Raw genomic sequence first — 113,853 nt, forward strand, 5'->3', positions numbered from 1 at the left:
AGCCGTGTCATCACCCGGAATCGCGCCTCGCGAGTCATCGCGATGAAGCGCCGGTAAGCGCGATACAACCTGGGCATCTCATCCACCGATGCATCAAACGGCCCACGCAAAAAGTTCGCCATACGGATTTCCGACACCTGCCCCAACGCATCCAGCGCGATGATCGGCGCGAGGCAGCGGTAGTCGCTGTGACGGTCCTTGTTGCGAAACTCCACAGGGATTTCACACAAGGCCTTGAACGACTCGGGATCTTCCTCGCGCAACGCGTGGGCAATTGCAAAACCGTCGATAAAAATACTCTCGCCCCCGTCCGCGTCATTGACCAGGCAATGCAGGAATTGCAGGCCCGGTTGCAACTCCCGGGTCGGCAGGTCGCTGTGCAACGGCAGATTGAAAGCGGTGTAGGCATTGCTGTCGGCATCGGCCTTGGATTGCACGTTGAACAGCACGCCGAAATTGCTCTCCCGGATGAAGGAAATCCGCTGGGCAATCAGCTTCAGCGAGCCCGGTTCGGTGGGCACGCCGCGCACTTGAGTCAGGCCGGTATCGCGCACCGCTAAAAGCCACTGCAACAGCGCATCGTTATCGTTCATCAACGCCTGGTAGTCGAACACTGGCAGTTGAAAGTCGCTTTTCCACAGCCTGGATTTCGGCTTGCCGGCCCGGCGTTCGGCGCGGGATTCGTCGTCATAGGCGTGGGCCCGCAACCAGCCTGGATCAAAGCGACTCTGGTGGCCGTCCTGCCAATCGACACGCAGGCAACCTTCAGCATCGACACGCGCATTTGCCGCCGTCAGGTCCTCAGCCACATCGACGATTTCCAGTACCTGCTCGCGGGTCACGGTGTAGACGCATTGCGGACACGGGCAGTTGTCCCGCAGCCATTGATGATGAAAGGGGCTGACACGGGTATCCGCCCATGTCACAAGAATGCGATCCGCCAAGGCCTGCACGCCACTCAGCGCGCTGATCAACGGATAAGTACGAAAGTCGGCAAACGCAGCGGCGGTGTTCATGGTGATCTCCTTGTTATTTTTTTGTAGGTAGAGCGATCACTCGGCCAATGCAGGCAGGGGCAGGCAGGTCGGTTTGTTCGGCAACGATGGCTTGCAGCTTGTCCAGCGTTGCTTCGCTGAACGGCGCGGAACGCGGTCCTGCGAGGTCGACGTGCAGCAGCATTTGTTCGTTGCCCGCCAGTTCCTTGTCATCGCCGACCAGATGCAGGCTGTGATAGAGGTGCAGGCGTTTGCTGTCGTGAGCAATGATCTGGGTGTGCACTTCAACGTTGGCGCCGAGCTTCACTTCGTGCAGGTAGTTGAGGTGCAGTTCGAGGGTAAACAGCGAGCTGCCGCTGGCTTCGCGGTTGTCGCTGTCCATGCCCAGACGGTCCATCAGTGCGTCGGTGGCGTAGCTGAAAATCAGCAGGTAGAAGGCGTCGCGCAGGTGGCCGTTGTAGTCGACCCAGTCGGGGATGATTGTGGTTTGGTAGGTGGTGAGGGTGGGCATGGTGGAACTCCACAAATAGTGCGGGTGTGTGGCGAGGGAGCTTGCTCCCGCCGGACTGCGCAGCAGTCCCAAACCAATGTATGCGGTGCATCAGTCAAATCGCATTCGCTGGTTTTACGACCGCTTCGCGGCCGAGCGGCAGCAAGTTCCCTCGCCACAAGGGCAGTGTTTACTCGCTGAACGCCATCCCATGCTTTTCTTTGGTGGTCTTCACCGCCTCAAGCACCGCCAGCAGGCAGTCATCACGATAGCGCTCCAGCGCGGAAATGCTGTGCTTGCCCAACTGATCACTGGTGCCGTCCACCACATCGTCGATCAACTTGTCGGTCAGTTCCGGTGCTGGCAGGTACGTCCACGGCAATTGCAACGCCGGCCCGAACTGCGCCATGAAGTGCCGCATGCCGGCATCGCCTCCGGCCAGGGTGTAAGTCAAAAAGGTGCCCATGAACGACCAGCGCAGACCCGCGCCAAAACGGATCGCGTCGTCGATTTCACCGGTGGTCGCCACACCGTCGTTGACCAGGTGCAGCGCCTCGCGCCACAGTGCTTCGAGCAAACGGTCGGCGATGAATCCTGGCACTTCCTTGCGCACATGGAGCGGACGCATGCCCAAGGATTCGTAGACTTTCATGGCGGCTTGAACGGCTTCCGGGGCAGTGTTCCTGCCGCCGACCACTTCCACCAGGGGCAACAGATAAACCGGGTTGAACGGGTGGCCGACCACGCAGCGTTCCGGGTGGGTCGAGCTCTCGTAGAACTCGCTCGGCAACAGGCCCGAAGTGCTGGAGCCGATCAAGGCATCGGGCTTGGCCGCCGCGCTGATTTTGCTGTGCAGTTCCAGTTTCAGATCGAGGCGTTCCGGGGCGCTTTCCTGAATGAAATCGGCATCGCGAACACATTCTTCGATGGTCGCGACAAAGCGCAGGCGATCTTGCGAAGCACCGGGCGCCAGGCCTTGTTTCTCCAGTGCGCCCCAGGCATTGGCGACGCGTTTGCGCAGGGCGGCTTCGGCACCGGGCGCCGGGTCCCAGGCCACCACGTCGAGGCCGTGGGCGAGAGCGCGGGAGACCCAGCCGCTGCCGATGACACCGCTGCCCAGGGCGGCGAAGGTTTTGATTTCGGTGATAAAAGTCATGGCGATTACCTGAATTTGGCTCGGAAAAAACTGTGTGAGCGAGCCTGCTCGCGATGGCGGTATTCCTGTCGCAGATGATGTTTCGGTTGTACCGACGTCATCGCGAGCAGGTTCGCTCACACAGGGGGAAAGGTGTCGGGATCAACCGCGCTTGGTCAGGCCCATTTTTGCCCGGCCTTCCGCCGGCGTCAGAACCCGGGCGCCGAGGCGACTGAGGATTTCCGAGGCGCGTTCGACCAGTTGGCCGTTGGTTGCCAGCACACCCTTGTCCAGCCAGATGTTGTCTTCCAGACCGACCCGCACGTTGCCGCCCAGCAGCACCGCTTGCGCCGCCATCGGCATCTGCATGCGACCGATGCCGAAACCGGCCCACACGGCATTTGCCGGCAGGTTGTCGACCATGGCTTTCATGGTGGTGGTATCCGCCGGCGCGCCCCACGGGATGCCCAGGCAGAGCTGGAACAGCGGGTCGTCGAGCAGGCCTTCCTTGATCAACTGTTTGGCGAACCACAGGTGACCGGTGTCGAAAATTTCCAGCTCGGCCTTCACGCCCAGCTCTTGAATGCGTTTGGCGCCAGCACGCAGCTGCGCCGGGGTGGACACGTAAATGGTGTCGCCGTCGCCGAAGTTCAGGGTGCCGCAATCGAGGGTGCAGATTTCCGGCAGCAGTTCTTCGACGTGGGCCAGACGGGTCAGTGGACCGACCAGGTCGGTGTTCGGACCGAACTCCATCGGGTTCTCGCCGGCGCCGATTTCCAGGTCGCCGCCCATGCCGGCGGTGAGGTTGACGATGATGTCGACGTCGGCCTCGCGGATGCGCTCCATCACTTCGCGGTACAGCGCCACGTCACGGCTGAATTTGCCGGTTTCCGGGTTGCGCACGTGGCAGTGGACCACGGTGGCGCCGGCCTTGGCGGCTTCCACGGCAGCAGCGGCGATTTGTTTCGGGGTGACCGGCACGTGTGGGCTTTTGCTGGTCGTGTCGCCAGCACCGGTGAGTGCGCAGGTGATGATGACGTCGTGGTTCATGAGGCGGGTTCCTTGCAGGCGTGATGATTCCGTTCGCAGCCCCGTAGGGCTGCGAGTCGGTGGTTCAATCGGGGTTTATTTGCTGGTCAGTTTCAAATTGTCAGCCGCTGGTTTGCCATCGAAGGTGGTCACACCTTCCAGCCAGCGTTGTTTGTCTTGCGGGTGATCTTTCAGCCATTGCTTGGCCGATTCGAACGCGTCCTTGTGATCCAGCAGCGGCTGCATCATCCGGCTCTCGTCTTCGGCGGTGTAGGTCAGGTTGCTGAGCAACTTGCCGATGTTCGGGCACTGCTGCGCGTAGTTCGGCGAGGTGACGGTCCAGACCGTGGCCATGCCCTCGTTCGGGCCCAGCGCGTCGTCGCTGCCGGTGAGGTAAGTCATCTGCACGTTGACGTTCATCGGGTGCGGCGCCCAGCCGAAGAACACCACGGCTTCTTTGCGGCGCACGGCGCGGTCCACCGCGGCGAGCATGCCGGCCTCGCTGGACTCGACCAACTGGAACTTGCCGAGGCCAAACTGGTTCTTGGCGATCATCGCCTTGATCTGGGTGTTGGCGCCCGAACCGGGCTCGATGCCGTAGATTTTGCCGCCCAGTTCTTTTTCGAACTTGGCGATGTCGGCAAAAGTCTTCAGGCCCTTGTCGGCGAGATAAGTCGGTACGGCGAGAGTGGCGCGGGCGTCTTTCAGGCTTGGCGCTTCAAGCACCTTGACCTGATTGGCGTCGACGAAAGGCGTGATGGTTTGCGTCATCAGCGGGTTCCAGTAGCCCAGGAACAAATCCAGGCGCTGGTCGCGGATCCCGGCGAAAATGATTTGCTGGGACGCGCTGGTTTGTTTGGTGTTGTAGCCGAGGCCATCGAGCAGGACCTGGGTCATGGCGCTGGTGGCGATCACGTCGGTCCAGTTCACCACGCCCATGCGGACGTTCTGGCAAGAAGCGGGTTCGGCGGCCATGACGCTGGCGCTCAGGAAAGCGGTACCGCTGAGTGCAAGAACACAGCTGCTGATCAGTCGTTTCATCTCAGGTTTCCTCGGCAGTTCGTTATTGTGGGTCCGGTCGTCTTTGTGCGCCGGTGATGCCAAGTTACGCAGCTTGAGGCCCGTCAAAGCGCACTGCGGCGACCAGCTCTTGCACTGCGGCGACCTGTGCTCTTGAATGCCGCGCGCAAGTGGCGTATCAACATCACACGCCAGCCGCCAACCGAGTGCGCTCCATGTCCCAGGATTTCTACTTCTTGTTGATGCCGGGTTTCTCGGCCATCGGCTTTATCTCGGCCATCGAGCCGCTGCGGGTCGCCAATCGCTTTCGCGGCGAGCTGTATCGCTGGCATGTGCTGAGCGCAGACGGCGGGGCGGTGCTGGCCAGTAACGGCATGTCGGTCAACGCCGATGCGGCACTAGAGCCGCTGAAGAAAGGTGCGACGCTGTTGGTGGTCGCCGGCTTCGAACCGCTGAAATTCGCCACCCCGGCACTGGAGCACTGGCTGCGCCGACTGGACAACGAAGGCGTGACCCTCGGCGCCATCGACACCGGCAGTTTCGTCCTTGCCGAAGCCGGCCTGCTCGACGGTCATCGCCTGACCCTGCACTGGGAAGCCATCGACGCCTTCAAGGAGTCTTATCCACAGCTCAGCGTCACCCAGGAGCTGTTCGAGATTGACCGTCGGCGCATCACCTCCGCCGGTGGCACCGCGTCCATCGACCTGATGCTCGACCTCATCGCCCAGGCCCACGGCCCGGAACTGGCGATCCAGGTCAGCGAACAATTCGTACTCGGCCGTATCCGCCCGCGCAAAGACCACCAACGCATGGAAGTCGCCACGCGGTATGGCATCAGCAACAAGAAGCTCGTTCACGTTATCGGCGAGATGGAACAGCACAGTGAGCCGCCGCTGACCACGCTGGAGCTTGCGGAATCTATCAAAGTGACGCGGCGGCAGCTGGAGCGTTTGTTTCGGCTGCACCTGAACGACACGCCGAGCAATTTCTACCTGCGACTAAGGCTGGAGAAGGCGCGGCAGTTATTACGTCAGACCAATATGAGTGTGCTGGAGGTGAGTATCGCGTGCGGGTTTGAGTCGCCGTCGTATTTCACCCGCAGTTATCGGGCGCGGTTTGCCCGTTGCCCCCGGGAAGACCGGCGTACTGCCAACGCCTGATGTAGGTACACAGAACCAATGTGGGAGCCAGCCTGCTAACGATGGCGGTGTGTCAGGCAACAATGTTGTTGACTGCTACTCCCTCATCGCCAGCAGGCTGGCTCCCACAGGTGATTTGTGTGGCCAGAAAGAACGCTTACTTCTTCAGCAGCGCCGAACACGCCGCCTTGTAAGCCTCATGCTGATACTTGTTCAACGTCCCCGGCAGCGCAAAATCAAACTTCTTGTTCTGCGCATTGATCGTCTGCGGTGACAAAAGCGTCACCTCGCAGTTCTCCAGCAACTGAAAAATGCCCTCGATCTTGAACGTGGTCGGCCCACCGGCGAATTCACCTTTCTTGCTGCGCTTCTTGATCGCGATCCGGTCAATGGCGTTCTCGCGAACAAACGACGCCACCTGAGCGGCAAAGACTTTGACGTTCGCGGCTTCGTCGTCATCGTCAAGGGCGATTTTCTTGGTGGGCAGGGCTACGTGACTCAGCGTCTGACCGTCCAGGGACGCGACGGCAATGATCGCTTCGCTGCCTTTGATTTCGATGCCGCAGATTTTCATAACGTATCCTCAGAGCTAAAATTAGTTTTGATTGATAGTTGTAGATTGATTGTAACTTCTGAAGATGGTTTTAAGAGAGCACATTTTTTATTGTTGTATATGAGCGATAAATAAAGCGTGGAGTTTTTATATTGATTAAGGCGGCTCTCATTATTTTGAGGCAAAGGACGGTCTTGTTGCTTTCGACGAGTATCGTATTTTTAGATATTGCTACTATTTGAGAATTATATTTAAGTTGGGTAGGGTTGTTAAGGTTGTAAGTCAAATATGGGAACATGGATGTAGGCGTCTTATAGAAGCCGCCGACAGAATGTGTGGGTGTTATTTTATAAGGAAACTCAATTCGATATGCCCATCTGCGATACTCTCCGTTTATACGTTCCGCAATGATTGGGGAGGCATGGGTCGGAAAAATGTCTAGCTTGAAGTCTTCGTAAACGCCAACGATATAAAAATTTTCCATTATCGGGCTCGGTTTTCAATTCCATATTTTGGGTTGTATGTGATTACTTTGCGCTTTAATGTCTTTTGGAGAGATTTGATAGTGTTGTTGAATAGGTAGGTGTTGGGTATATATATTTTATTGATATGCTTTTCTGAAAGCTTGTATTGGTTGCTTAACGAGAACTCAAAAAGCCAAGCGTGTGGATTTTTTTCATTGTACATGAAGTCTAGAATAGGGCTGTTAAAATGTTTTTCGAGTACAGGTTTGAATGAAGGGCAAGGGGCGTGATTTAATAGTTTGATTAACGAGCTGTTGGGTAATTTGAATAACTCATCGGTTAGTGCGTGGAACTTCTCATAGTTACAGTGTGAGAGCTTCAGGAATTCGTCTTTATCATAACTTGGCTTCAAAAATCCAAATTTAACACTGCCAGTATCAATAGGACTACCACCTTCAAAAAAATCACTGTTCTCTGTCAGAAAGGTGATGTTCAGTTCAATAATGATTGAGCCTCTGAGAAGTGGTGGGTTCTCAATTGGCATGCCAATGTTAAAGTAATCCGATGGAGTGGAGTCGATGTGATGAATGCCAGTTATCTTTTCAAGTATATGAAGTTTGTTTAGTGTCAAGATTTTTGAAAAAATTGTCATATGATTATTTCTTGGGTTTCTGTATCTGTTGTTGCCATTGCCCATTTGCGGCGTCTAAAATTGATTGATACTTTGTTTGGTATTTGTCGACTTTCTCAAGTGTTATTCTGTGTTTTATCGAATCGTCTTCTTCTTTTTTTCTATCCATGGTAATTGTATGGGCTAGTTCGTAGAGGGCGCATACGGTTTTTATGTTCATGCTCATTCGTTCCTGATACATATATTTACTTAATATTTGCCCTGCTAATCCACCTAGCGAGCTAGTAAAGATCGCGATCATTGAAATTGCAAAGAAGGATGCCTTTGCATTGAGAGCGATGAGTAGCGTTGTTAGAAATGCAAGAATCATCTGGCTTAAAGAAAAGAATTTATTATGTTTTTGGTTGCTGGCTCGTTTGGCATTGAACTCGAGTAGTCGTGCGGATATTTGTCTTTCTAGCTCTACAAGGCTGTTCAGATTGTGGTCCATAAAATCCTGTCCGGCAATGTTAAAATTTACACAAAACAGCTTGATGATGTCATATTGGCAGTATTCGTCAAGAGCTTCTGTTAAATTAACATGTTTTTGGTTTTTAGCTGACTGATTCATGGAGGTTTGAGTGCATTTTGTAGCGAAGTTCAGAATATGAATATCGATTTTAGGAGGGTGTATGTGGTTGGCGGATCTTGAATCTAAGTGTCAAGAGCTACTTCTTATCTGTAGCAGGATGGTGGCTGAGGTGAAAGGAGGTGAGTTCGATGATCTGAGATATATGTGTCATGCGTTTTTTCTTCGCCAAATTCAACATATGAAGAGTATCTTGCTTTTAAAGGGGGAGTGCGACAGTCAGCTCGTATCTCGAAGTATGTTTGAGGGCGCACTTTACTTGATGTATGCGGGAAAGGAGTGTCAGATTGCTAGGCGCTGGCGATTGTATTGCATTGTTGTGGATAAGCAAAAAATGGATGAGGCGGAGTTGAATGGTATTTCTGTCCCATCAGATATTAAGCGGATAATAAATGAGAATATCGTGGAGTGCGATGAGCTTTTTAAGTGTGAAGATGGACAGTATATTAATAACTGGCGAGAGGGTGAAAGTATTTATTCTATAGTCAAAAAAGTCGGTTTTGAAAAGTTGTATGATCAATATTATTTTCCAATGTCCGATTATCATCATTGGGGAACCGTGTCCGTGGGGAAACGCTACGCAATTATCGAAGGTGGATTGAGGCAGGTTGACTCATCTGTTACAGAGTCGGACAGAATCTCCTCTCTGCTTCTTGCTCTTTCATGTTTGTTATCTACTGCTGATTTTGCTGAGTCGCTTTTTAGTTGTAATGAAAGAGTTGCATTGAATAAGTTTAAGTTTGGCTTGAGTAGCATTCCGAGGTTGGTTGTTGATAAGGTGTCAATTAAGGCGGGAGGGTCGTAAGCGTTTGATTGGTATTCTTGTGATTTTCTTTAGTGCTGTTTTGGTTGGGTGATTGAGACGGAAACATATTTTCCGCTTGGAGCTTGTCGAGTGCGGTTTTTCGGCTTAGGCATTGTGTCTGCCCGGTCGCCACTTGAATGATAAAACTTTCGGTTGAAAAAAACTCGTCGCCGAAGGTTATTCCTATAAGGATATACGTTTAAGGGAAATACATTAAAAGGAGATAGGTTCGTCAGATTGACTGAAGACATTTTCGGTGTTCGGTCATAGCTTAAGCTGGTTGGGATTAATTCCAAGCACCACTGCGATTTTTCGCGGGTGGCCTTACGAAGCTTGGCGACTGTTTCCAGCAGGACGAAAGCCCGCTGAGGAATACCCATGCGCTTGGCCACTTCATCCAGGGTAAGGTTCAGGTGTTCGCGCCAGGCCCTGACAGGCAGGGCTCCGTCAACGATGCGGCTTGACTACCTCGTGGGGGATCAAATTAGTTTCCATCTCCTTTACTCCTGCCCAATCGACTCCAAAAACTCCGACCGCTCATCACTCATCCGCGCCACGCAGTCATTCTGCGCAATCGTAAACGCCTTGCTGCCACTGGTCGCCGGAAACGCTTCAACCGCGCAATCCGCGTCCCGGGTCTTCAGCCATTGCTGCTGGGCGGCCTTGATTTTGGCGGTGATGTCGGCCAGTTGCGTCGGGCTCTTGCCATAGAGCGTTTGCATGCGCTCGGTCAGGCTTTGGTAGTTGTCCTTGAGCAGGTCTTCGGCGGTGGTTCGGCTGTAGACCGAGCATTCCAGGGTCTGGACGTCGTTTTCGACTGCATCGCAGGGGTTGGTGTCGGACTCTTCAGCCGCCTGTACGCCGGTCGCTATCAGTGCCAAAGCCAGGAAGATCGATTTCATTGCGTCGCCCTAAATCCAGTAAGCATCCAGTAATACGCCGAATTCTGGCCCAAGCGGACGGCATTGAACAGCCAGGTGATAAGCGCCGATATCGACCCTTTGTCGCAGATTGACGCTTTCGGCAAACCCCCTGTCGTTTTTGCACCCGGCTGCACCGGTCCTCAGGCATATGCTGGCCCCAAAGCGCCGGCACACGATTCGGCGCACGAATCGCTAATAGGGGACAGCCTGATGAGCCCAGCCGAATTGCACGCCGACAGCATCGTTATCGACGGGCTGATTATTGCCAAGTGGAATCGCGAGTTGTTTGAAGACATGCGCAAGGGCGGTCTGACCGCGGCCAACTGCACCGTGTCGGTGTGGGAGGGCTTTCAGGCCACCGTCAACAACATCGCCGCCAGTCAGAAGCTGATCCGCGAGAACAGCGACCTGGTGATTCCGGTGCGCACCACCGCCGACATCCGCAAGGCCAAGGAGCAGGGCAAGACCGGCATCCTGTTCGGTTTCCAGAATGCTCACGCGTTTGAAGACCAGATCGGCTACGTCGAGGTGTTCAAGCAGCTGGGCGTCGGTATCGTGCAGATGTGCTACAACACCCAGAACCTGGTCGGCACCGGTTGCTACGAGCGCGATGGCGGCCTGTCGGGCTTCGGTCGTGAAATCGTTGCCGAGATGAACCGCGTTGGCGTCATGTGCGACCTGTCCCACGTCGGTTCGAAGACTTCCGAAGAAGTGATCCTCGAATCCAAGAAGCCGGTCTGCTACTCCCATTGCCTGCCGTCGGGCCTGAAAATTCACCCGCGCAACAAATCCGATGAAGAGCTGAAGTTCATCGCCGATCACGGCGGTTTCGTCGGTGTGACCATGTTCGCGCCGTTCCTGGCCAAGGGCATCGATTCGACCATCGACGATTATGCCGAAGCCATCGAATACACCATGAACATCGTTGGCGAAGACGCCATCGGTATCGGCACCGACTTTACCCAGGGCCATGGCCAGGACTTCTTCGAATACCTGACCCATGACAAGGGCTACGCCCGCCGTCTGACCAGCTTCGGCAAGATCATCAACCCGCTGGGCATCCGCACCGTGGGCGAGTTCCCGAACCTGACCGAAACCCTGCTCAAGCGCGGCCACTCCGAGCGCGTGGTCCGCAAGATCATGGGCGAGAACTGGGTCAACGTCCTCAAGGACGTCTGGGGCGAGTAAGCCACAGCACCTCTGAATCCTTTCCCCCGGCCGCCCGTGCCGGGGGCAACACCCAAATTTTTCTGGAGTTAAGTTTCCATGGCCAAGATCGCCCCGCAATTGCCAATCGAAGTCGACAGCGAAACCGGTGTCTGGACTTCCGACGCCCTGCCAATGCTGTACGTACCGCGTCACTTCTTCGTGAATAACCACATGGGCATCGAGGAAGTGCTGGGCGCCGAAGCCTATGCCGAGATCCTGTACAAGGCCGGCTACAAATCCGCCTGGCACTGGTGTGAAAAAGAAGCTGAATGCCACGGCCTGGAAGGCGTCGCGGTGTTCGAGCACTACATGAAGCGTCTGTCGCAACGCGGCTGGGGCCTGTTCAAGATCCAGGACATCGACCTCGACAAAGGCACCGCCAGCGTCAAGCTTGAACACTCGGCATTCGTCTACGTGTACGGCAAGGTCGGGCGCAAGGTCGACTACATGTTCACCGGCTGGTTTGCCGGTGCCATGGACCAGATTCTGCAGGCCCGCGGCAGCAAGATTCGTACGGTTGCCGAGCAAGTCTACGGTGGCTCCGAAGAAGGCCACGACGACGGTTTGTTCACCGTCAAGCCGTTGTAAGTCGAGGACCCCGCCATGGCTTTCGAAGCAATGTTCCAGCCGATCCAGATCGGCAAACTGACCATCCGCAACCGCGTGCTCAGCACTGCGCACGCCGAGGTCTACGCGACCGACGGCGGCATGACCACCGACCGGTACGTCAAGTATTACGAAGAGAAAGCCAAGGGCGGGATCGGCCTGGCGATTTGCGGCGGTTCCTCCAGCGTGGCCATCGACAGCCCGCAAGGCTGGTGGAAGTCGGTCAACCTGGCCGACGACCGGATCATCCCGCACTTCCAGAACCTGGCCGATGCCATGCACAAGCATGGCGCCAAGATCATGATCCAGATTACCCACATGGGCCGTCGTTCGCGCTGGGACGGCGAGCACTGGCCAACCCTGCTGTCGCCGTCGGGTATCCGTGAACCGGTGCACCGCGCGACCTGCAAAACCATCGAGCCGGAAGAAATCTGGCGGGTGATCGGCAACTATGCCAGCGCCGCCGCGCGGGCCAAAGCCGGTGGCCTGGATGGCGTCGAGCTGTCCGCCGTGCACCAGCACATGATCGACCAGTTCTGGAGCCCGCGGGTCAACAAACGCACCGACGAATGGGGCGGCAGCTTCGAGAACCGCATGCGTTTCGGCCTGGAAGTGATCAAGGCTGTGCGGGCTGAAGTCGGCCCGGATTTCTGCGTCGGCATCCGTCTGTGCGGTGATGAATTCCACCCGGACGGCTTGTCCCACGAGGACATGAAGCAGATCGCCAAGTACTACGACGACACCGGCATGATCGACTTCATCGGCGTGGTGGGTTCGGGTTGTGACACCCACAACACCCTGGCCAACGTTATTCCGAACATGAGTTATCCACCGGAGCCATTCCTGCACCTGGCCGCCGGTATCAAGGAAGTGGTGAAGGCCCCGGTTCTGCATGCGCAGAACATCAAGGACCCGAACCAGGCGACCCGTATTCTGGAAGGCGGCTACGTGGACATGGTCGGCATGACCCGCGCCCACATCGCCGACCCGCACCTGATCGCCAAGATCAAGATGGGCCAGGTTGACCAGATCAAGCAATGCGTCGGCGCCAACTACTGCATCGACCGTCAGTACCAGGGCCTGGACGTGTTGTGCATCCAGAACGCCGCGACCTCCCGTGAATACATGGGCGTGCCGCACATCATCGAGAAATCGACCGGTGTGAAGCGCAAAGTCGTGGTGGTCGGTGCCGGCCCTGCCGGGATGGAAGCGGCTCGCGTATCTGCCGAACGTGGCCACGACGTGACCCTGTTCGAGAAGAAAGAATTCATTGGCGGGCAGATCACCACCGCCTCGAAAGCCCCGCAACGGGACCAGATCGCCGGTATCACGCGCTGGTTCCAACTGGAGCTGGCGCGTCTGAAAGTCGACCTGCGCTTGGGCGTGGCCGCCGATGCGGCAACCATTCTCGACCTGCGCCCGGATGTAGTGGTGCTCGCCGTTGGCGGTCATCCATTCCTGGAGCAGAACGAACACTGGGGCGCGGCCGAAGGCCTGGTGGTCAGCAGTTGGGACATCCTTGACGGCAAAGTGGCGCCGGGCAAGAACGTGCTGGTCTACGACACCATTTGCGAGTTCACCGGGATGTCGACCGCCGACTTCCTCGCCGACAAGGGCTGCCAGGTCGAGATCGTCACCGACGACATCAAGCCGGGCGTAGCGATTGGCGGTACCTCGTTCCCGACGTACTACCGCAGCATGTACCCGAAAGAAGTGATCATGACCGGGGACATGATGCTGGAGAAGGTCTACCGCGAAGGCGACAAGCTGGTGGCGGTGCTGGAAAACGAATACACCGGCGCCAAAGAGGAGCGGGTGGTGGATCAGGTGGTCGTCGAAAACGGCGTGCGTCCGGACGAAGAAATCTACTACGCCATGAAGGAAGGCTCGCGCAACAAAGGCCAGATGGACATCGAAGCCCTGTTCGCGATCAAGCCGCAACCTTCGCTGAGCCAGGCGGGCGACGGCTACTTGCTGTTCCGCATCGGTGACTGCGTGGCGCAGCGCAACACCCACGCGGCGATCTACGACGCGCTGCGGTTGTGCAAGGATTTCTAACGGATAACCACCATCACCTGTGGCGAGGGAGCTTGCTCCCGCTGGGCTGCGAAGCGGCCCCAAAACCGGCAGTCGAGGTGTATCAGATGGATACCTGCGGCTGTTTTGGGAGTGCTTCGCGCTCCAGCGGGAGCAAGCTCCCTCGCCACAAGTAGTGCGTCGCTCTTACCGGCACGCACACGACCCTGCGGTCTTTGGGAGCTCCACCATGTTGAACACCCTTCTTCCAATCCTGTTGTTCGCTGCTCTGGGCCTTGCGGTTCTGGGCGCGTTGCGGCGGGTGGCTATGTGGCGCCGGGGCCGGGCTTCGAAAGTCGACCTGATCGGCGGCCTGTTCGCCATGCCCAAGCGCTACATGGTCGACTTGCACCACGTCGTCGCGCGGGACAAATACATCGCCAACACCCACGTCGCTACGGCCGGCGGTGCGGTGGCGTCCGCTGTGCTCGCGATTCTGGTGCACGGTTTCGGCCTGCATAACCGCTTCCTCGGTTATGCGCTGTTGCTGATGACGGCGGTGATGTTCGTCGGCGCGATCTTTGTGTACCTGCGTCGGCGCAACCCACCGGCCCGCCTGTCAAAAGGCCCGTGGATGCGTTTGCCGAAAAGCTTGCTGGCGTTTTCGGCGTCGTTCTTTCTGGTGACCCTGCCGGTGGCAGGCATCCTGCCGGAAAACTTTGGTGGCTGGATCCTGGCCGTGATCCTCGGGATCGGCGTGCTCTGGGGTGTCTCGGAATTGTTCTTCGGCATGACCTGGGGCGGGCCGATGAAGCACGCCTTCGCCGGTGCTTTGCACCTGGCCTGGCATCGTCGCGCCGAACGTTTTGGCGGTGGTCGTTCCACCGGTCTGAAGCCGCTGGACCTCAGCGATCCAAGCGCACCGCTGGGCGTGGAAAAACCCAAGGATTTCACCTGGAACCAACTGCTCGGTTTCGACGCCTGCGTGCAATGCGGCAAGTGCGAAGCCGCCTGCCCGGCGTTCGCCGCCGGCCAGCCGTTGAACCCGAAAAAGCTGATTCAAGATATGGTGGTCGGCCTCGCCGGTGGCACCGATGCCAAGTTCGCCGGCAGCCCTTATCCGGGCAAGGCGATTGGTGAGCACGCCGGCAATCCGCATCAACCGATCGTCAACGGTCTGGTGGACGCCGAAACCCTGTGGTCCTGCACCACCTGCCGTGCCTGCGTCGAGGAATGCCCGATGATGATCGAGCACGTCGATGCCATCGTCGACATGCGCCGCCATCTGACCCTGGAAAAAGGCGCGACCCCGAACAAGGGCGCCGAAGTCCTGGAAAACCTGATCGCCACCGACAACCCCGGCGGTTTCGCACCGGGCGGGCGGATGAACTGGGCGGCGGACCTGAACCTCACTCTGATGAGCGAGAAGAAATCCGTCGACGTGCTGTTCTGGGTCGGCGACGGCGCTTTCGACATGCGCAACCAGCGCACTCTGCGCGCTTTTGTCAAAGTGCTGAAAGCGGCCAAAGTCGACTTCGCCGTGCTCGGTCTTGAAGAGCGCGACAGCGGTGACGTGGCCCGCCGACTGGGCGACGAAGCAACCTTCCAGTTGTTGGCCAAGCGCAACATCCAGACCCTGGCCAAGTACAGCTTCAACCGCATCGTCACCTGCGACCCGCACAGCTTCCATGTGCTGAAAAACGAATACGGCGCTTTCGACGGCAACTACCTCGTTCAGCATCACAGCACCTACATGGCCGAGATCATCGGCGCCGGTGCCCTGAGTCTTGGCCAGCACAAAGGCAGCAGCGTGACCTATCACGACCCGTGCTACCTCGGTCGCTACAACGGCGAATACGAGGCGCCGCGTGAAGTGCTGCGCGCCCTCGGGATCGAAGTCAAAGAGATGCAACGCTCCGGTTTCCGCTCGCGCTGCTGTGGCGGTGGTGGCGGCGCGCCGATCACCGACATTCCGGGCAAGCAACGGATCCCCGACATGCGCATGGAAGACATCCGCGAAACCGGCGCCGAACTGGTGGCCGTGGGTTGCCCACAGTGCACCGCGATGCTCGAAGGCGTGGTCGAACCGCGTCCGTTGATCAAGGACATCGCCGAACTGGTGGCGGACGCGCTGCTCGAAGACGCAGCCCCAAGCAAACCGTCCACACCGGCCCAACGTGAACCTGCGGAGGCCCACTGATGAGCGACATTATCCGCCGTGACCCCCGCGCCGAATGGATTGCCCGTAACCGCCTGCACCCGCTGCACGCGGCCATGCAACCGGCGCAACACAGCTGGATGGGGCCGAATGGCGTCATCCGCAAAAATCCCCATGGCATGGGTTTCATCGGCCCGAACGGCATTAAACGGATCGACCGCAGCGGCGCTCAGCAGGGCGGGGCGACCAAACGCTCGGCCGCCGTTGAAGTGCAATTGCCGCTGCATCAGGTCCCTGCCCCGGCGTTCTACATCAGCGTGGTGCCCGACATGGTCGGCGGCCGCTTGAGCAGCCACGACCGCGACTTGCTCGGTCTGGCCCATCAATTGGCCGGCAAGGACGGCGCGGTATTGGCCGTGGTCTTCGGCGAACACAAGGAAAGTGTCTTCGCCACTGCCGGCGTCGATCGCCTGCTGGTACTCGAAGGCGACGAATTCAGCGGTTATGCACCGGAACAACGAATCCAGGGCCTGCGGGCTGTGGATAACCAGTTCAGCCCGCGTCACTGGCTGCTGCCGGACAGCCGCAGCGGTGGCGGCGAACTGGGTCGACGCTTTGCCGCTGCATTGGGCGAACGCCCGGCCACACGGGTCTGGCAGGTCAAGGATCAGGAATGCATCGGCCGCGCCGGTGCGGGTCTGCAAGACCTTGCACGTCCGATTGCACGCTTGATTCTGGCTGCCGTCGAATGTGCCGAACCCGTGAGCGAAACCCGACACGAAGCCTTGCCGGTGGAGTTATCCACAACCGTGGCGCGCAGTCTGTCGCGGATCGAGGATCTGGGCGCAGTGGCAGTGGACCCGGCGGCGATTCCGATGGCCGAAGCCGAGTTCATCTTCTCCGGCGGCAACGGCGTCAAGGACTGGGGACTTTTCCACAGGACCGCCGAAGCGCTCGGCGCCACCGAAGGCGCGTCCCGGGTGGCAGTGGACGACGGCTTCATGGCCCGTGACCGGCAGGTCGGGGCGTCGGGCACCTGGGTCACGGCTCGGGTGTACGTGGCGGTAGGGATCTCCGGGGCGATCCAGCACCTGCAAGGCATCGGTGCCTGCGACAAGGTGGTGGCGATCAACCTCGACCCTGGCTGCGACATGATCAAACGGGCCGACCTGTCGGTGATCGGCGAAAGCGCCGAGATTCTTCAAGCCTTGATCGCGGCGGTAGAGGCTTACCGCAACGAAGCCAAGCGCGATGCGGCTTAAGGGAAGGAAAGGGTTATGAGCACGAAAATCATCAGCCTGGTGTCCATCGGCGCCCACCCGACTTCCGGCCGGCCACGTCGCGCGGAGCAGGATGCGCGGGCCGTGGAACTGGGTCTGCAACTGGCTGGGGATAACTTGCAAGTGCTGCATGCCGGCGACGTCGCGGAACCGGCGTTGCGCGCTTATCTGGGCATGGGCCTGGAACAATTGCATGTACTGGAACAACCTCAGGGCGCCGATGCATTGCCGGCGTTGACCGCCTATCTGCGCGATGCCGGTGCGCAAGTCGTGCTGACCGGCAGCCAGGCAGAAACCGGTGAAGGCTCGGGCATGCTGCCGTTCCTGCTGGCGGAGAGCCTCGGCTGGCCGCTGGTGGTCGGGCTGGCTCAGGTGGAATCCATCGATGGCAGTACGGCGCTGGTGCTGCAAGCCTTGCCCCGTGGTCAGCGTCGTCGTTTGAAGGTCCGTCTGCCGTTTCTCGCAACAGTGGATAACGCCGCGCCGAAGCCTCGGCAGAGCGCCTACGGCCCGGCTCGGCGCGGGGTGTTGCAGGCGGATGAAGTCGAAGTGATCGACGATGACCTGCTGGCGGTCGCCACGTTGCAACCTGCCAAACCGCGGCCTAAACGCTTGAAAGTGATCAAGGCGAAAAGCGGCGCAGACCGGATGAAAGCCGCGACGGCCAAGGCCAGTGGCGGCGGCGGACAAGTGCTTAAAGGCGTGACTGCGCAAGCGGGTGCCGAGGCGATTCTCAAGTTATTGATCGAAGAAGGCGTGGTTCGCTGACTCACAACCACCACACATCAAATGTGGGAGCGAGCAAGCCCGCTCCCACAAGGAACAACAATGACCGTTGAATTCCGCTCGGCTCAGCGCACTGATGCGCGAGAGATTGCTCGTCTGTTCCAGATTTCGTCAGAGGGTGCTGCGGATTACATCTGGAGCCAGCTGGCAGAGCCCGGCCAGGATCTATTGGACGTGGGCGCCAGTCGTTATGCCCGCGACGATGTCGATTTTTCTTATCAGAACTGCCTCATTGCCGAAGCGGACGGGCAGGTCATCGGCATGATGCACAGCTACACGATGCGCCACGATCCCCTGGCCGAACCCACCACCGACCCGGTGCTGGCGCCGTATGCCGACATGGAAATCCCCGATACGCTCTACATCTCCAGCCTGGCGCTGCACGAAGGCTGGCGCAATCAGGGGCTGGGCAAGCAGTTTCTCGCCCATGCTCACGAGCGCGCCCGCCAGTTGGGCCTCAAGGGGTTGAGCCTGATCGACTACGCCGTCAACACCGGCGCCCGTCGGTTCTACGAGCGACATGGCTTTCGAATCGTCGATACCTGCCAGATCACCCCTCACCCGATGATTCGGGTGACCGGTGAGGCCTATCTCATGCAGTGGCCCTAGTGGGACTGGACCGCCAAGCGACGCTGGCGATCCTGTCCTGTTTCAACAGGTTGCGATGACGTTACCCACAATCCCTGTTAGCGCTTCTGTGGATAACATGTTCGCCCATCGCTGCACGCCATGAAAACAAAGCCCTGCAAGCCTTCGTACAAAAAACAACCAGCCTAACTTACGGTTTTTTCGGGCTTTTTCCCGAGGATAAGTTGATGCGGGCGGCAAAACTTGCCCCCAATCTCTGTTGGCGCTTCTGTGGATAAGATGTTCGCTGTCCGCTACAGGCCATATAAACCGGGCCTGTCAGGCGTCTGATTAAAAAACAACCAAATAGCCGATTTACGCGGATAAACCTTTCGCAAACCCCGATTTATCGCGGCTTTCGAAGGTTTTCCACAGACTCGCCAAAGTTGCCCCCAAAGTCTGTTGGCGCTTCTGTGGATAAGGTGTTCGCCATCCTCTGTGAGCCTTTAAAACCGTGGCCTGCAAGAATCAGATCAAAAAACAACCAATCGTTGCTGAAAACCCTGCTTCTGGATAAGTCACGGATTTTCTTCAGTTTCCGTGACGAATATGGGGGCGATAAACCGAGTTGTCCCCATTTGCTGTGGGTGGACGTGTGGATAACTTGTTGGCTAACCGCTACAGCCCCCTATCCGCAGCAGCTCTAAAGCAATTGGTCGAAATTTGAACAATAAAAAACCGCGAAACATGTTCGCGGTTTTTTTGTCCCGGGGATCGGTCAGCCCTGAACCGGAACCCCTTTGAGGTAAGGCGCAGGTTCCGCGCCCAGGTTGTTCAGCAACCGCTCGCTGTACCAGTCCACAAAGTTCACCACGCCAAACTCATAAGTCTTCGAGTAAGGCCCAGGCTGGTACGCGGTGGAGTTGATCCCGCGCTGGTTCTCTTCAGCCAGGCGACGGTCCTGGTCGTTGGTCGCATCCCAGACCTGGCGCATGCGCTCCACGTCGTAGTCCACGCCTTCAACGGCATCCTTGTGGACGATCCACTTGGTGGTGACCATGGTTTCCTGCGCGCTGATCGGCCACACCGTGAAGACAATGATGTGGTCGCCCATGCAGTGGTTCCACGAGTGCGGCAGGTGCAGGATGCGCATCGAGCCCAGGTCCGGGTTCTTGATGCGGCCCATGAGTTTGGCACAGCCCTGTTTGCCATCCATGGTCATCGACACGGTGCCCTTGAGCAGCGGCATGCGCACGATGCGGTTACGCAGGCCGAAGCTGGCGTGGGCGTAAGGAATCTTCTCGGCTTCCCAGGCAGCGGCGGAGGCAGCGACGTGGTCCTTGAACGCCTGGTCGGCGCGCGGGTCGGTGACGTCGTCCCATTCCAGCAGGGTTTTCAGCAGTTCCGGGTGCGACGCGTTGCAGTGGTAGCACTCGCGGTTGTTTTCCAGGACCAGTTTCCAGTTGGCCTTTTCCATCAAGGTGGTTTGCACCGCCACCTTGGTGTTCTCCATGTCGTACGGTTCCATGTAATGGTTCAGCGTCGACAGGAAGTCATCGATGGCCGGCGGGTTCTCCGACAGGCTGATGAAAATGTAGCCGCCGGCGGTCTTCACGTTCACCGGTTTGAGGCCGTACTGCTTCATGTCGAAATCGGCGCCCATTTCGGTGCCGGCGAACAGCAGGCGGCCGTCCAGCTCGTACGTCCACTGGTGGTAGTGGCAGACCAGCTTGGCGACCTTGCCCTTTTCACTGGTGCACAGCCGCGAACCGCGGTGACGGCAGACGTTGTGGAACGCATGCACCACGCCTTCGGCGCCGCGAATCACGATGATCGGGTTCTTGCCGACCTGCAGGGTCAGGTAGTTGCCCTTGGTCGGGATTTCGCAGGTCATGCCGGCAATCAACCACTCTTTCTGGAAGATTTCCTGCATGTCGATATCAAACAGCCGCTCGTCAGAGTAAAACGGCTGCGGCAGCGAGAAAGTACGCTCGCGCTCTTGCAGCATCTGCGCAGTGGCCTTGCGTGCGGGTTCCAGTGGATCGCCCAGGCTCAGGGTAGTGGTGACGTCCATCATTTAATCCTCAAGGCCATTCTGTGTGGCCGGCGAAAGTGGCTAATCAGGTTTGCTACGCAAGGGTGTAAAGAGTGTGTCTTGGTATGGGGCGAGTGTGGGGCCGGCGCTACCCAGAACCTTATCCATGGGCGACATGGCCCAATCTGTTCCCGACGCGCAACCCTCGGTAGTTGGGGGCTGGTCGCGATAAGTATGTGAATGTCGCAGATAGGTAAATGGGTGGTTCACGCTATACGCAGAATCGCCAACATAAGGCCGACCATCGGCGGTGGAGAACAGCATGTCCAACAGCTTCCTGAATCCGGTAACTACCCAGACCTGGGCCAATGGCCGACACATTGTCCGTTGCGTCAAAGTCATCCAGGAAACCTGGGATGTGCGCACCTTCTGCTTTATGGCCGACCAGCCGATCCTGTTCTTCTTCAAGCCGGGCCAGTTTGTCACCCTGGAGCTGGAAATCGAAGGCGTGCCGATCATGCGCTCCTACACCATTTCCAGCTCGCCATCGGTGCCGTACAGCTTCTCGGTGACCATCAAGCGCGTACCGGGCGGCAAGGTATCGAACTGGTTGCACGACACCTTGCACGAAGGTCAGGAACTGGCGGTACACGGGCCGGTCGGGCTGTTCAACGCCATGGATTTCACCGCGCCGAAAGTGCTCTATCTCAGCGGCGGTGTCGGCATCACGCCGGTGATGTCGATGGCGCGCTGGTTCTACGACACCAACGGCAACGTCGACATGGTGTTTATCCACAGCGCCCGTTCGCCCAAGGACATCATTTACCACCGCGAGCTGGAACACATGGCGTCGCGGATCGACAACTTCAGCCTGCACCTGATCTGCGAGAAGCATGGTCTGGGTGAACCGTGGGCCGGTTATCGCGGTTACCTGAATCACAAGATGCTGGAACTGATGGCACCGGACTTCCTTGAGCGCGAAGTGTTCTGCTGCGGGCCGACGCCGTACATGAACGCTGTGAAACGCATGCTCGAGGCTGCTGGTTTCGACATGAAGCGGTATCACGAGGAGTCCTTCGGTGCCACGCCACCGGAAGCCCGCGCCGATGCGGTGGAGCAAGCCGAAATTGCAGCCGAAGCACCGGACATCGATGTGGCGGATCTGCATCAAGTGGAATTCACCGCGTCCGGCAAGAGCATTCGCGTTGCGCCGGGAGAAACGGTCCACGCCGCTGCTGCCAAGCTGGGGCTATTGATTCCGAAGGCCTGCGGGATGGGGATCTGCGGCACGTGCAAGGTGATGAAGCTGGGAGGCGAAGTCGAGATGGACCACAACGGCGGGATCACCGAGGAAGACGAAGCCGAGGGATACATTCTTTCGTGCTGCAGCGTGCCGAAGGGTGATGTGCGCATCGAGTTTTAAACCTGTGGGAGCGAGCCTGCTCGCGATAGCGGTCTGTCAGTCAACATCTCTGTTGGATATGACGGCCTCATCGCGAGCAGGCTCGCTCCCACAAGGATTAGTGCTTCAGTCCACAAACAAGTCGGTCATCAGCTTGTCGTTGGTGCCGGGCTCAAAGCGGTAGTGATCAAATTCGGTCGCGCCATTCTCTCGCAGAATCTCCTCATCAATCAGCAACCGCCCAGTAATGCTGCGACCACTGCTGTCCAGGATCACATGGGCCGCATCGGCCATGATCGCCGGCGTACGCGCATGCTTGAACGACTCCCGTGACCCCAGCTGAAACTCGATGGCGGCGGTGGCGATCATGGTCTGCGGCCACAGCGAATTGACGCTGATGCCGTAGTTCCTGAATTCCTCGCTCATGCCCACCGTGAGCATGCTCATGCCGTATTTGGTCACGGTGTACGGGCTGTATTGGGCGAACCATTTGGTGGCCAGGTTGAGCGGTGGTGACAGGTTGAGGATATGCCCGCTGCTTTTTTTCAGATAGGGCAGGGCAGCCTGACTGCACAGCAACACCGCGCGGGTGTTGATCTGGTGCATCAGGTCAAAGCGCTTGAGTTCGATGTGCTGAACGCCCGTCAGCTTGATTGCGCCGGCGTTGTTGATCAGCGCATCAATGCCGCCGAAATGTTCGTTGGCCTGGGCCAGCGCTTCACGCACCGCGACTTCATCACGCACATCCACCTGCAAGGCCAGCGCCTTGCCGCCTGCGTCCTCGACTTCCTTCGCCACACTGAAAATCGTACCCGGCAGTTTGGGATGAGGCTCGGCACTTTTGGCCGCAATCACAATGTTGGCCCCGTCCCGCGCCGCCCGCAGTGCGATCTCACGACCAATCCCGCGACTGGCGCCGGTAATGAACAGGGTTTTGCCTTGTAAGGACATGCGTGCGCTCCTGATTGTTATTGTCTGAGCGAATCGAGTGGCTCGCAGGACAATGTAGACCAAGAGGCTGTGGTGAGTGGCGAGTGAGCTTTTGTGACGAGGGCGCTTGCTCCCGCTGGGCTGCGCAGCAGCCCCAAATACGGAGGATGCGGTCTGTCAGGCAGACCGCGATGGCGGTTTTTGCGACGGCTTCGCCGCTGGGCGGGAGCAAGCTCCCTCGCCACAGGGGGGGATCGGGGTGCTGGTTAGCGGGACATGACTTCCCGGATGTCCGCCGCCAGTTCACGAACGCGTTCTTCTTCGGTGTCCCACGAGCACATGAAGCGTGCGCCGCCGTTGCCGATGAAGGTGTAGAAGCGCCAGCCCTTGGCGGTCAGCGCGGCAATGGCCGGTTCCGAGAGTTGCAGGAACACGCCGTTGGCCTGCACCGGGAACATCAACTCAACGCCCTGAATGTCGCTGACCAGTTCGGCCAGCAACTGCGCGCAGTGGTTGGCGTGGCGGGCGTATTTGAGCCAGGCGTCGTTTTCCAGAATCCCGACCCACGGCGCCGAGAGGAAACGCATCTTGGATGCCAGCTGACCGGCCTGTTTGCAGCGGTAGTCGAAGTCTTCGGCCAGTTTGTGGTTGAAGAACAGAATCGCTTCACCCACGGCCATGCCGTTTTTCGTGCCGCCGAAGCACAAGACATCGACCCCGGCCTTCCAGGTCAGGTCCGCTGGCGAGCAGCCAAGGAATGCACAAGCATTGGAGAAGCGCGCGCCGTCCATGTGCAGGTTCAGGCCCAGCTCTTTGCAGGTGGCGCTGATGGCGCGGATTTCTTCCGGGGTGTAGATGCTGCCGACTTCGGTGGCCTGGGTCAGGGTCACGACGCGCGGTTTCGGGTAGTGGATGTCCTGGCGCTTGAGGGCCACTTCGCGGATCGATTCCGGGGTCAGCTTGCCGTTTTCGGTGCGGGCGACCAGCAGCTTGGAGCCGTTGGAAAAGAATTCCGGCGCGCCGCATTCGTCGGTTTCGACGTGGGCGGTTTCCGAGCAGATCACGCTGTGGTAACTCTGGCACAGCGACGACAGGGCCAGGGAGTTGGCGGCGGTGCCGTTGAAGGCGAAGAACACTTCGCAGTCGGTTTCGAACAGTTTGCGGAATTGATCGGACGCGCGAGCGGTCCACTCATCGTCGCCATAGGCGCGTTGGTGGCCGTGGTTGGCCTGTTCCATGGCGGCCCAGGCTTCAGGGCAGATACCGGAATAGTTGTCGCTGGCGAATTGTTGGCTCTTGTCGGTCATGGCCGGCTTCCGTGGTCGAGGCTCCTATGGTGAAGAGCTTCGTGGTCAATGATGGTGCGCACTTTACCGAAGATCGTCCGGGGAGCACACGGGATGTCACTGTCAGAACATTACAAGGACACCGGGCAATTATGCACATGACTCAACGCGACGGGGCACTCGATCTGCTCAAGTGGCTGGCGCTATTGAGCATGGTGCTCGATCACCTGCGATATGTCGGTTATTCCGTCGATATTCTGTATGTACCGGGGAGGCTAGCGTTTCCTTGGTTTTGTTTAGCGATAGCGGCCAATCTGTCGCGCGCCGGTGCAGCGACGACCGACGGCCAGTGGCGTTATCTGGGTTGGTTGCTGCTGTTCAGCGCCATCAGTGAAATTCCCTACCGGATGTACATTCCTGATCCGGACACCTTGAACGTGTTGCCTACGCTGGCGCTTGGGCTGCTGGTCGCGCGCGGCTGGCGGCACGAAACGCTGCACTCGCGACTGCTCGCGGTGGGTGCTCTGACCGTGGCAGCACTGTTCTCGGAGCGACTGATGTTCGGTTTCTTCGGCGTTCTGCTGCCGCTGGCCATGTTACTGGTGATCAAGCGGCCCTGGTATTTCAGCCTGTTACCCGGACTGGTCTGCCTGGCCGCCAACCAATGGGAGGTGCTGTATCACTCCGCCAGGTTTGGAAATGGTGCAGCCATCCTTGGCATCGCCACTTGCCTGATCGCGCCATTGCCAGGGCTGCTCTTGTTGCGACAGGCCAGGCATTTCAAACCGCCGCCGATGCGGCGTTGGGCGTATGCGCTCTATCCCGTACATTTTCTCGTTCTTCTGGCCTTGCGCCAACTCCTGTCCTGACTCCAGCCCTGTGGCGAGGGAGCTTGCTCCCGCTGGGCTGCGCGGCAGCCCGACACCCAGCAAATGCGATTCTGCAGTTAGATCGAGTTTGTCGGTTTTACGACTGCTTTGCAGCCGAGCGGGAGCAAGCTCCCTCGCCACAAGAGCCTTTGCCGGCCATCCTTTGCAGCCCATGTCGTAAACGCACCTTTGCGTGGCGTCCGTAGGCATTTGACCTGTCTGCGCCGGTCATACCATCGCATCAAAGGGCACTGCCGACAGGTACGTGCCTCACCGAGACGAATGGCGCACCGCCGCCGCTGGGAGAGACGCGATGTTCAGCAAGCAAGACCAGATCCAGGGTTACGACGATGCACTGCTGGCGGCGATGAATGCCGAAGAGCAACGCCAGGAAGATCACATCGAGCTGATCGCGTCAGAGAACTACACCAGCAAACGCGTCATGGAAGCGCAAGGCAGTGGCCTGACCAACAAATACGCCGAAGGCTATCCGGGCAAGCGCTACTACGGTGGCTGCGAGCACGTGGACAAGGTTGAAGCCCTGGCCATCGAACGCGCCAAGCAGTTGTTCGGCGCCGATTACGCCAACGTGCAGCCGCACTCCGGTTCCTCGGCCAACAGCGCCGTGTACCTGGCCCTGCTGCAAGCCGGCGACACCATTCTGGGCATGAGCCTGGCCCATGGCGGTCACCTGACCCACGGTGCCAAGGTGTCGTCCTCGGGCAAGCTGTACAACGCCGTGCAGTACGGGATCGACACCAAAACCGGTCTGATCGACTACGACGAAGTCGAGCGCCTGGCCGTCGAATGCAAGCCGAAGATGATCGTCGCCGGCTTCTCGGCCTACTCCAAGACCCTCGACTTCCCACGCTTCCGCCAGATCGCCGACAAGGTTGGTGCGCTGCTGTTCGTCGACATGGCCCACGTCGCCGGCCTGGTCGCTGCCGGCCTGTACCCGAATCCGCTGCCTTACGCCGACGTGGTCACCACCACTACCCACAAGACCCTGCGCGGTCCGCGTGGCGGCCTGATCCTGTGCAAGGCCAACGAAGAAATCGAGAAGAAGCTCAACGCGGCAGTCTTCCCGGGTGCCCAGGGCGGCCCGCTGATGCACGTGATCGCCGGTAAGGCCGTGTGCTTCAAGGAAGCGCTGGAGCCCGGTTTCAAGGCTTACCAGCAACAAGTGATCGACAACGCCCAGGCCATGGCCGGCGTGTTTATCAAACGCGGCTACGATGTAGTGTCCGGCGGCACCGATAACCACCTGTTCCTGGTCAGCCTGATCCGTCAGGGCCTCACCGGCAAAGAGGCGGATGCAGCACTCGGTCGCGCCCACATCACGGTGAACAAGAACGCTGTCCCGAATGATCCACAGTCGCCGTTCGTCACGTCCGGCCTGCGCATCGGCACCCCGGCGGTGACCACGCGCGGCTTCAAGGTGACCCAGTGCGTCACGCTGGCCGGCTGGATCTGCGACATCCTCGACAACCTCGGCGACGCCGATGTCGAGGCCAATGTCGCGCAGCAAGTGTCGGCCCTGTGCGCAGATTTCCCGGTTTATCGCTGAGCGCGGTTTTGGAGTAAATGACTATGCAACGCTATTCGGGCTTCGGCCTCTTCAAACACTCCCTCAGCCATCACGAAAACTGGCAGAAGATGTGGCGCACGCCGACCCCTAAAAAGGTCTATGACGTGGTCATCGTCGGCGGTGGCGGGCATGGTCTCGCCACGGCTTACTACCTGGCCAAGGAGCACGGCATCACCAACGTGGCCGTGGTCGAAAAAGGCTGGCTGGGCGGCGGTAACACCGCGCGCAACACCACCATCGTTCGCTCCAACTACCTGTGGGACGAGTCGGCTCACCTGTACGAACACGCAATGAAATTGTGGGAAGGCCTTTCCCAGGACCTGAACTACAACGTGATGTTCTCCCAGCGTGGCGTCTACAACCTGTGCCACACCCTGCAGGACATCCGTGATTCCGAGCGTCGGGTCAGCGCCAACCGCCTCAACGGCGTGGACGGTGAACTGCTCGATGCCAAGCAAGTGGCCGACGAGATCCCGTACCTCGACTGCTCGAAGAACACTCGCTACCCGGTGATGGGCGCAACCGTTCAGCGTCGCGGCGGCGTGGCCCGTCACGATGCCGTGGCGTGGGGCTTTGCCCGTGCCGCCGACGCACTGGGCGTGGACCTGATCCAGCAGACCGAGGTGATCGGCTTCCGCAAGGAAAACGGCGTGTGCATCGGTGTCGAAACCAACAAGGGCTTCATTGGTGCCAAGCGCGTCGGTGTGGTCACGGCCGGTAACTCCGGGCACATGGCCAAGCTGGCCGGTTTCCGTCTGCCGATCGAATCCCACCCGCTGCAAGCGTTGGTGTCCGAGCCGATCAAACCGATTATCGACAGCGTGATCATGTCCAACGCCGTGCACGGCTACATCAGCCAGTCCGACAAGGGCGACCTGGTGATCGGCGCCGGCATCGACGGCTACAACGGCTACGGCCAGCGTGGTTCGTACCCGGTGATCGAGCACACCATCCAGGCCATCGTCGAGATGTTCCCGGTGCTGTCCCGCGTACGCATGAACCGTCAGTGGGGCGGCATCGTCGACACCACGCCGGATGCCTGCCCGATCATTTCGAAAACCCCGGTCCCGAACATGTTTTTCAACTGCGGTTGGGGCACCGGTGGCTTCAAGGCCACACCTGGCTCGGGCAACGTGTTTGCCGCAAGCCTGGCCAAGGGTGAAATGCACCCATTGGCCGCACCTTTCTCCATCGACCGTTTCCACAACGGTGCGTTGATCGACGAACACGGCGCTGCTGCGGTTGCCCACTAACAGGAGAAATCCCCATGTTGCATATCTTCTGTCCTCACTGCGGCGAACTGCGCTCCGAAGAGGAATTCCACGCATCCGGCCAGGCGCACATCCCGCGTCCACTGGACCCGAACACCTGCACCGACGAGGAGTGGGGCGACTACATGTTCTTCCGCGACAACCCTCGCGGTCTGCACCATGAACTGTGGATTCACGCCGCCGGTTGCCGTCAGTACTTCAACGCCACCCGCGACACCGTGACCTACGAGATTCTCGAGACCTACAAGATCGGCACCAAGCCACAATTCACCGACAAGACCGATAGCCCGAAAGCGGCCACCACGGCTCTGGGAGAGAAGGTATGAGCCAGATCAATCGCCTGTCCAACGGCGGACGGATCGACCGCAACAAAGTGCTGAGCTTCACCTTCAACGGCCAGGTCTACAAAGGCTTTGAAGGCGATTCCCTGGCCGCAGCCCTGCTGGCCAACGGTGTCGACATCATCGGTCGCAGCTTCAAGTACTCCCGTCCGCGCGGCATCTTCGCGGCCGGCGCTGAAGAGCCGAACGCCGTGCTGCAGATCGGCGCGACCGAAGCCACGCAGATCCCGAACGTACGTGCCACGCAACAAGCGCTGTATCAAGGTCTGGTCGCCACCAGCACCAACGGCTGGCCAAGCGTGAACAACGACATGATGGGGATTCTCGGCAAGGTCGGCGGCAAGCTGATGCCTCCGGGCTTCTACTACAAAACCTTCATGTACCCGCAATCGTTCTGGATGACGTACGAGAAGTACATCCGTAAGGCCGCCGGCCTTGGCCGCTCGCCGACCGAGAACGATCCGGACACCTACGACTACATGAACCAGCACTGCGACGTGCTGATCGTCGGCGGTGGCCCTGCCGGCCTGGCCGCTGCATTGGCGGCTGCGCGCAGCGGTGCTCGCGTGATCCTCGCCGATGAGCAGGAAGAGTTCGGCGGCAGCCTGCTCGATTCCCGCGAAAGCCTCGACGGCAAGCCAGCCACCGAGTGGGTCGCCAGCGTCATCGCCGAGCTGAAGGACACCCCGGACGTGCTGCTGTTGCCGCGCGCCACGGTCAACGGTTACCACGACCATAACTTCCTGACCATTCACGAGCGCCTGACCGATCACCTCGGCGACCGCGCCCCGATCGGCCAGGTGCGTCAGCGCATCCACCGGGTTCGCGCCAAGCGCGTGGTCCTGGCGACCGGTGCTCACGAACGTCCACTGGTGTATGGCAACAACGACGTGCCGGGCAACATGCTCGCCGGCGCTGTCTCGACTTACGTGCGCCGTTACGGCGTGGCACCGGGCAAGAAACTGGTGCTGTCGACCAACAACGATCACGCCTACCGCGTTGCCCTGGATTGGCTCGATGCCAGCCTGCAAGTGGTGGCCATCGCCGACGCCCGTAGCAATCCGCGCGGTGCATTGGTTGAAGAAGCGCGCGCCAAAGGCATTCGCATCCTGACCGGTAGCGCCGTGATCGAGGCCCGTGGCAGCAAGCACGTGACCGCCGCTCGCGTCGCCGCGATCGATGTCAAGGCGCACGCCGTGACCAGTCCTGGCGAATGGCTCGATTGCGATTTGATCGCCAGTTCCGGCGGTTACAGCCCGGTGGTTCACCTGGCGTCGCACTTGGGTGGCAAGCCGATCTGGCGTGAAGACATCCTCGGTTTCGTACCGGGCGAAGCACCGCAGAAACGCGTGTGCGTCGGTGGCATCAACGGCGTCTACGGCCTCGGCGATTCCCTGGCCGATGGTTTTGAAGGCGGCGCTCGCGCAGCCAGTGAAGCCGGTTTCAGCGTGGTCGAAGGTACTTTGCCGAAAGCCCTGAGCCGTCTGGAAGAGCCCACCCTGGCGCTGTTCCAGGTGCCGCACGAAAAGAACACCGCACGGGCGCCGAAGCAATTCGTCGACCTGCAAAACGACGTCACCGCTGCCGCCATCGAACTGGCGACCCGCGAAGGCTTCGAGTCGGTCGAGCACGTCAAACGCTACACCGCACTGGGCTTCGGTACTGACCAGGGCAAGCTCGGCAACGTCAACGGCCTGGCCATCGCCGCCCGTTCGTTGAACGTGACCATCCCGCAGATGGGCACCACCATGTTCCGTCCGAACTACACGCCGGTGACCTTCGGCGCCGTGGCCGGCCGTCACTGCGGGCACATCTTCGAACCTGTCCGCTTCACCGCGCTGCATCACTGGCACGTGAAGAATGGCGCCGAGTTCGAGGACGTCGGTCAGTGGAAACGTCCGTGGTACTTCCCGAAAAACGGTGAAGACATTCACGCCGCAGTGAAACGCGAATGCAAAGCCGTGCGCGACAGCGTCGGCCTGCTGGACGCATCGACCCTCGGCAAGATCGACATTCAAGGCCCGGATGCGCGCGAGTTCCTCAACCGCATCTACACCAACGCCTGGACCAAGCTCGACGTGGGCAAGGCCCGTTACGGCCTGATGTGCAAAGAAGACGGCATGGTCTTCGACGACGGCGTCACCGCTTGCCTCGCCGACAACCACTTCGTGATGACCACCACCACCGGCGGCGCTGCACGCGTGCTGCAATGGCTGGAAATCTACCAACAGACCGAATGGCCAGACCTGAAGGTGTACTTCACTTCCGTGACGGATCACTGGGCAACCATGACCCTGTCCGGGCCGAACAGCCGCAAGCTGCTCAGCGAAGTCACCGACATCGACCTGAGCAACGAAGCCTTCCCGTTCATGACCTGGAAAGAAGGCCTGGTCGGCGGTGTGCCGGCGCGGGTGTTCCGGATTTCGTTTACCGGTGAGCTGTCCTACGAAGTCAACGTGCAGGCCGACTACGCCATGGGCGTGCTCGAGAAAATCGTCGAGGCCGGCAAACAGTACAACCTGACCCCGTACGGCACCGAAACCATGCACATCCTGCGGGCCGAGAAGGGCTTCATCATCGTCGGTCAGGACACCGACGGCTCGATGACCCCGGACGATTTGAACATGGGCTGGTGTGTCGGTCGCACCAAACCGTTCTCGTGGATCGGCTGGCGTGGCATGAACCGCGAAGACTGCGTACGTGATCAACGTAAACAGCTGGTCGGCCTGAAGCCGATCGATCCGACCAAATGGCTGCCGGAAGGTGCGCAACTGGTGTTCAACACCAAGCAGACGATCCCGATGACGATGGTCGGTCACGTCACTTCCAGCTACCTGCACAACTCCCTGGGCTATTCGTTTGCCATGGGCGTAGTGAAAGGCGGTTTGAAGCGTATCGGCGAACGGGTGTTCGCACCGCTGGCGGATGGCAGCGTGATCGAGGCGGAAATCGTTTCTTCGGTGTTCTTCGATCCGAAAGGTGATCGCCAGAACATCTAGTGGCCTCGGGTCCTGTGGAGAGTCTGCTACCGCAATCGCTAGCAGGCTAGCTCCCACCGGGGAACGCGGTTGAATGTGGGAGCTGGCCTGCTGGCGATGACGGCAGTGCAGCCACCACAGGAACCAACAGAATTCAGGAAAGGTGCTTTATGACCGTAGCCAATGTTTACCAACAACGCCCAACCACCGGGGCCAAGGCCGAGTCGTCGCTGCATCATGCCGACCTCGCCAGCCTGGTCGGCAAGGGTCGCAAAAACGCCGGCGTGATCGTGCGTGAGAAAAAACTCCTCGGCCACCTGACCATTCGTGGCGACGGCCACGATGCGGCGTTCAGTGCTGGCGTGCACAAGGCCCTTGGCATCGAATTGCCAGGCGCGCTGACGGTCATCGTCAAGGGTGAAACCAGCCTGCAATGGATGGGGCCGGATGAGTGGCTGTTGATCGTGCCGACCGGTGAAGAGTTCGCCGCCGAGCAGAAACTGCGTGAAGCGCTGGGCGATCTGCACATCCAGATCGTCAACGTCAGCGGTGGCCAGCAGATCCTCGAACTGAGCGGCCCTAACGTGCGCCAGGTGCTGATGAAATCCACCAGCTACGACGTACACCCGAACAGCTTCCCGGTCGGCAAGGCAGTGGGCACCGTGTTCGCCAAGTCGCAACTGGTGATCCGCCACACCGCCGAAGACACCTGGGAACTGCTGATCCGCCGCAGCTTCTCGGATTACTGGTGGTTGTGGCTGCAGGATGCAGCGGCCGAGTACGGCCTGAGCGTTCAGGCTTAATGATCGTTTGTGGTGATGGGCTTTGTGGCGAGGGGATTTATCCCCGTTGGGCTGCGCAGCAGCCCTGAAACCTCACAACTCGGTATCCCAGCCAAATTGAGTTGACTGGTTTTACGACTGCTTCGCAGCCGAACGGGGATAAATCCCCTCGCCACAGGGGTCTCTGCGACCACCTAATTTGTAGCAGGAGTCACCGCACTATGAGCCGCGCCCCAGACACATGGATTCTGACCGCCGACTGCCCCAGCGTCCTCGGCACCGTGGACGCGGTGACCCGATTTCTGTTCGAGCAGGGCTGCTACGTTACCGAGCACCATTCGTTCGATGACCGTCTCTCGGGTCGTTTCTTCATTCGCGTGGAATTCCGTCAACCCGACGGCTTTGACGAACAAGCCTTCCGCGCCGGGTTGGAAGAGCGTGGTAAAGCCTTCGGCATGATCTTCGAACTGACCCCGCCGAACTACCGGCCGAAAGTGGTGATCATGGTCTCCAAGGCCGATCACTGCCTCAACGATTTGCTCTACCGCCAGCGCATCGGCCAGTTGTCGATGGACGTCGCCGCCGTGATCTCCAACCATCCGGACCTCAAGCCGTTGGCCGACTGGCACCAGATTCCGTACTACCACTTCCCGCTCGACCCCAACGACAAGCCGTCGCAGGAGCGTCAGGTGTTGCAGGTGATCGAAGACTCCGGCGCCGAACTGGTGATCCTTGCGCGCTACATGCAGGTTTTGTCACCGGAGCTGTGCCGCAAGCTCGACGGCAAGGCGATCAACATCCATCACTCCCTGCTGCCGGGGTTCAAGGGCGCCAAGCCTTATCACCAGGCCTACAACAAAGGGGTGAAGCTGGTCGGCGCCACGGCGCACTACATCAACAACGACCTGGACGAGGGACCGATCATCGCCCAGGGCGTGGAGGTGGTGGATCACAGCCATTATCCGGAAGACCTGATCGCCAAGGGGCGGGATATCGAAGGGCTGACCCTGGCTCGCGCCGTGGGTTATCACATTGAACGACGGGTGTTTTTGAACGCCAATCGCACGGTCGTTCTGTAGATCGCCATCGCTAGCAGGCTAGCTCCCACAGTGATTCGGGTGAACACAGGATTTTTGAACAACCCAAAACCCTGTGGGAGCTAGCCTGCTAGCGATGAGGCCCTGACAAACAACACAAGACACACAGGCAACAACCAGAGCAATCAACGCGCCGCCGATCCGTGGCGACGCGACCGCTACATAAAAACAACAGCGAGGTGAAAGCATGTCTGGCAATCGTGGTGTGGTGTATCTCGGCGCTGGCAAGGTCGAAGTACAGAAAATCGACTATCCGAAAATGCAGGACCCGCGTGGCAGGAAGATTAATCACGCTGTCATCCTGCGCGTGGTTTCCACCAACATCTGTGGTTCCGACCAGCACATGGTGCGCGGCCGTACCACCGCTCAGACCGGTCTGGTGCTGGGCCACGAGATCACTGGCGAAGTGATCGAGAAGGGCAGCGACGTCGAAAACCTGCAAATCGGCGACCTGGTGTCCGTACCGTTCAACGTGGCTTGCGGGCGCTGCCGTTCCTGCAAGGAAATGCACACTGGCGTTTGCCTCAGCGTGAACCCGGCGCGTCCGGGCGGTGCTTACGGTTACGTCGACATGGGCGACTGGACCGGCGGCCAGGCTGAATACGCGATGGTGCCGTACGCCGACTTCAACCTGCTGAAACTGCCTGATCGCGATCGCGCGATGGAAAAAATCCGCGACCTGACCTGCCTCTCCGACATCCTGCCGACCGGTTACCACGGCGCAGTGACGGCCGGCGTTGGCCCGGGCAGCACCGTGTACATCGCCGGTGCCGGTCCGGTCGGTCTGGCGGCTGCCGCTTCCGCTCGCCTGTTGGGCGCGGCGGTGGTGATCATCGGCGACGTCAACACTGTTCGCCTGGCACACGCCAAGGCGCAGGGTTTCGAAATTGCCGACCTGTCCCTGGACACCCCGCTGCACGAACAGATCGCTGCGCTGCTGGGTGAACCCGAAGTGGATTGCGCCGTCGACGCGGTGGGCTTCGAAGCGCGCGGTCACGGCCATGACGGCGTGAAACACGAGGCTCCGGCCACCGTGCTCAACTCGCTGATGGGTGTAGTTCGGGTGGCTGGCAAAATCGGTATCCCTGGCCTGTACGTGACCGAAGATCCGGGTGCCGTGGACGCGGCCGCGAAAATGGGCAGCCTGAGCATTCGCTTCGGTCTGGGCTGGGCCAAGTCCCACAGCTTCCACACTGGCCAGACGCCGGTGATGAAGTACAACCGCCAGCTGATGCAGGCGATCATGTGGGATCGCATCAACATCGCCGAAGTGGTGGGCGTTCAGGTGATCAGCCTGGATCAGGCACCGCAAGGCTACGGCGAGTTCGATGCGGGCGTGCCGAAGAAGTTTGTGATCGATCCGCACAAGCTGTTCAGCGCGGCGTAAGGCTTCACGCAATACAGAACGGCGACCTTCGGGTCGCCGTTTTTGTTTGAGTCGACGAGCGGGTGGAAAATGGACGTGGCGCTGAGGAACATGCCGACGCAAGACCGGTCAAAACGGCAGCTTTTCCGCCTGTTACCGGGCGGTTTTCATGGCACAAGAGGATGTCTGGATGAAGATTTCACGCGGTTTTGCACTGGCATCGCTCATGACCCTGGGGGCCAGCCCGGTCTTTGCTCAGTTCAGCCTGAGCGATGCGGCCAATGCCATTTCCGGCATGAAGGGCGATAACGCTGCCACAGCGGCAGCGCCGACCTCTGAAACGGCAGGTCTGCTGGGTGCGCTCAGCCAATTGAACCTGACACCACAGCAAGTCGTTGGCGGCACCGGAGCGATGCTCGGTCTGGCCAAGAATCAATTGAGTTCGACCGACTACTCGGAACTGGCCAAGAGCGTTCCGGGCATCGACATGTTGTCCGGCGGTGGTGAACTGGGTGTCCTCGCCGGGTTGCTCGGTTCGAGCGGTAAGGCGGCCGGCCTGGATAACGCGCTGGGCAACGTCAAGGACACCAACGACCTGAACAACGCGTTCAGCGCATTGGACATGGACAGCGGCATGATCGGCCAGTTTGCCCCACTGATTCTTCAATACTTCGGTCAACAGGGCGTGGGCGGTTCGCTGCTGCAGAGCCTGGGCGGAATCTGGGGCGCCGGCAGCTGATTCAGCGGCGCTCGGCGCGCAAGGCGTCGATGCGCCGGTCCTTCTCGATCCAGAGCAGGTTCACCCAGTTCTGGACGGTCTCGCGAAACGCCGCATCATTCTCGTAATCGCCCTGCCACAGTGCGGGGTCGAGTTCGCGGGTGTTGATGTCGATGATGACCCTCGGCACGTTGCCGCTGATCAAATCCCAGAACCCCGGGATCTTCTGCTGCGGATATACCACCGTCACATCGAGAATGGCGTCCAGCTGTTCACCCATCGCTGCCAGCACAAACGCCACGCCGCCAGCCTTGGGCTTGAGCAGATGCGTGAACGGTGACTGTTGTTGAGCGCTTTTTGCCGAGGTGTAGCGGGTGCCTTCCAGGTAATTGACCACGGTCACCGGCTGGCGCTTGAACAGCACGCACGCCGCTTTGGTAATCTCCAGATCCTTGCCCGCCAGCGTCGGGTTTTTCGCCAGAAAGGCCTTGGTGTAGCGCTTCATGAACGGGTAATCCAGCGCCCACCACGCCAGGCCCAGGAACGGTACCCAGATCAGTTCTTTCTTGAGGAAGAATTTGAAAAACGGCGTGCGCCGGTTGAGTGTCTGGATCAGCGCCGGGATATCGACCCAGGATTGATGGTTGCTGATGACCAGATAAGAGGTGTCGCGGCGCAAGTCATCGCCGCCGCGAATGTCCCACTGCGTGGGGATGCACAGACGGAAGATCAGCTTGTCGATCTCGGCCCAGGTCTCGGCGATCCACATCACCGCTGTTGATGCGTAATCACGCCAGCGGCCGGGCAGGACCAGTTTGAACAGGGCAAACACCATCAGTGGCCCGAACAGGACCAGGGTGTTGAGTAACAGCAGCAGGGTAACGAAACAGCCGGTGAGCAGGCGGCGCATAAGTAACTCTTGAAAGCGTTTGGGCGCGCCATGATAAGCAGCTTCGGGCGACAGGCCAAATCGGCGGTGACGAATGTTTCACCTTCTTGGCCGTATGCTTGCGGCTTTGTGAGAGCACTTGTTCGCTTCGCAGCCCAGCGGGAGCAAGCTCCCTCGCCACAGAAGTGTGTGGTCGTCCAACTATCGTTGTTTTTTGCGGTCTAGAATTCGGCCTCTGCGCTCCTATTTTCAAAAAAAGGACATCCATCACGTGAAATCCCTCCTCGCACTGCTTTCCCTCGTGGCCCTGCCGGTCCTGGCCGCCGAGCCGACCCTGTACGGGCGCTACGAATACATTGCGCTGCCGGAAATCGGCGGCGAAGTCCTCAAGGCGAAAATGGACACTGGCGCCCTGACCGCATCGCTGTCGGCCAAGGACATCGAAACCTTCACCCGCGACGGCGATGAGTGGGTGCGTTTCCGCCTCGCGACCAAAGACGCCAGCAACAAGGTCTACGAGCACAAGGTCGCGCGGATCAGCAAGATCAAGACCCGCTCCGAAGAAGACGAGGATGAAGATGCCGCGGCGCCCACCAAACGTCCGGTGGTCGATCTGGAATTGTGCCTGGGTAACGTCAAGCGCACCGTCGAGGTCAACCTGACCGACCGCAGCAGCTTCAACTACCCGCTGCTGATCGGCGCCAAAGCCCTGCGTGAATTTGGCGCGGCCGTGAACCCGGCGCGACGTTTCACTGCCGACAAGCCCGACTGCTGATTTCAAGTGGTCTCATTGACGTGAGGTGAGGCTTGGGGCACCGTTCGCCCACCCAACTGCCGGGCTCGGACGCCATGCCTCATATCCTGATTGTCGAAGACGAAGCGGCGATTGCCGACACCCTGATTTTCGCCTTGCAGGGCGAAGGGTTCACCACCACCTGGCTGAGCCTGGGTGTCGCCGCGCTGGAGCTTCAGCGGCAGACCCCGGCCGATCTGATCATTCTGGACATTGGCCTGCCCGACATCAGTGGCTTCGAAACCTGCAAGCTACTGCGGCGTTTCAGCGAGGTGCCGGTGATTTTCCTCAGTGCCCGCGATGCGGAAATCGATCGGGTCGTGGGCCTGGAAATCGGTGCCGACGATTACGTGGTCAAGCCGTTCAGCCCACGGGAAGTGGCGGCGCGCGTGCGGGCTATCCTCAAGCGCATGGCGCCACGTGCGGTGGCCGAGGTTGCACCGACACTGTTTCGCATCGACAGCGAGCGCGTTCAGATCAGCTATCGCGGCCAGTTGCTGACCCTGACTCGCCACGAGTTCCGTCTGCTGCAATGCCTGCTCGAACAACCTGAACGCGTCTTCAGTCGCGAGCAATTGCTCGATGCGCTGGGCGTCGCCGCCGATGCCGGGTACGAGCGCAGCGTCGACAGCCACATCAAGAGCGTGCGCGCCAAATTGCGCCAGGTGAAGGCCGGCGCCGAGCCGATCCAGACCCATCGCGGCCTCGGCTACAGCTACAGCCCGGGCCACAGCTGATGCCATTGGGGATCCGGATCTTCCTGGTGTATGTGCTGTTCATCGGCCTGACGGGTTACTTCGTGCTCAGCACGGTGATGGAAGAAATCCGCCCCGGCGTACGTCAGTCCACCGAAGAAACCCTGGTCGACACCGCCAACCTGATGGCCGAAATCCTGCGCGACGACTTCAAGGCCGGCACGCTCAACCAGAACCGCTGGCCGGAACTGCTCAGGGCCTATGGCGAGCGGCAGCCAAACGCCAGTATCTGGGGGCTGCCGAAGAATCAGGTCAACCACCGGATCTACGTCACTGACGCGAAGGGCATCGTGGTCCTGGACTCCAGCGGCGTGGCGGTAGGCCAGGATTATTCGCGATGGAACGATGTTTTGCTGACCCTGCGCGGCGAGTACGGCGCTCGCTCCAGTCGCAGCGACCCGAACGATGCCAGCTCTTCGGTGATGCACGTTGGTGCGCCGATTCGCGATAACGGCCGGATCATTGGCGTGGTCACCGTGGCCAAACCCAACAGCTCGTTGCAGCCTTACGTCGATCGCACGGAGCGTCGATTGCTCGCGTATGGCGCCGGGCTGATCGGCCTCGGTCTGTTGTTCGGCGCGCTGCTGTCGTGGTGGCTGAGCGCAGCGTTGCGGCGCTTGACCGCTTATGCAAAAGCCGTGAGTGAAGGCCGACGGGTCGAGGTTCCGCATTATCGCGGCGGCGAAATGGAGCAACTGGCGACCGCCGTGGAGCAGATGCGCACGCAGCTCGAAGGCAAAGCCTACGTCGAGCGTTATGTGCACACGCTGACCCATGAACTGAAAAGCCCGCTGGCGGCGATTCGTGGCGCAGCGGAGTTGCTGCAGGGCGAGATGCCGTTGGCTCAACAACAGCGTTTCGTCAGCAACATCGACAGTGAAAGCGTGCGGATGCAGCAGTTGATCGAGCGGCTGTTGAATCTGGCTCAGGTCGAGCAGCGCCAAGGGCTGGAAGAGCGAGTGGCCGTGCCGTTGGCGGGGCTGGTCAATGAGTTGCTGAATGCCCAGGCCGCGCGTATCGAAGGCAAGCAGTTGCGGGTGGAACAGGCGATTCCAGCGGACCTGGCGATCACTGGCGAGCCGTTTCTGTTGCGTCAGGCGCTGGGCAATCTGCTGGAAAATGCTTTGGATTTCACGCCGGCGAAGGGTTTGCTGCGATTCAGCGCGAAGCAGATCGGGGAGCAGATTGAATTCAGACTGTTCAACCAGGCCGAGGCCATTCCCGACTACGCGTTGCCGCGATTGAGTGAGCGTTTCTATTCCTTGCCGCGTCCGGAGAGCGGGCGCAAGAGCACCGGCTTGGGGCTTAACTTTGTTGAGGAGGTGGTGAAGTTGCATGGCGGGACGTTGCACATCGGCAATGTCCAAGGCGGGGTTGAAGTGACTCTGCATTTGCCTTCAGACCGCTAAAGATCACAAAGTCTCCACATTCCCCCCACAAAACCCCCACACACCAATCCCAGACTCTTCCCATCCAAACAGGGAGAGTCCCATGAACCGAAATCTGACCTTAAAACTCGGGGCCATTGCCCTGCTGATTCTGTTGTTGCTGATCCCGTTGCTGATGATCAACGGCGTGATCCAGGACCGTCAGCAACTGCGCGACGGTGTGCTCGAAGACATCGCGCGCAGCTCCAGCTACAGCCAGCGGCTGAGCGGACCGTTGATGGTGGTGCCCTATCGCAAAGTGGTGCGCACCTGGAAACTCAATGAAAAAACCAACGAGCGTTACCAGGAAGTCGGAGAAGAACGCGGTCGTTTGTATTTCCTGCCGGAGCGTTTCGAGCTCGACGGACAGGTCCAGACCGAACTGCGTTCCCGGGGCATTTACGAGGCGCGCTTGTTCCACGCCGACAACCGCATCAGCGGGCACTTCTCGGTTCCGGCGCAACTGGGCATCAAGGAAGACTTCGCGGATTACCAGTTCGACCTGCCGTTTCTCGCGGTCGGGATCAGCGACATTCGTGGCATCGAGAATGCGTTGAAACTGGAACTCAATGACCTGCGCCTGGACTTCGTGCCGGGCAGTCAGGTGGGCTGGCTGGGCGAGGGCGTGCATGTGACGTTGCCAGCGCTGAACACCACGCAACCCACAGAACTGGCCTTCGGTTTCGACCTGCGTTTGCAAGGCACCGGTCAACTGCAAATCCTCCCGGTGGGCAAGACGAGCAAGGTGTCGCTGGCCGCCAACTGGCCGCATCCGAGCTTCATCGGCAACTACCTGCCGGCCCAGCGCGAAGTCTCCGATCAGGGCTTCACCGCCAACTGGCAGACGACGTTCTTCTCCACCAACCTGCAAGAAGCCCTGAGCAGTTGCGTATCCGGCAACGACTGTGACGCGTTCAACGGGCGCAGCTTTGGCGTGAGCTTCATCGACCCCGTGGACCAGTATTTGAAAAGCGATCGAGCGATCAAATATGCACTGCTGTTCATCGTTCTGACTTTCGCCGGTTTCTTCCTCTTCGAAGTCCTGAAAAGCCTGGCCGTGCACCCGGTGCAATACGCGCTGGTGGGCGTGGCACTGGCATTTTTCTACCTGTTGTTATTGTCGTTGTCCGAACACATCGGCTTTGCCCTGGCGTATCTGTTGTCGGCCAGCGGTTGTGTGTTGTTGATCGGCTTCTATGTCTGCCACGTGCTGCGCAGCGTGCGTCACGGCTTGAGTTTTTCGGCGGGATTGGCCGCGTTGTACGGCTTGCTCTACGGCTTGTTGAGTGCCGAGGATTACGCGCTGCTGATGGGCTCGTTGCTGCTGTTCGGCTTGCTCGGCGTGTTCATGGTGCTGACACGGAAACTGGACTGGTACGGGATCGGGCAGAAAGCCGCCAAGCCGCTGGCGTTTGATATCGGGGTGGTGGAATGAGCCGGTCGTTGGGGTTGCGTGAGGATCAGCGGGTGGGTGCAGACTTGGCTGCGCGAATTGCCGAGTTGTTTCAGGAAACAGGTGAACTGCGGCAGGTTGGTCTAACCTCGAACAATTGCGTATCGAGAGTCTGGACATGGAACCCGGCCACGCCTTACATCGAAATACACCGAAGCTGGCAGTGGTCGACCCTCGTGGATTGGCCGTCGCCTCTGTTGCCTACTATCGCAAGACCAGCGCTGATGCGAGCCCCGAGCCGCGTGTGACGCGTGAGACGTTTGATGTGGCGGGGCGATCGGTGGCGAATTGGGATGCGCGCTTGGGTTCGGGCAGCACGCCGATCGCTTCGCTGACCATCGTTCCCGCTTTGTCGGGCAAACCGGTATTGACGGTCAGCGTCGATGCGGGTTGGCGGCTGGCCTTGCAGGACGAAGCTGGCCAGGTTCGTCAGAATTGGGATGGCGCGGGTAACACAACGTGGTTTGACTACGACTTGATGGGCAGGCCGTTGATTGTCGAGCAAGCGTCCGTCAATGCCGCCTCGCAATGTGTGGAGCGCTTGTATTACGGAGCTGCCGAACCTGACGTTAGCGATCGAAACCAGTGTGGTCGATTGATTCGTCATGCCGACGCAGCCGGTAGGCGGGAGGTGCATGATTTCAGCCTGCAAGGCGAACCGCTTACGGAGTCGCGGTGCTTCCTGGCAGAACTTGATCATCCGGGTTGGCCTGTGGCCGAGAACCAACAAAACGCCTTGCTCGAACAGGGCGAAGATAAAACCTACCGCACCCATTGGCACTATGGTGCTTCGGGCGAAATGCTTGAGCAAATTGATGCGGCAGGGCATTCACGCCGTTACGCCTACACCGTGTCGGGGCAGCTGCAGAGCACTTGGCTGAAGGTTGCGGGCAAGTCAGAGCAATTGTTGGTCAGCGACATCGCCTACAACGCGTTCGGCCAGGTTGAGCGTGAAACCGCGGGCAATGGTGTCAGCTGTTCCAGTGTTTACGATCCTGCCGATGGAAGACTGCGGCAGTTGCTCGCCATCAAAGGTGAGCGGTGCCTTCAGGACTTTCGTTACGACTATGACGCCATGGGCAATATCCTCTGTATGGATGATCAATCCCAGCCTGTCAGCTGGTTTGCCAATCAGCGTGTCGACCCCATCAATCGCTATGGTTACGACTCGCTATATCAATTGATCAGCGCTACTGGGCGTGAAGTGGCGTCAGCCATCAATGGCCCGGCGCGGCCTGAACTGATTGAACCTCCTGATCCCGCTCGACTGCAAAACTACAGTCAGAGTTGGTGTTATGACGCGGGCGGCAATCTGCTCGAACAGCGCCACAGCAATAAACCAACGCACTTCATGGTCATCGACACAGGCAGCAATCGAGGGCTGACTCGGGTTGAGGGGCAGGTCCCGGATTTTGATGCGGGCTTCGATGGCAACGGCAATCTCAAATTCCTGACGCCGGGGCAACTAATGCGCTGGACGGCGCGCAATGAGCTTCGCGAAGTCGTTCTGGTGAGCCGCCCAGAGGGTCGCGGCGACAGTGAACGTTATATCTATGACGGTGCCGGTATGCGTGTGCGCAAAGTACGCAATGCGCTGGCATCGAGTGTCTCCCGAATAGCGGATGTGCGTTATTTGCCGGGTCTGGAGATCCGCACCGATGGCGCGGACAGTCCCGGCGAAGTTTTGCAGGTGCTGAATGTTCAGGCAGGACGCAGCAATGTTCGCCTCCTGCACTGGGTGCACGGCCAGCCGGATGATCAATTGCGTTACAGTCTTGATGATCATTTGGGTAGCAGCACATTGGAATTGGATGGCCGAGGTGACCTGATCAGTTACGAAGGATACTACCCATACGGCGGGACAGCCTGGTGGATGGGGCGCTCTAAAGTTGAAGTGAAATATAAATTTTTGCGTTATTCGGGCAAGGAGCTGGATGCGACGGGGCTTTACTATTATGGGTTTCGATATTACGCACCTTGGTTGGGACGTTGGTTAACCCCTGATCCGGCGTGGGCTATCGATGGATTGAATTTCTATAGGATGGCGCGTAATAATCCAGTGACTCATCGGGATGAGTTTGGGCTTTATTCAGGTAAGGGCGATGCTTTTGAACGTTACGTAGAAGACGACGGTTACACCATTGTTGCGCGTGGTCGATATAAATTATCTTCTCGAGAGAATGCACATGTCGAACGTGCCTTAGGTGTAGCTCAGACCGTTGTAATTGAAGCGATTCAAGAGTTGAAAAGTGGTTTGGCAATGGACTCAAGGCTCGACGATGTTTATGGTCCTGGAGTCGGTGAGAAATTTAAACCAACACTGATAGCTTGGTTTGAAACGCTTAAAGATGAAATGATTTCTTACAGGTCTGGAAGTAAAAAAGATCAGTTTGTTTTTTTGAATTCTGCAAAAAAAGACGTGGCGTTTGTGTACAAGATGGATCCGGAAAAGAGGATTTTTATTAATGGTCAGGCGGGTAGTGATGATAGGTCCTTGGTTGGTTTGGTACAAATATTGATTCATGAGGTTTCTCATTTAGCGCTTAATACACACGATTTTTTTTATTATGAAAGGACTTTCTCGGATAAAATTCCAGACTTGGTTAAAGATCTTAAATCCAGAGTGGAGATTGCTGGTAAAGGATTGCAAGGCACTGATAGAGTAATGGTAAGTAATCTGTTAAGTGGTTATCACGAGAAAAAAATTAGCGATGATGAGTTGATAGGGATGTTTGGTACTAATAATCTCAATCAAATAAATAATGATATTTTAGTCAATCCTGACTATCGGTCCCAAGCACTGATTTACAATGCAGATTCTTTGGCGTTCGCAGCCTTGTACATTGGCACTTCGGCACTCGGTCGTTTCCTTAATCGGACCAAAAGCCCTGCACGTTCGCCAGTACCGGAGTATTGATTTCATTGGCCATTAGAGTGATCAAGGGAGCTTGCCGCCAAGCGGAGCCGTGCATTTGGTTTGTTCGCATTGTTTAAGTCTGCGGCCGGGTTTCCACCATCGAAGGCCGCTGATTCACCTCGAAATACCAGTTCGCCGCTTCGAATTCACGTCGCACCACCCCAGAACCGGATGGCGCAGGTCGCCATCGAGCCGTTTGTCCAAGTGTTTTTCCAGTCGCGACGGTAGCTCAAAGACATCCCACGCCTGGCTGCGCGGATCGCCGGATTGTTCCAGGAATCAGGCGAACTGCGGCAGGCTGGTCTAACCTCGAATGGTTGCGCAACGAGAGTCTGGGCATGGAATCCAAGCATGCGTTACATCGTAATACTCCGAAGTTGGCGGTGGTCGACCCTCGTGGGTTAGCCATCGCCTCTGTTGCCTACTACCTCAAGACCAGCGCTGATGTGCGGCCCGAGCCGCGTGTGACGCGTGAAACGTTTGATGTGGCGGGACGATCCGTTGTGCATTGGGACCCCCGATTGGGCTCGGGAAGTAACTCGATATCGTTTCTGACAGTCGTTCCGGGTTTGTCCGGTTAGCCGTTGTTGAAGGTCAGTATCGATGCGGGATGGCGACTGGCCTTGCAGGGCGAAGCCGGACAGGTCCACCAGAACTGGGATGGCGCAGGCAATACAACGTGCTTTGGGTACGATTTGATGTGCAGACCATCAAGTATCGAACAAGCGTCCGCCAATGCTGTATTGCACTGTGTGGAGCGCCTGTATTACGGAGCATCCGAACCTGACGTCATTGCCCGGAATCAATGCGGTCGATTGATTCGTCACGCCGATACTGCGGGGGTACGGGGGGGGCGGACTGCCGTTGCGCTGGACGGCTCGCAATCAATTGGAAGAAGTGATCCTGGTCCAGCGACCAGGGGCAGAGAACGACAGCGAACGGTACGTCTACGACAGTGCAGGCATGCGGGTTCGCAAACTTCGCACTTCGCTGGCGGGAGGTGTGAGCCGAAAGGCGCAGGTACGGTATTTGCCCGGTCTGGAAATTCGCACGGAAGGCGCCGATAGCAATGAAGAAGTTTTGCATGTCATCACAACGGAGGCCGGACTAAGTTCTGTTCGCTTATTGCATTGGGAAGAGGGTCGGCCCTCTGGGATTGTCAAAGATCAACTTCGTTATAGTTTCGATGATCTGTTGGGTAGTAGTACGCAGGAGTTGGATGAAGATGCTGATTTAAATCGAAATGTCTGGTCAACTCGGCAACCGCGTCTTTTTCAGCAGCGCCAAGTTGTGGCGAATCTTGTCGCGCTGACCATCCAGCCACTCCTCCCAGTGTTTCTCCGGGGCGTGCGGGGTGACTTCATAACGGATAAGCACCGAAGCGTCCATGATCCCGTCGGCAATGGAGACCAGGTCTTGCCTCGCTCCGGCACGGCTCGCCTTTGACCCGCGAGCCGTACACAGCAAAACCGTGTTGACGGAAAGGCTCAGGACGAGAAGAGGCTAGCCCAGCCCAGCCCAGCCCAGCCCAGCCAATGAAGATCTAAACCTTCGGCATCGTTGCCAGCATCGAAGGCCGCTGACTCACCTCGAAATACCATGCGGCCAACTGCGGATTCGACTCGCGCCATTCCAGGTCCGGATGGCGCAGGTCGAGGTAACCCAACGCACACGCCACACTGATTGCCGCCACATCGAAATGGCTGGTCAGCTCGGCAATCGCATCTTTTTCCAGCAACGCCAAGGCGCGGCGGATCTTGTCCCGCTGGCCATCGAGCCATTCGTCCCAATGTTTTTCCGGGGCGCGCAGGGCGACTTCGTAACGCACCAGCACCGCGGCGTCCATGATCCCGTCGGCCAGGGAGGCCAGGGTCAGACGACGCCAACGGGCCGAGCCTTCACGGGGGATCAGCGGGTTGCCGACGTGCTGGTGGTCGAGGTAATCGAGGATCACCCGGCTGTCATGGATGACGTTGCCGTCCGCCAGGCGCAGGGCCGGGATTTTGCTCAGCGGGTTGTCGTCGATAAGCGGCAGGTCCGGGGCGACTGGGGTCAGCACACAGTTTTGCAGGGCGACGCGGTCTTGCTGACCGGTTTCGTGCAGCAGCACCATGACTTTGCGAACGAAGGGCGACAACGGGTTGTGGTAGAGGGTCATGCTCGGGGCGGACATGGCGGGATCTCGGTCGGTGGACAGTGTCGGGAGCATAGCGCGTTGGGCCGACAGCTCAAGAGGCTCGAAGAGAGGTCAATATCTAAAACCTGCGGGAGCGGCGTTGCAGGAGGCCGCGCAGGGCGAGGACGGCTGGAATGCCTAATCCAAGCCAGCTCAGAGCATCCCAAACGCCATCCCCCAGCAACGCGGCAAACAACCCCGTCGCGCTCAGAAGGGCGATAACGGTGGGCGTGGCGAAGACCTTCCAGAAGTTTGACTGTCGGGGTTTCATGCCACGCTCTCCGCTTTTTCCATGACGGGTTTTGCGGCTTTGCGCCGCACCACCCACAGGTAAGCCCCGCTGCCGAGCACGATGATGGTCAGCACATCCAGTGTCGCCCAGAGGATTTTCATCGGCATGCCACCGTAATCGCCGAAGTGCAGCGGCTGCGACATGCCCATGGCGTCCATGTACCACGGTCGTTCGGCCACAGCGGTGACTTGCAGGGTGTTGGCATCGATCAACACCGGCGTCAGCAAATGCGAAGTCAGGTGCGTGCTGCCCTTCATGAAGACCGCGTAATGGTGTTCGCTGGAAAATCGCGTGCCGGGGAAGGCGATGAAGTCCGGCTGCATGCCGGGCGCGACTTCCTTGGCGATGTCGAGCAGGCGAGTGGCCGGCGCCAGTTGAGTCAACGGTGGTGCGTCGCGGTACGGCGCGACCATCGCGCTCAGGCTGTCGTTGCGCCACGCGGCGATCAACAGGTCGGCGCAGGCACTGATGACGCCGGTGACCCCGACCACCAGCGCCCAGGTCAGGGTGACGACACCGATCAGGTTGTGCAGGTCGAGCCAGCGCAGGCGGGTGGATTTGTCCTGGCGCACGGTGGCGAATGTCAGCCTGCGCATGAACGGCAGGTACAGCACCGTTCCGGAAATAATGGCCACGACAAACATCAACCCCATGAACGCCAGCAACAACTTGCCCGGCAGGCCGGCGAACATGTCCACATGCAGACGCAGCATGACCATCATGAAGCCGCCATTGGCCGACGGCATCTCCAGCGCTTCGCCGGTTCGGGCGTCCAGCATGAAGGTGTGGGACGAATTCGGTTCCGTGCCGGCGGTGGCCGCCATGATCGCGATCGCGGCGTTGGGTTCGTCTTCGTCGAAGCCGAAATACTGCATGACTTCGCCGGGACGATGTTTTTCCGCGGCCTGCACCAGTTGCTGCAAATTCAGCTGCAGGGTATCGGCCGGCATTGCCTTCAACTCGGCGGCATCGCCCAGCAAGTGGTCGATCTCGTGATGGAAAATCAATGGCAAGCCGGTCAGCGCCAGAATCAGCAGGAAGACCGTGCAGATCAGGCTGGTCCAGGTATGGACGAAGGACCAGCGGCGAATGGTTTTGCTTTTCATTTCTCAGCCTTCAGAAATACCAAAGCCGTCTTCGAAGGACGGCCTGGTTACAGCACGTATCAAATCAAGCGTTTACCACTTGTACGTGGCACTGGCGACGACACTGCGCAGGTCGCCGTAATAGCAGTAGAAGCCGTCACAGGTGGAGATGTAATCCTTGTTGAGCAGGTTGGTCGCGTTCACGGCCAGCGAGGCACCTTTCAAGCTGTTGTCCAGACGACCCAGGTCGTAATGAACCGCCGCGTCGAACACGGTGTAGGCGTCAGCCTTGCCCAGCGTGGTGTTGCCCTGGTCGCCGTAAGTATCGCCGGTGTAACGGGCGCCGGCGCCAATGCCGAAGCCATCCAGCACGCCGTTGTGCCAGGTGTAATCGGCCCACAGCGAAGCCTGCTGGTTGGGCATCAGTTGCAGTCGGTTGCCTTTGAAATCGCCTTTCTGCACTTCGGATTTGGCCAGGGTGTAGGCGGCGATGATTTTCAGGTTGTCGGTGACGTCGGAGACCGCTTCCAGCTCCAGGCCTTTGACTTTCACTTCCCCGGTCTGGCTGGTGATCGGCACGTTGCCGACGGTGGTGGTGACAGAGACGTTTTTCTGGGTCAGGTCATACACCGCTGCGCTGAGCAAGGTATTGCTGCCCGGTGGTTGGTATTTGATGCCCAGCTCCCATTGCTGGCCTTCGGTCGGTTTGAACGACTCGGTAGCCGATGCGGTGGCGTTGCTGGTGGGTTGGAATGACTCGGCGTAGGAAAGATAAGGCACAAAGCCCGAATCGAACACGTAGCTGATCGCCGCGTTACCGCTGAATTTCTTGTCCCGTTCGGTGTTAGTCGCGTTCTCGTCATTGAAGAACTTGGTGCCGGTATGGACCCAGTCTTCACGGCCACCCAATGTCAGGCGCCATTGGTCGAGGGCCATCTGGTCCTGGACGTACAAACCGGTCTGATAGGTCTTCTGATCCTGGTCATAGAACGCATCGGAGCGCGGTGGACGAGTGATCGGCAGGCCGTATTGCGGGGTGTTGACGTTGATGCGCGGCGCGGTCCCGAAGATCGACAGGTAGTTGGTGTTGTTGCGCTGGTGGTCCAGCCCGATCAACAGCGTATGACGGACATCGCCGGTGGAGAAGTCGCCCTGGAAGTTGTTGTCCACCGCGAACTGGCTGATGTCTTCTTCCACATTGGTGGTACCGCGCCCTGTGTTGCCCTGATCGTCGACGACAAATCCGAACGCGGCAAACGCCGGGTTGTAGGCGTTGACGGTAATGGCCTGGAACGACAGGTCGGACTTGGTGTAGCGCAGGTTCTGACGGAACTGCCAGACGTCGTTCAGACGATGTTCGAAGGCATAGCCCAGCGCGTAGTAGGTGCGGTCGTAGTACTCGTAGTTCGGATCTCCCAGGTTCTTGTGGTGGGAAATATCGCCGAACGGCATGTCGATTTTGGTGCCCTGGATCGAATGGAACTGGCTGGTGATGCCGGTATCGTCACGGGTGAACTGCGTGAGCAGGGTGAATTTGGTGTCGTCGTCAATGTTCCAGGTCAGGCTCGGCGCAATGTTGTAGCGCTTGTTGTCGATGTGGTCGATCTGCGTCCCGCTGTCGCGAACCACGCCGCTGACGCCGTAGAGGAACTGGCCTTCGTCGTCGATCTTGCCGGTGCTGGCGAAGTTGATCTGGCGGTGATTGTCACTGCCGTATTGCACCTGGATTTCATGGCTCGACTCGGCGCTGGGACGACGGCTGACCATGTCCAGCAAACCGCCCGGCGGGGTCTGGCCATAGACCGACGAAGCCGGGCCGCGCAGCAGGGCGAGGCGGTCGAGGTTCCAGGTTTCCGGTTTCGGGTTGGCATACACGCCTTTGGGCAACGGCAGGCCGTCGAGGAACTGGGTCGGTTCGAAGCCTCGCACGCGCAGCCAGTCGGTGCGGGTGTCGCTGCCGAAACTGCTGGCGGTGATGCCCGGCATGTAGCGCACGGCGTCATCGAGGCTGTGCACACTACGGTCGTCCATTTGTTCGCGGGTGGCGATCGAAATCGAACGCGGCGCCTCAACCAGCGCAGTGTCGGTCTTGGTGCCGGCGGCGGTGCGCTTGGCCAGGTAACCCTCCACCGGGCCCCAGGCACTTTCAGTGTTTTCAACGCCGATGATGGCGGTTTCTGGCAGGGCCATCACACCTTCAGGCGCGGCCACAAGGCTGTAGGTGCCGGTGCTGCTCTGTTCCAGTTGCAGGCCGGTACCATTCAAGGCCGCGCGCAGGGCGCCGGTGGCATCGTACTGGCCATTGACCGGTGCCGACATCTTGCCCGCTGCCAGCGCCGGATCCAGCGACAACGCCAGGCCGGACTGGCTGGCGATCTGGTTCAACGTGCTGGCCAATGGCGCAGCCGGAAGAGTGTAGGCGCGAACGCTGGACGCCTGTTCAGCTGCGATCAGTTGGTTGCTGGCCAGAGGTGTGCAGAGGGCAATGGCGACCGCCAGCAAACTGGGGCGCAACAAGGTGTCTAGCGAACGGGACATACGGCGGCTCCTGAAAGGGAATACTTCTCAATTGCCTAGGTGCCGAACGAAAAACCAGAAGTGATAGGGCTGGATGAAAATAATTTCGATTCAGCTAGTGAATCTGTACGCATCAGCCTTGAGGCATGGACCCAACCCTGTGGCGAGGGAGCAAGCTCCCTCGCCACAAATGGTCTGCCTCAAGGCTTGGCTTCAGCCTTCGCCACCGTCACCCACCATTGCGTGTGCTGTTCGATCTGCACCGGTAAGGTCGGCAACAGAGCGCTCAACGCCAGATCGGTATCGTGCAACGGAAAACTGCCGGTGATCCGCAGGTCGGCCACCTCTGGTGCAACGCCCAGATGCCCGCGGCGATAACGACCGAGTTCGTGGACCAGATCTTCCAGACGCGCGTTATCCACCACCAGCATGCCGCGGGTCCAGGCATCGGCACCGAGGTTGAGCGCGATGATCGGCCCGAGGCCGTTGCTGCGCATCAGCACCTGCTGGCCTTCGCGCAGAATCTGTTCTTCAGGACTCGACTCGGGATGGGCGGCAACGGCGGACTGCAACACGCTCAGGCGCGTGCCTTCTTCCTCGCGCTTGACCAGGAAACGCGTGCCGAGTGCGCGCATGCTGCCTTCGCGGGTTTCGACGATAAACGGCCGCGCATCGCCATGACCGGTTTCGACGAGGATTTCCCCGTCCTGAAGAATCACCCGGCGCTGCTTCTCATCAAAGCGCACGTCCACGGCACTGTGGGTGTTGAGGTTGATCACTGTGCCGTCGCTCAGGCGCAAAGTGCGTTGCTCGCCGGTGGCGGTGCGCTGATCGGCCAGCCAATAGTCAACCGGCAGATAACGCTCACCGGCGAACAGCGCCAAACCAATCACCGCCACGATGCTCGCCACGCCGCTGCCCAGTTTGCGCACACGTCGGCGAATGCTTTCGCGCGATTGCAGCAATGCGGTGCGGGCCGGGCCGCTGGCCACGCTGAAACGCTGGTCGAGCATGCCCAACTGGCGCCAGGCGCGGGCGTGTTCTTCGTGGGCGGCGTGCCATTTGGCGAACTCTTCGCGCTCCACCGGGTTGCCGGAATCCAGCGACAATTGCCAGGCAATCGCCGCGTCCAGCACCTGCGCCGACACCGGTTTGGAACTGACCGCGCTCATATCGGCTCACCGTACAGCGCGATATAGCACTGACGAATGCCCTGGGCCAGGTATTGACGCACCCGCGGCACCGATACGCCCAGGCGCTGGGCGATTTCCGCGTGGCCGAGGCCGTCGAGACGGTTGTAGAGAAACGCTGCCCGGGCTTTGCTGGAGAGTTTGCCGAGCAGGCGGTCGATGTTTTTCAGGTCTTCGAGGATCAGTTGCTGTTCTTCCACCGATGGCTGTTCGCCTTCGGGGATCAGCATCAGTTCGGTGAGGTAAGCCTGTTCCAGCGCGGCACGCCGGAAGTAGTCAAACAGCAGACCCTTGGCGATCGCCACCAGAAACGCCCGAGGTTCGCGCGGTTCGTTCAGTTGATCACGGCCCAGCAACCGCACGAAGGTGTCCTGACTCAGGTCCTCTGCCCGTTGCGGGCAAGCGACATTGCGTCGAAGCCAGGCCAATAGCCAGCTGCGATGGTCACGATATAACGCACCGACGAGCTCACTGTGGGGGCTTTGGACTGACGACACGCGGCATCACCGATTGGGAAGTGTTAACTAACGAGAATTATTCGCGATTGTGGCAGAGGCGGGGGAGGTAAGCAATTGGCCACTGGTCAGGTGGGTTTCAGGGCATTGCGCAAAGTAAACCTGTGGCGAGGGAGCTTGCTCCCGCTCGGCTGCGCAGCAGTCGCAAAACCTGCGAACGCGATTTGACTGGAGAAGGCAGGGGGGCTGCTTCGCATCCCGGCGGGAGCAAGCTCCCTCGCCACAGAGATAGGCAGGAAGTCTAAAAAGAAGGCGTTCGCTGCCTGCGTTTCCACTGACTCACGCGCTGCTGCAAATTCAACGGACTATGAATCTGCTGCTGCCGCGCCCGGCTGAACAGGATCAACGCCAGTTCCGCAGTCGCCAGCGCATCGGCACTGGCGTTATGACGCTCGAACACTTCGAGCTTGAACCAGTCGATCCACTCGTCCAGCCCCGCCCCGCGAATGTGCGCCTGTGGGCACAGCAGCGGGGCGATATCCGCCACATCCAGAAACGGATGCTGCAGCTTGTAACCCAGATGATCCTTCAACGCGCGCCCGAGCATGTGCTGATCAAACGGCGCATGAAACGCCAACACCGGACTGTCGCCCACAAACTCCATGAACTCGAGCAGGGCCTGCGCCGGATCACTGCCGGCAGCGATCGCGCTGGGGCCCAAGCCATGGATCAACACACTGGGCGCCAATTTCATATCCGTGCATTGGAGGGTGCGTTCGAACTGCTGGCTGAAGTCGATCGCCCCGTCTTCAATCACCACCGCGCCGATGGACAGCACCCGATCCTTGTTCATATTCAACCCGGTGGTTTCCAGGTCCAGCACCACCCAGCGCTGTTCGCGCAGGCTGCATTCTCTGAGCTCGGCGCCCGCCGGCAAGCGTTGCAGACGTTGCTGCAATTCCACGGACAACATCGGCCCCACCGGGCGCAACCACGAAAACAGGCTCATAACTGATACCGCAATGTCAGGCTGCTTTGCAGGCGCTGGGCCTGACGCAGGGATTCGCGCAGGATCCTTCGGTCCAGGTGATTGAGACTGTCGGGATCGACCCGGTTGGAGTAGGGCAAGTTCTCCCGGGTCTGTAGCTGATGTTGCTGCATGCGGGTTTGCTGGATGAAGTGATACGCCTCTTCATACGCTGCACCGTCCAGCCGTTCGATGACTTCTTTTTCGACCAGTTGGCGAAAGCGCTCCAGCGTATTGTTGGCCTCGATGCCGTGGGCTAGCGCCAGCAATCGGGCGCCGTCGACAAAGGGCGTCAGACCCTGGACTTTCAGGTCCAGCGTCGCCTTCTCGCCATTCTTGCGCGCCAGCACAAACTCGCGGAAACGGCCTACGGGCGGGCGGTTGCGCAGGGCGTTTTCGGCCATCATCCGTTGGAACAGGCGGTTGTCAGCGACTTGATCGAGAATGCCCCGACGCAGTTGCTCGCAGCTTTGCTCGTCGCCCCAAACCACGCGCAGGTCGAAATAGATGCTCGAACCCAGCAGGTTCTCCGGCGTCGCTTCACGAATGAACGCCGCAAAACGCCGCGCCCATTCGGCCCGGGACAAACACAGCTCAGGGTTGCCGGCCATGATGTTGCCCTTGCACAGGGTGAACCCGCACAGCGCCAGGCTCTGGTTGATCTGTTGAGCGATAGGCAGCAACTTGCCGCGAATCTCGGCGGCATGCGCGGCGTCCCGTGCTTCGAACAGAATGCCGTTGTCCTGATCGGTATGCAGCGTCTGTTCGCGGCGGCCTTCGCTGCCGAAACACAGCCAACTGAACGGCACACCGGGGTCGCCTTTCTCGGCGAGAGTCAGTTCGATCACCCGGCACACGGTGTGGTCGTTGAGCAGGGTGATGATGTGGGTGATCTGGGTCGACGACGCGCCATGGGCCAACATGCGTTCCACCAATTGACCGATCTCGCCGCGCATCGCCACCAGGTTTTCCACCTTCTGGGCGCTGCGGATGGTCCGCGCCAGGTGCACCAGATCGACCCGTTGCAGGGAAAACAGGTCACGTTCCGAGACCACGCCGCACAGGCGCTGATCCTTGACCAGGCAAACGTGGGCAATATGCCGCTCGGTCATGGCAATCGCCGCATCGAAGGCACTGTGGTCCGGCGTCAGGAAAAACGGCGCGTGGGTCATGTGCAATTCGATGGCTTCGTTGAAGTCGTTGGTGCCTTCGGCCACCACGTGACGCAGGTCGCGCAGGGTGAAAATGCCCAGCGGCGCCTTGTGTTCATCGACCACCACAATGCTGCCGACCTGCTGCTCGTGCATCAGGGTCACGGCTTCGCGCAACGGCGTAATCGGGCTGCACGTCACCGGATGGCGCATGGCCAATTCGCCAAGGCGGGTATTCAGAGAATATTGAGTGCCGAGGGTCTCCACGGCTTTTTGCTGGACTTGCTGGTTGACCTGATCCAGCAGACTGCTGACACCGCGTAGGGCAAAGTCGCGAAAGGCATTGGAAAGCGCGAACAGTTTAATAAACGCCAGCTTGTTCAGCTGTAGGCAAAAGGTGTCTTCGGCTGCCAGATGTTCGGTGCGCGTCGCACGTTCACCCAGCAGCGCAGCGAGGGGGAAGCACTCGCCGGTGGTGATTTCGAAGGTGGTTTCCGTGCCGCCCTTGGCCGTGTGGGGGCGTTCACCCACGACGCGGCCCTGTTTGACGATGTAGAAATGCTCAACCGGGCCATCGGCGGGCTTGATGATGCTTTCGCCGGGCGCATAAAAACGCAGCTGACATTGCTCCACCAGGTACGCCAGGTGAGCGTGTTCCATTTGATTGAAGGGCGGGAAACGCTGCAGAAATTGCAAAGTGCCCTGGATGTTTTGCAAAACCGCGGTTTTTCCTGCCTGTGTGAAGGCGTCCGCTTTACTCATAACCATTACCGCAGTCTTTTTTCGAATTGTTGTTGTCGGATGACTCGGCCATGGTCGGCCCCGGAGCGCGAGGTGCCCATTGGACGTAAGTCTAGGTCGGGCCTTCCGGTGATGAAATTTCGGAAATACCTTACGCAATCTTGGGAAGAATCTATCCTTTCATCTATAGGAAATAAATCCGACGAAGTGCACATTGTTGCGCCACTTAGCGATGTCTGACGGATGTGCTAGGGAATAGAAATGAAAACGTAGAGTAAGCCATGTCCGACCACGATATTTTGAGTGACGCCGAGCGCGAGGCGCTGAGTGCCGTCATGCTGGAACCCGACTTGCCACCGCAGCGGGTGCTGATCGTCGATGATGACAAGGACGCCCGGGAGCTGCTCTCGGAAATCCTGGGTCTGGATGGCATTCGTTGCATGACTGCGGCCAGCGGCGAGACAGCCCTCAAGATGTTGAGCGAGAAGCCCTCCATTGGTTTGGTGATCACTGATCTGCGGATGGGCCAGGTTGATGGCCTGGAGTTGGTTCGTCAGGTGCGTGAGTCAGTACGGGCAGCCATGCCGATCATCATCGTTTCGGGCGATGCCGACGTGAAGGACGCAATTGCTGCGATGCATTTGAGCGTGGTGGATTTTCTGCTCAAGCCCATCGATACCGGCAAATTGCTGGGGTTGGTCAAGCATGAGTTGGGGATGGATTCGTGAATTGTTAGAGGATCAAAAGATCGCAGCCTTGGGCAGCTCCTACAGGGGACTGAGTACACCTGTAGGGGCTGCCGAAGGCTGCGATCTTTTGACTTTGCTTTAAACAAAAAAGCCCTGATCTTTCGATCAGGGCTTTTTCATTATCCGGTATCACCGCTCAGTTACAGGCCATTGGCAGCCTTGAACTCGCGACGACGACGGTGCAGGACCGGCTCGGTGTAGCCGTTCGGCTGTTTGGTGCCTTCAACCACCAGCTCGACCGCCGCCTGGAAGGCGATGTTGCTGTCGAAATCCGGCGCCAGCGGACGGTACAGCGCGTCATTGGCGTTCTGACGGTCAACCACCGGCGCCATGCGCTTGAGGCTTTCCATCACCTGCTCTTCGGTGACGATACCGTGACGCAGCCAGTTGGCGATGTGCTGGCTGGAAATCCGCAGCGTGGCGCGGTCTTCCATCAGGCCGACATCGTTGATGTCCGGCACTTTCGAGCAGCCCACGCCCTGGTCGATCCAGCGCACCACGTAACCGAGAATGCCTTGGGCGTTGTTGTCCAGTTCGTTCTTGATCTGTTCCGCGGTCCACTGCGGGTTTACCGCCAGCGGGATGGTCAGGATGTCGTCCACCGAAGCGCGGGCACGTTTGGCCAGTTCCGCCTGACGGGCGAACACGTCGACCTTGTGATAATGCAGCGCATGCAGCGCAGCCGCCGTTGGCGAGGGAACCCAGGCGGTGTTGGCACCGGCCAGCGGGTGAGCGATTTTCTGTTCGAGCATCGCTGCCATCAGGTCCGGCATGGCCCACATGCCTTTACCGATCTGCGCGCGACCTTGCAGGCCGGTGCTCAAACCGATATCGACGTTCCAGTTCTCGTAAGCGCCGATCCACTTCTCAGCCTTCATGTCCGCCTTGCGCACCATCGGGCCGGCTTCCATGGAGGTGTGGATTTCATCGCCCGTGCGGTCAAGGAAACCGGTGTTGATGAACACCACGCGCTCGCTGGCCGCCTTGATGCACGCCTTGAGGTTGACCGTGGTGCGGCGTTCCTCGTCCATGATCCCGACTTTCAGCGTGTTGCGCGGCAGACCGAGTACGTCTTCGATGCGACCGAACAGCTCGTTGGTGAACGCGGCTTCTTCCGGGCCGTGCATCTTCGGCTTCACGATGTAGACCGAGCCGGTGCGGCTGTTCTTGCGCGAGCTGTTGCCGTTGAGGCTGTGGATCGCTGCCAGGCTGGTGATCAGACCGTCGAGAATGCCTTCCGGCACTTCGTTGCCGTCTTTGTCGAGGATCGCGTCGATGGTCATCAGGTGACCAACGTTGCGCACGAACAGCAGCGAGCGACCGTGCAGGCTCAGTTCCTTGCCATCAACGCCGGTGTAGGTGCGGTCGGCGTTCATGGTACGGGTAAAGGTCTTGCCACCCTTGGAGACTTCTTCCGACAGGTCGCCCTTCATCAGGCCGAGCCAGTTGCGGTAGATCACCACTTTGTCATCGGCATCGACGGCGGCGACGGAGTCTTCGCAGTCCATGATGGTGGTCAGCGCGGCTTCCATCAGGATGTCTTTGACGCCGGCCGCGTCGGTCTGGCCGACCGGGGTGCTGGCGTCGACCTGGATTTCGAAGTGCAGGCCGTTGTTCTTCAGCAGGATCGCGGTGGGTGCCGCTGCATCGCCGTGAAAACCGATCAACTGCGCGTCGTTGCGCAGGCCGCTGTTGCTGCCGCCTTTCAGGGCGACCACCAGTTTGCCGTCAACGATCTTGTAGCCGGTGGAATCGACGTGGGAGCCGGCGGCCAAAGGCGCGGCTTCGTCGAGGAAGGCGCGGGCGAAGGCAATCACCTTGTCGCCACGAACCTTGTTGTAGCCTTTGCCTTTTTCCGCGCCGTCAGCTTCGCTGATCGCGTCGGTGCCGTAGAGCGCGTCGTACAGCGAGCCCCAGCGGGCGTTCGAAGCATTGAGCGCGAAGCGGGCGTTCATCACCGGCACCACGAGCTGCGGGCCGGCCATGCGGGCGATTTCGTCATCGACATTTTGCGTCGTTGCCTGGAAATCGGCCGCTTCTGGCAGCAGATAACCGATGTCTTGCAGGAAGGCTTTATAAGCCACGGCGTCGTGCGCCTGCCCAGCACGTGCTTGGTGCCAGCCATCGATACGAGCCTGGATATCATCGCGTTTGGCGAGTAGGGCTTTGTTCTTCGGCTCCAGGTCGTGAATGACCTTGTCGGCACCGGCCCAGAATTTGTCGGCGGTGAGGCCGGTTCCGGGAATGGCTTCGTTGTTCACGAAGTCGAACAGGACTTTGGCGACCTGCAGGCCACCGACTTGAACGTGTTCAGTCATTGCTTGCCTCACTCTGCTCAGCTATTTCGCTTTTCAGCTCTTCAAATTAACAATGAAGCCTCTGGCTATTTAAACCACAAACCCCTTCCACCAGTACATGCCATTTCGGGCGGCTGGGATGGAACCGATCAACGGCGTTGAGGCCTTGCTGATAGGGCTTTCAGGGCTGCGACCGCGCCTGTGGCAGACATCGATCCAACGTTATGTAGTGCGCGCTGCGGCATACTACATGATGAATTGCGGTTGTGAAAATTAGACTAATTACGTCGTTCTGCGACCCCGTGACGCATTGCAGTCACGTCGGGGATGGGGATGTTCTCAAAAAAGTATGAGATTGTTCCAGTTAAATATAAGAAGTTGTACACGATTTATGTGTGGGCGTCGGGTCCGGTGGTGAATTCATCGCGGGCAAGCCCGCTCTCACAGGATTGTGCATAACCTTGCCCGCGATGAGGCGGATCCGCATGACGCTGAATCCGGGTCTGCCCAAAGCATCGGTCAACCGTTGCCTATACTTGCCTTTCTATAACAAAAGTCATGACCAGAGGGCTGCGCCATGGACCACCTCGTACTCACTGTTTTCGCGCCGGACAAACCTGGGCAGGTCGAGCGCATCGCCCAGTGCATTGCCGAGCACGGCGGTAACTGGCTGGAAAGCCGTATGTCACGCATGGCCGGGCAGTTTGCCGGGATTCTTCGGGTAGGCGTGCCGGCCGAGGCCTACGAGAAATTGGTCGATGCCCTGCAGGCGTTGTCGGCCCATGGCATTCGCGTGCTGATTGCCGAAAGCGGCATCGAACAATCCTGCACCTGGAAACCGATTGCCATGGAGCTGGTGGGCAACGACCGCCCGGGGATCGTGCGCGACATCACGCGTCTGTTGAGTGAGCAGGGGGTCAACCTGGAACGACTGGTTACGGAAGTGCGCCCGGCGCCGATGAGCAGCGAGCCGCTGTTCCACGCTGAAGCGATTCTCGCCGTGCCGCTGACGCTTTCTCTGGATGTGTTGCAGTCGCGCCTGGAAACCCTGGCGGACGATTTGATGGTGGAATTGGTCCTGCGCAGCGAACCCTGACAGGGTTATCCAAGTTATACGTGCACCTGCCTGTGGATAACCTGTAGAGACACCCCGCCAGCCCACGCCGGCCGGGCGTCTTCAGGAACTGATCAAAAAACCATCAGATTCAACGAGTTGCACACAAACGCCGGGGATCACGCTGTGGATAACCTTGGGAAGGATCGATGCAGGCCACGAAATACGTGGCCTGTAGAAGTTCGTACGATTTTTGATCAGCTGCGACGGCGCAAACTTATCCACGCATCGACGCTATAAACCGCAAGCCCGGCCCAGATAAAGATAAACGCCACCAGCGTGCTGGACGACAAGTGTTCGCCAAACAGCAGTACGGCTTGCAGCAGCACCAATGTCGGCGCCAGGTACTGGAGGAATCCCAGCGTTGTGTAGGGCAAATGCCGTGCGGCGGCGTTGAAACACACCAGCGGCACAAGGGTTACCGGCCCGGCGGCAACCAGCCACCAGGCTTCGCTAGTCGTCCAGAACTCGGGCTGAGCGCTCATGGCCGTCTGATTGAATAACAGCCAGGCAATGGCAATCGGCACCAGCATCCAGGTTTCCACCACCAGACCGGGCAGGGCTTTGACTGGCGCCTGCTTGCGGATCAACCCGTAGAAACCAAACGTCAACGCCAGCACCAGCGATACCCATGGCAGGCTGCCGACTTGCCATACCTGTTGCGCCACACCGACTGCGGCCAGCCCCACGGCGATCCATTGCATGCGCCGCAGCCGTTCGCCGAGGATCAACATGCCGAGCAGCACGTTCACCAACGGGTTGATGTAGTAACCGAGGCTGGCTTCGAGCATGCGCCCGTTGTTCACCGACCAGACATACGTCAGCCAGTTGGCCGCGATCAGCGTGCCGCTCAGCGCGAGGATCGCCAGCCGTTTCGGGTTTTCACGCAGCTCGCGCCACCAGCCCGGATGCTTCCATACCATCAGCAGCAAGGCGCCGAACAGCGCAGACCAGAGCACGCGATGGATGATGATCTCCACGGCGGGCACGTTGGCGATGGCTTTGAAGTAGATCGGGAACAGGCCCCAGATGATGTAGGCACTCAGGCCCAGGATGTACCCGCGACGCGGGTTGGCGGCTTGCATGCAGAATCCTTGCTTAGGCAGCTAACTAAAGAAGGGGATTGTAAGGAGATTTGTCTACGAATGTCCCGTCCGAAAACGTCGGGCAATTGTGAACACAATCCCTGTGGGAGCGAGCTTGCTCGCGATGGCGGTGTATCAGCTTGCATCGGTGTTGCATGTGCTGCCGTCATCGCTAGCAGGCTAGCTCCCACAGGGATTTTTGGTGTGTCAGAAGAGTTTGAGGGGTTCTTCGTTGAGGGCGGCGAGTTGCTCACGCAACGCCAACACCTGATCGCCCCAATATCGTTCGGTGCCAAACCACGGAAAACTGTGGGGGAACGCCGGGTCGTCCCAGCGACGCGCCAGCCAGGCGCTGTAGTGCATCAGGCGTAACGCGCGCAGCGGCTCGATCAACGCAAGTTCTCGTGGGTCGAAGTCGTGAAATTCGTTGTAACCGTCCATCAATTCCGACAACTGAACGAGACATTCCTGACGATCGCCGGCCAGCATCATCCAGATGTCCTGCACCGCCGGGCCCATGCGGCAGTCGTCGAGGTCAACGATGTGGAACATCTCGTCGCGGCACATCATGTTGCCGGGGTGGCAATCGCCGTGCATGCGGATGTTCTGGTGCGGCGTGGCTTTGTAGACCTCTTCGACGCGCTTGAGCAGGTCGCGGGCCACAGATTCGTAGGCCGGCAGCAGGCTTTTGGGGATGAAATTGCCTTCGAGCAGCGTCGTCAGCGAATCGTGACCAAAGTTCTTCACGCCCAGTGCTTCGCGGTGTTCGAAGGGTTTTGTCGAACCCACGGCGTGCAGGCGGCCGAGCAATTGGCCCAGCCGATACAGCTGATCGAGATTGCCCGGCTCCGGGGCGCGCCCGCCACGGCGGGGAAACAGGGTGAAACGGAAGCCGTGGTGTTCGTGCAGGCTGGCGCCGTTGTGAATCATCGGCGCCACCACCGGCACGTCGCACTCGGCGAGTTCGAAGGTGAACTGGTGTTCTTCGAGAATCGCTTCGTTGGTCCAGCGTTGCGGGCGGTAGAACTTGGCGATCAGTGGCTCGGAGTCTTCGATGCCGACCTGATAGACGCGATTTTCGTAGCTGTTGAGCGCCAGGATGCGCGCGTCGCTGAGAAAGCCGATGCTTTCGACGGCATCGAGCACGAGGTCTGGGGTGAGGGTTGCAAACGGGTGGGCCATGCTGACTCCTGCGCGCAGCAGGCTGCCGCGTCCGGCCAAGCATGGTAGCGCAGACGGGCTTACTTTAGTGTTAAGGCTTGAGATGAGTGGTGTTGCCATCGCTAGCAGGCTAGCCCCACACTGGATCTGCGACACTTCGCAAGTCCCCTGTGGGAGCTAGCTGCCTGCTAGCGATAGGGCCCGGTCAGGCGCCGACGATCCCGCCATCCTCACGGGAAATCGCCATCACCGAAGACCGCGGCTTGCCATTCGGCAAATGCTCAGGGAACGTCGATCCACCGTTTTCTCCCGGATGTTGAATCCCTACAAACAGGGTTTTTTGATCTGGTGAAAAGCTGATCCCCGTCACCTCGCAACCAATCGGCCCGACCATGAACCGACGAATCTCCCCGGTCACCGGGTCGGCACACAGCATCTGGTTATTGCCCATGCCGGCAAAATCACCGGTATTGCTCGAATCGCCATCGGTCAGAATCCACAACCGCCCAGCCTTGTCGAAACCCAGGCCATCCGGGCTGTTGAACATGTTCTGTGGCGTGATGTTCGACGAACCGCCCTTCGGCGTGCCGGCGTGGACACCCGGGTTGCCGGCGACCACAAACAGATCCCAGGCAAAGCTTTTTGAACCGTGATCATCACGGTCGGTGCGCCAGCGCAGAATCTGCCCGTACACGTTCTTCTCGCGAGGGTTGGGCCCGCCCACCGGTTGACCGTCTTCGCCGCGCTTGGCGTTGTTGGTCAGTGTGCAATAGACCTGGCCATCCATAGGGCTGACGACGATCCATTCCGGACGGTCCATGCGCGTGGCTTTCACCACCGTGGCCGCGAGGCGCGCGTGAATCAGCACCTCTGCCTGACTGGCAAAACCGCTGCTGGCGTCGATGCCGTTTTTGCCGTGGGTCAGCTCGATCCACTCGCCTTGGCCTTTCGGGTGATCGGCATTGCCGTCGCCTGCGTCGAAGCGCGCCACGAACAAGGTGCCGTGGTCCAGCAGGTCGCGATTGGCTTTCGGGTTTTTGTGGTTGATCTTGTCGCGGCTGACGAACTTGTAGATGAACTCGCCGCGCTCGTCGTCGCCCATGTACACCACGGCGTGGCCGTCATGGGTTTCGGCCAGGGCAGCGTTTTCATGTTTGAAACGGCCGAGTGCGGTGCGCTTGACCGGGGTCGATTGCGGATCGAAAGGGTCGATTTCCACTACCCAGCCGTGACGGTTGAGTTCGTTGGGGTTTTTTGCCAGGTCGAAACGCTCGTCGTGCGGGTGCCAGTTGATCTCTTTACTGGCGGCTACCACACCGTAGCGTTTCTGCGCGGCGTCGAACTTCTGTTCGGCGTTGCTGCTGCCGAAGCAGTCGGTGAAGTTCTCTTCACAGGTCAGGTACGTGCCCCACGGCGTCTTGCCGTTGGCGCAGTTCTGGAAGGTGCCGAGCACATTCTTGCCGTGTGGGTCGGCGCTGGTTTTCAACAGGTCATGACCGGCAGCGGGACCGCTGAGGGTGATCGGTGCATTGCCGTGAATGCGCCGGTTGTAGCGCGAGCCCTGGACGAATTGCCATTGGCCGTTCTTGCGCTGTACTTCGATCACCGACACACCTTCGCAGGCCAGCGCCTTGCGTACTTCTTCCTTCGATTGCGGCATGCCGCCGTGCGGGTAGAGGTAGCGGTAGTTGGTGTATTCGTTGTTGATCGCCATCAACGCCCGGTCTTTCTCACCCGGAAACTCGAACAGGCTCATGCCGTCATTGTTGTCGCCGAACTGCACTTCCTGTTGCTCGGCGCTGCCGTTACCGCTCGGGTCGAATGCCGGACCGTTCTTTTGCAGGGGCTGGCCCCAGCTGATCAGCACCGAAGACTTGTAGCCCGGCGGCAGGGTAATGGCATCGCTGGTGGCGGCGGGGATGCTGTCGAAACCCAACAGTTTGCTGGTGCCGGCGCTGACGCTGGCCGCGAGCACGCTGCGACTCAGCAGGTTGCCGCCGAGGAACATGGCTGCGCCGCACAGGGCGCCCGCGCTGATGAAGCCACGACGGCTGAGGCCGACCATGTTCTCGAGGTCGGTGTTTTGATTGTCTTCTAATAGGCTCACATCAGGCTCCCTGCGGGTTTTTGCAGTCACCTTAAAGAGCATTAATGACGCTTGTGTTTCAAAGCGGTGTACCGAGCAAAACGTTTGATGGCGCAAATTGCACCCGTACCGGTTTATCGGTGGCGAGACCGAGGGTTTTCAGGTGCAGCGGCTCGGCCAGTGCGCACAACGTCTGGCCATTGGGCAGGCCGATGCGCACTTCGCTGGGGCCGTCTTCGGCATCGAGGATTTCTTCGATGATGCCGGTCAGGTCATTGTGTCCTGGCGTTGCAGTGTCTTCGATGGCCAGCAAGTCGAGCCAGCCCGCCTTGATCAGGGCGACGACTTCGGTGCCGGGTTCCAGCTCCAGGCGCACGGTGCTGTCGTGGGTGATCTGTGTATCGATGGCCAGGCCTTCGGCCAGTTCAAGACGAATCAGGTCGTTGCGCCCCTGAGCTTCAATCGCCACGACCTTGCCGTGCAATTGATTGCGTGCACTGGTTCTGAGCATCAGGCGGCCGAGCAGGTCCAGGTCGCTGGCGTCTTCGGCGGCTTCCAGCACCTGAGCCTGCAGCGTTTGCAGTTTTTGATACAGGCGCAATACGCGTTGGCCTTCGCTGGATAGCTTCGCGCCACCGCCGCCCTTGCCGCCGACACTGCGCTCCACCAGTGGTTTCTGCGCCAGGTTGTTCAACTCGTCGATGGCGTCCCACGCGGCTTTGTAACTCAGGCCCGCGCTTTTCGCGGCGCGAGTGATCGAGCCTTGTTCTGCGATGTGCTGCAGCAACGCGATGCGCTGCGGGCGACGGACAATGTGCTGGGACAACAACGTGGGCAGGGACATGACGGGGGCGCTTTGGCTGGTAACGTGGCTAGGACGTTGGCGGCTTGGGCTGTGGGAGTCAAGTCGGTCTCGCTCCCGCAGGGTTTGTGTTCTTGAGTCAAACCGCGTCGCCGGGTCTGGGCGTGCGTGCCAGGCAATAGACATCGACCCGCGAGGTGCCCGCATCCATCAGCAGGCGTGCCAGGGCCTGGGCAGTGGCGCCGGTGGTCAGTACGTCATCGACCAGCGCCACGTGACGCCCCTTGACCACCGCTTTGGGCATCAGGGCAAAGGCGTTACGCAGGTTCTTTTTGCGAGCCTCGGCTTTCAGGTCTTGTTGCGCGCTGGTGTCCTGAATCCTCTTGAGCAGTTGCTCGTCGCAGGGGATATCCAGGCTCGCGCTCAACCATCGGGCCAGCATTGCGGCCTGATTGAAACCCCTTTGACGCAGGCGCTTGGTTGCCAGCGGAACCGGGACCAGCGCATCTGGCCGCTCCAGCGCTTCATCGAAGCGATGTTGCAGGAATTGAGCGAAAAGTTCGCCAAGCAGGTTGCCAAACGGCCACTTCGCGCTGTGTTTGAAACGGGTGATCAGGCTGTCGACTGGAAAGCTGTAGGTCCACGGGGCGATCACCTGTTCGAAGGAGGGCGGCGCCTTCAAACACTGGCCGCAGGTCATTCCCGCCGCGGGCAAGGGCAGGGCGCAGGTCTGGCAGTGATCGCCAAGCCACGGCAGGTCGGTTTCACACGCCATGCAGATCGGCGTCGCTTCATCCGCCGTTTCGCTGCAGAGCAAACAGTTTTGTTTGTTTTTTAACCAGATGTAAACCGGTCCTTTGTATCGTGGTTGACAGCGCATCGCTCTTCCTTAAATATGCCGAACATCCGTGTCGCGTCTGTGGGTATTCCAGTCCCCAGTCGCTTGCCAAGCATAATCAAGGAAACGCCCATGAGCGCCAGCACCTCTGCAACTCTGCGTCATGACTGGTCTTTGGCCGAAGTCAAAGCACTCTTCGTTCAGCCATTCAACGACCTGCTGTTCCAGGCGCAGACCGTGCACCGCGCGCATTTCGACGCCAACCGGGTACAAGTTTCGACGCTGCTGTCGATCAAGACCGGCGCCTGCCCGGAAGATTGCAAATATTGTCCGCAGTCCGGTCACTACAACACCGGCCTGGAAAAAGAAAAGCTGATGGAAGTGCAGAAGGTCCTCGAAGAGGCCGCTCGCGCCAAGGCCATCGGTTCGACCCGTTTCTGCATGGGCGCGGCGTGGAAACACCCGTCGGCCAAAGACATGCCGTACGTGCTGGAGATGGTCAAGGGCGTGAAAGCCATGGGCCTGGAAACCTGCATGACCCTCGGCCGTCTGGATCAGGACCAGACCGAAGCGCTGGCCAAGGCCGGCCTCGACTACTACAACCACAACCTCGATACCTCACCGGATTTCTACACCAGCATCATCACCACCCGCACTTACAGCGAACGCCTGCAAACCCTGGCTTACGTTCGTGACTCGGGGATGAAGATCTGCTCCGGTGGCATCCTCGGCATGGGCGAAACCCTCGATGACCGCGCCAACCTGCTGATCCAGCTGGCCAATTTGCCGGAGCACCCGGAATCGGTCCCGATCAACATGCTGGTGAAAGTCGCCGGTACGCCGCTGGAAAACGCCGAAGACATCGACCCGTTCGATTTCATCCGCATGCTCGCCGTCGCGCGCATCCTGATGCCGCAATCCCACGTGCGCCTGTCCGCCGGCCGCGAAGCGATGAACGAGCAGATGCAGGCCCTGGCGTTCTTCGCCGGTGCGAACTCGATTTTCTATGGCGACAAACTGCTGACCACCGCCAACCCGCAGGCCGACAAGGACATGCAACTGTTCTCGCGCCTGGGCATCCTGCCGGAAGCGCGTGAAGAGCATGCGGACGAAGTGCATCAGGCGGCCATCGAGCAGGCGCTGGTGGAGCAGAAGAGTAGCGAGATGTTTTACAACGCTGCTGTTTGAGGCTTCACCGAAACCTTTTGAATGCAACAATCTGTGGGAGCGGGCTTGCCCGCGATAGCGATTCATCAGTCGACATCTATGTTGAATCTGATGCCATCATCGCGGGCAAGCCCGCTCCCACAGGTTCTGCGATACAACATCTGACTTCCTAATCGCGAGGCCTGCATGTCGTTCGATCTCGCCGCACGCCTTGCTGCCCGTCGTGCCGAAAATCTCTACCGCCAACGCCCATTGCTCCAAAGCCCTCAAGGCCCGGAAGTGGTGGTCGATGGCCAGCCGTTGCTGGCGTTCTGCAACAACGATTACCTGGGCCTGGCCAATCACCCGCAAGTGATCGAAGCCTGGCGCGCCGGGGCGTCCCGTTGGGGTGTCGGCGGCGGTGCTTCGCACTTGGTCATTGGCCACAGCACGCCACATCATGAGTTGGAAGAAGCGTTGGCTGACTTGACTGGCCGCCCGCGTGCGTTGCTGTTCACCACCGGTTACATGGCCAACCTCGGCGCGGTGACCGCGCTGGTGGGGCAGGGCGATACGGTGCTCGAAGACCGCCTCAATCACGCCTCGTTGCTCGATGCCGGCCTGTTGTCCGGCGCGCGTTTCAATCGTTATCTGCACAACGACGCCGCGAGCCTGGCCAGTCGTCTCGAGAAAGCCACCGGCAATACGCTGGTGGTCACCGACGGCGTGTTCAGCATGGACGGCGACATCGCCGACCTGCCAGCACTGGCCCGGGAAGCGAAGGCCAAAGGCGCGTGGCTGATGGTCGATGATGCCCACGGTTTTGGCCCGCTGGGCGCCAACGGTGGCGGGATCGTCGAGCATTTCGGCCTGAGCCAGGACGACGTGCCGGTGCTGGTGGGCACCCTCGGCAAAGCGTTCGGCACCGCAGGCGCTTTTGTTGCCGGCAGCGAAGAACTGATCGAGAGTTTGATCCAGTTCGCTCGTCCGTACATTTACACCACCAGCCAACCGCCTGCCCTGGCCTGCGCAACGCTGAAAAGCCTGGAACTGCTGCGCACCGAGCATTGGCGTCGTGAACATCTGAACGTCCTGATTCGTCAGTTCCGGCAAGGCGCCGAGCAGATCGGCCTGGAGCTGATGGACAGCTTCACGCCGATCCAGCCGATCATGATCGGCGACGCCGGGCGTGCGGTGCGTCTGTCGCAAATGCTGCGCGAACGCGGATTGATGGTGACTGCGATCCGCCCACCGACCGTGCCCGCCGGCAGCGCCCGACTGCGTGTGACCCTGACCGCCGCGCACAGCGAAGCGCAGGTACAGCTATTGTTAAAGGGACTGGCCGATTGTTTTGCACAACTGGGACCGGAGCCAAGCCATGCGTGATCGTCTGATTCTGCTACCTGGCTGGGGGCTCGGGATTTCACCGATGGAGCCGTTGGCCGCTGCGTTGCAAGGGCTGGACGAACATCTGCGCGTCGAGATCGAGCCACTGCCGGAGCTGGAATCCAGCGACCTTGAAGAATGGCTTGATGAACTGGATTCGACAATCCCGCAAGACGCCTGGCTTGGCGGTTGGTCCCTCGGCGGCATGCTCGCTGCCGAGTTGGCGGCCCGACGCGGCGATCGTTGCTGCGGCTTGCTGACCCTGGCGAGCAATCCTTCGTTTGTCGCCCATGAGCAATGGCCGAGCGCCATGCCCGGCGAGACCTTCGACGCGTTTCTGGCCGGATGCAGCGCCGATCCGCGCATGACGCTGAAGCGCTTTTCGCTGCTCTGCGCTCAAGGCGCCGAAGACCCGCGCGGATTGTCGCGGCTTTTGCTCGGTGGCGCGCCCCACACCTCTGCTTCTGTATTGATGAACGGCCTGGAGCTGCTTGCGCAACTGGATACCCGTCAGGCGTTGCAAGCATTCCGCGGCCCGCAACTGCATTTGTTCGCCGGTCTCGACGGGCTGGTGCCGGCCGAGGCCGCGGGGGATTTGCTGGCGCTGTTGCCGGATGTCGAAATCGGCCTGATTGAACAGGCCAGCCACGCATTTCTTCTGGAGGACCCGCACGGAGTGGCGGGTGCGATCCAGGCCTTTTTGCATGAGTCCGGTGATGACTGATTTATCCCTCCCGCTTCCCCTTCCAAAGCAGCCCGGCGACTTGCCGGACAAGCGCCAGGTGGCGGCGTCCTTTTCCCGGGCGGCGGCCAGCTATGACAGCGTTGCCGAATTGCAGCGTGATGTCGGCAGCCAGCTGTTGAGCCGTTTGCCGGCCGATTTTGTGCCCGGTCGGTGGCTCGATCTTGGGTGTGGCACCGGGTATTTCAGTCGTGTACTGAGTGAGCGTTTCCCTGCCAGTCACGGCGTGGCACTGGACATCGCCGAAGGTATGCTCAATCACGCGCGCCCATTGGGTGGGGCCACGCATTTCATCGCCGGCGATGCGGAACGACTGCCCTTGCAGGATTCGACCTGCGATCTGATCTTCTCCAGCCTGGCGGTACAGTGGTGCGCGGACTTCGCTTCGGTGCTCAGTGAAGCCCATCGGGTGCTGAAACCGGGTGGAAAGATTGCATTTGCTAGTCTTTGCGTGGGAACACTGTCAGAGCTGCGTGACAGTTGGAGGCGCGTGGATGGCATGGTGCACGTCAACCGCTTCCGCGAGTTCGGGGCTTATCAACAGCTGTGCGCGGCCAGCGGCTTGAAGGTCGCGAGTCTGCAAACCCGTCCTCATGTGCTGCATTATCCGGATGTGCGCAGCCTGACCCACGAACTCAAGGCGCTGGGTGCGCACAACCTGAATCCCGGGCGGCCGGGCGGTTTGACCGGCAGGGCGCGGATTCTCGGCCTGGTCGAGGCTTATGAGCAGTTTCGTCAGGCCGAAGGACTGCCGGCGACTTATCAAGTGGTGTATGCCGTTTTGGAGAAACCCTTATGAGCGCAGCTTATTTCATCACCGGTACTGACACCGATGTCGGCAAGACCACTGTGGCGGCGGGTTTGCTGCATGCCGCGCGGTCGGCGGGCCTGAGTACGGCGGCGGGGAAACCGGTTGCTTCGGGGTGCGACGTGACGCCCAAGGGTTTGCGCAACGCCGATGCGTTGGCGTTGCTGGCGGAATGCTCGGTGCCGCTGACGTATGCACAGGTCAACCCGGTGGCGTTCGAACCGGCCATCGCACCGCATCTGGCGGCGCGCGAGGCGGGTGTGGCGTTGACGGTGCAATCCTTGTTGGCACCGATGCAGAAGATTCTGGAAATGCGGGCGGATTTCACCCTGATCGAAGGCGCTGGTGGGTGGCGCGTGCCGTTGGCGGATCAGGACAACCTGTCGGACCTGGCCAGGGCGCTGGATCTGCCGGTGATACTGGTGGTCGGCGTGCGATTGGGGTGCATCAACCACGCGTTGCTGACAGCCGAGGCGATCGCGCAGGACGGTTTACAGCTGGCGGGTTGGGTGGCCAACATCATCGATGCCAAGACAGCGCGCCTTGAAGAAAACCTTGCCACACTTGCCGAGCGTATCCCTGCACCGTGTCTGGGGCGAGTGCCGAAACTCAAGCTGGTGACAGCGGAGGCGGTGGCGGAACACCTTCAGCTGGATTTGCTGGACTGAGGTTTCATGCAATGGTTTTGCCTATGACAAGGCACTGTGCCATTAGTGTTTTTGTCGGGTGTTTTGCACGTGCGTCTGTTTCAATGGCCGCTGTTGATCCTTCGTAGGACGAGTTCTCCCATGGAAATCTCAGGAAATACCGCTTTTTATGCCGGTCTGAGCACTATTCAGACAGGGCAGAACCGTGTCGATCAGGCTTCCGGGCAAATCGCCAACAATACAATCGAACGCTCGGTGACCAGTCAGTCCTCCGAGGCTCAGGTCAATCGCCTGCGTTCGGTCGATCGCAGTCAAGAGTCTGACCTCGCCAGCAACATGGTCGAGATGGCGCAGGGCAAGTTTCAGGTCGAGGCGGGCGTGGCAGTCGCCAAGGCTTCCGATGAAATGCTCGGTACGTTGATCGATACCTTCGCCTGATCACCCGCTGAATAAGCCTGTCCAACGCCGCGACCTTTCGCGGCGTTTTTGTGCGTAAGTCCTTCTCCCCTAACTAAACTTTCAAATACGGCGTGTTGCCTGGGCAACGGCGCGTGGTTGCTGTGCGCCCGGGATTTGCGCAGAGCGATGACGAACGGCAAAAGATCGATGCTTGACAAGATTTGGGCGTAAACGTATGTTTCAAACAACTGTTTGACCGTCACAACAAATAACCACGGTCGTTCATTCCCGGTTACATCAGCAGAGGTTTATCGCTATGCCTGACTACAAGGCCCCCTTGCGTGATATTCGCTTCGTTCGTGACGAACTGCTCGGCTACGAAGCGCACTATCAGAGCCTTCCGGCTTGTGCAGACGCAACTCCGGACATGGTTGACGCCATTCTCGAAGAAGGCGCCAAGTTTTGTGAGCAGGTGCTGGCTCCGCTGAACCGCGTGGGTGACACCGAAGGCTGCACCTGGAGCGAGTCCGGCGTTAAAACCCCGACCGGTTTCAAAGAGGCCTACAAACAATTCGTCGAAGGCGGCTGGCCGAGCCTGGCCCACGACGTAGAGCACGGCGGCCAGGGCCTGCCAGAGTCTCTGGGTCTGGCTGTCAGCGAAATGGTCGGCGAAGCCAACTGGTCGTGGGGCATGTACCCAGGCCTGTCGCACGGCGCGATGAACACCATCTCCGAGCACGGCACGCCTGAGCAACAACACGCCTACCTGACCAAACTGGTATCTGGCGAATGGACCGGCACCATGTGCCTGACCGAACCGCATTGCGGCACCGACCTGGGCATGCTGCGCACCAAGGCCGAACCTCAGGCCGACGGTTCCTACAAAGTCTCCGGCACCAAGATCTTCATCTCGGCCGGCGAACACGACATGGCCGATAACATTGTCCACATCGTACTGGCCCGTCTGCCGGATGCACCGGCTGGCACCAAAGGCATTTCGCTGTTCATCGTGCCGAAGTTCCTGCCCAACGAAGACGGCTCGATCGGTGCGCGTAACGCCGTATCCTGTGGTTCCCTGGAACACAAAATGGGCATCCACGGCAACGCCACTTGCGTGATGAACTTCGACGCGGCCACCGGTTTCCTGATCGGCCCGGCGAACAAAGGCCTGAACTGCATGTTCACCTTCATGAACACCGCACGTCTGGGCACCGCGCTGCAAGGTCTGGCCCACGCCGAGATCGGCTTCCAGGGCGGCCTGAAATACGCTCGCGATCGTCTGCAAATGCGCTCCCTGACTGGCCCGAAAGCGCCGGAAAAAGCCGCTGACCCGATCATCGTGCACCCTGACGTACGCCGCATGCTGTTGACCATGAAAGCGTTCGCCGAAGGCAACCGCGCAATGGTTTACTTCACCGCCAAGCAAGTCGACATCGTCAAGTACGGTGTGGACGAAGAAGAGAAGAAGAAAGCCGACGCGCTGCTGGCGTTCATGACGCCTATCGCCAAAGCCTTCATGACCGAAGTCGGTTTCGAATCCGCCAACCACGGCGTGCAAATTTACGGCGGCCACGGCTTCATCGCCGAGTGGGGCATGGAGCAGAACGTTCGCGACAGCCGCATTTCGATGCTGTACGAAGGCACCACCGGCATCCAGGCACTCGACCTGCTGGGCCGTAAAGTGCTGATGACTCAAGGCGAGGCCCTGAAAGGCTTCACCAAGATCGTCCACAAGTTCTGCCAGACCAACGAAGGCAACGAAGCCGTTCAGGAATTCGTCACACCGCTGGCTGCAATCAACAAGGAATGGGGCGAGCTGACCATGAAGGTCGGTATGGCGGCCATGAAAGACCGCGAAGAAGTCGGCGCGGCCTCCGTGGACTACCTGATGTACTCCGGTTACGCCTGCCTGGCTTACTTCTGGGCAGACATGGCGCGTCTGGCAGCCGAGAAACTGGCGGCCGGCACCAGCGAAACGGCGTTCTACACCGCCAAGCTGCAGACCGCGCGCTTCTACTTCCAGCGCATCCTGCCGCGTACCCGCACGCACGTTGCAACCATGCTGTCGGGCGCCAACAACCTGATGGACATGAAAGAAGAAGACTTCGCACTGGGCTACTAAGCCTTAACGCGCCCTTCTAAAAAAAACCGCTGCTCCTTCGGGAGTGGCGGTTTTTTTTTTGAAATCGGCTCGGGTGGAAAAAGAACCGTGGTCGAGGCCGTTTCCCTGTCTTTTACACGACCCTTGATGGGGGAACCGCGCATGACTGGGTGCCCGGATAGAAGTCATTAACGCGGCGTCAAAAAAACCTTATCAAATCACTCAGAAAATCAGGGGTACTGCCGTTAAAGTAGTGGGCACAATGCCATCTATAGACATGACGGGTCGGAGCTTTACCCTTGCCGCGTTCTTCCGCTGTACGTTTCAGCCATTTCCTACCGTCACTTCTGCTGTTGATTGCGGGGTTGGCGGCTGCCTATGTCAAGGATCTGAACGTCTTCTTCACGTCGCTGTTCAACGTCTTGCCGACCCTCGTTTTGTTGCTCGGTGGCGCTTACTGCGCGGTTTATCGACGTCAGCGCGAGCTGTTCCTGATGGTCACGGTGTACATCGCCTACTACCTGCTCGATACCCAGACCGACTATTACCGCGACAACGGTAAGGTGCGCGAAGACGCGGCTGTGGTTTTTCACCTGTGTTGTTTACTGCTTCCGCTGCTGTTTGGTGTGTTCGCGGCGTGGCAGGAACGCACCCATCTGTTCCAGGACATGGTCGCCCGTTTCGCGGTGTTGCTGGCCGTTGGCAGTGTGGCGCTGGGACTGGAACAAAGTTACCCGCAGGCGTTGCTGATGTGGCTGTCGGAAATCCGCTGGCCCGCGCTGCATGGTGCCTGGATGAGCCTGATCCAGCTGTCCTACCCGGTATTCATCGCCTCGTTCCTGCTGCTGAGCTGGCAATACTGGCGTAATCCGAGACCCTTGCACGCGGCACAACTGGTGGGTTTGCTCGGGTTGTTCTGGGCGTTACCGAAAACCTTCATCCTGCCGTTCACCCTGAACATCATGTGCAGCCAGGTGATGTTGATGATTGCCGCGGCGGTTGCCCATGAAGCCTATCAAATGGCTTTTCGCGATGAGCTCACCGGTCTGCCCGGGCGTCGCGCCTTGAACGAGCGCATGCAGCGCCTGGGGCGCAATTACGTACTGGCCATGAGCGACGTCGACCACTTCAAGAAATTCAACGACACCCACGGCCACGATGTCGGTGATCAGGTGCTGCGCCTGGTGGCCAGCAAGTTGTCGAAAATCGGCGGTGGAGGTAGGGCTTATCGCTATGGCGGTGAGGAATTTGCACTGGTGTTTGCGGGCAAGACACTCGAGGAGTGCATGCCGCACCTGGAAGTCATCCGCGAATCGATCGAGACCTACAACATTCAACTGCGTAACCAGGACAGTCGTCCTCAAGACGATCAGCAGGGGCGTCAGCGTCGTTCCGGTTCCGCGGCCACGAGTGTATCGGTCACCGTCAGCATCGGCGTCGCCGAGCGGGTGGATCAACGTAACCCCGAAAAAGTGCTCAAGTCTGCCGATGAGGCGCTCTACGCTGCCAAAGGTGCCGGACGAAACTGCGTGGTGGCTTACGGGCAAAACCGTCGTGGCGCGGTGCGCATGGACACTGCTGCGGGTTGAGTGATGATGACGCATTCAGCGTCTGGACTGTGATTGTGAGGCGTGTCCGGCAGCAGTAGGTTTAAGGAATCTGCTGCCGGAGAAATGACCATGCCCGAGTACAAAGCTCCTCTGCGCGACATGCGCTTTCTGATCGACCACGTCTTCGATTTTCACAGCAACTACGAGGCGCTGGGTGCCACCGAGGCCAGCCCGGACATGGTCAATGCGATCCTCGAAGAAGGTGCGAAATTCTGCGAGAACGTGCTGGCACCGCTCAATCGCAGCGGCGACGAAGAAGGCTGCCATTTTGACAATGGCGTGGTGACAACGCCTGCAGGCTTCAAGCAAGCCTTCGCGCAATACGTGGACGGTGGCTGGCATGGTCTGGCGGCTGATCCCGCTTACGGCGGCCAAGGCTTGCCGAGTTCTCTGGGGCTGGTCATCAGCGAGATGGTCGGGTCCAGCAACACCTCTTGGGGGATGTACCCGGGCCTGACGCACGGCGCGATGTCGGCGATCCATGCTCACGGCACCGAGGAACAAAAGCAGACCTACCTGAGCAAACTCACCGCTGGCCAATGGACCGGCACCATGTGCCTGACCGAAGCCCATTGCGGCACCGACCTGGGCATCATCAAGACCCGCGCCGTGCCTGCAGCGGACGGCAGCTACGCGATCTCCGGCAGCAAGATCTTCATTTCCGCCGGCGAACACGACATGAGTGACAACATCATTCACCTGGTGCTGGCGAAACTGCCGGATGCTCCTGCAGGAACCAAGGGCATTTCGTTGTTCATCGTTCCCAAATTCCTACCCAATGCAGAAGGCGAAGCAGGAGAGCGCAACGGCGTTTCCTGCGGCTCGATCGAGCACAAGATGGGCATCAAGGCTTCGGCCACCTGCGTGCTGAACTTCGACGAGGCCAAGGGCTTCCTGATCGGTGAACCGAACAAGGGCCTGAACTGCATGTTCACCATGATGAACCATGCGCGCCTTGGCACCGGGATGCAGGGTTTGTGTCTGGGCGAAGCGAGCTTCCAGGGCGCGATCAAGTACGCCAACGATCGTCTGCAGATGCGCTCGCTGACCGGCCCGAAAGCGCCGGAAAAAGCCGCCGATCCGATCATCGTTCACCCTGATGTGCGCCGGATGTTGCTGACCATGAAAGCCTTCAACGAAGGCAATCGTGCGTTGACGTACTTCACCGCGCAATTACTGGACGCTGCGCACCTGAGCCCGGATGAAACCGCGCGGCAGGACGCCGAAGACCTGTTGGCCTTCCTGACGCCGATCTGCAAAGCCTTCATGACCGACACCGGGCTGGAAGTGACCAACCTCGGCATGCAAGTGTTTGGCGGTCATGGGTTCATTCGTGAGTGGGGCATGGAGCAACTGGTTCGCGATTGCCGGATCGCACCGATCTACGAAGGCACCAACGGCATTCAGGCGCTGGATTTACTGGGGCGCAAAGTGCTCGGCAGTCAAGGCAAGCTGCTGCGCGGCTTTACCAAAATCGTCCACAGGTTTTGCGCGGCGAACGCCGGGCATCCGCAACTGGCCAGTTATGTGGCGCAACTCAATGGGTTGAATCAGCAGTGGGGCGAGCTGACCACCCAGGTCGGCATGGCTGCGATGAAGAATCCGGACGAAGTGGGCGCCGCGTCAGTGGATTACCTGATGTACAGCGGTTACATCATCCTTGGCTATTTGTGGCTGCGCATGGCTCTGGTGGCTCAGTCACAACTGGATGCGGGCAGCGGCGATGCCGATTACTGCCGGGCCAAACTGGCGACCAGCGAGTTTTACTTCAAGCGCTTGCTCCCGCGCACCGCCGCTCATCGCGCGGCCATTGAAGCGGGTAGCGATTGCCTGATGAAGCTGCCGGCGGAGTTGTTTGCGCTGTAGTTATTCAGTCACGCTTGACGGAAGCCCGCCTCGTGCGGGCTTTTTTGTTGATGACTAAAAATTACAAAAGGGTCACTAGCTGACCCTATGTGTCGCAAAAGTTGTTGGGTTACACTCGGACCCCACGAAAACATTCTTCCTACGAATCACCTGTAAAGATCCTGCGAGGTTTGCCATGGCTGACTACAAAGCGCCCCTGCGCGATATGCGCTTCGTCCTCAATGAAGTTTTCGAGGTCGCCAAACTCTGGGCCGAGTTGCCTGCGCTGGCCGAGACCGTCGATGCGGAAACCGTTGAAGCCATTCTTGAAGAAGCCGGCAAGGTCACCAGCAAAAGCATCGCGCCCCTGAGCCGTTCGGCTGATGAAGAAGGTTGCCATTGGGCGGACGGTGCTGTCACCACGCCGGCAGGTTTCCCACAGGCTTATCAGACTTATGCCGAAGGCGGTTGGGTGGGTGTCGGTGGCGATCCGACCTACGGCGGCATGGGCATGCCCAAGGCGGTTTCGGCTCAGGTCGAAGAAATGGTCAACTCCGCGAGCCTGTCCTTCGGTCTGTACCCGATGCTGACTGCCGGCGCCTGCCTGTCGATCAACGCGCACGCCAGCGAAGAACTGAAAGCCGCGTACCTGCCGAACATGTACGCCGGCGTCTGGGCCGGTTCGATGTGCCTGACCGAGCCGCACGCCGGCACTGACCTGGGGATCATCCGCACCAAGGCCGAACCTCAGGCCGACGGTTCCTACAAAGTCAGCGGCACCAAGATTTTCATCACCGGCGGCGAACACGACCTGACCGAGAACATCATCCATCTGGTGCTGGCCAAGTTACCGGATGCGCCAGCGGGGCCGAAAGGCATTTCGCTGTTCCTGGTGCCGAAGTTCATGGTCAATGCCGATGGCAGCCTGGGCGCGCGCAACCCGGCGACCTGCGGTTCGATCGAACACAAGATGGGCATTCAGGCGTCCGCAACCTGCGTGATGAACTTCGACGAAGCCGTGGGCTATCTTGTCGGCGAGCCGAACAAAGGCCTGGCGGCGATGTTCACCATGATGAACTACGAACGTCTGGGCGTCGGCATTCAGGGCCTGGCCTCTGGCGAGCGCTCTTACCAGAACGCCATCGAATACGCCCGCGACCGTCTGCAAAGCCGCTCGCCGACGGGCGCGCAGAACAAGGACAAAGTGGCGGACCCGATCATCGTCCACCCGGACGTGCGTCGCATGCTGCTGACCATGAAAGCCTCGAACGAAGGCGGCCGTGCGTTCTCGACGTACGTGGCCATGCAACTGGACACCGCCAAGTTCAGCGAAGACGCCACCACCCGCAAACGCGCGGAAGACCTGGTGGCGCTGCTGACCCCGGTGGCCAAGGCGTTCCTGACGGACCTCGGTCTGGAGACCACCATTCACGGCCAGCAGGTGTTCGGCGGCCACGGTTACATTCGTGAATGGGGCCAGGAGCAACTGGTCCGCGACGTGCGCATCACCCAGATCTACGAAGGCACCAACGGCATTCAGGCGCTGGACTTGGTCGGACGCAAAATCGTCGGCAGCGGCGGGACGTTCTACAACCTGTTTGCCGACGAGATCCGTCATTTCACCGCGACGGCCAGCGCTGACCTGGCCGAGTTCACCAAGCCGCTGAACGATGCCGTGACCACCCTCGACGAATTGACCGCATGGTTGCTGGACCGGGCAAAAAACAACCCGAACGAAATCGGCGCGGCCTCGGTAGAGTACCTGCAAACCTTCGGTTATGTGGCCTACGCCTACATGTGGGCACTGATGGCCAAGGCGGCCTCGGGCAAAGAAGCGCAGGACGATTTCTACGCGAGCAAGCTGGGTACCGCGCGGTTCTATTTCGCACGCCTGCTGCCGCGTATTCACTCGTTGAGCGCGTCGGTGAAGGCCGGGAGCGAATCGTTGTTCCTGCTGGACGCAGCGCAGTTCTGACAATGTGACGTCATGTAAGTATTTGCTTACATGACGTGCTGCTTTTCTCCCATAGATGCAGATTGGATCCACAGCTAATCTACTTCTCATGGACGTCGCGCAGGAAGCGCAAAGCAACAACACGGACACGTAGGATTCTGCCAGGACGGCGGAGTGAAATGGATGTCAGGGAAACAGTCTGCAAAGCCCCGCTTCGGCGGGGTTTTCTTTTGTCCGCAGAAAAGTAGTCAGCTCAACCCATCCAGGGTTGCCGAGCGCTCATCCGGTCCATTCATCACCTCTTCCAGCAAGGTTCGCAATAAGGCCAGCGAGGCTTGTTGCCGCTGCACATCCCGACACACCAACCCGACTTTCAGTGGCACCCGCGGTTCAGTCAGCGGTTTCCAGAGCAGTTCATGGTTGTCGAGCGCTTTCTGCGAGCGCCCCGGAAGCACGGTCGCGAGCCGGGTATGGGGCAGACTGTCGAGAATCCCCGCCATATTGTTCAGTTCCGCCTGCACCTGCGGGCGCCGCCCCAGGTTGGCCAGTTGCGTCTGCCAGATCTGTCGCACCTGAAACTCTTCACCCAGCAGCAACATCGGCAACTCGGCAGCCTGACTCATGGAGACTTTCTTGAATTCGCGCAACGGGTGATCCGCCGGGATGACGAGCGTCAGTTCATCTTCGTACAGCATCACGCCGTGCAACCCTGGCTGTCGGGGCGGCAGGTAACTGATGCCGATGTCCAGAGCGCCGTTGAGCAGCCGCCGCTCGATCTCCAACCCGGTCAGTTCATAGATTTGCACCACCAGGTGCGGCTGCGCCTTGCGCAGGCGTTCGAGCATTTGCGGCACGAGACTGGTGTGGACGGTTTGCAACACGCCAATGGCCAGCGTGCGCAGCGCTTGTCCCTTGAAATTGCCCAGCGCTTCACGTGCCCGTTGCAAACCATCCAGCAAGGGCAAGGCGTGGTTGTACAACGTGTGGGCGGCCAGGGTAGGCAGCAGGCGTTTACTGCTGCGCTCGAACAGACTGACATCAAGGTTTTGTTCGAGGTGGCGGATCTGTTGGGACAGGGCAGGCTGAGAGATCGAAAGTCGCTCGGCGGCCCGGCCGACATGGCCCTCTTCGTAGACCGCGACGAAATAACGCAGTTGTTTGAAATCCATAAGATTTGCTTATCGAAAATACTGGGAAATCGAAATGGCTCACGGCCTTGTCTGAGCCTAGTCTAACCGCATTCACAAGGCTTACAGGGCCATAGAGCGCGATGAATACCGTTTATGCCGAGGTTGTTTGCATAGGTAAGGCAAAAAATCTCAACCGAGGTTTTTTCCGATGAACTTGTTCAATTTACGGCGAAGCGCTCCCAGCCTTGATGATCTGGCCGCGGACAGTTTCCTGCCGGCCAGCAGTGACAATCTTTCCAGCGAGTACCTGATGCCCAGTGTCGAGCGGCCGAAACAGATTTTTGTGCGCGGCCAGGGCTCCTGGTTGTGGGACAGCGATGACCGTGCCTATCTGGATTTTTCACAGGGTGGCGGGGCCAATAGCCTCGGACATAGCCCTTCTGTACTGGTCAATGCGATTACGGCGCAGGCTCAGTCACTGATCAATCCCGGTTTCGGCCTGCATAACCGCGGCATGCTCAACCTCGCCGAGCGGCTCTGCATGAGCACCGGCAGTGATCAGGCGTACCTGCTCAACAGTGGCAGCGAAGCCTGTGAAGCGGCGATCAAGCTGGCGCGCAAATGGGGTCAGCGTCATCGCGGTGGTGCTTCGCGGATCATCGTGGCCAGGCAGGGATGCCATGGCCGTAGTCTCGGGACGATTCCAGCGTCGGACAGTTCCACGCTGACCAACCGCTTCGAACCGCAACTCCCCGGCTTCAGCCACGTGCCGTTCAACGATCTTGCAGCCTTGAATGCAGCGGTTGATGCCCGGACCGTGGCAATCATGCTCGAACCGATTCAGAGCGAAGCCGGGGTGATCCCTGCCACCGAGCTTTACCTCGAGGGTGTCGAACGCCTGTGTCGTGAGCTCGGCATTCTGTTGATCTTCGACGAAGTGCAGACCGGTGTCGGTCGCCTCGGGACATTGCTCGCGGAACAACGCTACGGTGTGCGGGCAGATATCGTTGTCCTTGGCAAAGGGCTGGGCGGGGGTGTGCCTCTGGCGGCGCTGCTGGCTCGAGGCAAGGCCTGCTGTTTCGATGTCGGCGAGCTGACGGGCACCCATCATGGCAACGCGCTGATGACCGCTGCGGGTCTGGCTGTACTCGATAACGTGCAGGACAAGGGTTTTCTCGAGCATGTCCGGGAAACCGGCCAGCACTTGCGCGAAGGCCTGGCGCGTCTGGCTCATCGCTATGGTCATGGCGAACTGCGCGGTCAGGGATTGCTCTGGGGTCTTACGCTGTCCGAAGATTCGGCTGCCGCCGTCGTCAAAGCAGCGCTGTACGAGGGCTTGTTGCTCGACGCCCCACAAGCCGACTGCCTGCGCTTCACTCCGGCGCTCACGGTCAGCAAGGCCAATGTCGACGAAATGCTCCTGCGCCTGGCCCGCGCCTTTTCCCGGGTGCGTACCGCACAACTGCAATGCCGCAAAGGGATTGCCGTCTGATCACAACCGCCCTACACGAATTCCCGAACCGTCTCGCGGTATAACGCATCGCCCCACGTTTGATTCTTTTGACGTGGGGCGTTTTTTTGTTCGCAGATTCATTTGGATATCGGTATTCAGCCAGTATTCGCACTGAACCCTGACGAACGGTGTTGGTCGATTAGCAGTAAGGCTCACATGAGCCCTCTTCAAATCAGGAGCTGCCCCATGGATTTCATTCGCATCATCATCGCCATTCTATTGCCGCCACTGGGTGTGTTTCTGCAGGTCGGTTTCGCCGGCGCGTTCTGGCTGAATATTCTGCTGACGTTGTGCGGTTACATTCCTGGGATCGTGCATGCGGTCTACATCATCGCCAAACGTTGAGTTTCACGGTGTCAGATAGATCGCTTTCGCCGGCAAGCCAGCTCCTGCAGGGATTTCACCGATCCTGTAGGCGGCGGCTTGCCGGCGATTGAAGCGACCCGGTTTCAGCTTTCCAGCGCCATCACCCGCCGATAAAACAACCATTCCTGCTCCAGCGCGTGGGCCTGATTGCCGGCCTTGCGGAAGCCATGACGTTCGTCTGCGTAATAATGTGCTTCAACCAGAATGCCGTTTTGCTGCAGCGCCTCGACCATGTCGCGGGTCTGTTGCGGCACGACCACGGCGTCCAGTTCGCCCTGAAAGAAAATCACTGGCACGCTGATGTTGCTCGCATGCTGCAATGGCGTGCGCGCGGCATAGCGCTCGGCATCCTGTTCAGGATCACCAATCAGCCAATCCAGATAATCGCCTTCAAACTTGTGGGTCGCGCGGCCCAGTGCGACAGGATCGCTGACGCCGTAGAGGCTGGCGCCCGCGCGGAAGACCTGCTGAAACGCCAGCGCACACAGCGTGGTATAGCCGCCGGCACTGCCACCGCGAACAAACGCCTGGTCGCCGTCGATCAGTCCGCGCACGGCGAGATGGCCGACCACCGCGCAGGCGTCCTCCACATCCACCTCACCCCAACTCAAATGCAGCGCCTGGCGGTAAGCGCGGCCGTAGCCGCTGCTGCCACGGTAGTTGAGGTCGGCCACGGCGAAGCCGCGTTGCGTCCAGTACTGAATGCGCGGATCGAGCATCGGGTAACACGCCGATGTCGGGCCCCCGTGGATGAACACCACCAACGGCGGCTTTGTGTCGCCAGTCATCGCCGGGTAGAAAAAACCGTGAGCCTCGCCTGAACCGCTCGGGTAGCGCAGGGTTTGCGGGACGCTGATTTGCCCGGCGGGCAACGGTGCCATTCCCCCGGCCAACACCTTGACCTGTCGGGTTTTTCGGTCGATGGCGATCACGGCGGACGAACTGACTGGCGAGGCAGCGATGCAGTAGATGAATTGGTCATCCAGTGCGAGGTGTCGGAAACGGCTGTAGTCCCCGGTGAAATCTTCTGTAGTGTCACCACCAATGCCCAGTCGACCGAATCCGTCTTCGGTCCAACTGGCCAGATAGCTGTTTTCACTCAACGGCAGCCACGTACAACCACCCAACTGCCAAGGCGCGGGCCCATGATCAGCCGCAGCGCTGGGCAGCGGACGCAAAGCATTGGAAGACTCGACCCACGGCTGCCAGTAGCCGCCACGATCCGTCAGACAATACAGACGACCACTGTCATCGAATCGCGGTTGTTGCAGCGACTCCTGAACATCATCGCCCGCCACACAGCGGACTTGAGCGAAACGGCTGTCGTCCTGGCGGTCGGCAACCATCAGGCGAGTCGCGGTCCATGGCTGGTCCGGGCGACTCCACTCGACCCAGGCCAACCGTTGAGCGTCAGGGCTCAACGTCGGCGCGGCATAAAAGTCCGCACCTTCGACCAGCAGGTGACGCGCGCCGTCCGCCAGATCGATGGCCACCAGGCGATGCCGGTCTCGATGTTCTTCAACGGCCAACACTTGCCCGTTGGCAAATTGCAGATCGCCGTAGCGGCATTCACCGGATGTCAGCACTTCGGGCGTTTCGCCTGTCAGCGACTGGCGGTACAGCTGCTGATCCGCCTCGTTGACGAAAACCACCCCGTCATCTGTCAGGCAAAACGCCCCACCACCATATTCGTACACCCGACTGCGCACACTAAAACCCGTTGGCGTCAGGCAATGTGCCTGACCATCCCGCCAATGCCAGATGCGGCAAGCGGCGTCCTCGGGGCGGTATTCATTCCAGAACAGGCCATGCCTGCCAACCTGCAATTCGGCAAAGTCGACCCCGGCAGCGACCGCTTTGGCAGCGCTGAAAGGTTCAGCTTTTGGCGATGATTCGTGAGTTTCGTTCATTGCGAAAGGCCAGTTGTTCGATGGTCTGGGTCGCGTGCTCGGCTTCTTCGCGGGCCTTGAGAATCACGCCGTGATGTTCCGATTTGCTGCATACCGGGTCGGCATTGCTCGCGTCACCTGTGAGCATGAACGCCTGGCAGCGGCAGCCGCCAAAGTCCTTCTCTTTTTCGTCGCACGAGCGGCACGGCTCGGGCATCCAGTCGTAGCCGCGAAAGCGGTTGAAGCCAAATGAGTCGTACCAGATGTGCTGCATGCTGTGGTCACGCACGTTGGGAAACTGCACCGGCATCTGTCGGGCGCCATGACAGGGCAGGGCGGTTCCGTCCGGGGTCACTGTCAGAAAAATACTGCCCCAGCCATTCATACAGGCTTTCGGGCGTTCTTCGTAGTAGTCCGGCGTGACGAAAATCAGCTTGCACGGATGCCCTTCGGCTTCGAGTCTGGCGCGGTATTCGTTGGTGATGCGTTCGGCACGGACCAGTTGTTCCTTGGTCGGCAACAGTCCGACCCGATTGAGCTGCGCCCAACCGTAAAACTGGCAAGTGGCGAGTTCGACGAAGTCCGCCTCAAGGGCAATGCACAGCTCGATGATCCGGTCGATCTTGTCGATGTTGTGCCGGTGAGTGACGAAATTCAGCACCATCGGATAGCCGTGAGCCTTTACTGCGCGAGCCATTTCCAGCTTCTGCGCGAAGGCCTTTTTCGAGCCGGCCAGTAAGTTGTTCACTTGCTCGTCACTGGCCTGGAAGCTGATCTGGATGTGGTCCAGACCGGCTTTCTTGAAGTCGCTGATTTTCTGCTCGGTGAGGCCGATGCCGGAGGTGATCAGGTTGGTGTAGAAACCCAACTTGCGCGCTTCGGCAATCAGCTCGGCGAGGTCCTGGCGCACCAGCGGTTCGCCGCCAGAAAAGCCCAGCTGCGCGGCGCCCATTTCCCGCGCTTCGCGGAACACCTTGATCCACTGCTCGGTGCTCAGCTCTTTGCCCTGCTCGGCGAAGTCCAGCGGATTGGAGCAGTAGGGACATTGCAGCGGGCAGCGATAGGTCAGCTCGGCCAGCAGCCACAGCGGCAGACCGATTTCCGGTTTGGGCGGTAACTTGTCCGACACGGAATCAGGCAAGTTCGATCCAGTGCTGAGCACGGGCGACCTCCATGAACTGCTCGATGTCATCACCGAGCTCCGGCACGCCGGGGAACTGCGCGTCCAGTTCGGCGATGATCGCCGCGACATCGCGTTCGCCGTCGATCAAACCACCGATCAGCGCGGCGCTTTCATTGAGTTTGATCATGCCTTCCGGGTAGAGCAGCACATGGCCTTTCTGCGCCGGTTCGTACTGAAAGCGGTAGCCGGGACGCCAGGTCGGGGTCTTGCTGCGATCGAAACTCATAAGGTGATTCCTTTGTGCCAGACCCGTTGCTCGGTCACGCTGTGATACGGCGGGCGTTTCAGTTCGTAGGCCATGCTCATGGCATCGAGCATGCTCCAAAGTATGTCCAGTTTGAACTGGAGAATTTCCAGCATGCGCTCCTGGCCTTCCCGCGTCGTGTAGTGCTGCAACGTGATCGCCAGACCATGTTCCACATCGCGCCGCGCCTGGCCCAGTCGGGTGCGGAAATACTCATAGCCGGCCGGGTCGATCCACGGGTAATGCTGCGGCCAGCTGTCGAGACGCGATTGGTGGATCTGCGGCGCGAACAGCTCGGTAAGCGAGCTGCTGGCGGCTTCCTGCCAATTGGCCCGGCGGGCGAAGTTGACGTAGGCGTCCACGGCGAAACGTACGCCGGGCAGCACCAGTTCCTGGGAGCGCAGTTGGTCCGGGTCGAGGCCGACGGCTTGACCCAGACGCAGCCAGGCTTCGATGCCGCCGTCTTCACCGGGGGCGCCGTCATGGTCCAGCAGACGTTGAATCCACTCGCGACGGATCTCGCGGTCCGGGCAATTGGCCAGGATGGCGGCGTCCTTCAGGGGGATGTTCACCTGATAGTAAAACCGGTTGGCAACCCAACCCTGGATCTGCTCGCGGGTCGCCCGACCTTCATACATCGCCACGTGGTACGGGTGATGGATGTGGTAGTAGGCGCCCTTGGCGCGCAGGGCCGCTTCGAATTCGGTGGGGGACAGTGGGGTGTCAGTCATTTCGGTTCTCCGGGGAAGACCGGTGGATTCTTTAGTGTCTGGACCGGCCTCATCGCCAGCAGGCCGGCTCCCACAGTTGATCGCATTCCCCTGTGGGAGCCAGCCTGCTGGCGATAGACCGCGCAGCGGTCTCGATGCCCTACAACACAATACTCATGCCGTCATACGCCACTTCAACATCGCGCCGAACCAGCTCGGCACGCTCCGGCGAATCCTCATCGAGGATCGGGTTGGTATTGTTGATATGGATAAGCACCTTGCGCTGCCTGGGCAGTTTTTCCAGCACTTCCAGCATGCCGCCGGGGCCGTTTTGCGCCAGGTGACCCATTTCCCGGCCAGTTCGAGTGCCGACGCCACGGCGCTGCATTTCGTCATCGTCCCACATCGTGCCGTCCACCAGCAGGCAGTCGCTGCCGGCCATGATCTCCAGCAGCGGTGCGTCGACCTTGCCCAGGCCCGGCGCGTAGAACAGCTTGCCGCCGGTGTTCAGGTCTTCGACGATCAGTCCGATGTTGTCGCCCGGATGCGGGTCGAAGCGGTGCGGCGAGTAAGGCGGCGCAGCGCTGCGCAGTGGCAACGGGGTGAAGCGCAGACTCGGGCACGCCGGGATGGTGAAGCTGCAGTCGAGTTCGATGCGGTTCCAGTTCAGCCCGCCGTTCCAGTGGGTCAGCATGGTGAACAGCGGGAAACCGGTGCTCAGGTCTTCATGGACCATGTCCGTGCACCAGACGTTGTGCGGGCAACCCTCGCGCAGGCTGAGCAGGCCGGTGGTGTGATCAATCTGGCTGTCCATCAGGATGATCGCGCTGATGCCGGTATCGCGCAGGGCGCGCCCCGGTTGCATCGGGGTGAAACTCTGGAGCTGGGCACGGATGTCCGGCGAGGCATTGCACAGTACCCAGTTCACGCCATCATCAGAAATCGCGATGGACGACTGGGTCCGCGCCTTGGCGTTCAGGCTCCCGTCGCGAAAACCCGCGCAGTTCACGCAGTTGCAGTTCCACTGCGGGAAACCGCCGCCGGCGGCGGAACCTAGAATCTGGACAAACATGGCCGCTCCATCAATTTCAACGCTGAAAATAAAAACGCCTCGGCAAACCGAGGCGCTGAACTGCAAGACAAACTTAGCGGCTTGCGAAGTACATGGTGACTTCAAAGCCGATACGCAGGTCGGTGTAAGCAGGTTTGGACCAGGACATGGGAGCGCTCCTTCAGGTGATGGGACAGTTGAGATCTATACATATAGTCCACCTCCAGCCGGAGATGTTCAGATAGTTAGGTGGCTATGTTACTCAAAATTACAGAGCGAAAGGCCTGCATTCTCGGAAAAAGCTAATTGCACCAGCGGTAATGATCATTTTGTCACTTGCCAAGGCGCTTCCGTTTCCGAACTGCTGGCCAGGCAGCGCCAGCCACCCTCGGCGTTGTTCAGTCGATGGGCGGCGGCGATCAGCGCGGGGCGGTCGGTGGCCAGAATCGACAAGGTCAGCTGCGTCAGGTAATCCGACGAGCGGCCTGCCAGCTTGCCTTGCCAGAGCAGTTCGGCAGCCTGGGCCAAGGGTAAGGCCGCGATGTCGAATTGATCGGCCAACACCTGGCGCTGGGCGATGAAAGCCGCCTCGTCGATCCCCTCGACCAATCCGGGCAGGTCGCTCAGGAAGCATTCCATGTGTTCCAGCAACTTCAATGGCGAGGTGCCCGGAGACTGCACGCCCAGCAGGATTCCGGTCTGCCCATGGATCTGACGCAGTGCGCTGAACACCGCGTAACCCAATTGCAGCTCCACGCGCAGGCGCTGATAGATCGGCGTCTGACAGACAAGCGCCAACAAACGCCAGGCGGCTTCATCGCCGATGTCCTGGGTAGCCGTCGGACAGAACAGCAACAACGCGTGTTCGCTGGAGTCGCTGTCGAGCGTTGTCCAGAGGCGCTGTGAGTTGATCGAGATCGGCGTGGACGGTTGGGTGTCCGCAACGCCTGGCACCCGGCTCAGGGCCAGGCCCATTGCTGCTTGAGTGGGTGCTGAAAGGCCTGTCGCCAGACCTTCCCAGCGCGCACTTGACCATAGCCGCTGCAGGTCTGCAGAGACCTCGCTGTGTTCAAGAAGAAGATTGGGCAACGCCTTGAGCAGTTGTTTGATCGGGATCAGCGCAGGGCTTCTCGATTCTTCCTGTGAGAAATCGCTGGCAGGTTGTGTCAGCTCTTTCAGTGCATGTTCGAGAACGCTCGGCATCGGTTCCTGCAGTCCGGTCACCTTCAGCAGCCATTCGTTGCCCGACGCGCTGAAGGAAAAATCGACACCTGCCTGGCGTGCATCCTCGCGCAGTGGCTGCAGGTTGTTTTCCAGGCGCAGCTGAAGGCGGGGATGAGGTTCGGCCTCGAGCCGCCAGCGCAAATAAATTGCGCCTTCCGCGGTGTTATCCGGCAAGGCCTGGCTGAACTGCATGGGAGAATGTTCACGACGGCTGCGTGAACGGTCCTGGGCGAATGTGCGCAAGCCACGGTGCTTGCTGGTTTGCCCGCGGATCAGTCCGGCGTTTTGGGGCGGCGCTTCGGTGCGCAAGAATGGATTCGGTGCTGGTAGTTGCCATTCACCGCTGAAGTTATCCACAGCGCCGATTTTCTTCAGGATGCCCTTGAGCGCTGCAACGCCGTGCTCGGACAGGCTGGTTTCCAACTTCTCGCTGTCGAGTCGGGCGAGTTGCAGCGCGCTGCTGACGTGTTGCTGACGCTGAATCACGACCGCGTACTCTTCACGCAGAGCGGCCCAGTCTTGCTGCGAGGCAAAAAAGCCCAGCCAATCCAGCAGCTTCTCGTGCAGGACGCTCGCCGGCGCGGTTGTTGTGAATTCAACGTTCAGCACGGCTTGTCCGGCAAATTGGTACAGCGGCTCGGCGTTCAAGTGCTCAGCCAAACCACGTGCGCGCAATTCGGCCAGCAGCCCGCCGGGCTTCGAAGCGTTCAAACAATGGCACAGAAACGCCAAGGCTTCGGTCGATGAAGTGGGCAGCGATTCGAAGGTAAACAGCAGATCAAGCCTGCGCTCGTTCACCTGTTGATAACTTGCCTCCGAAGATTCCATTAGCGGCACAGGAGCCTGTTGCGGGACGACTGCTCCCATGGGAATCGCCGCGCCGAAACTCAGCGCCATTTGCTTGAGCTCTTCGATACTTTGCGGGCCGGCCAGGCTCAGCGTCATCTGCCCGGTCTGATAAAACCGTTGATGGAAATCTTTCAACGCATTCTGAAATTCTGGCTTCGGCACCGGCAGGCTGTCGCGGTTGCCGGCATGAAAGCCGCGCAACGGATGAGTCGGTGAAAGTCCATCGAACAGCGCCTGGCGTTGTTGCGCCGTCGCGTCCTGCGACCAGGCGACAAACTCTGCCTGCAACACTTCCCGTTCCCGCTGCTGATCTTCCGGATTCATGCGCGGATGAGCGAGCATGTCCGACAGACGTTCCAGCCCACCGCTAAACGCCTGTAGCGGCAGTTCGAAAAAGAAGTCCGTGGTGCGCTCGCTGGTCCGTGCATTCACCTGCCCGCCGTGACCTTGCACGTAGGCCATCAGGCCTTGTTCGGCAGGAAAACGTGCGGTACCGAGAAACAACAGATGCTCAAGAAAATGCGCCAGGCCGGGCCATGCCAGCGGCACGTCGTGACTGCCTGCAGCGACCCGTAACGCGGCCGCACAACGCTTCAGATTCGGGGCATGACGCAGCGTCACCCGCAGACCGTTGGCCAGGGTTTCAGTGTGAGGGCGAGGGGGATTCAGCGCAGGCATGAGCACTTCCAGAACAGGGAAGCGCTAATGCTAGCGGATAACGGTCGATCAGCGCTTGTTAAGCTCGCCGTAAAGCTCCGGGCGGCGATCGAGGAAGTAGCGATTGGCGGCGCGGGAATCGACCATCAACTGACGATCCAGCTCACCGACAATCAGCGCTTCATCAAGGCCCGCCTGAGCGATGCGGCTGCCATCCGGTGCGGCGATGCTGCTTTGGCCGCAGTAGTGGATGTCGCCTTCGTTTCCGCAGTAATTGGCATACGCCACGTAACACTGGTTTTCGAAGGCGCGGGCGCGCACGGTGACGTCGGCGACGAAGTCGTAAGGAATCATGTTCGCTGTCGGTACCAGAATCAGCTCGGCGCCGGCCAGGGCCAGCCGCCGCGCATTTTCCGGAAACTCAACGTCGTAGCAGATCAGGAAACCCAGCTTCCAGCCGTTGAGCTCCACCAGCGGAAAATCACCCTGCCCGGCGCTGAACATCGAGTGATCGAGGTCGCCGTACAGGTGAGTCTTGCGGTAGTTACACAGGCGCTCACCGTTGGCGTCGATCAATTGCACTGCGTTGTAGATCTGCCCGTCCGCCGTGCGCTCGGGATAGCCGTACAAAATGGCAATCCCTGCCGTTTTGGCAATGCGCGCGATCTGCTGTGCCGACTCACCGTTGTGCACCTCCGCCAGGACGCTGACGGCATCGACGCCGATGTTGTAACCGGTCAAAAACATCTCCGGCAGCACCAGCAAGTCGGCACCTTTGGCCTCCAGCGCCAGTTGATGCAGGCGTTGCAGGTTGCCGGCGACGTCCAGGGGCAGCGGCGGACATTGGTAAAGGGCTACGCGCATGTGGAACTCCTTTTACTCGGGCAGGGCGATCGGACCGATCTCGTTGAACACATCTCCTGGACCCGGGTTCTCGGCGTGAGTTTCACCGCCGAAGTGTTTCATGATGCCCCACACCGCATTGAGCGAGGTCTGCACCGCGCCTTCGACCCACGCCGGCGTCCACGAAACGTCGTCGCCGGCGATGAAAATCCCGCGTTGTTCGGCCGGCATGTCGTCCTGCATGAAGTGAGCATACATGCGCTGGTTATAGCGATAGTGGCCGGGCAGTGCGCCTTTGAAAGCCCCGAGGAAATGCGGGTCGGCTTCCCACGATACGGTGATCGGATCGCCGATGATTCGCGCCGCAATATCGACTTTCGGGTAGATCTTTTTCAGCGCGTTCAAGGCCAGTTCGACGCGTTTTTCCACCGGGTGCGGCAGCATTTTCAGCGCGTCACTCATCCACGAGTACGACAGGCAAATCACCCCGGGCTTGTCGTCACCGTTGTCGAACAGGTAAGTGCCACGGGTCAGGCGATCGGTGAGGGTCATGCTCATCAGGTCGCGACCTGTTTCCGGATCCTTGTCTTTCCAGAACGGGCGGTCGACCATCACGAAGGTTTTCGACGACTGCATGTAGCGGGTGCGGTCGAGGGCCATCCACATCTTTTGCGAGAACAGGGTTTCGTCGCATTCGATCTGCGTGGTCAGCAGCCAGCTCTGACAGGTAGTCAGTACTGCGGCGTACTCGCGGGTGTCGCCGTTGTTATCGGTGACCGCAAAACGACCGTCCGGGGCGTGAGCGATTTTTTTAACCCCGGAGCGTGGTGCGCCTCGGTGCAGCGACTTGAGGCTGGTGCCTGCGGGCCAGTGCACGCAACGCTCCGGCACATGGCGCCAGATGCCTTGCGGCACTTGTTCGACGCCGCCGACGACCAGATGTTGGTGATCGTCGCAGTTGGTCATCACGACGCGGAAGATTTCCAGCATCGAGTTCGGGAAGTCCGAGTCCCAGCCGCCGGTGCCGAAACCGACCTGGCCGAACACTTCGCGGTGATGGAACGAGAGCTTGGCGAAGGCTTCCGAGGTGGCGACAAAGTCGTAGAACGTGCGGTCGTCCCACAGCGGGACCAGGGTGTTCCAGAGCTCTTTGAGACGCGGCACGTCACGGTCGCGGATCGCTTGCTGGATATCGGAGAACTGCGAGCCGGCTTCCAGGGCGTCGGCCCAGGCGTCAGCCACTTCCTGGAACAATGCAGGAAGATCGGCCAGCTTCTGTGCGTAGTGGGTTTTGCCTTCCAGGTCGATCACGGTGCTGCCAGAGGCCGGCGTCAGCGGATTGGGAAAGGGTTTGGTCTCGAGACCGAGCTTGTCGACATAGTGGTAAAACGCCGTGGACGATACCGGGAAGCGCATGCCGCCCAGTTCGGCGACGATGCCATCGGTCCCGTTGAACGCCTGGGAACGCAGGCGGCCGCCCAATTTAGAGGCTTCGTAGACGACGGGCTTGAGGCCCAGTTTCATCAGTTCATAGGCAGCGACCAATCCGGCAATGCCTGCACCGACAATCGCCACTTCGGCGCCGTGGTTGTGCTCCGGAATACTGCCGAGGCCGGCCGGGTGCTCGATCCAGTCGTCGAAGCCAAATGGAAAGTCCGGACCGAAAATGGTGACTGGTTTCTTACCGTCTGCAGGATGGCGATTGTTCTTGTTCATGGCTGACCTTGCTGGCGACCGGACGCGGGATGCGCGTCTGAGTATAGGAAAAGATGGCAGCCATTCTAGAGAGCGTAGAACACGTTAATAAGACGCAATGTGTCGTCGTTTTGCTAATTAATTGATCAAAGTGACGATCTGTGACTACACACTGGCTAATGTGGAAGCGGGCTTGCTCGCGAATGCGGTGGATCAGCCAACACTGATGTCGGCTGATCCACCGCATTCGCGAGCAAGCCCGCTCCCACAGGGAATCGCGTTTAAACCGGCTGCCCGCGATCAATCTTGCTGCTCAAAATGATCGACGTGGTCGTCTTCTCCACCCCATCCACGCTCCCGATCTGATCCAGCAACTGATCCAGCTGCTCCGGCGAATCGGTCCTTAACCACGCCACATAATCAAATTCACCACTGACCGCACACAACTGCTGCACCTGTGCCATCGCACTCAACCGCCGCAACACTTCCTTGCCCGAGCGCGGTTGCACCGTGATCCCGACGTACGCCTGCAAGCCGCCGTCCACCACCCGTTGACCCAACCTCACGCCATACCCGGTGATGACCTTGGCTTTTTCCAGCCGCGCCAGCCGTGACGTCACGGTGGTACGAGCGATGCCCAGCTGCCGGGCGAGCATGGCCACGCTTTCGCGGGCATTGAGCTGCAGGGCCGCGATCAATTGGCGGTCGATTTCGTCAAGCACAGGCGGGCGAGTGTCAGGCAAAGGTTGTCTCCAGCAACACACATCAATGGGTCCGCATGTTACAGCACCAATCGCATGCAGGATGTTTGGTCTAGCCTCAGTACCGTTCAGGCATTTTCACCTGCGAGACGGCCTACACCTGCACCGTCTACGGCAAAGTCTTCGCACTGGACACCGACACCGGCGCGCAACGCTGGAAGGGTGGACGCAAACCGTCAGGCATAGTCGAATGGGCTATCGAGGGATGTGAGGCGATGGACATGACGAACAGGATGCCTTCCGTTGTACGGGATCACGCATTACAGATCGCCCATCACGAAATGGGCCACTACGTCGTGGCCCGCGCATTGGGGTTTGCAACGGGCGGCGTGACCCTGTCGGTGACCATGGACTTGCGGCATCAAGGGGGCGCCGCCATTACACTGGCGCGCCCTATTTCGTCGATGGAAGCAATGAAAGCGCATTTGGAAGCGCGGATGATGGTCCTGTTGGCCGGCGCTATGGGGCAGACATTGTCTTCATCCGGGAAGCGCGTCGACAAGTCGAAAGCCGTAGCCATCCTGAAAGGCGCGCAGGGGGCGGAGCAGGATTACGCCAAAGTAAAAGAGTTGCAGCATTTGCTGCGCAATATCACCTGTCCCGAAACGGACCCTGCGTCCTCTGAGCGTATTGCGGCTGAACTCCAAGTGATGACTGATCGTGTGTGGGGCCGGACCCAAGAAATCGTCGAAGATCTGGCCGATACGATCACTGAATTGGGACGCGTGCTGGTCGACGGCATGGTCATCGTGGAGCAGTGGGGTAGGGCGGCGGATACGTATGAGGTGGTTTTCACGCGCGAAATGCTTGAGCGGTTGCGGCCAGTGCGGGCCATTCCAGCGTTGGGTGTCTGGGCGTAGCGCACCGGTCGATCCTGATGTGAAAGCCCCGAATTCTCGGGGCTCATTCCACGGCCAATTCGTCGCTATTTTTTGGGCTTCGCCTCGGTCCGATCGGGCACTCGCTCCAGCACCTTCACCGCATCATCAATCACTGCCTTGCTCATCGCCGTCAAATAATGCGCGGCCCAGATATGTCGGTCGGTATCGCGGTTAAAGGCAGCGTCTCTGGTCAGTTCCTTGGAAAGGAACAGAAAATCGGAGGCCATGGCTAACGCATCACTGAGGGGAACGTCTCGCGTGACATGGAACAGCGGTTGGTTCGAGCAGTAGATGAAGGGGGTGAGGCCGATGGTTTTCAGTTCTGAGGGCGGAGGTGAATCTGATTTGTTCATGGTTTATCTCCTAAGCTTGAGGAGCCGCCATGTTCGTTTCCAAGCGAATGGGTGGCGGCCGTGCGCAGGTTGGAAAACCGGGAGCCTAGGAAACCGGCACGTCCGAAGACGTCCCACGCACAGCCGCCATGACACAGGATTGCAGGCGTAAACGTCTGCGGTCATGTTGGGCACGTTGTTGTCATACGCTCGACGGGTTTCCAAGCCCGATCACTGAATGGTCAGCGACGTCCGGAGACTATCCCGTCGAAGAAAAGCGCAACAAGGCATCAAAGTGCCCAAAAAGGACGATTCGGAGTTTGCCTACAAGGTCTGCGGACGTCATCCGATATTCCGACACCAGAAGTAAACAAAAGCAGGCTCGGCGAGCGATTTCACAATTGATGAAGTGTGGGATGGGTGAGCCAAACGCATATACCCACCTTGCCTTTTTTCCTCTCGAACGATTAGAAAAACGCTGAACGCATTGCAGAAATCATTGTTAACAACTCGTGTGCATTCGTGGTGGTCAGCAAGCATCGAGCAATGATAAAACCGGCCGGGGCGTCGGGGTATCTAGTGCATGTGCTGCTGCTGAGCGTCGGTAAAACGAGCATGAGGGCTACGAGAATGGCTAAAAAATTCGCTGATTTGGTTGGAAGGCGCTCTCCTGAGTTTCAAAGGAATGTCGACGCGCTGGTTCAGAAATTGCGCGCCGAAATGCCGTTGCACGATTTTCGACAGGCTCAGGCATTGAGCCAGGAAACACTGGCCAAAACCCTGCATATCAATCAGGCGGCGATTTCGAGGATGGAGCGACGCACTGACATGTACATCAGCACGTTGCGCAACTACATACGCGCAATGGGCGGCGAACTGGAAATCATCGCGACCTTTCCTGAGGGGCAGGTAAAGATCGAAAACTTTGCAAGCTGAGCGACTTAAAAACCAGTTCTAAAAAAACCAGTCATTCAGACACGAAAAAGCCGCGCATTCAGCGCGGCTTTTTTGTTTGGTGGGCCCACACGGACTTGAACCGTGGACCAAAGGATTATGAGCCCGAATAAAAGACCAGTCTCCATTGAGAAAACCCCGTAAATCCTAGGTTTTTTCGTGCTTTTGTTCATATGTGCCGAATAGATTTACAGCTAGTGTGGACGCTTTGTGGACGGCCATCTGTACTGTCAATTGCACTCCTTTGCAAAACCTCTCACATCGTGCAATCACCGTTGCCTCATGAAGCCCCACGGTCGGCCTGGCCTGGAGCCCTGGTTGCAGTACCCACCGGGTTTGCACAAAAAACGGACACAAAGCCCGTCGGCGGGAGGGGGATAAGTGCTTTTTCGGATGTTTTTTCTTTGAGGCGGCATTTTTACGCCAGTTTCCCTCTCTTACCCAACCCGATAGGATCAGCTGACCAAGGAGTGAGTGAGCGAAGGCATGAATCTAGAGCGAATTTGGCGAAATGAGGCACGCAAAAGAAAAGCTAACGAATTCAGGAAAGACCGAGTAAACCGGAATTGGCCGATTCATGCTCAGCGGGCGGTGGATGTTTTTCGTGCGTTTGCAGTCGAGGCTAAAAAGGACAACGTCCACCTGATCGTCAGCGAACCTGAGTGGTTAGAAAAAAATAACGACTCGCCTCTTGGTAGACGAATAGGTGAGTTCGTCATCGGGGCGTCGTCGGTGAACCTACGTTTTGCCGCAAATTACACCGGCGAAGGAATGCTGACTCGGACGCCAGACGGCGAAAGCACAAAGCTCGATCTTGAGAGAGGGGCCGAGCTAATCATTCACCACTCACCGTCAGACGGTTCAATACAGGTTTTTTTTGAGTACCCTGCTTCCACTTTAGAGGAGGAGGAAAGGACCGAGCCTCTTTTGTATGCCTTCACCTACAACACAGACAGTCTGACAACTGCTTGGTTGACCTCCCTTCTTCCGCCGTTTCTGTCCTTCAATAGAGTTGGAAGCAGCCTAGAGCATCCTAGCTATCTCGATACTTGGCGAATGCGATGGTGGCGATTCATGGATATCAGAAATCGGCGTGGATACCTCGATAAATTCCATCACATTCTCACCCCTTGGGAGCTACTGCTACTGGGGGTAATCATTGCCTTCCCAGGATTTGCCTTCGTCCAATGGCTATGGGGCAAAGTGTGAGTGCTTACCGAAATTACTACTTCTTGCAGACAAAAAACCGCCTTAGTAGGGCGATTTTTTCCGCAAGCTCAGTTAGTGGCTGATCGAAGCGTGCAGATACACTCGAGTCCAGACTGGACGTCTTTTCACTAGGTCACGCCCCACCACTTCGCCGGATGCCAAAAGGAGCAGTCATGAAAGAGTTGCAATGCTACGACAAGGAATACCACTTTAATAACGCAAGATCTCTTCTTGACGAAGGTGGAGCTAGATCATTGAGGTATGCGTGCCTGGAATTGCGCATGTTGATTGAGGCGCATGTCTATAAGAGATTTTTGACAGAGATTGATGAGTTGCCGCGAAGCATTATAAATACATGGCAGCCAAACAAGGCGGTTAGGCTGCACTCGCAATTCGACAAGTACGCCGACATGGATTTTCAGCTGACAGTAGGTGTCGAGACAAGTGAAGCACTAGAGATAAATTACAATAATATAAAATCAAGCGACCTCAATAAAATATACAATAGTCTTGGCAGCTACCTGCACTTGCCAATGCCTAAAAGCATTAGCAACTACACGATAGAGAAAGAAAAGATAGTTTCTATATGCGACAAGCTAGAAAGGCTTATCTCAGGGAATCTAATTGTATTGAAAGTCAATTATATGGATTTTGAGTGCAAGCAGTGCGGAAGCCCCGTCCTGTATACAGATCACTATTTGGAGAGCAATCAAACAATCACATGTCAAAATGAAAAATGCGAGCTCACATACGAAATAGTAAATCGCGACAACAAGGCTGAACTTAGTGCTGACTACAATCGATTCTCTTGCAACATTTGCGAAGCGATCATACCCATACCTTATAAAAGTATTAAAGACGGCCACCAATTCAAATGCCCAGGCTGTGAAAACGACTTTAGATTTGAACTGGTTATCCGAACTGAAACGCCATCACCAAAAAAATAGTGATGGGTTAGTCGTCTCAATTAGCTAAGCCGTTTGGAGTATTAATGTATCCGGAAGAGTGTGGTTATTCAGCTTAATGTAATTGGTTTCAGCTTAATCCCCAGAGCTTGAACGTCCATTGCACTCGCAGTGAATGCCGCGATATCGGTCGGGCTCGGTGCTGGACCCGGTATGTGCGTGTGAGCTGCAAGCTGGACGTTCATCTGCTGCACCAGATCGAGCAAATCGCACAGCACCTGCAGCACGTTAACTGACTCCGAACCCAACCAGGTCTTGGGCGCCTGCAGGCGCTGACTGACCCCGGCTACGCTTTTACGCAGGCCCTGAATCCTTTCCTCCATATCGCCGCCCACCGTGGCGTTGTGCTTCTGCCCGACCACCAGGTTCAGATCTCGGCCAGTCGCCTGATGCAGATCGTCCACCGCCGCCAGACTCGCGGATCCGCCTGACAGCAGCTTCATTGCGCCCAGCGCTTCGATCGTCTTGATGCCACCCACTGACTCGGTCGAATGGTCGTCCACCGTCCTGGTGTGATTCTGGAAGCGCTCGTTGTTGTCCAGGGCTTCCACCTCCCGCTCGATCGCCTTGTCCTGGATCTTGCCATCCGTCTGGCGTAGCCAGTTGCCGTCAGCGTCGACGCGCTGCTGGCAAGCCTCGCTGTGTTGCCACACCTGGTCTCCCTTAGGCACCCGAGGCAGGCTCAGGCCGTGCGGCAGGATCTGCGTGATAAAGGGTTTGCTCGGCAGGCCATAGGCAAAGCTGACCACTACGGTAGTGCCTTCCTCGGGGAAACCGAACATGCCGGCCTCTTGTCCACCCATCGGTGCCGGCAACGGCAGACCGGCAAGGATCGGTAAGGCCGGATCCGGCTCGCCATCGGGCAGCAGCACTTCGACGTCGACGCCAAAGCGCGGGCGGAAGTCGTCACACAGCCCGGGCGCTGCCGGCGCATCCGGCACGGCCACCACACGGCCAAAGCGCGGCAGGTGGTAGCCGCCGCTCAGTTCAGGGAATTGCCGCTCTACGCTGCGGCGGATTGCGTCGTCCATTTGATCGCCATTTGGCTGTCGGCAAGCGTCACACTGGTGATCCGCTCGCCCTGGTTGATGGTGACACCCGGTCGAAGCCCTGGAAGGGCCGCGATCATGGCGCTCTGATTGCCCTGGTATCCGCTGAACAGCTCAACCGGCAGCTGCAGCGCGGAACGGGAGCCGAAAAAGCTGTCTGCCCAACTGCCCACGAATACTTCACCGTCGCCCTGTTGCTGCCAGACAAAGTCGGGAATGCCGAACACGCTTGCCATGCTGTCCATCGCCAGATAGCCCGCTGCCAGGCTGTAGAAATACGGCGCTTTTACCTTTGCATAGGCTTGGTCCGGGATCCGGAAGGCCAAGCCGGTCTTGTTGCTGATCTCGGCCAGCACGCCCTGCAGGTCGACGTGACGCAAGTTCAGCGGCAGCGCGTTGGAAAGGATCGAGGCCAGCTCACGACAGACCAGGACCTGCTGCAGGTTGTTAGCCGCGGTCGATCGCTCGACGTAGCCAATGAAGTGACGCTGCAGCGTGCTTTCGTTGTAGCCGATATCGAGCGTCACCAGGCCTTTCAGGGTGGCCCCGGCCTGCACGGTGAAACTTGCCCGGCCGGGGCTTTTAATGTCCAGCCGCACTTCGTCCTTGATCACGGGGTACACCTGGCCGGCGATGGTCAGCACCTTGTGCAGTTTCATTTCGAAGGCCCCAGGTAGTCGTCCAGCTTCTTCAGGGTCTTTTCAAACCCGCTCAGTTCCTGGCCCTGGCCCGAACTGTCTGCACCACCACTGCCACCGACAGCTTGTCCCGGGGCAGATTGTGAGGTGACGCCGTTCGCCGCCCGCCGCTGCTCGACCTTCTCCGGGTTCGAGAGTTTTTCCGACAGGGTGAACTGGACCAGCCACTGGTTGAGGGTGTCGTCTTCCCGAGCGCTGACACCGTCGGAAAACTGCACCTCGCGGATCCCGAAGGCGGCGGCGGTGTCGTTGACGATCCGGTACATCTTGAGCTGACCACCGCCGGCTGTGGCCTCGGCCAAGCGCATCAGCGTGCGCATCTGCACCGCGTCAACAAACGGAATGGCCAGCGTCACCGCCAGAGTCTTGGGCTTGAAGCCCTTGTGCGCCTTTTCGCTGTTGCTGGTCTGGCCGGACAGGTCGTCGCTTTCGATACGCAGGTTGGCCGTGATCTTCAGGCGCTTGCCGAGGATCTGCTGGCCGTCGAGTAAAAGGGTCATAGGCCGACCAACTCCCGCACAAAGCTCAAGCCCTGCAGCGAGCCCACCAGCAGCACGCCGGCGGACAGCACATACTCATGACCAGGTGCTTCGCCCTCGAGCAGGGCGCGGCGTAACTCGGTGGCATTGCCTGGGCCGATGATCCGGGCGCGCATGCTGTTGTCCGCGTTGCCACCGGCCAACAGGGCCTTGAGGTCGTTCAGTTGCTGATCACGGCCCTGTTGCTGCGCCGCCTTGCGCGCGGCCAGCGCGTCCAGGTCACCCATGGGCGAACTGTCGGCGGCGTAACTCTCCAGCATCGCCAGTTGGCCGGCCATCGATTGTTTTGCGGCCTTGACCACGGTGCAGCGCTCCAACGGCAACGTCTGCCACCGAGGCACTGGCCCGGCGCTGGGGATCACGAACTTTTCCGCCTCCAGCGTCGACAGATGCCGCGCTCGACGTTCAGCGCGCACCAGGTCAGGGATCGGTAGCAAGGCATTGAAGCGCGACAGGGTGTCAGCGAGTTGGTCGTAACGCGTGGCCACGAACATCAGCGACAGCATGTACTGCGGCCCGGACGGCACACCACTGTCGGTCAGTTTGGCGGCCAGCTGCTGCAGCAAGTTCGGGGCAGACAAAAAACGTTGATTGCCACGGCCCTGGCCGATCCCACTTTGAAACGGGGTCACTGTCAGACACGCCGGCGCCTCGCCCATCTGCCCGGCCAGTGCGGCGCGACCGGCCGCGATCGCGCTTTGTGCAGCCGCGCCGACCGGCCCCGGGTTGGTGCTGGTCATGCCGTCCAGTCCGGCTAGGCGCTGCGTCGTGCTGGCCAACTCACCACCGGCCAGATCCTTGGCAGCGTCCAGTTCACCCATCCATTGGGTGGCCTGCTCAGGCCAGCGCATCGTCACAGGCGACCAGGCATTCATTGAACACCGTCCCAGCTCAGCGACTCCAGGGCGTCCAGGTCACCGTCGGCCAAGGCCTGATCCAGCTGCTGCTTGAGTTCATTGGCTTTCTGCAACAGCTGCAGGTTGAACAGCGTGAAGTCCGCGCTGACCAGGTTCAATTGTTCAATGGTGTGCGGCCGGAAGGATTTCACGCCCTGATCGTCGCGGCAGGGATAGGCCAGATCCAGGCCGCGCAATACCGCACCGGTCAGGTTTAACTGGTCCTCCAACTGGCTGCCGTATTCGAACGGACTGCCCAGCGCGGACGAGATGAATCCACCGGTAATGGCGGTTTCACACGCCTGGTTGATCTCGGCCACTTTGGCTGTGTGAACAGCCTCAGGATTGAGCGCCCAATGCCCTTCTATCCAGTGATGCAGGCCCGAGGGACGCGGGTTCGGCGTCACGCTATCCGGCAAGGGCCCAAGCTCGCGCCAGTCCATCGGGGCGCCGCTCTGGGTGTCGTAGACTGGCCCGCGATGATCGTCCATCTGCTCAGCCGTGCCCCCAACGATCGACCAGGCCTTGCCCGGCTCGGGCGCGGCTAGCGGCTCGTTGATCTGGACAAAGCCGAACGGTACCAGGATGCCGCCACCCGGCACAGGCGGCAGTTCGACGGGGCCGAACAGGGCACCGGATGCGTCTTGTTGATAAATGCTCATAGGGGATTCCTCAGATCAGTTTCATGCGGCCAGGAAACGAGATATTGCGGGGACGTGTCATACCCCACGACGATTCGGTGCTGGTGATCAAACCCGCCCCACCTGTAGCTTGAACCGCATATTGTCCGACTTCAGACCGGTATTTGGTTGAATCCCCTTCGTCCAGACCAATTGCTGTCCGGGCTACACCCGATTCGAAAATATTCGCCACCCTGTCCGCCAAAACAGCGGTGGCGCTACCAGTGTCAAAAGAGTGCGCCGTACCTACCTGGCTACTGCCAGGACGACGCCCCACAACGACCAAGGTCGTTTGCCCTGTCGAAGTTGCAGCAACAGACAGAGTGATTGAGCTGGAAGTGAGGTCAACAGCAGCAACGGTCGCTCCTACGGGTATCCCACCGGCGCTGACGGTTGCGCCGATCGCCACGGTGTGGAGCTTGAAGTTGATGCCTGTGACTTCCTTGCTGCCGTTTGCCACATTGCCGTAAAAAACGTCTTTGTCTGCCCCGCGACCATCGTCCTGGACGCGCAGAAACTCGCCCCTACCATCTGGCCCCCGAAAGGTCAGTGCACCATCGCCGCTGGTCCAGCTGCCTTCCAGACCGATGCGCAATGATTCTGTGGTGAGCATGCCGGATTGCTGGGCGTGGTCCCACAACCAGGGCCACTCGCTACGGTTGTAGAGCACACCTCCCATTGGTCCGTTTCCACCAGGCTGAAAGGTTGTAGTGGTCTCGAACGACGGGCGCCCAAGCGGCGTGCCGTCGAGCCGCCCGATCGGCCACCAGTTGCCGGCACCGTCGCTGCGCAGGTGCCACCAGTCGCCGGCGCCCATCAGGATCAGGAACGGATAACCCGTCGGGGTGAGGTGGGTGTGAAAGCGAATTCGGTCCGTGCCGCTGGCTTTTACTGTCAGGCGGTTCACCGAGTTATCCACCCGGCGAACGATCAGGTCGATCACGCCAAGGGCAGGATTCGCCGGCGGCAAGGTGAAGGTCCGGCTGCCGGCGCTGGCGTCGAGCAGTACCAGGCCCCGGTGACTGGCCGTCAACACGGCGTCGGCGTTGAGCACTGCCGACACGGCCTGCCGAGTGGCGCCGGTGATATGGCCGTGTTCGTTGACCTCGACCAGGTCGTAGACGCCCGGGGCGATGCCAGTGCTCAGCGGCCCCACAGCGGCCTTCAGCGCTTTGGTGGTGGCCAGGATCTCGCTACTGTCGCTGTTCGGATCGTCGCTTTTGGCGTTAGGCAAGTTGCCCAGGTCCACGTCATCCTTAGTCGTGGCCCGGGCACGCAGGTTGGGATAGTCACCCGTACGAGCGGCGAAGTGCGCCACCAGGGGCCCGTCGATCGCTTCGACCGATCGGCGATCAGTGAGGGTGTTGCTGTTGACCAGGTCGGCGATCGCCACGCAGTAGTGAAGCGCGCCGGCACTGTCGGTGTAATCGGCTTTGTCCGCGCCGAACACCACCTGCCAGCTGGCGACCACATCGCTCAATTCGCGCTGCAGCGACACATCCAGCCACGCCGTGGTGGGCAGTGCCGGCGGCACAATGGGCAGCGCCGCCGAACGCGCCACACGAATGCCCTCGACGTACGCCGTACCGGGTTTGACCTGGTACGCAGCCCCGACCTTTTCCACCTGCAGCGAACTGCCGAAGAAACAGGCCCGGCCGTACACATCGCGGTTGCTCTGTCGCTCGCGCTCATCGATGCCGGCCAGGCGCACGGTGAAATCGTGCTGCCACGTGTTGGCATCAATGGTGATGCCGGTCAGCGCCTGGGCACCGTCGAACACCACCAGGAAGTTGCGGGTCAGGTTGTTGCCGATCTGCAGCGGCGGAATGTTGCGGCGCTTCTGTTGGACCGGCACATAAGCCACGGCAAACAACGTGCCCTCGGTGCTTTCCAGGCCGATCCAGTTGAAATCCCAGTCACCGACATCCGAGCCGATCTGCGAGCTGTAGACCACCTGGTTGGGGTTCACGTAGCCGGCGTTGTCGTCGGGGATCGCATAGGTGTACACAATCTGAGCCGCTGCAGGCTTGGCGGCGGCACGGTCCACCGGGCCGTTGGGATCGAGCCCGGGCACGTTGGCAAAGATAAATTTGGCAACTTTCAGCCCCGCGTTGGCGGCTTGTTTCTGTGCGATCAGGCTTTCACCTGCAAGGGTAATGCTGGCTCCCATGGGGGCTCCTACAGGCGGGCAACCAGCGTTTGCTGATCGTCGTTAAAATGAACAAGGGCGGCGCCCATAGGCACCGGCGTGATGGTCGAAAAGTCGTAGCGCCGGCACGTGCGGCCGTACTGCTGGATCAGCACACGCAACAGCTCGGGATTTTTCGACAGTTGGGAGTCGGAGAAACGCAGCAGCACCACGTCCCAATCCCGGTCGGGTTGGCGCTCCTCGATCTCGACGTAGCCGACGCCCAGGCGCACCAGGATGCGTTTCATCCCGGCGGTGCTGCCGGCGTCGACGGCGTTGATAAAGGCGTACTTGACCCGCAACCGGTACAGGCTTTCGGGCTCGCCCTTGAAGCGGGTGATGTCGCGCTGCCAGGCCAGCAGGTCGAGCACGGTCAGGTGACAGGTGTCGGCGTCCATCTGCATCAAGGGCCAGCGCAGCCAGCCCTCGACCTTTTCCCACCAGCCCTGGGCGGCGTTCTTGAGTTTGGTCAGCTCGGTACCGGCCAGCCAGAACTTGAGATCGAGCTTAATCATGCAGCACCACCTGCAGGCTCTGAATCCGCGGGATGTTCAGCTCGGACACGATGTCGGCATTGGCGAAGTGCAGCGACTCAATGCCGGCGAACTGCTGGTGCAATTCCTCGCCCAGGCGACTGAAGGAAAAGCGCGACTGCGGAAAGGTCAGCGTCGGCTGGTAATCGCTGGCGGTGCTTTCGCGGAACGCGGCGCGGATGAATTGGGCCGCGCCTTCCTCGAGCGCCAGGCGTTGATCAGCGGTCAGCGTCGATCGTGGCCAGATCTCGATCGACAGTGCGTGCTGGGTTTCCGGCATCACCATCACCTGCAGGTCATCGCCATGGCCATGGTTGCCCTGGTCGCGGATATGGGCGTTGATCTGCTCCAGGTAAGTCGCCGCCGGCACATCGGCCTCAAACAGCACATAGGCATTGGCGCTACCCGGACCACGCGGCGCGCCATGCTCAAAATACACACCGTCCGGCCGCACACCCGGGAAGGCGGAAATCATCGCCCGGTACACCGCGTCGGTGTGCCACTGGTTGACCGCCGAAAACTGGTTACGCACCCGCAGGCGCAGCTCGTCATTGGGTTCAGGATCCGCACCTGGTGTGGTCAGCCAGCCATCGTTATTCACCACCTGGGCAATGCCCGGTACCGGGACCGGCAAGATCGCGTAATACCCGGGCGCCAGGTTAAATCCTGAGCCGGTGTCGACGGCCTGCACGGGGATCTCCAGCTGCATCAAGCCGTCGCTGAACACGCCTATGGCCGTCGTCACCAGCTGGTACACGTGGCCATTGATCGAAGCCGACTGCACCAGCGTGCCGGCGGGTACTTCCAGCGCGCCGCCGGCAGCCGTGCGGGTGAACAGCAGCAGGCCCTGGGCTTTGGTCGCACCCTTGCGTTCGACGTTCACCGCCCAGGCCAGCATGTCCAGCCAGGCGTCCACGGCGGTTTTGACAAAGAAGTTCGGCAGCACGGTGGCCACGAAGAACTCTAGGATCCACAGCACCGGCTTGGTCACCAGGGCGGTGACCACCCGCCAAAACGGCGAATAGGCGCTGGTGTTACTGAGCTTACTGCCCTGGGCGGCCACTTCAGCTTCCCACGCCTGGCGCAGGCCGGCCTCAGTGGTCGGAATGCCGGCATCGTTTAATGCCTGCTTGAAATCCACGTCACTCAAAAGGTCACCTCAATGTTGCCGAATTTCAGGGTGGTGGCCGTCACCAGGTACTGACCGGGTTCGAGCTGGGTGATCAACGCCGTGCCCGGTACCAGACGTTCGTCCGCCTCCACCAGCAGCTCCATTTGCTGGATGCAGTCGCGTTGCTTGAGCCGATCGCGCTCGGCGACCAGGGTCACCAGCAGGCCGCTGTCGCGGATCATGTGCGCGATGTCCTGGGCGATGCTGGCCCGGTCATCGATGAGCAGCGGCTGACGGGACAGGTCCAGCACCAGGTCGTTGTCCTGGATCAGCAGGTCGATGTATTCGCTCATCCCGGCACCGCCATGCTCATCATGTTTTCCAGCTCCAGCGGGCTCATGGGCTTGGTGTTGGTGATGTTCAAGTTTTCCACGTGGGTGCCCTTGTTCTGGCTGCTGGTGTTGTTCTGGATGCTGGTCAGCAGCCCGCCCTGGGGCACCGCGTTGGGCCGCGCCGGCGACAGGCTTGGAATGCCCGCATTGATGGTGTCCCGGGCTTTCTGCGCGGCAGCCCCGCCGTCCACGGTGTTGACGCCAATGTCGGTACCGGGCACTTCGGGCATGGCGCCGAACTTGGTCTCGATGTCGACGCCGGGGATCTTGTTCAGCATCTCGATCAGGCTGTTGATCGCAGTGTGAAAGATCGCAACGATGCCATCCCACGCGGCCTTGGCCATGCCACTCCAGCCGCCCATGGAGGCGAACCAGTCCGACAGCGCGGTCAGTTGATCGCTGATCCACTTGAAGGCCTCGGTGTCCATCAGCGCGGACGTCCAGTCATCCCAGTAGTAAATGGCGACGGCGACCAGCGCGACCAGGGCGGCGATGCCCATCACGATGACGCCGATCGGGTTCGCGGTCAGCGCCACGTTGACCAGCCAGATCGCGCCCTGCCATAGCAGCATGGCCGTGCGAATGATCCCCATCGTCGTGTACAGCAGCGTCAGGCCAGCCACGTACACCGCGATGACGGCCACCTGCAGCAGGAAGCCAGCGACCGCGCGCAGGTTGAGCAGCTGCACGACCTTCCAGACGGTGACGATCGCCAGCCACGCCATGCGGCCGGCGCCGACGGCAAAGGTCAGCAGCGACATGGCGGCAATGAGCGCAAAAATCGTCAGCGTGACGATGCCGATCACGCGGGTGATGTTGGGGAACATCTGGGTCCAACGGGTCATGGTGCCGGCTATGCCGGACAGCTTGGCCATCAACGGTGTCAGGATCGGAATCAGCGCCTGGCCGAAGGCAATGCGCAGCGCTTCGACTGCCGCCGCGAACTGCTGCCACGGATCCACCATGGCCTTGGCCATGTTCTCGGCGTCCTCGAGGCCGCGCACCTTGCCCAGCTTGTCCATGCCGTTGCGCAGGCGGTCCGTGTCTTTCGCCAGCGACGTGATGACCTGGGCACCCTCGCCACCGAACGCCTCCATCAGCTTGGTGCTGGCCGACGCGCTGGTCAGATCGCCCAGTTTGCCCTGCAGCTTTTCCATGATCTGCAGCATGGGCAGCGCTTTGCCATTGGAGTCGGTGAACTTCAGGCCCATCTTTTCCGAGGCCGCGCCCAGGTTCTCGAAGAACGCCTTATAGCGCCCGCCGGCGTCGCCACCTTCCATGGTGCTGCTCAGCGAACCGATCACCGCGAACTGCTCGGCGATGTCCACGCCGGCGGCGGTGGCGATCGAGCCCACTTCCTTGAAAGCGTCCTTGAGCTGGGCACCGTCGGTGCGGAACAGTTGCACCGCCAGCGCCGTCTGGCCACCGAGTTTTTCAACCCATTCGCCCTTGCCCATGGCGTCGGCCTGGCCCTTGAACAGGTTGTACATGGTGCCCACGTAGGCGCCCATGGTGTCGGCGTCGGATTTGGTGGCCTTGGCCAACAGGTTGCTGGTGTTGGTGAAGGTGGCCAACTGGCTGCCCGTCAGGCCCTTGATGGCGCCCTCGATCGTGTACGCGGAGGCGACAAAATCCCGGGCGTTTTCTCCGTAGGCGACCGAGAATTCCAGGGACTTTTGGTTCAGCGCCTGTAGGGCGTCTTCGGCCACCCCCAAGGATTTGACCTCGCCCAGGGCGCGGTTCATCTCGAGCGCGGGCTGCAGCGATTCATTGATGGCGACAAAGCCGCCGGTAACACCCGCCAGGCCCATGCCCATGGTCTTGATGTTCTTTTCACTTCGCTCGGTCAGCTCGGAAAAGCCCATTTTTACCTTGCCCAGGGGCGCGGTGACCTTGTCGGTCAGAGCCAGGATGAAATCCAGGCGGGCGCTACGATCGGCCATGTGTTCCCTATCCGTTCAACGCATGGGCAATGCCGTTTGCGACGGCGAATTCCATGCGTTTCCAGTGTTCTTCTTCCAGCCACTTGGCCGTGCCCATGTTTTCAATGCTGGGCTCGGCACCGGGTAGCCATCGGTTGGTCAGGGCCAGCAACTGGCCCAGGCCGTCCTCGGTCAGGCGGTCAGCGTGCTCAAGGGCTTTTTTACGATGATCTCGACGTCAGGCGCGTACTCCTCGAGCAGCGCGCCGGCGATCTGCATCGTCATCACCGGGTTGCCCATGAGCTCGCGCAATTCGGCCTTTTCGGCCGGCAACACGGTGCTGCTAAGCAGGTTGAAAGACGGCGCCACCTTGTTGTTGGCGGTCATGGCGTTGAAGTACTTGGTCACGTCCTGGGGTGTCAGGGTGAAGGTGAATTCCTTGGTACCGACTTCCAGGGTGATGTCGCGGGATTGGGTCTGGCTCATGTTCGTGTCCGTTGTAGTGGTTGGTTTGAGGGGGGGGTCAGGTCAGCGCAGGCACACCTGGTGCACGTAGTCCTGCAGGCCCAGGATCATTTGCTTGCTGAGGGCGAGCTGATCTCTGAGGGTGAAATAATCCGATCGAGCGTCTGCTGCGAGTTCGGCGGTGCCTGCATCAGCCACGCTGCCGGCGCCGGCGTTGGCGTTGGCGGGCGCGGTGGCGCTGCAGGTGGCTTTGATGCGCAGCCGCTGACGGCCATCGTCAACAGCAGCGCGCAAAGTCTCGATTTCAGTGCGTGCATTGGTCAGTTCCTGGGTACGTTGAAGGTCGATAGCGTCTCGGGCGGTCAGCTTTTCGCCGCTGATCCGGGCCACTTCCCGCAGGCTGGCCACCTCGCCCTGGGCGGCGTCACGTTCTGCACGGGCGGTGTCTCGCTGACCTTCCAACAGGTCGAAGCCGAACCAAGCCACCAAGGCCAGCGCCAAGATAAACAGGGCCTCGCGCATCACAATCCGGCCTCGCACAGTGCCGCTTCGGCCAATCGGCGCGCGTGCAACCCTGGGACAAACACTTTTTTGCCCTGTGCGGTGGTGATGAATGCCCAGACCGGGGTTTTACCGTCAGGCGCCCAGGCCAGCGCCTTGCATCCGTCCTTGATGCGCCCGGCGTTGATCAGGCCTACCGCCCGACTGGCGCAGGTGCTCGGCGCGCCGAAGTTGTGGCCATGGCTGCTCAGCGCGTCGAAGGTGTTCTGGCCGACCTGCTGATTGGTGATGCAATCGGCCAGCTGCAGTTGCCCTTTGCGGATAACCAGCTGTTCCACCTCGTTGCAGCGAGCGTCCGACCAGTAGTCACCGACAACCACCGGATAGGGACTGGTGTGTCGGGTGATTCCTTTACACACGGTCGGCAGGCCCTGGGCCAACTTGTCGGCGTAGACGGTGTTCTGGCCGTTGCCTTCCCACGTGCCCAGAAACAGGAACAGCGTGGAGCTGCAGAGTGCGATGCCGCCGGCGGCAATCTTGCCGCGCAGGCTCATGGGAATACCGCCCGCAACAGGGTGGGGCCGATCATCTGCAGGATGGCCCAAAGGGTGCTGGCAATGGCCAGGGCCCAGGTGATTTTCTTGCCGATGTCGGACACAACGACGGTCAGCTTTTGCTGGCCTTCGTTGAGTTCCGACAACTGACCGGACATGTGTTCAAACTGTTGTTCCAGCTTGGTGACGCGGGTAGGCACCGACTCCTGACGCTTTTCCAGGCTGACCAGGCGGTGCTTGAACACCGCCATATCGCGTTCCAAGTGACGCACTGGATCGTTGGCTGCGGACTCAGTCATCGGCACTTTCCTTGCTCGAAAAGGGTTTGGCATGGCACGCAGCGGGTCATACCGCCCAGCGCCTGGCGTTTTTTCGGGATCGGCTCATCGCAGTCCTGGCAATGGGTCAGGCTCGGCCCGCTCGGCCGTGTAACAGCGAGCTGCGCGGCGATCGCCTGATCACGCTGGCGTTGCTCCAGCGCCTGGGCACGGTCGAACGGACACATCATCAGCGCAGGCCCTCGGTCTCTTCCGAAGCCAGGTACGGCACGCCGTTGACGCGGATAAAGTCCGGGCTGGTGACATCGAACGGCACCTTGTGCTTGGACTTCTCGCCGCCTTTAGGGTCGACACTGAGCAGGCTGGACACCTTCAACTTGCAGCCGAAGGCCTCGATACGCAGCTCTTCATCGCCTGCTTTGGCAAAGAACACCACGTCGAAGGGCTCCAGCTGGCGGAAGCTGCCGGCCTTGCCCGCGGCCTCGATCAGCAGGTTGAAGTTGCTGGTGTCGAACTCAAACTCGCCACTGGCGGCGACGTCGCCGTCGACATGGCCATTGGGCACGCCACGGGATTGCGCCACGGCGGTGTTGTCGGTGATATCCAGAGTGCAGCTTTCGATATGGACCTGTAGATCGCCCAGGTTGATGTCGAAGTTTTTACCGCCAATACGGGACATAGGGGGTTACTCCGAATCGTCGTTGGAAAGGTCCAGGGCGATGTTCGCCGTGAGGTCTTTCGGGCAATTGAGGGGTTTGATTTTGATGTACACCTCGACCTTGGTTTTGGTGTGCCACACGATCACGATGTCGCCGTCTTTCGGCGACTCGATCTCTCCCGGAAACACCTGGCCGGCGAACTTCGCGGACTTGGCCATGACACGCAGCGGTTTCTTGAAGGCGCTGGCAGCGGCCGCCATGCTGTTGGGCGTGTTGTTCAAGCGCCGATCGCCTACGCGCTGGATCAGCAGCGGGCGAACCTGGCGGGCGGCCTTGTCGGCCAGACGCAGGTATTCGACCACCTGGAAGTCGCTCGCCGGCGCGTCGAGCATGTTGCCGTCACCCCAGAAAACACCCGGGTAGTCGGGGTAGGTCTGCGACACCGAGAAGCGGGCTTTGTCCAGCTCCGAACGGATCGCCGACGGCAGCGGGATGCCTTCTTTATCAGTGGGTACGGTGCCCAGGCCGAGCACGGCACCGGTGGCCACTCGCATTGGGCTGTCGGCAATGCTGACGGCGGCATTGGCCAGGCGACCGGCGAGAACGCCTAGGTCATTGCCGTGCAACTGAGGCACGACCAGGACGCGCGGCGCGGCCAGATCCTTGGTGATCGCCTTCTGTTCGGTCAGGTAGTCCGACCAGGTCTGCTCTTCGGCGTTGATGCCTGCCGTGCAAGCCATGACGAACAGCCGGCGGCCGTAGGTATTGCTGACGGCGATCGCGGCGTCATGCATCGCTGACAGTTCGCCACCGGCTTCCACCGGCGTGGTGATCACCACCGCTTCCACCGAGAAACCCTGTTGCTGCGCCTTTTCGAGCGCATCGAGCCAGTCGCCGTCGTCAGCGATCGGAGCGGCCAAGCAGGCCCAGCGGTCGCCGCCATTGGCCATGGCTGCCGTGACCTGAGTTTTCAGATCGCTGTCAGCGCCCAGCATCACGGCCAGGTCGCTGTCGGTGTTCAGGGGAATCAGGCTGTCGACGCTCTTTTGCCCGGGGCCGATAAACAGTAAATAGCGCTCGATCTCGGTCACGGCACCCTGGCCGAGGTTGAGATTGTTAACGCTGACTTTGCCAAGTGCCATGCAGTGCCTCGTTATTTGGGGGAGTTGAGGATTTGTTCCAGCACCTGGTGAACCAGCTGGCTGGTCTCCTGCTCGGTGCCAGCGCCCAGGAACTGGCGCTTAGGCAGGGTGATGTCCCAGCTCTGCGCACCGGTGCCTTCGGCTTTTTCGTCGGACAGGATGCGAATCAGCAACCCCGCCTTGGCGTAGTTCACGTGCTCCTGAATCCAGGCCACGGACGGCCGTGTCAGGCTCTTTTTGCCCTTTTGGCGCACCTTTAAGCCCAGACGACGCAAGCGCTTTGCCTGCTTGTCCGTGGCTGCCAGCCCTTCCGGCACCCGGTTCCAGCGGCGCATCTGCGCAGCGGTTCGGCGTTCGGAGGCACCGTTGTGTTGTTGTGCGGCGACCCAACTGGTCAAGCCGTTACGCCAGCCCAACGTCGCGCTGTCTGGGCTCACACTGGTGACCTGGAGCAACTTGCCCAGGCCGGCTTCCATCTTCTTTTTGCCTTTGCCGTCGCCTTTGCGCGCCTCGAACGGCGAGCCGTCCAAGTTGCGCTGCTCGCGGATCCGCTTACGGCTGATGGTGCGCACGCGCTTGCTGACGTTGTTGAGCAGTCGCCGGCGCAGTTGCGGGGGCAGGCTCAGCAGGGCCAGTTGTTCGTCGACACCCAGGTGCCCCCGGACGTCCAGCTCGAAAGTGCTACGCGCCACCGCTGCGCACCTCGCCGTGTTCAGCCGTCCACAGGTCGAAGTCGACCAGGCCCCAGGTCTTGCCGAAAGCCTGGACCTTTCCGTTGGGATCTTCGGCCAGGTGCTGGGCTTCCACGAACTCCAGGGTCAGTTCCAGGTCCGCTTCGTCCGGGGTGACCTGGTCAATGGCGAAATTCGGTGCCGGCAGGTCGTCGTCGCGATCGGGATCGTTGGTTTCCAGCCAGCCGCCCAGCAACGCCATCAGCAGCGCGGGGTTTTCGGTGAAGCGCTCGATCACCAGGACAGCGCGATAACGCATGTCGCCCATGTGCAGGCCCAGCGTGGTGTCCTTCCAGATCAGCTCGAGGTTGACCTGCTCGGCCCAGCTGTCGATCTGCTCGGGCTGTGCCAGCTGGCAGTCGATCAGGTAGGTGGTCAGGGCGCGGAGCTTGTTCATGCCAGGAACTCCCCCAGCATGCTCAGGCGGAAATCACGTGGGGACATCATTGCCCGGTGATCACGCACAAACTCCTGCTGGTAGGCGGGCATAAAATGTCGCTCGTGACGCTGACCATTGGCCTCGAGCAAGCCCATGAGGATGTCCCCCTCGATCGGAGAGCCCGCCTCACGAAGACGCGCTGCTGTGGTCGCGTAATAGCCACCCTCGCGAATGACCGTCGACTTCAACCAATCGAACTCGTCGTAAAACCAGACAGCCTTCTGCGCGTTGACGCCCGGGGGGAGAGGCTGGCTATCAGCCAATACAATGACGTTTGGCATAGCAGCCTGCAGTCTCTGGACAAGGCCCGGAATGCACACGAACACCACAGGGGCCGCCTGGGTTGAAAGGTCGTTGGCTAAACTGACGAGCCGCTGTGTTTTCCCAGTCAGACGAGGGGAAATTTCCAGATAGGCAATCTTCATTTGCGTCCTCATAGCAGCGCAGCCGTGATGCGGCCACGGCCCTGCAGCGAGCGCACGGCCTGCTGGCTGAAAGCCAGGAAGGTTTCCGGACGGTCCGGCAGTTCTTTACCCAGGTTCTCGGCGCTGTCGCGACGAATGATGGTCGCGAACTGGGTCAGCAAGCTGGCTTTGGCGCGGCAATACACAGCGCGTTTATACGTCTGTGCTTGAAAAGTGCGCTCCGGCAGGACGGTGGTGTCTGCAGACTCAACGCTTGACACTCCAGCGCCCTGCCACCGCGCTTTTAGCTCGGCCAGATCGCGGTTTACCTCGATCATGGCCGTGGTCAACTCAGCGGTCAGCAAGTCCACCAGGTACTCCGCCGGCAGGCGATAACCGTTCTGGAACTCAGCCATGGAGAGGTTCGGCCAGAAGCCGTCGTTCTCGATCGCCAGTTCCACGATGTTGGTAGGTTTGCCTGAAAAGCTCATGCTGACCGCTCAAATAGGGCGGGGAGCCTGTTTTCAGTGGGACGGTCCATAAATGGGCGGCTCACTTCCACAGGTCCCCGCTGGGGGGGTAGTCGGTTATTCGGAGGCCGGTGCGGCCGATGTTTTTGCCAGTTCCTTGGCCAGTGCCTTGCGGCATTTTTCGAGGCGAGTTTCGTTGCCGGCCTTCGCGTACAACTCGGTGGAGCGCTCAAGATGCTTGATCGCGGTTTCCCACTGCTGAGCGTCCTGGGCACGCATGCCGATCAACTTGTGGCACTTGCTCGGGATCTGCTCCGTCAGGTCCCATTCGCCGTCCACACGCGGCAACAGGTCGGACAGATACGGTTCCGGGCTGCGGCTGGCGTTGTATTCGGCGTAAGCCCAGTCGATGACGAAGTCCGCGACAAAGGTCTGGATGTCGCGGCGCTTGAAGCGCTCCGGCATCTGCTGGCCCTGCTCGATCAGAAAGTCCGCCAGTTCCAGGGCGTCCTCGAACTGCACGGTGTCGAACAGCCAGACCATCACCTGCACCACAACGCGGTTCGGGAAGTTCAGCCCCGATTCGCAGTAGCGCTGGACATAGTCCTGGTACTTGGGCAGAAGCTCTTCACGCTTGAGCGCCTGTTTGCTGGCAAGGTTCTTGAGCGCGCTCAGACGCTCCAGATCCACGTCCAGCGCCGCTTCCTGCAGCAGCAGGTGTTTGCGGGCATTGGCCGGGCTACTCAACGCGTCGTCCGGGGTGTACGCCATGGCCGCACCCGACAGGGCAACAGCTACAGCAGCCACACCCGTGGCCAAGGTGCGGCGCTTGTGCGCCAGGGCCAGGCTCACGCCAACAGCTCCACGTTTTCGGTCAGAGCGATCTTCTCTAACTGCTCGATCACATAACCTTCGTTGCGGCTGTTGTAGTCCTCGACACGGGAGCGTTTTGGGTTGTCGACCGTCTGCTTACGCCAGCTGGAATCCTGGAAGTAGATCGACAGGTTGTCCCAACTGGTGACCAGCACGGCGTTGACCGGGAAAAACGGCACGCTGAAGCTCGGCAGGCCGCCGTAAGTCTCGATGACTTGGGCTTCTTCAATGCGCTCTTTTTCGGTTGGCGTATCGCCCTGTTTGGCGTACAGCTTGGCCTTGTCGGCGGCGAGCAGATCGCTACCGATGATCGCCACCAGGTCGCCGCCATCACGCAGACGCTCGTCCACCATTTGTTTGGTGTCGTGCACCAGGGCGTCGAGATTGGAATAGTCGCCACCGGCGCCCAACTTGACCTTGCCGGAGCCCGCCACGCCTTCCTTGAGTACCTGTTGCGGGGCTTGCTCACGCAACTGCTGCAGCCAACCCTTGTTGACGTCCTGAAGCATTGGATAGGCGACGATATCGGTCTGCGCGGCCGCATTGAGACCGTGGAAGCCGACCATGATGCGGTCAAGGGCGATCTGTTTCTGGACAGCCGCGGAGTACTTCTGATGGAAGTCCGGGAATTTGGCCCAGGCATCAATTTTGGCGTACGGCAGCCCTACGTCCGACTCGGTCGAGGACAGTTCGTAGGTCGTGTGGTCCAGCTCCGAAGCGTCCTTGGCTTCGCGATCGGTGGTCTTGGTATTGGTGCGGCCGGTGACCGGACCCGAAACACCAATGAACACCTTCTCGCCCTTGATCTCGGTCACGCCGATGACGTTGATGCGAGAAAGGAAATCGGACTTGGCGGTGATGGCCTCGTTCAGTTCCTGGGCGACCGTCGGTTCGACGTTGAACATCTTGCTGGACAGCTCGACACCATAGGTTTCGGCGATCGCAAGCTGCAGTTTTGCGTACATTTGGGCGCCGTAGGCGCTGAGGGAACGAGCCATGTTAGAGCACCCGCGTTTTGGTAGTGGTTACTGGGCCGGGATTGCGCGGCAGCTGGCGACCGGTGGGGGTGTTCTGAATCGCAGTGAACTGCTTTTGCAGACCAGCCAGTGCAGCCAATACGGCTTTGTTCGAAGCGCCGCCGTTACGACTGAATTCGCGCTCTTCTTCTGCAGTGGTGACGATCGCGTCAACTGCTGCAGTGACGTCGTCGATCGGGGCTTGCTCTGGTTCGGGTGCTTCTGCAGCTGCAGGCTCAATCACGGCCTGAATGCCGGCAGCGACAACCAGCAGCTGTGCCAGCAGGGCTTTCAGGGCCGTTGCGGTAGCTTCATCCATTGGGGGTTTGCTCTCGGTTGGGGTTTGCGGGGTGGTTTCGGTAGGCGTGTCTTCAATGCTCAGGCGCTTGAATAAGCGGGTGAACATCGTGGCGAGGCGCCCGATCTCGCCCTGCGGCTCGGTTTCGAGCAGGGAACCAAGCTCTTGCGAGGCAGCAAAGTAAGCGTCACGGCTGGTGCGGCTGGAAAAGTAGAGTTCCTGGGTGCCGACGCTGGCCGGTTCGTCAGTTACCGCGATGCCAGTCATATAGGCTTTGCCACGGCCACGGAAATTCGGCCTGATCTCGATGCTGGTGAACAGCTTTTCGCCGGCGTCGTTCAAGCGCAGCAGCTTGTCGTTTGGCTTCAGCTGCGCTTCAAGAGCAACTTGTCCAGGTTCCAGATCATCGCCTTCTTCAATGAGGCGGACAGCAAAAACTGTCCCGAAGGATCCGAACCAACGTTCGTGTTCGCACCAGATAACTGCGGTGTACAGCGATGGGGTGTAGGTTTCGGCGATGTCGCGCAGTTCCTGGGGAAGGATCTCTCGACCATCGACGGTCGGGCCGCTGGTGGCAACACGTTTCCAGTAGGACGTAAGGGAACGGGGCATGGGCGATAACTGCGCTCAATCGGTGATTTGAGCCGCCACGATAGGGAGCCGTTTGCCCTCTAACAAACGGTTCAATTGCGCGTTTCTCCTAGATTCGCGATCTAGGTGAAACGCGGAATTTAACCCCGCGTTTTCGCGGTTTTCGCCGCATAGACTGCGGCCCATGTACTACTCGACCGAAGTTAAAGAAGCCGCCAAACGTCTGTTTCTGC

General features: G+C 59.6%; 107 protein-coding genes and 2 pseudogenes (2 of these 109 cut by a window edge). 43 read left to right on the forward strand and 66 right to left on the reverse strand.

Going from position 1 to position 113,853, the window contains the following annotated elements:
• From ACM6IQ_RS26170 to ACM6IQ_RS26190, 5 genes are all read right to left on the reverse strand, one after another.
• On the reverse strand, positions 1–1,016 hold the 5' portion of the coding sequence (locus ACM6IQ_RS26170; RefSeq protein WP_414880188.1) for a gamma-butyrobetaine dioxygenase. The gene continues 148 nt to the left of window position 1, outside the view; 1,016 of the gene's 1,164 nt are visible here — the first part of the coding sequence; the start codon lies at positions 1,014–1,016; the stop codon falls past the left edge of the window.
• 13 nt (positions 1,017–1,029) lie between these two features.
• A complete protein-coding gene (locus tag ACM6IQ_RS26175; RefSeq protein ID WP_414880189.1) occupies positions 1,030–1,506 on the reverse strand; it encodes a thioesterase family protein in 477 nt (158 codons plus the stop codon).
• A 169-nt stretch (positions 1,507–1,675) separates the two neighbouring features.
• Positions 1,676–2,641, reverse strand: a complete 966-nt coding sequence (locus tag ACM6IQ_RS26180; RefSeq protein ID WP_414880190.1) for an L-carnitine dehydrogenase — start codon at positions 2,639–2,641, stop codon at positions 1,676–1,678.
• Positions 2,642–2,782: 141 nt separating this feature from the next.
• A complete protein-coding gene (locus ACM6IQ_RS26185; RefSeq protein WP_017341199.1) occupies positions 2,783–3,670 on the reverse strand; it encodes a 3-keto-5-aminohexanoate cleavage protein in 888 nt (295 codons plus the stop codon).
• Positions 3,671–3,745: 75 nt separating this feature from the next.
• Positions 3,746–4,690: a choline ABC transporter substrate-binding protein gene (locus tag ACM6IQ_RS26190; RefSeq protein WP_017341198.1), complete on the reverse strand. Its 945-nt coding sequence runs from the start codon at positions 4,688–4,690 to the stop codon at positions 3,746–3,748.
• A 194-nt stretch (positions 4,691–4,884) separates the two neighbouring features.
• Here ACM6IQ_RS26190 and ACM6IQ_RS26195 point away from each other — a divergent pair, with 194 nt between their 5' ends.
• Positions 4,885–5,829 (forward strand): GlxA family transcriptional regulator, encoded by a 945-nt coding sequence (locus ACM6IQ_RS26195; protein ID WP_017341197.1) that lies wholly within the window; start codon positions 4,885–4,887, stop codon positions 5,827–5,829.
• A gap of 136 nt (positions 5,830–5,965) precedes the next feature.
• On the opposite strand, the gene ACM6IQ_RS26200 is transcribed toward ACM6IQ_RS26195, so the two are convergent.
• The 3 genes from ACM6IQ_RS26200 to ACM6IQ_RS26210 form a co-directional block, all read right to left on the reverse strand.
• The gene (locus tag ACM6IQ_RS26200; RefSeq protein WP_414880191.1) at positions 5,966–6,382 is read right to left on the reverse strand and encodes a DUF3010 family protein; all 417 of its coding nucleotides are present in this window, start codon (positions 6,380–6,382) and stop codon (positions 5,966–5,968) included.
• A gap of 462 nt (positions 6,383–6,844) precedes the next feature.
• A complete protein-coding gene (locus ACM6IQ_RS26205) occupies positions 6,845–7,522 on the reverse strand; it encodes a hypothetical protein (protein WP_414880192.1) in 678 nt (225 codons plus the stop codon).
• Positions 7,482–8,066, reverse strand: a complete 585-nt coding sequence (locus ACM6IQ_RS26210; protein ID WP_414880193.1) for a hypothetical protein — start codon at positions 8,064–8,066, stop codon at positions 7,482–7,484. The genes ACM6IQ_RS26205 and ACM6IQ_RS26210 overlap by 41 nt, the downstream gene beginning before the upstream one ends.
• A gap of 61 nt (positions 8,067–8,127) precedes the next feature.
• Here ACM6IQ_RS26210 and ACM6IQ_RS26215 point away from each other — a divergent pair, with 61 nt between their 5' ends.
• Entirely contained in the window at positions 8,128–8,889 is a 762-nt protein-coding gene (locus tag ACM6IQ_RS26215) for a DUF5677 domain-containing protein (RefSeq protein WP_414880194.1), read from the forward strand.
• Positions 8,890–9,153: 264 nt separating this feature from the next.
• Here the strand turns inward: ACM6IQ_RS26215 and ACM6IQ_RS26220 are convergent.
• Positions 9,154–9,381: pseudogene (locus ACM6IQ_RS26220) on the reverse strand (transcriptional regulator); the annotation flags it as partial.
• Positions 9,382–9,389: 8 nt separating this feature from the next.
• Positions 9,390–9,791, reverse strand: a complete 402-nt coding sequence (locus ACM6IQ_RS26225) for a lysozyme inhibitor LprI family protein (RefSeq protein ID WP_017341195.1) — start codon at positions 9,789–9,791, stop codon at positions 9,390–9,392.
• A 231-nt stretch (positions 9,792–10,022) separates the two neighbouring features.
• Between ACM6IQ_RS26225 and ACM6IQ_RS26230 the strand changes: the two genes are divergently transcribed.
• The 7 genes from ACM6IQ_RS26230 (at position 10,023) to ACM6IQ_RS26260 (ending at position 18,476) form a co-directional block, all read left to right on the forward strand.
• Positions 10,023–11,000, forward strand: coding sequence for a dipeptidase (locus ACM6IQ_RS26230; protein ID WP_008033250.1), 978 nt, complete (start codon positions 10,023–10,025; stop codon positions 10,998–11,000).
• 78 nt (positions 11,001–11,078) lie between these two features.
• The gene (locus tag ACM6IQ_RS26235) at positions 11,079–11,609 is read left to right on the forward strand and encodes a DUF5943 domain-containing protein (RefSeq protein ID WP_007947752.1); all 531 of its coding nucleotides are present in this window, start codon (positions 11,079–11,081) and stop codon (positions 11,607–11,609) included.
• 15 nt (positions 11,610–11,624) lie between these two features.
• The gene (gene dgcA / locus ACM6IQ_RS26240; RefSeq protein WP_017341193.1) at positions 11,625–13,685 is read left to right on the forward strand and encodes a dimethylglycine demethylation protein DgcA; all 2,061 of its coding nucleotides are present in this window, start codon (positions 11,625–11,627) and stop codon (positions 13,683–13,685) included.
• A 208-nt stretch (positions 13,686–13,893) separates the two neighbouring features.
• Positions 13,894–15,843 carry a dimethylglycine demethylation protein DgcB gene (dgcB, locus tag ACM6IQ_RS26245; RefSeq protein WP_017341192.1) on the forward strand — a complete coding sequence of 650 codons (1,950 nt, stop codon included), beginning with the start codon at positions 13,894–13,896 and terminating at the stop codon, positions 15,841–15,843.
• Positions 15,843–17,063: an electron transfer flavoprotein subunit alpha/FixB family protein gene (locus ACM6IQ_RS26250; RefSeq protein WP_414880195.1), complete on the forward strand. Its 1,221-nt coding sequence runs from the start codon at positions 15,843–15,845 to the stop codon at positions 17,061–17,063. Before dgcB ends, ACM6IQ_RS26250 begins: the two co-directional genes overlap by 1 nt.
• Before the next feature lie 15 nt (positions 17,064–17,078).
• Positions 17,079–17,849, forward strand: a complete 771-nt coding sequence (locus ACM6IQ_RS26255; protein WP_017341190.1) for an electron transfer flavoprotein subunit beta — start codon at positions 17,079–17,081, stop codon at positions 17,847–17,849.
• A gap of 60 nt (positions 17,850–17,909) precedes the next feature.
• On the forward strand, positions 17,910–18,476 hold the full coding sequence (locus ACM6IQ_RS26260) for a GNAT family N-acetyltransferase (protein WP_414880196.1): 567 nt from the start codon (positions 17,910–17,912) through the stop codon (positions 18,474–18,476).
• Between the two features lie 736 nt (positions 18,477–19,212).
• On the opposite strand, the gene gbcA is transcribed toward ACM6IQ_RS26260, so the two are convergent.
• Positions 19,213–20,508, reverse strand: a complete 1,296-nt coding sequence (gene gbcA, locus ACM6IQ_RS26265) for a glycine-betaine demethylase subunit GbcA (protein ID WP_031319164.1) — start codon at positions 20,506–20,508, stop codon at positions 19,213–19,215.
• Positions 20,509–20,791: 283 nt separating this feature from the next.
• Here gbcA and gbcB point away from each other — a divergent pair, with 283 nt between their 5' ends.
• Positions 20,792–21,892 carry a glycine-betaine demethylase subunit GbcB gene (gene gbcB, locus ACM6IQ_RS26270; protein ID WP_017341187.1) on the forward strand — a complete coding sequence of 367 codons (1,101 nt, stop codon included), beginning with the start codon at positions 20,792–20,794 and terminating at the stop codon, positions 21,890–21,892.
• A gap of 105 nt (positions 21,893–21,997) precedes the next feature.
• On the opposite strand, the gene ACM6IQ_RS26275 is transcribed toward gbcB, so the two are convergent.
• Complete coding sequence (locus ACM6IQ_RS26275) at positions 21,998–22,822, reverse strand: SDR family oxidoreductase (RefSeq protein ID WP_414880197.1); 825 nt, start codon at positions 22,820–22,822, stop codon at positions 21,998–22,000.
• A 245-nt stretch (positions 22,823–23,067) separates the two neighbouring features.
• A complete protein-coding gene (locus tag ACM6IQ_RS26280; protein WP_017341185.1) occupies positions 23,068–24,108 on the reverse strand; it encodes a low specificity L-threonine aldolase in 1,041 nt (346 codons plus the stop codon).
• A 131-nt stretch (positions 24,109–24,239) separates the two neighbouring features.
• Here ACM6IQ_RS26280 and ACM6IQ_RS26285 point away from each other — a divergent pair, with 131 nt between their 5' ends.
• From ACM6IQ_RS26285 to ACM6IQ_RS26325, 9 genes are all read left to right on the forward strand, one after another.
• On the forward strand, positions 24,240–24,956 hold the full coding sequence (locus ACM6IQ_RS26285; RefSeq protein WP_414880267.1) for a TraX family protein: 717 nt from the start codon (positions 24,240–24,242) through the stop codon (positions 24,954–24,956).
• Positions 24,957–25,269: 313 nt separating this feature from the next.
• On the forward strand, positions 25,270–26,523 hold the full coding sequence (gene glyA / locus ACM6IQ_RS26290) for a serine hydroxymethyltransferase (RefSeq protein ID WP_017341183.1): 1,254 nt from the start codon (positions 25,270–25,272) through the stop codon (positions 26,521–26,523).
• Between the two features lie 23 nt (positions 26,524–26,546).
• Complete coding sequence (locus ACM6IQ_RS26295; RefSeq protein WP_007947735.1) at positions 26,547–27,797, forward strand: sarcosine oxidase subunit beta; 1,251 nt, start codon at positions 26,547–26,549, stop codon at positions 27,795–27,797.
• Positions 27,798–27,811: 14 nt separating this feature from the next.
• Positions 27,812–28,141, forward strand: a complete 330-nt coding sequence (locus ACM6IQ_RS26300) for a sarcosine oxidase subunit delta (protein WP_017341182.1) — start codon at positions 27,812–27,814, stop codon at positions 28,139–28,141.
• Positions 28,138–31,155: a sarcosine oxidase subunit alpha gene (locus ACM6IQ_RS26305; protein ID WP_017341181.1), complete on the forward strand. Its 3,018-nt coding sequence runs from the start codon at positions 28,138–28,140 to the stop codon at positions 31,153–31,155. The genes ACM6IQ_RS26300 and ACM6IQ_RS26305 overlap by 4 nt, the downstream gene beginning before the upstream one ends.
• A 149-nt stretch (positions 31,156–31,304) precedes the next feature.
• On the forward strand, positions 31,305–31,937 hold the full coding sequence (locus ACM6IQ_RS26310; RefSeq protein ID WP_017341180.1) for a sarcosine oxidase subunit gamma: 633 nt from the start codon (positions 31,305–31,307) through the stop codon (positions 31,935–31,937).
• A 200-nt stretch (positions 31,938–32,137) separates the two neighbouring features.
• Positions 32,138–32,995 carry a formyltetrahydrofolate deformylase gene (gene purU, locus ACM6IQ_RS26315; RefSeq protein WP_017341179.1) on the forward strand — a complete coding sequence of 286 codons (858 nt, stop codon included), beginning with the start codon at positions 32,138–32,140 and terminating at the stop codon, positions 32,993–32,995.
• Between the two features lie 205 nt (positions 32,996–33,200).
• Positions 33,201–34,400 carry a formaldehyde dehydrogenase, glutathione-independent gene (gene fdhA / locus ACM6IQ_RS26320; protein WP_017341178.1) on the forward strand — a complete coding sequence of 400 codons (1,200 nt, stop codon included), beginning with the start codon at positions 33,201–33,203 and terminating at the stop codon, positions 34,398–34,400.
• Between the two features lie 169 nt (positions 34,401–34,569).
• Complete coding sequence (locus ACM6IQ_RS26325; protein ID WP_414880198.1) at positions 34,570–35,118, forward strand: DUF2780 domain-containing protein; 549 nt, start codon at positions 34,570–34,572, stop codon at positions 35,116–35,118.
• Between the two features lies 1 nt (position 35,119).
• Here the strand turns inward: ACM6IQ_RS26325 and ACM6IQ_RS26330 are convergent, their stop codons facing one another.
• Positions 35,120–36,007, reverse strand: a complete 888-nt coding sequence (locus ACM6IQ_RS26330; protein ID WP_414880199.1) for an acyltransferase — start codon at positions 36,005–36,007, stop codon at positions 35,120–35,122.
• 250 nt (positions 36,008–36,257) lie between these two features.
• Between ACM6IQ_RS26330 and ACM6IQ_RS26335 the strand changes: the two genes are divergently transcribed.
• From ACM6IQ_RS26335 to ACM6IQ_RS26355, 5 genes are all read left to right on the forward strand, one after another.
• Complete coding sequence (locus ACM6IQ_RS26335) at positions 36,258–36,761, forward strand: ATP-dependent zinc protease (RefSeq protein ID WP_017341175.1); 504 nt, start codon at positions 36,258–36,260, stop codon at positions 36,759–36,761.
• A 74-nt stretch (positions 36,762–36,835) separates the two neighbouring features.
• On the forward strand, positions 36,836–37,516 hold the full coding sequence (gene creB / locus ACM6IQ_RS26340) for a two-component system response regulator CreB (protein ID WP_031319163.1): 681 nt from the start codon (positions 36,836–36,838) through the stop codon (positions 37,514–37,516).
• Positions 37,516–38,943: a two-component system sensor histidine kinase CreC gene (gene creC, locus ACM6IQ_RS26345; RefSeq protein WP_414880200.1), complete on the forward strand. Its 1,428-nt coding sequence runs from the start codon at positions 37,516–37,518 to the stop codon at positions 38,941–38,943. Before creB ends, creC begins: the two co-directional genes overlap by 1 nt.
• 82 nt (positions 38,944–39,025) lie before the next feature.
• Positions 39,026–40,396, forward strand: coding sequence for a cell envelope integrity protein CreD (gene creD, locus ACM6IQ_RS26350; RefSeq protein WP_017341172.1), 1,371 nt, complete (start codon positions 39,026–39,028; stop codon positions 40,394–40,396).
• Between the two features lie 136 nt (positions 40,397–40,532).
• On the forward strand, positions 40,533–43,331 hold the full coding sequence (locus ACM6IQ_RS26355) for an RHS repeat-associated core domain-containing protein (RefSeq protein WP_414880201.1): 2,799 nt from the start codon (positions 40,533–40,535) through the stop codon (positions 43,329–43,331).
• 1,234 nt (positions 43,332–44,565) lie between these two features.
• Here the strand turns inward: ACM6IQ_RS26355 and ACM6IQ_RS26360 are convergent.
• The 9 genes and pseudogenes from ACM6IQ_RS26360 to ACM6IQ_RS26400 form a co-directional block, all read right to left on the reverse strand.
• Positions 44,566–44,753, reverse strand: a pseudogene (locus ACM6IQ_RS26360) (glutathione S-transferase); the annotation flags it as partial.
• Between the two features lie 121 nt (positions 44,754–44,874).
• Positions 44,875–45,504: a glutathione S-transferase gene (locus ACM6IQ_RS26365; protein ID WP_414880202.1), complete on the reverse strand. Its 630-nt coding sequence runs from the start codon at positions 45,502–45,504 to the stop codon at positions 44,875–44,877.
• Between the two features lie 82 nt (positions 45,505–45,586).
• Positions 45,587–45,778, reverse strand: coding sequence for a hypothetical protein (locus ACM6IQ_RS26370; protein WP_414880203.1), 192 nt, complete (start codon positions 45,776–45,778; stop codon positions 45,587–45,589).
• Positions 45,775–46,905, reverse strand: a complete 1,131-nt coding sequence (locus ACM6IQ_RS26375; protein ID WP_414880204.1) for a PepSY-associated TM helix domain-containing protein — start codon at positions 46,903–46,905, stop codon at positions 45,775–45,777. The genes ACM6IQ_RS26370 and ACM6IQ_RS26375 overlap by 4 nt, the downstream gene beginning before the upstream one ends.
• A 72-nt stretch (positions 46,906–46,977) precedes the next feature.
• Positions 46,978–49,422, reverse strand: a complete 2,445-nt coding sequence (locus ACM6IQ_RS26380) for a TonB-dependent siderophore receptor (protein WP_414880205.1) — start codon at positions 49,420–49,422, stop codon at positions 46,978–46,980.
• Positions 49,423–49,601: 179 nt separating this feature from the next.
• Positions 49,602–50,573 carry a FecR domain-containing protein gene (locus tag ACM6IQ_RS26385; RefSeq protein ID WP_414880206.1) on the reverse strand — a complete coding sequence of 324 codons (972 nt, stop codon included), beginning with the start codon at positions 50,571–50,573 and terminating at the stop codon, positions 49,602–49,604.
• A complete protein-coding gene (locus ACM6IQ_RS26390; RefSeq protein ID WP_017341164.1) occupies positions 50,570–51,088 on the reverse strand; it encodes an RNA polymerase sigma factor in 519 nt (172 codons plus the stop codon). Before ACM6IQ_RS26390 ends, ACM6IQ_RS26385 begins: the two co-directional genes overlap by 4 nt.
• 259 nt (positions 51,089–51,347) lie before the next feature.
• Complete coding sequence (locus ACM6IQ_RS26395; RefSeq protein ID WP_414880207.1) at positions 51,348–52,055, reverse strand: PolC-type DNA polymerase III; 708 nt, start codon at positions 52,053–52,055, stop codon at positions 51,348–51,350.
• Positions 52,052–53,992, reverse strand: a complete 1,941-nt coding sequence (locus ACM6IQ_RS26400; protein ID WP_017341162.1) for a putative nucleotidyltransferase substrate binding domain-containing protein — start codon at positions 53,990–53,992, stop codon at positions 52,052–52,054. The genes ACM6IQ_RS26395 and ACM6IQ_RS26400 overlap by 4 nt, the downstream gene beginning before the upstream one ends.
• A gap of 254 nt (positions 53,993–54,246) precedes the next feature.
• Here ACM6IQ_RS26400 and ACM6IQ_RS26405 point away from each other — a divergent pair, with 254 nt between their 5' ends.
• Positions 54,247–54,693: a response regulator gene (locus tag ACM6IQ_RS26405; RefSeq protein ID WP_414880208.1), complete on the forward strand. Its 447-nt coding sequence runs from the start codon at positions 54,247–54,249 to the stop codon at positions 54,691–54,693.
• Positions 54,694–54,854: 161 nt separating this feature from the next.
• Here ACM6IQ_RS26405 and ACM6IQ_RS26410 read toward each other — a convergent pair whose 3' ends face one another.
• Positions 54,855–57,032, reverse strand: coding sequence for a malate synthase G (locus tag ACM6IQ_RS26410; protein WP_414880209.1), 2,178 nt, complete (start codon positions 57,030–57,032; stop codon positions 54,855–54,857).
• 556 nt (positions 57,033–57,588) lie between these two features.
• Between ACM6IQ_RS26410 and ACM6IQ_RS26415 the strand changes: the two genes are divergently transcribed.
• Complete coding sequence (locus ACM6IQ_RS26415) at positions 57,589–58,107, forward strand: glycine cleavage system protein R (RefSeq protein WP_017341159.1); 519 nt, start codon at positions 57,589–57,591, stop codon at positions 58,105–58,107.
• A gap of 215 nt (positions 58,108–58,322) precedes the next feature.
• Here ACM6IQ_RS26415 and rarD read toward each other — a convergent pair whose 3' ends face one another.
• The 5 genes from rarD to ACM6IQ_RS26440 all read right to left on the reverse strand — a co-directional run bounded on the left by rarD (position 58,323) and on the right by ACM6IQ_RS26440 (position 64,139).
• The gene (gene rarD / locus ACM6IQ_RS26420; protein ID WP_017341158.1) at positions 58,323–59,210 is read right to left on the reverse strand and encodes an EamA family transporter RarD; all 888 of its coding nucleotides are present in this window, start codon (positions 59,208–59,210) and stop codon (positions 58,323–58,325) included.
• A gap of 207 nt (positions 59,211–59,417) precedes the next feature.
• Positions 59,418–60,392 (reverse strand): serine/threonine protein kinase, encoded by a 975-nt coding sequence (locus ACM6IQ_RS26425; RefSeq protein WP_017341157.1) that lies wholly within the window; start codon positions 60,390–60,392, stop codon positions 59,418–59,420.
• A gap of 184 nt (positions 60,393–60,576) precedes the next feature.
• Positions 60,577–62,478 carry a PhoX family protein gene (locus ACM6IQ_RS26430; protein ID WP_414880210.1) on the reverse strand — a complete coding sequence of 634 codons (1,902 nt, stop codon included), beginning with the start codon at positions 62,476–62,478 and terminating at the stop codon, positions 60,577–60,579.
• A 58-nt stretch (positions 62,479–62,536) separates the two neighbouring features.
• The gene (locus ACM6IQ_RS26435) at positions 62,537–63,301 is read right to left on the reverse strand and encodes a TOBE domain-containing protein (RefSeq protein ID WP_017341155.1); all 765 of its coding nucleotides are present in this window, start codon (positions 63,299–63,301) and stop codon (positions 62,537–62,539) included.
• Between the two features lie 97 nt (positions 63,302–63,398).
• Positions 63,399–64,139, reverse strand: coding sequence for a ComF family protein (locus ACM6IQ_RS26440; RefSeq protein ID WP_414880211.1), 741 nt, complete (start codon positions 64,137–64,139; stop codon positions 63,399–63,401).
• Between the two features lie 90 nt (positions 64,140–64,229).
• Here ACM6IQ_RS26440 and bioB point away from each other — a divergent pair, with 90 nt between their 5' ends.
• The 10 genes from bioB to ACM6IQ_RS26490 all read left to right on the forward strand — a co-directional run bounded on the left by bioB (position 64,230) and on the right by ACM6IQ_RS26490 (position 76,756).
• The gene (gene bioB, locus ACM6IQ_RS26445) at positions 64,230–65,285 is read left to right on the forward strand and encodes a biotin synthase BioB (RefSeq protein WP_017341153.1); all 1,056 of its coding nucleotides are present in this window, start codon (positions 64,230–64,232) and stop codon (positions 65,283–65,285) included.
• Positions 65,286–65,450: 165 nt separating this feature from the next.
• On the forward strand, positions 65,451–66,629 hold the full coding sequence (bioF, locus tag ACM6IQ_RS26450; protein WP_414880212.1) for an 8-amino-7-oxononanoate synthase: 1,179 nt from the start codon (positions 65,451–65,453) through the stop codon (positions 66,627–66,629).
• A complete protein-coding gene (locus ACM6IQ_RS26455) occupies positions 66,622–67,353 on the forward strand; it encodes an alpha/beta fold hydrolase (protein WP_017341151.1) in 732 nt (243 codons plus the stop codon). Before bioF ends, ACM6IQ_RS26455 begins: the two co-directional genes overlap by 8 nt.
• On the forward strand, positions 67,346–68,170 hold the full coding sequence (bioC, locus tag ACM6IQ_RS26460; RefSeq protein WP_414880213.1) for a malonyl-ACP O-methyltransferase BioC: 825 nt from the start codon (positions 67,346–67,348) through the stop codon (positions 68,168–68,170). The genes ACM6IQ_RS26455 and bioC overlap by 8 nt, the downstream gene beginning before the upstream one ends.
• A complete protein-coding gene (gene bioD / locus ACM6IQ_RS26465; RefSeq protein WP_017341149.1) occupies positions 68,167–68,847 on the forward strand; it encodes a dethiobiotin synthase in 681 nt (226 codons plus the stop codon). Before bioC ends, bioD begins: the two co-directional genes overlap by 4 nt.
• A 120-nt stretch (positions 68,848–68,967) precedes the next feature.
• Positions 68,968–69,264 carry a hypothetical protein gene (locus tag ACM6IQ_RS26470; RefSeq protein WP_017341148.1) on the forward strand — a complete coding sequence of 99 codons (297 nt, stop codon included), beginning with the start codon at positions 68,968–68,970 and terminating at the stop codon, positions 69,262–69,264.
• A gap of 277 nt (positions 69,265–69,541) precedes the next feature.
• A complete protein-coding gene (locus tag ACM6IQ_RS26475) occupies positions 69,542–71,347 on the forward strand; it encodes a phenylacyl-CoA dehydrogenase (protein WP_017341147.1) in 1,806 nt (601 codons plus the stop codon).
• 278 nt (positions 71,348–71,625) lie between these two features.
• A complete protein-coding gene (locus ACM6IQ_RS26480) occupies positions 71,626–72,915 on the forward strand; it encodes a GGDEF domain-containing protein (RefSeq protein WP_414880214.1) in 1,290 nt (429 codons plus the stop codon).
• 90 nt (positions 72,916–73,005) lie between these two features.
• Positions 73,006–74,802, forward strand: coding sequence for an acyl-CoA dehydrogenase C-terminal domain-containing protein (locus ACM6IQ_RS26485; RefSeq protein WP_031319162.1), 1,797 nt, complete (start codon positions 73,006–73,008; stop codon positions 74,800–74,802).
• Between the two features lie 175 nt (positions 74,803–74,977).
• Positions 74,978–76,756, forward strand: a complete 1,779-nt coding sequence (locus ACM6IQ_RS26490) for an acyl-CoA dehydrogenase C-terminal domain-containing protein (RefSeq protein WP_414880215.1) — start codon at positions 74,978–74,980, stop codon at positions 76,754–76,756.
• 227 nt (positions 76,757–76,983) lie between these two features.
• Here ACM6IQ_RS26490 and ACM6IQ_RS26495 read toward each other — a convergent pair whose 3' ends face one another.
• The gene (locus ACM6IQ_RS26495) at positions 76,984–77,904 is read right to left on the reverse strand and encodes a LysR family transcriptional regulator (protein WP_017341143.1); all 921 of its coding nucleotides are present in this window, start codon (positions 77,902–77,904) and stop codon (positions 76,984–76,986) included.
• A gap of 169 nt (positions 77,905–78,073) precedes the next feature.
• Between ACM6IQ_RS26495 and ACM6IQ_RS26500 the strand changes: the two genes are divergently transcribed.
• Together ACM6IQ_RS26500 and ACM6IQ_RS26505 are read left to right on the forward strand one after the other, a co-directional pair.
• On the forward strand, positions 78,074–79,357 hold the full coding sequence (locus ACM6IQ_RS26500) for an aspartate aminotransferase family protein (protein WP_414880216.1): 1,284 nt from the start codon (positions 78,074–78,076) through the stop codon (positions 79,355–79,357).
• Between the two features lie 207 nt (positions 79,358–79,564).
• Positions 79,565–79,723 (forward strand): YqaE/Pmp3 family membrane protein, encoded by a 159-nt coding sequence (locus ACM6IQ_RS26505; RefSeq protein ID WP_007904205.1) that lies wholly within the window; start codon positions 79,565–79,567, stop codon positions 79,721–79,723.
• Between the two features lie 104 nt (positions 79,724–79,827).
• Here ACM6IQ_RS26505 and ACM6IQ_RS26510 read toward each other — a convergent pair whose 3' ends face one another.
• The 10 genes from ACM6IQ_RS26510 to ACM6IQ_RS26555 form a co-directional block, all read right to left on the reverse strand.
• Entirely contained in the window at positions 79,828–81,654 is a 1,827-nt protein-coding gene (locus ACM6IQ_RS26510) for a S9 family peptidase (protein WP_414880217.1), read from the reverse strand.
• Complete coding sequence (pqqE, locus tag ACM6IQ_RS26515) at positions 81,620–82,795, reverse strand: pyrroloquinoline quinone biosynthesis protein PqqE (protein ID WP_414880218.1); 1,176 nt, start codon at positions 82,793–82,795, stop codon at positions 81,620–81,622. Before pqqE ends, ACM6IQ_RS26510 begins: the two co-directional genes overlap by 35 nt.
• A complete protein-coding gene (pqqD, locus tag ACM6IQ_RS26520; RefSeq protein WP_008024193.1) occupies positions 82,767–83,042 on the reverse strand; it encodes a pyrroloquinoline quinone biosynthesis peptide chaperone PqqD in 276 nt (91 codons plus the stop codon). The genes pqqE and pqqD overlap by 29 nt, the downstream gene beginning before the upstream one ends.
• Positions 83,039–83,791, reverse strand: coding sequence for a pyrroloquinoline-quinone synthase PqqC (gene pqqC, locus ACM6IQ_RS26525; protein ID WP_414880219.1), 753 nt, complete (start codon positions 83,789–83,791; stop codon positions 83,039–83,041). The genes pqqD and pqqC overlap by 4 nt, the downstream gene beginning before the upstream one ends.
• Positions 83,792–83,930: 139 nt before the next feature.
• Complete coding sequence (pqqB, locus tag ACM6IQ_RS26530) at positions 83,931–84,842, reverse strand: pyrroloquinoline quinone biosynthesis protein PqqB (protein ID WP_017341138.1); 912 nt, start codon at positions 84,840–84,842, stop codon at positions 83,931–83,933.
• Positions 84,843–84,915: 73 nt separating this feature from the next.
• Complete coding sequence (pqqA, locus tag ACM6IQ_RS26535) at positions 84,916–84,990, reverse strand: pyrroloquinoline quinone precursor peptide PqqA (protein WP_009045898.1); 75 nt, start codon at positions 84,988–84,990, stop codon at positions 84,916–84,918.
• 155 nt (positions 84,991–85,145) lie between these two features.
• The gene (gene pqqF, locus ACM6IQ_RS26540; RefSeq protein ID WP_414880220.1) at positions 85,146–87,572 is read right to left on the reverse strand and encodes a pyrroloquinoline quinone biosynthesis protein PqqF; all 2,427 of its coding nucleotides are present in this window, start codon (positions 87,570–87,572) and stop codon (positions 85,146–85,148) included.
• 48 nt (positions 87,573–87,620) lie between these two features.
• Entirely contained in the window at positions 87,621–88,415 is a 795-nt protein-coding gene (locus ACM6IQ_RS26545) for a carbon-nitrogen hydrolase family protein (RefSeq protein ID WP_414880221.1), read from the reverse strand.
• 12 nt (positions 88,416–88,427) lie between these two features.
• A complete protein-coding gene (locus ACM6IQ_RS26550; RefSeq protein WP_017341135.1) occupies positions 88,428–90,110 on the reverse strand; it encodes a flavin monoamine oxidase family protein in 1,683 nt (560 codons plus the stop codon).
• 260 nt (positions 90,111–90,370) lie between these two features.
• Positions 90,371–90,832 (reverse strand): Lrp/AsnC family transcriptional regulator, encoded by a 462-nt coding sequence (locus tag ACM6IQ_RS26555; RefSeq protein WP_031319160.1) that lies wholly within the window; start codon positions 90,830–90,832, stop codon positions 90,371–90,373.
• A 239-nt stretch (positions 90,833–91,071) separates the two neighbouring features.
• On the opposite strand from ACM6IQ_RS26555, the gene ACM6IQ_RS26560 reads away from it, so the two are divergent.
• Positions 91,072–91,710, forward strand: a complete 639-nt coding sequence (locus ACM6IQ_RS26560; RefSeq protein ID WP_414880268.1) for a peptidase M41 — start codon at positions 91,072–91,074, stop codon at positions 91,708–91,710.
• Positions 91,711–91,775: 65 nt separating this feature from the next.
• Here the strand turns inward: ACM6IQ_RS26560 and ACM6IQ_RS26565 are convergent, their stop codons facing one another.
• The gene (locus ACM6IQ_RS26565; protein ID WP_414880222.1) at positions 91,776–92,084 is read right to left on the reverse strand and encodes a DUF3077 domain-containing protein; all 309 of its coding nucleotides are present in this window, start codon (positions 92,082–92,084) and stop codon (positions 91,776–91,778) included.
• 609 nt (positions 92,085–92,693) lie between these two features.
• Here ACM6IQ_RS26565 and ACM6IQ_RS26570 point away from each other — a divergent pair.
• From ACM6IQ_RS26570 to ACM6IQ_RS26580, 3 genes are all read left to right on the forward strand, one after another.
• A complete protein-coding gene (locus tag ACM6IQ_RS26570) occupies positions 92,694–92,999 on the forward strand; it encodes an XRE family transcriptional regulator (protein WP_414880223.1) in 306 nt (101 codons plus the stop codon).
• Positions 93,000–93,491: 492 nt separating this feature from the next.
• Positions 93,492–94,226 (forward strand): hypothetical protein, encoded by a 735-nt coding sequence (locus ACM6IQ_RS26575; protein WP_414880224.1) that lies wholly within the window; start codon positions 93,492–93,494, stop codon positions 94,224–94,226.
• A gap of 173 nt (positions 94,227–94,399) precedes the next feature.
• Positions 94,400–95,173, forward strand: a complete 774-nt coding sequence (locus ACM6IQ_RS26580) for a hypothetical protein (protein ID WP_414880225.1) — start codon at positions 94,400–94,402, stop codon at positions 95,171–95,173.
• Positions 95,174–95,241: 68 nt separating this feature from the next.
• On the opposite strand, the gene ACM6IQ_RS26585 is transcribed toward ACM6IQ_RS26580, so the two are convergent.
• The 25 genes from ACM6IQ_RS26585 to ACM6IQ_RS26705 all read right to left on the reverse strand — a co-directional run bounded on the left by ACM6IQ_RS26585 (position 95,242) and on the right by ACM6IQ_RS26705 (position 113,641).
• Entirely contained in the window at positions 95,242–96,222 is a 981-nt protein-coding gene (locus ACM6IQ_RS26585) for a hypothetical protein (RefSeq protein ID WP_414880226.1), read from the reverse strand.
• Positions 96,195–96,899: a hypothetical protein gene (locus ACM6IQ_RS26590; RefSeq protein WP_414880227.1), complete on the reverse strand. Its 705-nt coding sequence runs from the start codon at positions 96,897–96,899 to the stop codon at positions 96,195–96,197. Before ACM6IQ_RS26590 ends, ACM6IQ_RS26585 begins: the two co-directional genes overlap by 28 nt.
• Positions 96,896–97,438: a DNA-binding protein gene (locus ACM6IQ_RS26595; RefSeq protein ID WP_414880228.1), complete on the reverse strand. Its 543-nt coding sequence runs from the start codon at positions 97,436–97,438 to the stop codon at positions 96,896–96,898. Before ACM6IQ_RS26595 ends, ACM6IQ_RS26590 begins: the two co-directional genes overlap by 4 nt.
• Positions 97,435–98,352: a hypothetical protein gene (locus tag ACM6IQ_RS26600; protein ID WP_414880229.1), complete on the reverse strand. Its 918-nt coding sequence runs from the start codon at positions 98,350–98,352 to the stop codon at positions 97,435–97,437. The genes ACM6IQ_RS26595 and ACM6IQ_RS26600 overlap by 4 nt, the downstream gene beginning before the upstream one ends.
• Positions 98,349–99,035, reverse strand: a complete 687-nt coding sequence (locus tag ACM6IQ_RS26605; RefSeq protein ID WP_414880230.1) for a hypothetical protein — start codon at positions 99,033–99,035, stop codon at positions 98,349–98,351. Before ACM6IQ_RS26605 ends, ACM6IQ_RS26600 begins: the two co-directional genes overlap by 4 nt.
• A gap of 10 nt (positions 99,036–99,045) precedes the next feature.
• Positions 99,046–101,223: a phage tail protein gene (locus tag ACM6IQ_RS26610; protein WP_414880231.1), complete on the reverse strand. Its 2,178-nt coding sequence runs from the start codon at positions 101,221–101,223 to the stop codon at positions 99,046–99,048.
• An 8-nt stretch (positions 101,224–101,231) separates the two neighbouring features.
• Positions 101,232–101,756 (reverse strand): phage tail protein, encoded by a 525-nt coding sequence (locus ACM6IQ_RS26615; RefSeq protein WP_414880232.1) that lies wholly within the window; start codon positions 101,754–101,756, stop codon positions 101,232–101,234.
• The gene (locus tag ACM6IQ_RS26620; RefSeq protein ID WP_414880233.1) at positions 101,749–102,924 is read right to left on the reverse strand and encodes a baseplate J/gp47 family protein; all 1,176 of its coding nucleotides are present in this window, start codon (positions 102,922–102,924) and stop codon (positions 101,749–101,751) included. The genes ACM6IQ_RS26615 and ACM6IQ_RS26620 overlap by 8 nt, the downstream gene beginning before the upstream one ends.
• Positions 102,921–103,238: a DUF2590 family protein gene (locus ACM6IQ_RS26625; RefSeq protein WP_414880234.1), complete on the reverse strand. Its 318-nt coding sequence runs from the start codon at positions 103,236–103,238 to the stop codon at positions 102,921–102,923. Before ACM6IQ_RS26625 ends, ACM6IQ_RS26620 begins: the two co-directional genes overlap by 4 nt.
• Positions 103,235–105,220, reverse strand: a complete 1,986-nt coding sequence (locus tag ACM6IQ_RS26630; RefSeq protein WP_414880235.1) for a phage tail tape measure protein — start codon at positions 105,218–105,220, stop codon at positions 103,235–103,237. Before ACM6IQ_RS26630 ends, ACM6IQ_RS26625 begins: the two co-directional genes overlap by 4 nt.
• A gap of 7 nt (positions 105,221–105,227) precedes the next feature.
• Positions 105,228–105,371: a DUF6890 family protein gene (locus tag ACM6IQ_RS26635; RefSeq protein WP_414880236.1), complete on the reverse strand. Its 144-nt coding sequence runs from the start codon at positions 105,369–105,371 to the stop codon at positions 105,228–105,230.
• A 20-nt stretch (positions 105,372–105,391) separates the two neighbouring features.
• The gene (locus ACM6IQ_RS26640) at positions 105,392–105,685 is read right to left on the reverse strand and encodes a putative phage tail assembly chaperone (protein WP_414880237.1); all 294 of its coding nucleotides are present in this window, start codon (positions 105,683–105,685) and stop codon (positions 105,392–105,394) included.
• 42 nt (positions 105,686–105,727) lie between these two features.
• Entirely contained in the window at positions 105,728–106,186 is a 459-nt protein-coding gene (locus ACM6IQ_RS26645) for a lysis system i-spanin subunit Rz (protein ID WP_414880238.1), read from the reverse strand.
• On the reverse strand, positions 106,186–106,719 hold the full coding sequence (locus ACM6IQ_RS26650; protein ID WP_414880239.1) for a lysozyme: 534 nt from the start codon (positions 106,717–106,719) through the stop codon (positions 106,186–106,188). The genes ACM6IQ_RS26645 and ACM6IQ_RS26650 overlap by 1 nt, the downstream gene beginning before the upstream one ends.
• Entirely contained in the window at positions 106,716–107,018 is a 303-nt protein-coding gene (locus ACM6IQ_RS26655; protein ID WP_414880240.1) for a hypothetical protein, read from the reverse strand. Before ACM6IQ_RS26655 ends, ACM6IQ_RS26650 begins: the two co-directional genes overlap by 4 nt.
• A complete protein-coding gene (locus tag ACM6IQ_RS26660) occupies positions 107,015–107,227 on the reverse strand; it encodes a TraR/DksA family transcriptional regulator (protein WP_414880241.1) in 213 nt (70 codons plus the stop codon). The genes ACM6IQ_RS26655 and ACM6IQ_RS26660 overlap by 4 nt, the downstream gene beginning before the upstream one ends.
• On the reverse strand, positions 107,227–107,676 hold the full coding sequence (locus ACM6IQ_RS26665) for a phage protein (protein ID WP_414880242.1): 450 nt from the start codon (positions 107,674–107,676) through the stop codon (positions 107,227–107,229). Before ACM6IQ_RS26665 ends, ACM6IQ_RS26660 begins: the two co-directional genes overlap by 1 nt.
• Before the next feature lie 6 nt (positions 107,677–107,682).
• The gene (locus tag ACM6IQ_RS26670) at positions 107,683–108,798 is read right to left on the reverse strand and encodes a DUF2586 domain-containing protein (protein WP_414880243.1); all 1,116 of its coding nucleotides are present in this window, start codon (positions 108,796–108,798) and stop codon (positions 107,683–107,685) included.
• A gap of 11 nt (positions 108,799–108,809) precedes the next feature.
• Positions 108,810–109,490, reverse strand: coding sequence for a phage virion morphogenesis protein (locus ACM6IQ_RS26675; protein ID WP_414880244.1), 681 nt, complete (start codon positions 109,488–109,490; stop codon positions 108,810–108,812).
• Positions 109,480–109,926, reverse strand: coding sequence for a phage tail protein (locus tag ACM6IQ_RS26680; protein ID WP_414880245.1), 447 nt, complete (start codon positions 109,924–109,926; stop codon positions 109,480–109,482). The genes ACM6IQ_RS26675 and ACM6IQ_RS26680 overlap by 11 nt, the downstream gene beginning before the upstream one ends.
• Complete coding sequence (locus tag ACM6IQ_RS26685) at positions 109,923–110,393, reverse strand: hypothetical protein (protein WP_414880246.1); 471 nt, start codon at positions 110,391–110,393, stop codon at positions 109,923–109,925. Before ACM6IQ_RS26685 ends, ACM6IQ_RS26680 begins: the two co-directional genes overlap by 4 nt.
• 8 nt (positions 110,394–110,401) lie before the next feature.
• On the reverse strand, positions 110,402–110,863 hold the full coding sequence (locus ACM6IQ_RS26690; RefSeq protein WP_414880247.1) for a head completion/stabilization protein: 462 nt from the start codon (positions 110,861–110,863) through the stop codon (positions 110,402–110,404).
• A gap of 96 nt (positions 110,864–110,959) precedes the next feature.
• Positions 110,960–111,694 (reverse strand): phage terminase small subunit, encoded by a 735-nt coding sequence (gene gpM / locus ACM6IQ_RS26695; RefSeq protein ID WP_414880248.1) that lies wholly within the window; start codon positions 111,692–111,694, stop codon positions 110,960–110,962.
• Positions 111,691–112,713, reverse strand: coding sequence for a phage major capsid protein, P2 family (locus ACM6IQ_RS26700; RefSeq protein WP_414880249.1), 1,023 nt, complete (start codon positions 112,711–112,713; stop codon positions 111,691–111,693). Before ACM6IQ_RS26700 ends, gpM begins: the two co-directional genes overlap by 4 nt.
• Position 112,714: 1 nt before the next feature.
• Positions 112,715–113,641 (reverse strand): GPO family capsid scaffolding protein, encoded by a 927-nt coding sequence (locus tag ACM6IQ_RS26705; protein WP_414880250.1) that lies wholly within the window; start codon positions 113,639–113,641, stop codon positions 112,715–112,717.
• A gap of 163 nt (positions 113,642–113,804) precedes the next feature.
• On the opposite strand from ACM6IQ_RS26705, the gene ACM6IQ_RS26710 reads away from it, so the two are divergent.
• Positions 113,805–113,853, forward strand: the 5' end (the start) of a protein-coding gene (locus ACM6IQ_RS26710; RefSeq protein ID WP_414880251.1) for a terminase large subunit domain-containing protein. The gene runs 2,009 nt beyond the window's last position; only the first 49 of its 2,058 coding nucleotides appear in the window; its start codon is at positions 113,805–113,807; the stop codon falls past the right edge of the window.

Origin of the sequence: Pseudomonas sp. IT-P100 (assembly GCF_949767185.1) — a bacterium.
GTDB lineage: Bacteria > Pseudomonadota > Gammaproteobacteria > Pseudomonadales > Pseudomonadaceae > Aquipseudomonas > Aquipseudomonas fluorescens_B.

Coding starts and splice junctions, on each gene's coding strand:
- ACM6IQ_RS26175 (WP_414880189.1), bottom strand. CDS start 1,506: ATGCCCACCCTCACCACCTACCAAACCACAATCATCCCCGACTGGGTC.
- ACM6IQ_RS26180 (WP_414880190.1), bottom strand. CDS start 2,641: ATGACTTTTATCACCGAAATCAAAACCTTCGCCGCCCTGGGCAGCGGT.
- ACM6IQ_RS26185 (WP_017341199.1), bottom strand. CDS start 3,670: ATGAACCACGACGTCATCATCACCTGCGCACTCACCGGTGCTGGCGAC.
- ACM6IQ_RS26190 (WP_017341198.1), bottom strand. CDS start 4,690: ATGAAACGACTGATCAGCAGCTGTGTTCTTGCACTCAGCGGTACCGCT.
- ACM6IQ_RS26195 (WP_017341197.1), top strand. CDS start 4,885: ATGTCCCAGGATTTCTACTTCTTGTTGATGCCGGGTTTCTCGGCCATC.
- ACM6IQ_RS26200 (WP_414880191.1), bottom strand. CDS start 6,382: ATGAAAATCTGCGGCATCGAAATCAAAGGCAGCGAAGCGATCATTGCC.
- ACM6IQ_RS26205 (WP_414880192.1), bottom strand. CDS start 7,522: ATGGGCAATGGCAACAACAGATACAGAAACCCAAGAAATAATCATATG.
- ACM6IQ_RS26210 (WP_414880193.1), bottom strand. CDS start 8,066: ATGAATCAGTCAGCTAAAAACCAAAAACATGTTAATTTAACAGAAGCT.
- ACM6IQ_RS26215 (WP_414880194.1), top strand. CDS start 8,128: ATGTGGTTGGCGGATCTTGAATCTAAGTGTCAAGAGCTACTTCTTATC.
- ACM6IQ_RS26225 (WP_017341195.1), bottom strand. CDS start 9,791: ATGAAATCGATCTTCCTGGCTTTGGCACTGATAGCGACCGGCGTACAG.
- ACM6IQ_RS26230 (WP_008033250.1), top strand. CDS start 10,023: ATGAGCCCAGCCGAATTGCACGCCGACAGCATCGTTATCGACGGGCTG.
- ACM6IQ_RS26235 (WP_007947752.1), top strand. CDS start 11,079: ATGGCCAAGATCGCCCCGCAATTGCCAATCGAAGTCGACAGCGAAACC.
- dgcA (WP_017341193.1), top strand. CDS start 11,625: ATGGCTTTCGAAGCAATGTTCCAGCCGATCCAGATCGGCAAACTGACC.
- dgcB (WP_017341192.1), top strand. CDS start 13,894: ATGTTGAACACCCTTCTTCCAATCCTGTTGTTCGCTGCTCTGGGCCTT.
- ACM6IQ_RS26250 (WP_414880195.1), top strand. CDS start 15,843: ATGAGCGACATTATCCGCCGTGACCCCCGCGCCGAATGGATTGCCCGT.
- ACM6IQ_RS26255 (WP_017341190.1), top strand. CDS start 17,079: ATGAGCACGAAAATCATCAGCCTGGTGTCCATCGGCGCCCACCCGACT.
- ACM6IQ_RS26260 (WP_414880196.1), top strand. CDS start 17,910: ATGACCGTTGAATTCCGCTCGGCTCAGCGCACTGATGCGCGAGAGATT.
- gbcA (WP_031319164.1), bottom strand. CDS start 20,508: ATGGACGTCACCACTACCCTGAGCCTGGGCGATCCACTGGAACCCGCA.
- gbcB (WP_017341187.1), top strand. CDS start 20,792: ATGTCCAACAGCTTCCTGAATCCGGTAACTACCCAGACCTGGGCCAAT.
- ACM6IQ_RS26275 (WP_414880197.1), bottom strand. CDS start 22,822: ATGTCCTTACAAGGCAAAACCCTGTTCATTACCGGCGCCAGTCGCGGG.
- ACM6IQ_RS26280 (WP_017341185.1), bottom strand. CDS start 24,108: ATGACCGACAAGAGCCAACAATTCGCCAGCGACAACTATTCCGGTATC.
- ACM6IQ_RS26285 (WP_414880267.1), top strand. CDS start 24,240: ATGCACATGACTCAACGCGACGGGGCACTCGATCTGCTCAAGTGGCTG.
- glyA (WP_017341183.1), top strand. CDS start 25,270: ATGTTCAGCAAGCAAGACCAGATCCAGGGTTACGACGATGCACTGCTG.
- ACM6IQ_RS26295 (WP_007947735.1), top strand. CDS start 26,547: ATGCAACGCTATTCGGGCTTCGGCCTCTTCAAACACTCCCTCAGCCAT.
- ACM6IQ_RS26300 (WP_017341182.1), top strand. CDS start 27,812: ATGTTGCATATCTTCTGTCCTCACTGCGGCGAACTGCGCTCCGAAGAG.
- ACM6IQ_RS26305 (WP_017341181.1), top strand. CDS start 28,138: ATGAGCCAGATCAATCGCCTGTCCAACGGCGGACGGATCGACCGCAAC.
- ACM6IQ_RS26310 (WP_017341180.1), top strand. CDS start 31,305: ATGACCGTAGCCAATGTTTACCAACAACGCCCAACCACCGGGGCCAAG.
- purU (WP_017341179.1), top strand. CDS start 32,138: ATGAGCCGCGCCCCAGACACATGGATTCTGACCGCCGACTGCCCCAGC.
- fdhA (WP_017341178.1), top strand. CDS start 33,201: ATGTCTGGCAATCGTGGTGTGGTGTATCTCGGCGCTGGCAAGGTCGAA.
- ACM6IQ_RS26325 (WP_414880198.1), top strand. CDS start 34,570: ATGAAGATTTCACGCGGTTTTGCACTGGCATCGCTCATGACCCTGGGG.
- ACM6IQ_RS26330 (WP_414880199.1), bottom strand. CDS start 36,007: ATGCGCCGCCTGCTCACCGGCTGTTTCGTTACCCTGCTGCTGTTACTC.
- creB (WP_031319163.1), top strand. CDS start 36,836: ATGCCTCATATCCTGATTGTCGAAGACGAAGCGGCGATTGCCGACACC.
- creC (WP_414880200.1), top strand. CDS start 37,516: ATGCCATTGGGGATCCGGATCTTCCTGGTGTATGTGCTGTTCATCGGC.
- creD (WP_017341172.1), top strand. CDS start 39,026: ATGAACCGAAATCTGACCTTAAAACTCGGGGCCATTGCCCTGCTGATT.
- ACM6IQ_RS26355 (WP_414880201.1), top strand. CDS start 40,533: ATGGAACCCGGCCACGCCTTACATCGAAATACACCGAAGCTGGCAGTG.
- ACM6IQ_RS26365 (WP_414880202.1), bottom strand. CDS start 45,504: ATGTCCGCCCCGAGCATGACCCTCTACCACAACCCGTTGTCGCCCTTC.
- ACM6IQ_RS26370 (WP_414880203.1), bottom strand. CDS start 45,778: ATGAAACCCCGACAGTCAAACTTCTGGAAGGTCTTCGCCACGCCCACC.
- ACM6IQ_RS26375 (WP_414880204.1), bottom strand. CDS start 46,905: ATGAAAAGCAAAACCATTCGCCGCTGGTCCTTCGTCCATACCTGGACC.
- ACM6IQ_RS26380 (WP_414880205.1), bottom strand. CDS start 49,422: ATGTCCCGTTCGCTAGACACCTTGTTGCGCCCCAGTTTGCTGGCGGTC.
- ACM6IQ_RS26385 (WP_414880206.1), bottom strand. CDS start 50,573: ATGAGCGCGGTCAGTTCCAAACCGGTGTCGGCGCAGGTGCTGGACGCG.
- ACM6IQ_RS26395 (WP_414880207.1), bottom strand. CDS start 52,055: ATGAGCCTGTTTTCGTGGTTGCGCCCGGTGGGGCCGATGTTGTCCGTG.
- ACM6IQ_RS26400 (WP_017341162.1), bottom strand. CDS start 53,992: ATGGTTATGAGTAAAGCGGACGCCTTCACACAGGCAGGAAAAACCGCG.
- ACM6IQ_RS26405 (WP_414880208.1), top strand. CDS start 54,247: ATGTCCGACCACGATATTTTGAGTGACGCCGAGCGCGAGGCGCTGAGT.
- ACM6IQ_RS26410 (WP_414880209.1), bottom strand. CDS start 57,032: ATGACTGAACACGTTCAAGTCGGTGGCCTGCAGGTCGCCAAAGTCCTG.
- ACM6IQ_RS26415 (WP_017341159.1), top strand. CDS start 57,589: ATGGACCACCTCGTACTCACTGTTTTCGCGCCGGACAAACCTGGGCAG.
- rarD (WP_017341158.1), bottom strand. CDS start 59,210: ATGCAAGCCGCCAACCCGCGTCGCGGGTACATCCTGGGCCTGAGTGCC.
- ACM6IQ_RS26425 (WP_017341157.1), bottom strand. CDS start 60,392: ATGGCCCACCCGTTTGCAACCCTCACCCCAGACCTCGTGCTCGATGCC.
- ACM6IQ_RS26435 (WP_017341155.1), bottom strand. CDS start 63,301: ATGTCCCTGCCCACGTTGTTGTCCCAGCACATTGTCCGTCGCCCGCAG.
- ACM6IQ_RS26440 (WP_414880211.1), bottom strand. CDS start 64,139: ATGCGCTGTCAACCACGATACAAAGGACCGGTTTACATCTGGTTAAAA.
- bioB (WP_017341153.1), top strand. CDS start 64,230: ATGAGCGCCAGCACCTCTGCAACTCTGCGTCATGACTGGTCTTTGGCC.
- bioF (WP_414880212.1), top strand. CDS start 65,451: ATGTCGTTCGATCTCGCCGCACGCCTTGCTGCCCGTCGTGCCGAAAAT.
- ACM6IQ_RS26455 (WP_017341151.1), top strand. CDS start 66,622: ATGCGTGATCGTCTGATTCTGCTACCTGGCTGGGGGCTCGGGATTTCA.
- bioC (WP_414880213.1), top strand. CDS start 67,346: ATGACTGATTTATCCCTCCCGCTTCCCCTTCCAAAGCAGCCCGGCGAC.
- bioD (WP_017341149.1), top strand. CDS start 68,167: ATGAGCGCAGCTTATTTCATCACCGGTACTGACACCGATGTCGGCAAG.
- ACM6IQ_RS26470 (WP_017341148.1), top strand. CDS start 68,968: ATGGAAATCTCAGGAAATACCGCTTTTTATGCCGGTCTGAGCACTATT.
- ACM6IQ_RS26475 (WP_017341147.1), top strand. CDS start 69,542: ATGCCTGACTACAAGGCCCCCTTGCGTGATATTCGCTTCGTTCGTGAC.
- ACM6IQ_RS26485 (WP_031319162.1), top strand. CDS start 73,006: ATGCCCGAGTACAAAGCTCCTCTGCGCGACATGCGCTTTCTGATCGAC.
- ACM6IQ_RS26490 (WP_414880215.1), top strand. CDS start 74,978: ATGGCTGACTACAAAGCGCCCCTGCGCGATATGCGCTTCGTCCTCAAT.
- ACM6IQ_RS26495 (WP_017341143.1), bottom strand. CDS start 77,904: ATGGATTTCAAACAACTGCGTTATTTCGTCGCGGTCTACGAAGAGGGC.
- ACM6IQ_RS26500 (WP_414880216.1), top strand. CDS start 78,074: ATGAACTTGTTCAATTTACGGCGAAGCGCTCCCAGCCTTGATGATCTG.
- ACM6IQ_RS26505 (WP_007904205.1), top strand. CDS start 79,565: ATGGATTTCATTCGCATCATCATCGCCATTCTATTGCCGCCACTGGGT.
- ACM6IQ_RS26510 (WP_414880217.1), bottom strand. CDS start 81,654: ATGAACGAAACTCACGAATCATCGCCAAAAGCTGAACCTTTCAGCGCT.
- pqqD (WP_008024193.1), bottom strand. CDS start 83,042: ATGAGTTTCGATCGCAGCAAGACCCCGACCTGGCGTCCCGGCTACCGC.
- pqqC (WP_414880219.1), bottom strand. CDS start 83,791: ATGACTGACACCCCACTGTCCCCCACCGAATTCGAAGCGGCCCTGCGC.
- pqqB (WP_017341138.1), bottom strand. CDS start 84,842: ATGTTTGTCCAGATTCTAGGTTCCGCCGCCGGCGGCGGTTTCCCGCAG.
- pqqF (WP_414880220.1), bottom strand. CDS start 87,572: ATGCCTGCGCTGAATCCCCCTCGCCCTCACACTGAAACCCTGGCCAAC.
- ACM6IQ_RS26545 (WP_414880221.1), bottom strand. CDS start 88,415: ATGCGCGTAGCCCTTTACCAATGTCCGCCGCTGCCCCTGGACGTCGCC.
- ACM6IQ_RS26550 (WP_017341135.1), bottom strand. CDS start 90,110: ATGAACAAGAACAATCGCCATCCTGCAGACGGTAAGAAACCAGTCACC.
- ACM6IQ_RS26560 (WP_414880268.1), top strand. CDS start 91,072: ATGACGAACAGGATGCCTTCCGTTGTACGGGATCACGCATTACAGATC.
- ACM6IQ_RS26565 (WP_414880222.1), bottom strand. CDS start 92,084: ATGAACAAATCAGATTCACCTCCGCCCTCAGAACTGAAAACCATCGGC.
- ACM6IQ_RS26570 (WP_414880223.1), top strand. CDS start 92,694: ATGGCTAAAAAATTCGCTGATTTGGTTGGAAGGCGCTCTCCTGAGTTT.
- ACM6IQ_RS26580 (WP_414880225.1), top strand. CDS start 94,400: ATGAAAGAGTTGCAATGCTACGACAAGGAATACCACTTTAATAACGCA.
- ACM6IQ_RS26585 (WP_414880226.1), bottom strand. CDS start 96,222: ATGGACGACGCAATCCGCCGCAGCGTAGAGCGGCAATTCCCTGAACTG.
- ACM6IQ_RS26590 (WP_414880227.1), bottom strand. CDS start 96,899: ATGAAACTGCACAAGGTGCTGACCATCGCCGGCCAGGTGTACCCCGTG.
- ACM6IQ_RS26595 (WP_414880228.1), bottom strand. CDS start 97,438: ATGACCCTTTTACTCGACGGCCAGCAGATCCTCGGCAAGCGCCTGAAG.
- ACM6IQ_RS26600 (WP_414880229.1), bottom strand. CDS start 98,352: ATGAATGCCTGGTCGCCTGTGACGATGCGCTGGCCTGAGCAGGCCACC.
- ACM6IQ_RS26605 (WP_414880230.1), bottom strand. CDS start 99,035: ATGAGCATTTATCAACAAGACGCATCCGGTGCCCTGTTCGGCCCCGTC.
- ACM6IQ_RS26610 (WP_414880231.1), bottom strand. CDS start 101,223: ATGGGAGCCAGCATTACCCTTGCAGGTGAAAGCCTGATCGCACAGAAA.
- ACM6IQ_RS26615 (WP_414880232.1), bottom strand. CDS start 101,756: ATGATTAAGCTCGATCTCAAGTTCTGGCTGGCCGGTACCGAGCTGACC.
- ACM6IQ_RS26625 (WP_414880234.1), bottom strand. CDS start 103,238: ATGAGCGAATACATCGACCTGCTGATCCAGGACAACGACCTGGTGCTG.
- ACM6IQ_RS26630 (WP_414880235.1), bottom strand. CDS start 105,220: ATGGCCGATCGTAGCGCCCGCCTGGATTTCATCCTGGCTCTGACCGAC.
- ACM6IQ_RS26640 (WP_414880237.1), bottom strand. CDS start 105,685: ATGAGCCAGACCCAATCCCGCGACATCACCCTGGAAGTCGGTACCAAG.
- ACM6IQ_RS26645 (WP_414880238.1), bottom strand. CDS start 106,186: ATGCGCGAGGCCCTGTTTATCTTGGCGCTGGCCTTGGTGGCTTGGTTC.
- ACM6IQ_RS26650 (WP_414880239.1), bottom strand. CDS start 106,719: ATGAGCCTGCGCGGCAAGATTGCCGCCGGCGGCATCGCACTCTGCAGC.
- ACM6IQ_RS26655 (WP_414880240.1), bottom strand. CDS start 107,018: ATGACTGAGTCCGCAGCCAACGATCCAGTGCGTCACTTGGAACGCGAT.
- ACM6IQ_RS26660 (WP_414880241.1), bottom strand. CDS start 107,227: ATGATGTGTCCGTTCGACCGTGCCCAGGCGCTGGAGCAACGCCAGCGT.
- ACM6IQ_RS26665 (WP_414880242.1), bottom strand. CDS start 107,676: ATGTCCCGTATTGGCGGTAAAAACTTCGACATCAACCTGGGCGATCTA.
- ACM6IQ_RS26670 (WP_414880243.1), bottom strand. CDS start 108,798: ATGGCACTTGGCAAAGTCAGCGTTAACAATCTCAACCTCGGCCAGGGT.
- ACM6IQ_RS26680 (WP_414880245.1), bottom strand. CDS start 109,926: ATGAACAAGCTCCGCGCCCTGACCACCTACCTGATCGACTGCCAGCTG.
- ACM6IQ_RS26685 (WP_414880246.1), bottom strand. CDS start 110,393: ATGAAGATTGCCTATCTGGAAATTTCCCCTCGTCTGACTGGGAAAACA.
- ACM6IQ_RS26690 (WP_414880247.1), bottom strand. CDS start 110,863: ATGAGCTTTTCAGGCAAACCTACCAACATCGTGGAACTGGCGATCGAG.
- ACM6IQ_RS26700 (WP_414880249.1), bottom strand. CDS start 112,713: ATGGCTCGTTCCCTCAGCGCCTACGGCGCCCAAATGTACGCAAAACTG.
- ACM6IQ_RS26705 (WP_414880250.1), bottom strand. CDS start 113,641: ATGCCCCGTTCCCTTACGTCCTACTGGAAACGTGTTGCCACCAGCGGC.